This is a genomic window from Lysobacter solisilvae (assembly GCF_016613535.2).
Taxonomy (GTDB): Bacteria; Pseudomonadota; Gammaproteobacteria; order Xanthomonadales; family Xanthomonadaceae; genus Agrilutibacter; species Agrilutibacter solisilvae.
Window position 1 is genome coordinate 3,813,897 of sequence record NZ_CP071518.1, and the last position, 113,550, is coordinate 3,927,446.

Genomic DNA, 113,550 nt, shown 5'->3' on the forward strand with positions numbered 1-113,550 from the left:
CCAGTCGGTGGCGTCGCCGTCACAGCCGTCGGTGGTGCTGGTGGTCAAGCCACCGGCGCCGGGATCGAGCATCGGATTGTCATACCCGCTGCTGCGCAGTTCGTCCATGCGGGCAGTGAGCATCGCGGCCACGCGGCCGCGCGTCTTGGCGTCCGCGGAGGCGCGGGTGATGCTGGCCTGCAGTGCGGCCAGGGCCAGCAGGCCCGTAGCCAGCACGACCACGGCGATCATCACCTCGATGAGGCTGAAACCACCCGACAGGCCAGGCGTGCGATAGATGCGTTTCATCGGCGTGCGCCCCGTCAGTACGAGAAGGTGTCGTTCCACGCGCCTGGCAGCGTCGCGTAACGGTTGTTGTTGGGATTCTTGCCGATCGCGCTGAGCACGTTGTCGTCGTGCACGATGGCGGCGGTGCCGTTGGCCTTGTCGACCTGGCCCTGCACGACCATCGCGCCGTAGACGATCGCGCCCGCGTTCATGTCGAGGGTGGCGGTGCCGCCGCCGGCGATCTGGGTGGCGGTGAACGTGTAGCCGGTCGCCGGCGTCAGCGTGCCGCCCGACGTGGAGCGGATGAAGACCAGGCCGAAGACGCGGCCCTGGATCCTGGCCGAACCATCGATGACCAGCACCACCGGCTTGTCGGCCGTGCCCACCTGCGTGTTGGAGCCCACGTCGCAGTTCGACTGGCACCAGATCAGGCCCGACAGCGTGGAGCTCGGGTAACCGCCGGCCCAGGCCTGTTCCGGCGTGGCCAGCGGCTGGCCGGTGGCGGTCGGATTCACGATCTTCTCGGCGTAGGAATACAGGAACGCCTCATCCGCGCCGATGGTGACTTCCACGCCGGTGTTGGGGTTGGTGAAGGGCTGCATGACCTTCACTTCGGCGAAGCAGTCGTGGTCGTTGTCCTGCCAGGCCTGGGTGCCGAACACATGGCCGAACAGGTCCGGCGGGAACTCGCACACCGGGTAGGACAGCGCGTCGCTGCGGACGTTGTAGTTGACGCCGCTGCCGTTGACCGCGGAGGTGCCTTCGACGTCAAGGATGTCGATGCCCTCGTCCTGCACGTTGCCGGACTGGTCGTAGGACAGCGACTTGTCGCCATCGCACTGGCAGGTATCGCAGGTGATCGTGCCGCCCTCGAAACCCGGGGGTGCGTTGTTCTTGGCGCCGAAGCGGAAGAACTCGTCGGCGTAGCAGGTGTTGGGGGTACCGGTCTTGGATACGTCCTTGCGCGTCCACACCGACACCGGCACGCCGGGACCGCCGGCATTGGGGTTGGTCACCAGCTGCAGGCCGCCGGTGATGTCCACCGAGCCCGAGGCGATCACCGGTGGCTTGGAGACCGGGTCGTCGACCAGGTTGAAGCGACCCACCGTCTGGGCGAGCGTGGTGCGGGCGCCCTCGCCGGCGATCCGCGCCACGCTGACGAAGGTGGCGAGGCGACGGTTGCTGGCATCGCCCATGTTCTGCGCGCAGCGGATCGGAGCGCTGTTGAGTTCACCCACCGCGCGCCGCTGGACGAAGCACACCACCGGCGCCACGCCGTAGGCCACCGGGAACCCGTTGGCCTGGGTCGCCGCGCCGACGTTCGTCAGCTTGTTGGGCAGCCGCAGCATCGCCGGCGTCATGGCGCTGTCGAAGTTGGCGTCGGTATGGCCGCCATCGATCAGGCGCCACATCGTCGACCGGCGCGTGACTTCAGCCGTCGTCGCGTCCAGGTCGTGGTCCACGGTGCCCAGCACGGCGCCGCAGGGGAAGGTCAGCTCGTTGGGCTGGCACAGCCGCCACAGCGAGGGATCCTCCAGCATGGCCGACTGCTGCCGCATGAGGTACTCGAAGCCCTGGGACAGGCCCGCCTCGGCGACTTCATTGACCATCTTGGCGCGGATGTCGTTACCGGTGCTGCGCGTCTCGAAGACGCCGACGTTCAGCGCGAAGAGCGTCATGATGCCGGCCAGCAGCAGGAACACCACTGCGACGAGCAGTGCGGCGCCGCGCTGGCGGATGCGGGGGGACATGGAGCGGCATGCGTTCATGGAGGAGTGCCTCTGTCAGCTACCGGCGAGGGAGCGGATGAAAATGGTCTGGGACAGCGTGCGCACGATCGAGGGGTCGTCGATCAGCGAGCCGGTGACGGTGATCGTGATCCGGCGGCCGTTGCGGTCGAAGGTGAGCGCACTGATATTGATGAAGGGCGAATTCAGGCGCGTCCCCGCGCCGCACGTCGCCCCCGCCGCCGTGGCGCCGGTGGCCAGGAGCACGGCGCCATTGGCGCTGCTCACGGCGTGGAAGTAATTGGTGACGCCCGGATCGGTGTTGAAGTACGAGTAGCGCACGCAGCCCGGCGTGGTCGTGTCGACCTGACGGTAGGGGTTGCCGCCCACGACCATCGGATTGCGGAACGGATCGTCCACGCTGCGCGCGCGCTTGATGTCCGCCGCGATCACCGACGTCGTGGCGCGCAGCTCCTGGGTGAGGCGCGTGGCCCGGATCGTCTGGTTGTTGGACTGGATGATCGACATGACCAGGTTCACGACCGCCGCGACGACGATCAGGCCCAGCACCATGCCCACCATCAGCTCCACCAGCGAGAAGCCGTGGACCTGGTGGACGCCGGCGCGACGTGCGCGCCTGCCGAAAGTACGACCGCGGTTCATGGACATGCCGCCACTCCCACTTCCGAGCACTGTTTCATTCCCACCATCAGCCCACCCGAAGAGCAGGCGGTGGTCTGGCCCAGCGCGTTGACGCTGATCTGGACGTCGTAGTCGCCGTTGGGCGAGGAGAACACGGCGCACGAGGTTCCCAGCGGCTGGATCACGCCCAGCTTGCTGTCGAAGGCGAAGTCGGCGGGAAGCCCCGTCATGGTCACGCCCTGGTGCTTGCCCGTGGGCACGATCAGCGGCTGGTCACCCGCGACGCAGGCGGCTGCATTGCCCGCGCAGTTGCAGGCGGTGGCCGCCCCACCCTGCGCGCCACCGGCCGGTTCGGCCGCCGCGGCGGCGCCCACGCACCACACCGACGCGCTGCCGCCGAACGAAATCCTCACGTCGCGGTCCGACTTGACCGCGGCCGCCCGTGCCGAGGCGATGACGCTGGTCACGTCCTCGACCGCGCTGCGCAGGCGGTAGCGCTCGTTGAAGTCGCGATAGGACGGCAACGCCGCCAGCGCCAGGATGACGAGCACGGCCATCGTCACGCACAGCTCGATCAGGGTGAAGCCTGCTGTCCGCGCTCGTGCGGGAGAATCCATGGTCGAGTCCTCATTTATCCCAGCAGGACTCTAGGCAGGTGCCCGCCCCCCCTTCAAGCACCGACGGACGGACGGCTCCATTCATATGACAGGCGCTAGGACCCGCGACAGCGACCGGGCTACTATCGTCCGCATGCCGCAAAGGGGACCTCAAATGCGCCAGAAGGGCTTCACTCTCATCGAACTGATGATCGTTGTGATCGTCGTCGCGATTCTCGCTGCGATCGCCATCCCAAGTTACCTCGAACAGTCCCGCAAGGGGCGTCGCGCGGACGCGCTGGAGGCGATCGGCCGCATCCAGCTGGGCCTGGAACGCTGGCGCGCCGAGAATCCCTCGTACGCACAGTGCGGGACCTGCACGTCCGGCGCGTATCCGACCATCGGCAACACCGCGTTCTACAACATCAACGTCGCGGCCGGCGCCACCACGTACACGATCACGGCCACCCCGACCGGCAAGCAGGCCGGCGACCGTTGCGGCAATCTCGTGGTCAGCCAGATCAGCAAGCCGGACTGGTCCGGCGACCTCGACTGCGATAATTGATGCGGCACCCGCATGCCGGTCATGCGGGTCCGGTGCACCCGGGTTTTGCATCGGGTCTGACGCACCGGGTTTGATGTTTCTCGCAGAGATGCGTGCCCGGCCTGATGCGCCGGGCCTGATCGGTCGAACTGCCTGACGCGCAGTCCCTGCGCGCCCTCCCCGCGGCCTCCCGCACCGGGACCGCAATCGCGACCCCGGCACGCCTGATCCGTGCTTTCCTGCCTACGCCACCAGCCGGTAGCAGGGCCGGTACTCGCCGGCGATCTTCATTCGCCGCTGCTCGACGAAGGCCCGCAGCAGCGCGTCCATCGACTGCATCATGTCGGGGTCGCCGTGGATCTCGAACGGCCCGAATTCCTCGATGCGGCGCATGCCGTCTTCCTTGACGTTGCCGGCCACGATGCCCGAGAACGCGCGTCGCAGGTCGGCCGCCAGCTCATGCGGCTTGCGGCCGTGGTGCAGGTCGAGCGCCGCCATCGCCTCGTGCGTGGGCACGAACGGCCGCTGGAATTCGAAGGGCACGTCCACCGACCAGTTGAAGAAGAACGAGTCCTTCTGCGCGATGCGATGTCCGCGCACCTTGCCGATGCCCTCGTGCATGCGCCGCGCGACCTGCGCGCAGTCGCCGATGATGATCTGGTAGCGGGAGGTGGCCGCTTCGCCCAGCGTGAGCCGCAGGAAGCGGTCGATCTGCTCGAAATACGGCGCCGACGTCGTCGGTCCGGTGAAGATGAGCGGGAAAGGCAGGTGCGCGTTTTCCTCGCGCAGCAGGATGCCCAGCAGGTAGAGGATTTCCTCCGCCGTGCCCACGCCGCCCGGGAACACGATGATGCCGTGGCCCAGCCGGACGAAGGCCTCCAGGCGCTTCTCGATGTCCGGCATGATCACCAGATGGTTGACGATCGGGTTGGGTGATTCGGCGGCGATGATGCCCGGCTCGGTGATGCCGATGTAGCGCGTGCGGCGGCGACGCTGCTTGGCGTGCGCGATCGTGGCCCCCTTCATCGGGCCCTTCATCGCCCCAGGGCCGCAGCCGGTGCAGATGTCCAGGCCGCGCAGGCCCAGCTCGTAGCCCACCTGCTTGGTGTAGACGTATTCCTCGCGCGAGATCGAGTGGCCGCCCCAGCACACCACCAGGTTGGGTTCGCACGGTTGCAGCAGGCGCGCGTTGCGCAGCAGGCCGAAGACCGCGTCGGTGATGCCGTCGCTGCTGTCCAGGTCGCGCGCGCCCTCCTTGCCCAGCTCGATTGCGATGTAGGCCAGGTCGCGCACGGCCGCGAACAGCAGCTCGGCGACGCCGCGGATGATCTCGCCATCGACGAAGGCCATCGCCGGCGCATTGACCAGGTCGATGCGCACGCCGCGGTCCTGCTGGTGGACCTGGATGTCGAAGTGTGGGTACAGCTCGCGTGCGGCGCGCGGGTCGTCGGAGGCGCTGCCGCTGGTGAGCACGGCCAGCGCGCAGCCGCGAAGCAGTCCGTGCATGCCGCCGCTGGATACGTCGCGCAGCCGCGCGACCTCGTCGCGCGAGAGCACGTCCAGGCCGCCGCGCGGGTGGATGCGGGCGTTGACGGTGGGCAGGGAGGTATCGATGGCTGCCAGTGATTCGCTCATGTCCTTTTCTTCGCTCTTTTCGTGTGTTTTCCGGGACGACTGTAGCGCAGCGGCTCCCACAAAAGAAAACGGCCGGGCAAGCCCGGCCGTCTTCAATGGACTGGATCGGTGAACTGATCCGCAGAACCTGTCCGTGGATCAGAACTTGTAGCTGATGCCCAGCTGCAGGGCCCAGCGCGACGGCAGGTCGCGCGCCACGTAGGTTTCCGGCGCGCCGGTGACGCGGTAGATGTAACGGCCGGTCGCCGGGTCGATGCCGCGGTAGTCGACGAAGTTGCGGGCGAAACCGCCGGCGCCGTCGTTGAACAGCACTTCATCCGACTGGCCCCAGTCGTTGTTGATCAGGTTGCCGACATTGAGGATGTCGAGCCAGACCATCGCCTTGTTGCCCTTGAAGAAGCCCGGGATCTCCTGCGACAGGCGCATGTCGAAGTTGTTGCGCCACGGCGAGAACGAATCGTTGCGACCCATCACCGTGCCCTGGCTGCTGCGCAGTTCGGGGTTGGAGGCCACCGCGTCCCAGAAGATCTGGGCCTGCTGGCCGGCCGTGAGGCCACCGGCGATGTCCTGGAAGATCACGTCGTCCGGACCGGCCGGGACGTACAGCAGGTCGTTGACCACGCCGTCGCCGTTGGCGTCGTTGCGGAAGGTCCAGCTGTACGGCGCGCCCTTGCGGCCTTCGTAGAACAGGCCGACGCTGGTGTCGTAGTCGCCGAAGAAGGCGTGGGTCCAGCTGACGGCGGCGGTGAACCGGTCACGCACGACGTAGTTCGAGCGGGCCTCGACTTCGTCGTTCGGGTTGAACACGGCCTGGTTGCGCCAGTTGGACAGCGCGCGGCTGGAGGTCAGCGGATTGACTTCGGTCGCCTCGCTGAACGAGTAGGCCGTCTGCCACCACCAGTCGCCGCCATTGGTCGGCTTGGTCAGGCTCAGGGTCAGGTTCTGGCCGTCGCCCTTGCCGGACTTCTTGGTCAGCATCACGTCGTTGAACGCACCGTCGCGGTTGGCGCGGGTGGTGCCCGTGCCGTTGGCGGCGTTGGACCAGAAGATCTGGCGGCCGTCCGGCGCCAGGCCGGTCGGGGCACCCAGGTTCAGGTGCTCGTAGGCGAAGGCTTCGTTGACCTTGGTGTACACGAACTCGGCGCTGGCCACCATGCTCCACCACGGCAGTTCATGGTCGATGGCGAAGTTGGCCTTCCACACGGACGGCTGGCGCAGGCCCGGCTCCAGGATGTCCAAGTCCATGCGCGGCGTGGTGCCCGGGGGCAGCGGCACGTCGGTCAGGCTGTCGGTGTTGCCCGAATTGATCGTGTAGACGGTGATCGTCTGGCCGTTGTTGGTGTACGGGTTGGCCAGCCACACGTTGGCGGCGGCGCCCTGGAACAGGCCGAAACCACCACGCAGCTGCGTCGGACGGTCGGCTTCGACGTTGTAGTTGAAGCCCAGGCGCGGCTGGATCAGCTCGTTGCCGTCGATGGTGACGTCGTTGCGGTAGCCGAACTCGTTGAACGCCGCCTGGTTGAAGCGCGGATCCTCGTCGATGTTCGGGATGTCGGCGCGCACGCCGAACTGCAGGGTCAGGTTCGGGGTGACCGCCCAGCTGTCCTGCACGAACAGGCCCAGGTTCTCCAGGGTGAACTCGGCGGCCGGGTTGGCGCCCGGGCTCGGCGCGCGCAGCGAGAAGCCGTCGCGCAGGCTGACGCCGCTGACCGGACCGAAGTCGCCGTTGCGGAAGTCATCGATGCTGTCGAAGCCCAGCACGCCCAGCGAGGACTCGACGAACAGGTTGTAGATGTCGTTGGACTCGTAGTCGAAGCCGAACTTGACGGTGTGGTCGCCGAGGAACCAGTTGGCGACGCCGTAGTAGTTCCAGGTCTCGGTGGTCAGCACGTTCGAGTGGCGGAACTGCTCGGTGCCGAAGATGACGAAACCGTCTTCCTCGTCATCGCTGACGTTGACGGTGACCTGCGGCAGCAGCGCGTTGACGATCGGCAGCGACTCGTAATCACGGTGCGAGACCTTGAACTCGGTGGTGAAGTTCTCGTTCCAGTTGCTGTACAGCTGGGCGACCTGGCTCTGGAACGTCTTTTCCTGGACGTAGGCCTGGGTCGACAGCGAGATGCGCTGGGTGTTGGTGGCGTTCGGGAAGATCGACACCGCCTGCTCGGTCTCGCTCAGGCGCAGGCTCAGGCGATGGTTGTCGTTGATGTTCCAGTCGAACTTGACCAGCTTGTCCTCGGACTCGGTCTTGGAGTCCTGCGGCGGGTTCAGCGAACCGGCGTCGACGCCGTAACGGGTGGCGGCGATGTCGACGATCTCGTCGATCTCGTCCTGGGTCACGCCGTCGGCGATGAAAGAGGCACCCGAGCCGACCGGGCCGTTGGACGAACCGGCGGCGGTGCGCTCGAACTTCTCGTAGCTGGCGAAGAAGAACAGGCGGTCCTTCAGCAGCGGGCCGCCGAGCGTGCCGCCCCAGGTCTTCTCGTCTTCCCACGCGGCGAAGTCGCCGCCGTTGAGGTCGCCGACGTTGTCCTTGTCGCGGAAGATGTAATACACGCTGCCGTGGAAGTCGTTGGTACCCGACTTGGTGACGGCGTTGATGTTGGCGCCGGAGTAACGCGGCTGGGCGACGTCGTAGTTGGTGACGTTGACCTGCACTTCGTCGATCGCGTCGATCGAGATCGGCTGGCGCTCGGTCGGCAGGCCGTTGCCTTCCGGCCGAAGGTGTCGCTGACGCTCACGCCGTCGATGGTGACCGAGTTGTAGCGCGAGTTCTGGCCCAGCACGGACATTTCGCCGCGGGTCTTGTCGGTCTGCGAAACGCGGGGATCCAGGCGCGCGTAGTCCTGCAGGTCGCGCTTGATCGAGCCGAAGTTCTCCAGCTGCTCGCGGGTGACCGTGGTGCCGGCGCCCATCTTGTCGGCGGTGAACACGCTGTAGTCGGAACCGACGACGGCCTTGACGGCCTCCAGTTCGGTCACGGCGCCCACGGCGGCGTCGACCTGGTTGTTGTCGATGTTGAGGTACACGCCTTCCTGGCTGCTGGTGCCGGCGGCGGATTCGATCGTGACGGTGTACGGGCCGCCGACGCGCAGGCCGCGCGCGTTGTAGCGGCCGTCGGCGTCGGTCATCGCCTTGGTGACGGTGCCCGACTCGGTGTGGGTGATGCTGACCCTGGGCGCCTGCGACGGGCTGGCCGTCGGCACCGGTGACGCGGCCGCCGACGCCGGCGGAGGTGCTCTGCGCGAAGGCCGGCGCAGTAGCGAGGACGGCGAGCAGGCCGAGCGTGAGCTTCGACATGCGGACGCGGTTGGAATGGGTCATTGCAAAGCCTCGAAATAAAAAAAGCGTTGACGATAGCCAGCCGGCCTGCATCCGGCTGGCCCGCTTTCGTGTGTTTTTTTGGGTGCCCCAGACCTGGCCAAACCCCGGCCGGGTTAACGACAGTTTAACCCATACTATGACGGACGGATGTCAACGTCATGACCGGCGGTTCTAAGCGCCCTGAACCGGTTGGCCTCAGGTGGGGGCGTTGGCCAGGTAGGTCCCGAGCCCGTCCAGCAGCATCTGCACCGAGATGGCGACCAGCAGCATGCCCATCAGGCGCTCCACCGCGGTCAGCACGCGGATGCCCAGCCACTTGTACAGATAGGTGGCGCTGAAGAGGATCGCGGCCGTCGCCACCCAGGCGATCATCAGGGCAAGGCTCCATTCGCCCAGGCGCCCGGGTTCGTTGCTGCCCATCAGCATCACCGCCGCCATGCCGGAAGGACCGGCCACCAGCGGGATGGCCATCGGAACGATGAAGGGCTCGCCGTCCGGGATCTCGCCCATCAGGCCCTCCGGCGGCGGGAAGATCATCCGCAGCCCGATCAGGAACAGGACGATGCCGCCGGCGATGGACACCGACTCCTGGCGCAGGTGCATCAGCTCCAGCGCGTACTTGCCGCCCCAGAGGAAGGCCATCAGGACGCCCAGCGCGATGACCAGTTCGCGCGCCAGCACGATGCGCTGGCGGCGTGGCGGCAAGGTGCGCAGCAGGCTCAGGAAGACCGGGATGTTCCCCAGCGGGTCCAGGATCAGGAACAGCAGCAGGGCCGCGGAGGCGATGGTCATCGATTGATCGTCCAAGGCGAAGTAAGCAAGGCGGCGACCCGGCGTGCGCGGCTCAGCCGGCGATGGGCGCCGGCGCCCAGACCTGGCCCCGGTGCGCGGCGCCGGCGGCCGAGAGCAGGGTCACGCAGGCGTCGGCATAGTCGGCCGGATCGCGGGCCTGGCCGTCGCTTTCCTCGACGAAGGCGCGGGCGCGCAGCGGCGTGCGCATCGGTCCGGGCTGCAGCCCGCTGACCCGGATCGACGACTGCGCCAGTTCGGCCTGCAGCATGGTCACCATCGCCGCCTGCGCGGCCTGGGCCAGGCCATAGCCGCCCCAGTAGGGACCGCTCACGCGGCCGGGGTCGTCCATCGCGAACACCAGGGCCGCGTCGGGCGCGCGCGACAGCAGCGGCAGGCAGGCCTGCGACAGCCACCAGCGGGCGGTGAGGTTGATGTGCACCGCCCGGGCGAACGCCGCCGGGTCGGTCTGCGCCAGCGGCGTCAGGCCGGAGAACTGCGCGGCGCAATGCAGCACGCCGTCCAGGCGCCCGAGCTCGGATTCGATCCGCCCGGCCATCTCCGCGTAGTCGTCCGCGGAGGCGCCCTCCAGGTCGAGCGGGTACATCACCGGCTCGCGGCCGGTGGCCACGACGGCGTCGTACACGCGGGTCAACCGGGGCACCTTGCGTCCGAGCAGGACCACCGTCGCCCCAGCCCGCGCGCAGGCCACGCTGGCCGCCGCGCCCAGGCCGCCATGGGCCCCGGTCACCAGGACCACGCGGTCCTTGAGCACCCGCTGCGGCAGGGCGGCGAAGGTGAGGCCGGAGGAACTCACTGCTGCTGGGCTTCGGTGATCATCCGGGCCAGTTCGCCGGATTCGAACAGCTCCATGGTGATGTCGCAGCCGCCGATCAGCTCACCCTGGATGAACAGCTGGGGGAATGTCGGCCAGTTGGAGAAGCGCGGCAGGTTGGCGCGCACTTCCGGATCCTCCAGCACGTTGACCGTATGCAGCTGGCTGGCGCCGGCGGACTTGAGCGCCTGCACGGCGCGGCTGGAGAACCCGCACATCGGGAACTGCGCGGTGCCCTTCATGAAAAGGACGATCGGATGGCCCTCGACCTCGGCCTGGATCCGCTCAATGACAGACATGGACTACTCCTGCAATGACGCGTCGCCGGCGCCAGGGGGCCGGGTTCGCGAACGTGGGGATACAATGTCCATTGTAAAGCCTCGAACCTGCCGACGCGGTCGCGTCCGGCGTCCCCCACCCCGCTCTACCGCCAGCCAAGGAGCCCGCGATGGCCATCGAACTGCCGCCCCTGCCCTACGACCGCACCGCCCTGGAACCGCACATTTCCGGCGAGACGATCGACTTCCACTACGGCAAGCACCACCAGACCTACGTGACCAACCTCAACAACATGATCGCCGGCACCGAGTTCGCCGACATGTCGCTGGAGGAGATCGTCCGCAAGTCGCAGGGTGGCATGTTCAACAACGCCGCCCAGGTGTGGAACCACACGTTCTACTGGAACTGCCTCAAGCCCGCCGGCGGCGGCGAGCCCGCCGGCAAGCTGGCCGACGCCATCGGCAAGTCCTTCGGCGACTTCGCCAAGTTCAAGGAAGAATTCACCAAGCTGTCGATCGGCACCTTCGGCTCCGGCTGGGGCTGGCTGGTGCAGCGTCCGGACGGTTCGCTGGCCCTGGTGAGCACCTCCAACGCCGCCACGCCGCTGACCGGCGACGACACCCCGCTGCTGACCTGCGACGTGTGGGAACACGCCTACTACATCGACTACCGCAACGCGCGGCCGAAGTACCTGGAAGCCTTCTGGAACCTGGTCAACTGGGACTTCGTCACCGCCAACATGAAGTAAGGCGCGACGGCATTACTGCACGCGGCGGCCGGGGAAACCCGGCCGTCTTCGTTTGGGGGGATCGACCTGCGCACCCTACCGGCGCATTGGGCGGGTCTCGACCCGCCGCCCCCCGGAGAACCGGACTCCACGCCTTCGCGGTGGGGAGGAGGGAGATGGCGGGTGTCCCGCGCACCGTAGTGCATAGGGCGGGTCTTGACCCGCCGCCCCGGGCGGATGGGATCACGCCTTCGCGGTGGGGCGGAGATGGCGGGTGTCCCGCGCACCTTCGTGCATAGGGCGGGTCTTGACCCGCCGCCCCGGGCGGATGGGATCACGCCTTCGCGGTGGGGCGGAGATGGCGATGGCGGGTCGAGACCCGCCCTATGCGCTGGTCACTGGGACTTCGTCACCGCCAACATGAAGTAAGGCGGGACGGCATTACTGCACGCGGCGGCCGGGGAAACCCGGCCGTCTGCGTTCTGGGGGGATCGACCTGCGCACCCTACCGGCGCATTGGGCGGGTCTCGACCCGCCAACCGGACTCCACGCCTTCGCGGTGGGGAGGAGGGAGATGGCGGGTGTCCCGCGCACCTGATGCATAGGGCGGGTCTTGACCCGCCACCCCGGGCGGATGGGATCACGCCTTCGCGGTGGGGAGGAGGGAGATGGCGGGTGTCCCGCGCACCGTAGTGCATAGGGCGGGTCTTGACCCGCCGCCCCGGGCGGATGGGATCACGCCTTCGCGGTGGGGCGGAGATGGCGGGTGTCCCGCGCACCTTCGTGCATAGGGCGGGTCTTGACCCGCCGCCCGGGCGGATGGGATCACGCCTTCGCGGTGGGGCGGAGATGGCGATGGCGGGTCGAGACCCGCCCTATGCGCTGGTCACTGGGACTTCGTCACCGCCAACATGAAGTAAGGCGGGACGGCATTACTGCACGCGGCGGCCGGGGAAACCCGGCCGTCTGCGTTCTGGGGCCGGGTCGCCGGGTGCCGGGCGCACCCCGTCGGAACGGTCGGTGCCCTCCGCGGGCAGGCGCGGCGGCGGGCCCGGCATGCCCCCCCGCGAGGACCTGAAGGGGTCCATCAGTTAGTGAAAACGGGACGCGCGCGTCCAAAAAAGAGTCGCGCGCGTCCAAAAATCACTCGCGAGCGTCCAAAAATCAGACGCTCGCGTCCCGAAATGAGTCGCTCGCGTCCCGAAAAGATACGCGCGCGTCCGAAAATCACTCGCGAGCGTCCCGAAAAGACACGCGCGCGTCCAAAAATCACCCGGCGGCGTCCGAAAATCACTCGCCAGTGGCCAAAAATTAGTCGGCGCTGGCCAAAAATTACTCGCCCGCGTACCGGAATCACTCGCCCCCGTCCGGAAATCCCTCGCCCGCGGGCAGGAACCAGACGTGCTCGTTTCGGCGCTGGCTTACCCGATGCCCGGCAGCGCCGCGCGGGTGGACCGGCGAGCGAAACCGGCCCGCCATCCGCATCGGACGGATCGGGCCACGCATCCCGTTCCGGAATCAGCGCAGCTTGGCGACCACCGGGGCGACCTGGGCCGGCCGTTGCAGGGCCTGGCCGACGCGCTCGAGCACCTCGGCCAGCGCGCCGCGGGAATCGGCACGCAGGGTGGCGTGGCCGACCTTGCGGCCGGCGCGCGGCTCCTTGCCGTAGTCGTGCCAGTGGCCGCCCGGCTCACGCAGCACGGCGGCCGAATCGGGCATCTGCCCGATCCAGTTGAGCATGCAGGCCAGGCCCACCATCCGCGTATCGCCCAGCGGCAGCCCGAGCACGGCGCGCAGGTGGTTCTGGAACTGCGAGGTCTCGCTGCCCTCGATCGTCCAGTGGCCGGAGTTGTGCACGCGCGGCGCCAGCTCGTTGGCCAGCAGCACGTCGCCGCAGGCGAACAGCTCCAGCGCGAACACGCCGACGTAGTCCAGCGATTCGGCCAGCCGCCTGGCGTATTCGAAGGCCGTGGCGGCGGTGGCGGCATCCACGGTGGCCGGCGCGAGACTGGCCGACAGCACACCGTCGACGTGCCAGTTTTCGGTGAGCGGCCAGATGCGGAATTCCCCGTCGCGGCCGCGCACGGCGACCACGCTCAGTTCCCGGTCGAAGCTGACGAAGCCTTCCAGGATCAGGCCCACGGTGCCGGCCTGCGCGCCCAGCGCGGCCCAGGCCGCATCGGTGTCGGCTGCACTGCGGATGCGGAACTGACCCTTGCCGTCGTAGCCGAGCCGGCGCGTCTTCAGGATGCAGGGCGTGCCGAGCCTGGCGATCGCCGCGTCGAGGTCGGCGCGCGAGGTGATGTCGGCAAACTCCGGCACCGGGATGTCCAGTTCGCGGAAGAGGGTTTTCTCGGCCAGGCGGTCCTGTGCGACGGCCAGCGCGCGCGGGCTGGGGAACACCGGAATGCGCTGCGCCAGCCACTGCGCGGACTCGGCCGGCACGTTCTCGAAATCGAAGGTCGCCACGTCGACGCGGGAGGCGAACTCCGACAGCGCGCGCTCGTCGCGCCAGTCGCCCACGATCAGGGGCGCGAACTGCCCGGCGCAGGCATCGGCCACCGTGTCCATCACCAGGAAGCGCAGGCCCAGCGGCGCGCCGGCCAGGGCCATCATGCGGGCGAGCTGGCCGCCGCCGAGGATGCCGACTGTGGTCATTGACGCGGATCGTCGTTGGCGAGCACGTCCTGCGTCTGCCGGGTACGGAAGGACTCCAGTGCATGGCCGATGGCGGGATGTTCACTGGCCAGCATGGCCGCGGCAAACAGCGCCGCGTTCGCCGCGCCGGCGTTGCCGATGGCGAAGGTCGCCACCGGGATGCCCGCGGGCATCTGCACGATCGACAGCAGCGAATCCATGCCATTGAGCGCCTTGCTCTGCACCGGCACGCCCAGCACCGGCACGGCGGTCTTGGCCGCCAGCATGCCCGGCAGGTGCGCCGCGCCGCCGGCGCCGGCGATGATCGCGCGCAATCCGCGGCCCGAGGCTTCCTGCGCATAACTGAAGAGCACGTCGGGCGTGCGGTGCGCCGAGACCACGCGCACTTCGTGCGGAACGCCCAGCGCTTCCAGGCGCGCGGCCGCGTGCTGCATCGTCTCCCAATCCGAGCGCGAGCCCATGACGATGCCGACAAGTGGCGATTCGGGCGACGTGGCCCCGGTGCTGGTCATGACGGTTTCCGGCGGCGAACGCCGCTGTCAAAGAACGTTATTCTACCGGCCCCACCGCCCCTGGGCACCGCCATGGAACGCAAACTGCTGGACCTGCTCGTCTGCCCCTCCACCCGCCAGCCGCTGGCGATGCTCGAGGGACGCGGCCTGCAGGCGCTGAACGCGGCCATCGAGGCGGGCGGCGTGCTGCGTGGCGACGGACAGGCGCAGACCGCGCCGGTGCACGAGGCCCTGGTCACCCGCGACCGGCGCACCGTCTACCGCGTCGACGACGGCATCCCGGTCCTGCTGGTCGAGGAAGCCATCGGCACCCAGCAGATCGCCGGCTTCCCGGCCGCCTGAGGTCGCCATGAACTCCTCGGCCCTTTCCCCGCCCGACACCGTCGAGGGCGACGTCGCGCGGGCCCTCGCCGAGGACATCGGCAGCGGCGACGTCACCGCGTCCCTGCTGCCCGATGCGGCCGATATCGCCTACCTGCTGTGCAAGGAGGACGCCGTCGTGTGCGGGCGTCCCTGGTTCGATGCCTGCCACCGCGCGCTGGATCCGCAGGTCCGCATCCACTGGCGCGTGGCCGAAGGCGACCGCGTGCCGGCCGGCACCGTGCTGGCCACGCTGGAGGGCCGGGCCCGGGCGCTGGTGAGCGCCGAGCGCGCCTCGCTCAATTTCATGCAGACGCTGTCGGCGACGGCCACCACTACGGCCGCCTACGTGGATGCCGTCAGAGGCACCGGCGCCCGCATCCTGGACACGCGCAAGACCATCCCCGGCCTGCGCGCGGCGCAGAAGTACGCGGTCCGCGTGGGCGGCGGCGTCAATCACCGCCACGGCCTGTTCGACGCGGTGATGCTGAAGGAAAACCACGTGCGCGCCGCCGGCTCGATCACCGCCGCCATCCGGGCCGCGCGGTCGATGCATGCCGGCCTGCCGCTGATCGTGGAGGTCGAGACGCTGGCGCAGCTGGCCGAAGCCCTGCATGAAGGCTGCGACAGGATCCTGATCGACGACTTCGACCCGGCCATGCGCCGCGAGGCGGTCCGCATCGCCGCCGCGGTGACCCCGCGCATTCCGCTGGAGGTTTCCGGCGGCGTCGACATGACCACGCTGCGTGGCATTGCGGAGGACGGCGTGGACTTCATCTCGATCGGCGGGCTCACCAAGCACGTGCGCGCGATCGACCTGTCGCTCAAGCTGGGCCCGCCGCCGGGTTGAGCGCGCCTGTTCGCGCGGCGGCTGGATCGCAGTGCGATCGCCGCGGTCGCGCCCAGGGGTTGGGATCAGTCATCCGGATCAGGCGTCGCATGGACGATGCATCGGGGACCGCGGACCAAGGACCACGGATCCACGGATCACGAATCACATCACGGACCACGGACCACGGACCACGGACCACGGATCCACGGATCCACGATGACGCGGGATACGCCGTGACGTCGGTGCATGGAAACATTGCGGCCATGCCGCGGAACCCCGGCGGCGCGACATGCGTCGGCCCGCCGGGTGGTCATGCAGTCACCATCACTGCAGCACGATCACCGCAGCACGATCACTGCAACAGGATCGTCCCCACGGCGCCCAGCACGGCCACCGCCACGCCGATCCACAGCCAGGGCATGCCGCTGCTGTTGCGGGCGACCGGCCGCGTGGCCTCGATCTGGATGGGTTCGCCCTGCGCGCCGGAACCGACCAGGCGGAAGCGCAGCTTGTCGAAGCCGATCTCGTCGCCCAGACGCGCGGTTTCGCGCATCACGCGGCGGTCGTTGATGAAACTGCCGTTGGTGGAACTGAGGTCTTCGATCTGCACGCCATCCTCGGCCGGCACCAGGCGCGCGTGGACGCGCGACAGGCCGGGATCGTTGATGTGCACCGCGCATTCGGGCGAGCGGCCGATGGTGACCGGCCCGGCCAGCGGATAGCTGCGGCCGAAGGCGCCGCCGGTGACGCCGCGCAGGACGTACATCGGCATCACCTGGCGTACGGCCGTCACGCCGGGATCGTCGTTGGCCGCCGAGGGCAGCACCGGACCGGCGCGCTCCGGGCCACGCAGGCCCACGGCTTCCACCGCCGTCAGCCGCGCCACCACGTTGTCGAAAGTGACACTGTCGCCGGAACGCAGCGCGATCAGGCCATCGACCTGGCGCCCGTTCACGCTGACGGTCGTGCCAGGCGGGACTTCCAGCATCACGCCGTTACCGCTGACGTGCAGCTGGCAGTGCTGCGGCAGCACGCCGGGATGATCGAGAACAATGGTGGCCTGTGGATCGGAACCGACCCGGTTGACGCCAAGGCCGAGCAGAACCTGCGGGTGTTCCCCGCCGGGAAAAACCAATTTCATGAAGTTACGCCGCCCCCTGCAGAACGTAGACTTGGGCTTGAGACCCGCGCGATGCGCCGCCATCCTTTGCCGAATGCCGACTTTAATCATATTGATGATCGTGTCTGCGATGGCGTTCGCGTTCTGGAATTCCAGCCGCGCCGCAGCTGAACGAGCTGAATCAGTTGGACGCGACAGCTGCAAGGCGGCCGGCGTGCAGTGGCTGGACCACTCGGTCCATGCGATCGGACTGCGGCTGTGCCGCCACGAGAACGGCCGGCTGGGCTTCGAGCGCACGTTCCGCTTCGACTATTCGCACGACGGCATGGACCGCCACATCGGCCGCCTGGTCCTGCGCGGAGATCGCCTGGTCGCGTTCAGCGGTCCGGTGCTGCCCGCCCCCGACAACCCGTAAGGTCGCGACACGTCCGATGCCGCGCGGGCGGCCGGCCATGGCAGACCACGGCGGATGGGCCTCGCGTACCGCACGCCGCCCCACGATCCATGAGGCCGCGGCCCATCGATGCCGCGCGGGCGGCAACCGACGGCGCCTGCGCAGCCATGGCGCGCAGCCACGATCCGCGCCCGCGGCAAGGGACCGGCTACTTGACGATGCGCAGGTGCCCGCTACGGCGCGGGCTGGGCGTGGGCGGGTCGTGGTCGTCGTCCGGCGAGCCGTCGCTGGGAACGGCCGCCAGCGGCGTCATGCCCTCCTCGACTTCCTCCACGGCGTCCTCGGTGCCGGGCGCGCTGTCCTCGGGCAGGGCCATGCCCTGCCCCGTCTCGCGGGCGTAGATCGCCAGGACCGCCGCCACCGGGACGGATACCGAATGGCTGACGCCGCCGAAGCGGGCGCTGAATCGGATCACCTCGTTGGTCATCTGCAGCCCGGCCACCGCACGCTCGGCGACATTCAGCACGATCCGGCCGTCCTTGACCGCGTGCGTGGGAACCTGCACATGCGGACGGGTGGCATCGACCAGCAGGTGCGGTGTCATGCCGTTGTCGGCAATCCACTCGTACAGCGCCCGCAGCAGGTACGGGCGGTGGCTGGTCATGCTGTTGCTCTCTTCGCTCATGGGTGAAGTCTAGCGCCCGCGAGCCGTTCAGGACTGCGAACGCGGCCCGTCGTCCCGTGCGATTCGGCCGCCCCTTCCCGCCGCGCGGACGGCCGGCATCCGGAGCGGGAGGCAGGCCCCGGATCAGGCCCTGGCCCGGCCCCCGGGGGCCGGCCACGGATCAGGTCGGCAGATCGCGCAGCTTGCGCTCGGCGTCGGTCAGGCTGCGGGTGAAGCCGGGGTTGCGGAAGATGCGGTTGCCGTAGTCCTCGATCACCTTGCCGTCCTTCGGCAGCGGGACGCCCAGCGCCGGCAGGCGCCAGATGATCGGCGCCATCGCGCAGTCGGCCAGGCTCATTTCGGGATTGAGGAAGAACTTGCTGGCCTTGAACAGCGGCACCGAGGCGGTGAGCAGTTCCTTGAGGCGCTTGCGACCGGCCTCGGCCTGGACCTTGTTGCCCAGCTGGATCGCCTGCACCTGGGGCACCCAGTCGTGCTCCAGCCGCAGCATGGCCAGCCGCAGGCGGGCACGCGATAGCGGGTCGACCGGCATCAGCGGCGGGTGCGGGTAACGCTCGTCGAGGTATTCGCTGACCACGCTGGCGGCATACAGCACCAGGTCGCGCTCCACCAGGGTGGGCACGGAGTGGTAGGGATTGAGATCGACCAGGTCTTCGGGCGGATTCTGCGGATCGACCGGGATCAGATCGTAGGTGACCCCTTTGGCCGCCAGCACCAGCCGCACGCGATGGCAAAGCACGCAATCGGTGGACGAGAACAGCGTCAGGGCATTACGCATACGTGGACTAGCCGCCATCATCGAGTGCTCCTGCAGTCGGTCGCCGCCCGGTCCCGAGCCGCCGACGCCAGACGCCGTCCACCCCTCGCGGACGGTCGCCAACTATCCGAGCCTAGCGTTCCCTCGCAAAAAAGTCGCTACCCCCCATGGCAGGGGCCCCAACGCAAACGCCCGGCACTAGGCCGGGCGTTCGGGGGACAGGACTCAGTGGACGTCCTTCCAGTACTCGTTCTTCAGCATCCAGGCCAGGAAGGTGAGGAAGACCAGGAAGAAGATCACCCACACGCCCATCTTCTCGCGCTTGAGGGCGGCCGGCTCGCCGGCGTACTCCAGGAAGGCGGTGATGTCGCGGACGGACTGGTCGAACTGCGCCGGCTCGACCGAACCGGGCTGGACGATCTTCAGCCCATGGACCGGACGGTCGCCGGTCTTCGGATCCGGCTCGCCGAACTCGGCGTGCTGCAGGCCCTGCATCTGCCACAGCGGGTTGGGCATGGACGCGTTCGGGAAGAGCTTGTTGTTCCAGCCCAGCGGGCGCGACTCGTCGAGGTAGAACGACTTGAGGTAGGTGTAGATCCAGTCGCTGCCACGCACGCGCGCGATCAGGCTCAGGTCCGGCGGCATCTTGCCGAACCACTTGGAGGCATCGGCCTCGCTCAGGCTCACGCCGATCTGCTCGCCGTACTTGGCGCCGGTGAGGTTGAGGTTCTCCATGACCTCCTGCTCGCTCAGCCCCAGGTCCTCGCCGATGCGCGAGTAACGCAGGTACTTGAGCGAATGGCAGCCCGAGCAGTAGTTCATGTACAGCGCGGCGCCGCGCTGCAGCGACTGGCGGTCGCCCAGGTCGACGCCCGACTGCAGCAGGTTGGCGTCGCTGGAGGCGAAGGCCGAGAACGACACCAGCAGGCCCGCGGCGAGGCCGGCCAGGGTGCGGACGAGGTTGTTCTTAATCATGCGTCGTCACCCGTTCCGGCACCGGCTTGGTCTTGTCGATCGATGTCCAGATCGGCATGGTCAGGAAGAAGAGGAAATACAGGACGGTCAGGCCGCGCCCGATCCAGGTCTCGGTCGGGTCGGTACCCGGGCCGGCGCCGATCTTGCCCAGCCACACGAAGCACACGGCCAGCAGGGCAAGCATCACCTTGGTGAGCCAGCCACGGTAGCGGTGCGAGTGCACCTTGCTGCGGTCCAGCCACGGCACCAGGAACAGGATCGCGATCGCCGCGAACATCACCAGCACGCCGGACAGCTTGTGCGGGACCACGCGCAACATCGCGTAGTACGGCGTGTAGTACCAGACCGGCTTGATGTGCTCGGGCGTCACCAGGCGGTTGGCCTCGGTGAAGTTGTCATGCTCCAGGAACCAGCCCTTGAACGCCGGGGCGTAGAAGATGATGAAGGCGGCCAGGATCAGGAACCCGCACACGTAGAAGAAGTCCTTCACCGTGTAGTACGGATGGAACGGAATGCCGTCGGCCGGCTTCAGCGCGTCCCAGCGGTTGCCCTTCGGGCCCTTCTTGATCTCCACGCCGTCGGGGTTGTTCGAACCGACTTCGTGCAGCGCGCCGATGTGCAGCACGACCAGCAGCAGCAGCACCAGCGGCATCGCGATGACGTGCAGGGCGAAGAACCGGTTGAGCGTGGCGTCGCTGGGCAGGTAGTCGCCCATGATCCACTCGGTCAGGCTGCTGCCGATGTAGGGGATCGCGCCGAACAGCGAGATGATCACCTTGGCGCCCCAGAACGACATCTGGCCCCAGGGCAGCACGTAGCCCATGAAGGCTTCGGCCATCAGCACCAGGTAGATCAGCATGCCCAGGATCCACACCAGCTCGCGCGGCTTGCGGTACGAGCCGTACATCAGGCCGCGGAACATGTGGATGTAGACCACGATGAAGAACAGCGATGCACCGGTCGAGTGCATGTACCGGATCAGCCAGCCCCACTCCACGTCGCGCATGATGTACTCGACGGAGCTGAAGGCCTCCGCCGCGCTGGGCTTGAAGTGCATCGTCAGGAAGATGCCGGTCAGGATCTGGTTGACCAGAACCACGATCGACAGCACGCCGAAGATGTACCAGATGTTGAAGTTCTTCGGCGCGTAGTACTCGGTCATGTGCTTGCGGTACACCGGCATCATCGCCGGTGCGCGCTCGTTGACCCAGTTCATCATGCCGTCGGCAGTGCGGGTGAAGATGTTAGCCATGGCTTACGCGGCCCCCGCGCTGCTGGAGGACGACGGATCGACACCGATCACGATGGTGTTGTCGTCGGCGAAGTAATGCGGCGGCACGACCAGGTTGGTCGGCGCGGGCACGCCCTGGAACACGCGTCCGGCCAGGTCGAAGCGCGACTTGTGGCAGGGGCAGAAGTAACCGCCCTTCCACTCCGGATCGAACGGCTCGGGGCGGATCTCGGCCTTGATCTCCGGCGAGCAGCCCAGGTGCGTGCACAGGCCCACCAGCACGGAGATGTCCGGCTTGAAGGAGCGCAGTTCCGGGTTGGCCTGCTTGATGTAGGCCGGCTGCTGGTCCGCGTTCTCCGACTTGGGATCGCGCAGGCGGGTGTCGAGCGTCGGCAGCGCGTCGAGGACGGCCTTGGAACGTTTGACGATCCAGATCGGCTGACCGCGCCATTCGAAGATCAGGCGCTGGCCTTCCTGCAGGCCCGTGATGTCGGCGGTCACCGGCGCACCGGCGAGCTTCGCCCGGGCACTGGGATTCCACGACTTGATGAAGGGTACCGCCGCAAAACCGGCCCCGACTGCGCCGACCACGGCCGTGGTCGCTGTCAGGAAACGGCGGCGGCCCTGGTTGACGGGGCTGTCCCCTTGGTTGGCCATCCGGCACTCCGCAAAGCTGAAAAACAAAGTTCACCGCAGGGCCGGCACCACTGGCGACGGCTCGCGGCTCAAAAGACGGCGAAGTGTAGCGGAAGGGTTAACGGCACGACAATCGCGGCGGTGCGTGGACCGCCAACCCCGCCTCGTTTCAGGCGCCAGGAAGGCGCCCGACGGGCCTGGCGGACCTGATCAGCGCGAGCCGGAGGTGCCGCCCGCGCTGGCTACCGTAGTGCCACCACCACGGTAGCGTTCGGCCAGGACCGCCACGCGTTGCACGTAGCGCTGGGTTTCCGAGTACGGCGGAACGCCCTTGTACTTGTCGACCGCGCCCTCGCCCGCGTTGTAGCCGGCGGCGGCGAGCGAGAGGTCGCCCTTGAAGCGCTTGAGCAGCCAGCCCAGGTACTGGACGCCGCCGCGGATGTTCTGCGCGGGGTCGTAGGCATTGGTGACGCCGAAGCGGCGCGCGGTGGCCGGCATGAGCTGCATCAGGCCCTGGGCCCCCACGCGGGAGCGGGCCTGCGGGTTGTAGGCCGATTCGGCATGGATGATCGCCCGCACGATCGCTTCTTCGACGCCGAACTGGGTGGCGGCGGCGCTGATCTCGCTGCGATAGGCCTCGGTGTTGAGGCGGATGGAGCCGAAGTTCACGCCCGGCAGTGCGCCGCAGGCGAAACAGGTTTCCATGAAGCTGTAGCGGATCGTGCGCACCGTCGAGGCACCGGCCACGCCCTTTCCGGGCGCACGGCTGGAATAGTGGCGGACGCCATCCTTGATGTACGAGTAGACCTGGCCCTGCACGAGGCGCTTGCTGCCGCTGGCGCGGGGCGCCTGGGGCGCCGCCTGGACGGCCGCGGGGGCGGACAGGCTGGCGGGGGTCAGGCGGGCGGGCGAGCCGACCACTTCACTGGCGGGGGTCGCGCTGCCCATCGCGGGGCCGGCGGACACGGGCCCGGCCTGGGCCCCACCCTTGTACTGGCTGGCCACCACGCATTTCGCACCGGGTACACGTTTGCTGGAGTAGGCACGCACGCCGTCGGCGCCTTCGCAGCGATAAACGGTACCCGCCACGGCCGGCACGGAGGCCAACGTGGTGAGCGCGACGAGAAAAACACCCCAGATCCCCTTCATGGCGCGAATATCCCCCCATTCGAAAAGGTTTACAACCCTTTGATTTCTATGAACGAGACCTGATTCAAGTTCCGGCCGGGAATGCGAAAGCGGCAGTGATCGCCAGGTGATGAAATCGCCGCCGCACCCGGATGGATACAATCCCGCCTCCCCGGCGCGGACTAACCGCCGCCCTCCCGGCATCCAGAAAGGTCCACCCATGAGCCTCCCGAAGGCCGCCGCCCCCCGCGGCAAGCTGTTCATCGAAACCCACGGCTGTCAGATGAACGAGTACGACTCGGCGAAGATGGCCGACGTTCTGGCCGCCAGCGACGGCCTGGAGATCACGAAGAACGTCGAAGAAGCCGACGTGATCCTGATCAATACCTGCTCGATCCGCGAAAAAGCGCAGGAGAAGGTCTTCAGCCAGCTCGGCCGCTGGAAGCAGCTCAAGCAGGGCGACCGGGCGGTGGTGATCGGTGTCGGCGGCTGCGTGGCGTCCCAGGAGGGTGAGGCCATCGTGAAGCGTGCGCCCTACGTCGACCTGGTCTTTGGTCCCCAGACGCTCCATCGCCTGCCCGAACTGATCCGCGCCAAGCGGGAGACCGGCCTGCCCCAGGTCGACATCAGCTTCCCCGAGATCGAGAAGTTCGACCGCCTCCCCGAGCCGCGCGCCGAGGGCCCCAGCGCCTTCGTCTCGATCATGGAAGGCTGCAGCAAGTACTGCTCGTTCTGCGTGGTTCCCTACACGCGGGGCGAGGAAATCAGCCGTCCGTTCGAGGACGTGCTGGTCGAAGTGGCCGACCTGGCCGCCCAGGGCGTCCGCGAGATCAACCTGCTGGGGCAGAACGTCAACGCCTACCGGGGCCCGCTCGCGCCCGCCGCCGAGGGCGTGCCAGCCGAGGTCGCCGACCTGGGCCTGCTGATCCGGGCCATCGCGCAGATCGAGGGTATCGGCCGGATCCGCTTCACCACCTCGCATCCGCTGGAGTTCTCCGATTCGCTGGTGGAGGCCTACCGCGATGTCCCGACGCTGGCCAACTACCTGCACCTGCCCGTGCAGGCCGGCAGCGACCGCGTGCTGGCGGCGATGAAGCGCGGCTACACCGCGCTGGAGTTCAAGCAGAAGATCCGCAAGCTGCGCGCGGTGCGGCCGGATATTTCCGTCTCGTCGGATTTCATCGTCGGGTTCCCCGGGGAGAGCGAGGCCGATTTCGAAAAGACGATGAAGCTGATCGAGGACGTGGGCTTCGACCAGTCGTTCTCGTTCATCTACTCGCGCCGCCCGGGCACCCCGGCGGCCGACCTGGAGGACAACGTCTCCAGCGAGGAAAAGCATGCGCGCCTGTCGCGCCTGCAGGCCGCGATCAACGCCAATGCGCGCCGCATCAGCGAGGCGATGGTGGGCAGCGTGCAGTCGGTACTGGTCGAAGGTCCGTCGAAGAAGGACCCGAACGAACTCACCGGCCGGACCGAGAACATGCGCCCGGTCAATTTCCCGGGCCACCCGCGCCTGGTCGGCCAATTCGTGGACGTGGTCATCACCGAGGCGATGAGCAACTCGCTGCGCGGTCGCGTGGTCACCGCCGTAGCAGCACAGGAGACTGCGTAATGGGCCACCCCCTGATTTCCCGCGGCCAGCCGCATCGTTTCCGGAACATGGCCCGCGCCGACTTCGTGCTGGCGGCGCTGGCCGGCTGCCTGTGGCTCGACCTGCTGCCGTTCGAGTCCGAATGGCTCGACCTGGTGCCCTCGTGGGCCTGGCTCATCCTGATGCTGCTGCTGCTCGCATCGGGGATCCGTACCTACCGTCTGCACCGCAGGCAGTTGCGCACCCCGCCGGCCTGATGCCCTGACGGACGTGCGGTGATGGACCGGACACTCTGACCCGCGGCTAGTCCAGTCGCTTGCGGAACCGCGTGATGGCCAGTGCCATCATCACTACGGTGAAGACCGCCAGCGCCAGCATGTCCGGCCACAGTTCCAGCAGGCCCGCCCCGCGCAGCATCACGCCGCGGATCAGCCGCAGGAAATGCGTGAGCGGCAGCAGTTCGGCGAACCACTGCACGATGCGTGGCATGCCGGCGAACGGGAACATGAAACCCGACAGCAGGATCGAGGGCAGGAAGACGAAGAAGGTCATCTGCATCGCCTGGAACTGCGAGCGCGCCTTGGTCGAGATCAGCAGGCCCAGCGACAGGTTGGCCAGGATCAGCAGCACGGCGGCCAGATAGACATCCAGCGCGCTGCCGCGGATCGGCACCTTGAACAGGGTCAGGCCCAGTGCCAGCACCACGGTCGTCTGGATCAGCCCGATCGCCGCATACGGCAGCACCTTGCCCACCATCAGCTCGCTGCGGCTGATGGGCGTGGCGATGAGCAGTTCCATGTTGCCGCGCTCGCGCTCGCGCACGATCGCCACGCCGGTGAACAACACCATCGTCATGGTCAGGATCACGCCGATCAGGCCGGGCACGATGTTCACCGCGGAGCGTCGCTCCGGGTTGTAGAAGGCCACCACGCTGATCGGCTGCACGCGGGGCGCGACGTAGGCCGTGCCGTCGAGCGGCATCTGGGCGAGCTGGATTGCGGCGCTCTGCACCACGGTGTCGCTGCCGTCCACCAGCACCTGGATCGCTTCCCGGCCTTCCGCGCGGCGGCGCTCGTAGTCGGGGGGAACCAGCACACCCACGCTGATCCGGCCGCGGCGCAGGAGCTCCATCAGTTCCTGCGGGGTGTCGGCCTGCGCCGTCGGCGTGATCACGCCGGTGGCGAGCATGTCCATCACCGCGGCGCGCGAGGCACTGGTGGCGGACTGGTCGGCCACCGCGGCCGACAGGCCGCGCAGGTTGAGGTTGATGGCATAGCCGAACAGGATCAGCTGCATGACCGGGATGCCGACGATCATCGCCAGCGTGATGCGGTCGCGGCGCATCTGCCGCAATTCCTTCAGCACCACCGCCCACAGGCGCCGCCCATTCATGTCACCGCCTCCCCTCGGGTGGGCCGGTCCTCGCTGCGGCCCGCCGGCTCGCGGCCGCGCGTGGCGGCGACGAAGACGTCTTCCAGGTTGGGGGTGGTGCCCTCCACCTGGGCGTGTTGTCCGGCTGCCTGCAGCGCGGCCTGCAGCCGTTCGCCAGCGCTGTGGTTGGCCTGGGTGAGCACGCGCAGGGTGTTGCCGATCTGCGCCACGCTGATCACGCCCTCCTGCGCCAGCAGCAGCTCCTTGGCGCGGCGGGGTTGTTCGGCCTGCACCACCAGCGTGCGTCCCTGAAGCTCCGCCGTGAGCTGCGTGGGCGTCCCGTCAGCGACCAGCGCCCCCCGGTCCAGGATGGCAAGCCGGTGGCAACGCTCGGCCTCGTCCATGTAGTGGGTGGAAACCAGCAGGGTGGTGCCGGCGTCGGCAAGCTCGAAGAGTTTTTCCCAGAAGTCTCGGCGTGACTCCGGATCCACCGCGCTGGTGGGCTCATCGAGGAACAGCAGTTCGGGTTCGTGGATCACCGCGCCGGCCAGCGCCAAGCGTTGCTTCTGTCCGCCGCTCATCGTGCCGGCCAGCTGCTTCTGCCGGTCCTGGAAATGGAACTGCTCGACCAGCGCGTCGATGCGCCGCGCCGCGCGGTCCCGCGGGATGTCCTGCACCGCGGCCAGGAACTCGAGGTTCTCGCGTACGTTGAGGTCCTCGAACAGGGAGAACTTCTGCGTCATGTAGCCGATCCGGCGGCGCAGTTCCTCTGCCTGCTCGGGAATGCGCAGACCCAGCACTTCGATCTCGCCAGAGGTCGGTGCCAACAGGCCGCAGAGCATGCGGATGGTGGTCGTCTTGCCCGAGCCATTGGGCCCCAGGAAGCCGTACACATGGGCGCGCGGCACGGTCAGGTCGACGTGGTCGACGGCGACCAGGTCGCCGAACCGCCGCGTCAGGCTTCGCGCGAGGATCGCCGGCGCCTGTTCGCTCATCGCGCGGCCTCAGGGCGCATCGGCGAACTCGACCCGCACCGGCAGGCCGGCCGGCAGTTCCCCCGCTTTGGGCGTCAGTGCCACTTCCGCCAGGTAGCTCAGGCGCGCGGCGTCCTTGCCGGTCAGTGCGTAGTACGGGGTGAAGGTAGGCTCGCTGCGGACCATGCGCACGGTGCCGGCGAACGGGGCCTCGTGGCCGGGCACGAACACGCGCGCCGCCTGCCCCACCCGGACACGGGTGCGCAGCGGCTCGGGGACGTAGATCCGGGCGTACGGCGCCGGTCCGACCAGCAGCACGGCCAGCGGGGCGCCGACCGCGGGCTGGTCACCCAATTCGAACGGCAGGCTGTCGACCCGGCCGGCACGCGGCGCGGTGACGTCGAGCTTCTCCAGGCTCACCTGCTGCACGCGCGCCTGCGCCTGGGCTGCCTCCACGGCCGCGCGCCCCTGGGCGATGCGCTCGGTACGGGTGCCCCGCTCCAGCTCGAGCAGCGCCTGTTGCGCGACGCGCACCTGCGCCTGCGCCGAAGCGGCGGCCGCGCCTGCGCTGTCGACGTCCGAGGCGGCCACCAGGCTGCGGTCGCCCAGCGGCTTCAATCGCGCGTAATAAGCGGCGGCATCACGCGCCCTCGCCTGCGCGGCCACCAGTTGCGCGCGCGCCTGGCCGATCGCCTCGCTGCGCGGGCCCGCTTCCAGTTCGGCCAGCGCCTCGCGCTGCGTGCGGGCCTGCGCATCGGCCGCCTGCGCCGCGGCCTGCACGCGCACGGCTTCCAGTCGCAGGACGGTCTGCCCACGCTCCACGCGCTGCCCTTCGCGCACGGCGATCTCGACGATGCGCTCGGCCGCCGGCGCCGGCAGGGTGACCCGTTCGTACTCCAGGGTTCCCAGCGCCTGCGGCGGCGGGGGCGAGCAGCCGGCGGCCGACAGCAGCGCCAGCAGTCCGGAGAGGATCGTCGGGGTGGACCTCATCGCGAAGCCTCCGGTTCCTGGAGATCGAGGGGGCCGGGTGGCACCTGCAGGCCGCGGTCGAGCAGTGCGGTCGTATGGGCTCGCAGGGCTTTCCCGTCGATGTCGTCGGCATTGAAGACGCGTCGCCAGATCGGCGCGCCGGCCGCGGGAAACAGGGTCAGGCCGACCAGCGAGATGACCAGCAGGCGTGGGTCGAGGTCGGGATTGAGGCGTCCGGCCGCCTGCGCCTGTGCGAAACGCTGCGCCAGCATCAGCGGCAACTGGGGCGCGACGCGGCTGAACATCACGTCGCGCAGCGCCCCGCCTTCGCAGAGCACTTCGCGCACCCACAGCGAGGGCAGCCAGGGATGGCGATCGATGGCCTCGCCCATGCCGTTGACGAAGCCGGCGACCAGTTCGGCAACATCCTCGCCCGCCTCGGCCACCGGGGCCCGGACCAGCGCGAGGGCCGGCATCAGCCGTTCTTCCACGATGGCGGCGAGGAGCTGCTCCTTGTCGCCGAAGTAGTAATGCAGCAGCGCGGGTGTCACGTGGGCCTGGGTCGCAATGGCACGCAGGGACGTCGCGCCGATGCCCCGCATGACGAAGCATGCGATCGCGCAGTCCAGCAGGTGCGAACGCTGGTCGGCGCTGTCACGGGTGGGGCGGCCGGGCGTCCGCCTGGGCCGGGCCGGGCCCGCTGCGGGGGGGCGGGGACTCATGGAACTTAAATTAATTCACTGATTAATTAGTTTCAAGTGCATGGCGCCGATGCCGTCCAGCCTGCATCCTCCGCCCTCGCCAATCCGGCTCGACCCGCCCCGTCCCCATGCAAGTCCCCACCGCACCCCGTTACCTCCCCCTGCCGCACCGACTCGGATGGGTGCTGGCCCTGCTGGCGCTGGTGACCACCGTGTACCTGGGCAGCAACTACTTCCCGATGGCCGCGCCCCGCGCGCTGCCCCGGACCGCGGTCGACCTCGCCCTGGGCTGGCGGGCGTGGACGATCTGGCCCTACTGGCTCCTGCTGGTGCTGGCGCCCGTCTTCATCGTGTCCATCAGCGACCGCCGCATCCTGCTGGCCACCCTGCGCGCCTACGCCGCATCGATGGCGTTGAACGCCGCCATCTGGATGATCTGGCCCACCCACGCCGTGCGCCAGACGCTGCCCTCCGACCTCGACCCGGCCACCGATGCCGCATGGCGCCTGCTGTATTTCCTCGACGGCAGCAACAACTGCTTCCCCTCCGGGCACATCACCGCGCCGATCGTGGCCGTGGCCGGATTCTGCGCGCAGCATCCGCGCGCGCGCCGCTGGGCGTGGCCCGCGGTGGTGGTGCTGTTTCCCAGCGTGGTCAGCACCGGACAGCACTACACATGGGACGTACTCGGTGGCGCGGCCACCGCACTGCTTGCCCTGGCCTGGGTGCGCGATCAACTGCACGCGCCGGCCTGAAAAGGCGACCGGGCGGCGCGCGCGCCCCACGGCTTTGCAAACGCCCGCCACGGGCGCAAGCTTCTGGCTCCACATGGCCTTGTCGTGGCCGCGAAGACACTCCCCCGATGCCTTCACGAACCGTTTCCGAATTCGCCCTCGAGCCTGCCCAGGCCGAGCGCCTCGCCAACCTCACCGGCCCCTTCGACGGCCACCTGCGACTGATCGAACTGCGCCTGGGCGTGGAGATCGCCAACCGTGGCAACGTGTTCCGCGTCGATGGCCCCGAAGCATCGGTCAACAAGGCGGAACGGCTGCTGCGCGCGCTCTGGGACGAAGCGGGCGACGCCACGCTTACCGAGCCTGACATCCACCTGCACCTGACCGAGTACGACGCCGACCAGACCCTGGCCCAGGACATCGATCCCCAGGAGGTGACCATCCGGGTCAAGCGTGGAACCCTGCGCGCCCGCGGCGCGAACCAGGCGCGCTACCTGCATGCCATCGCGACCCACGACATCAACTTCGGCATCGGCCCGGCCGGCACCGGCAAGACCTTCCTGGCCGTGGCCATGGCGGTGGAGGCGCTCAACGAGGCCCGCGTCCAGCGCCTGGTGCTGGTCCGCCCCGCGGTGGAGGCCGGCGAGAAGCTGGGTTTCCTGCCCGGCGACCTGACCCAGAAAGTCGACCCGTACCTGCGCCCGCTCTACGACGCGCTGTACGAGATGCTGGGGGTCGAAAAGGTCGTCAAACTGCTGGAAAAGAACGTCATCGAGATCGCCCCGCTGGCCTACATGCGCGGACGCACGCTTAACGACGCGTATGTGATTCTCGACGAGGCCCAGAACACCTCGATCGAGCAGATGAAGATGTTCCTGACGCGCATCGGTTTCGGCAGCACGGCCGTGGTGACCGGCGACATGACCCAAGTGGACCTGCCACGCCACCAGAAGTCCGGCCTGAAGGATGCCGTGGAGGTGCTGCGCAACGTCAACGGCATCAGCTTCACGTTCTTTGAATCCCGCGACGTGGTACGCCACCCGCTCGTAGCCCGCATCGTCAATGCCTACGATGCACGCGACGCGACCGATGCCCAGACCGGCAGCTGAGGCTTCCACCCTTCCCACTCCAGCACTGCAGACAGGACGCGACAGATGACCGTAGGCCCGGTTCGACTTGATGTAAGCGTCAGCTACGCGGTGCCGCGCACCGGCATCCCCTCGGCGGTGAGCTTCCGGCGCTGGGTGGCCGCGGCGTTGGACAGCCGCATCCGCGAAGCCGATCTGGCCATCCGCATCGTCGGCACCAAGGAAGCCCGCGCCCTCAACCGCCATTACCGGGGCAAGGACTACGCGACCAACGTCCTGAGCTTTCCGGCCGAACTGCCCGAAGGGCTGCCCGCGGGCGTGAAGATCCCGCTGCTCGGCGACCTTGTCATCTGCGCGCCGGTCGTCGCCCGTGAAGCCAAGGAACAGAAGAAGCCGCTGGTGGCGCACTTCGCCCACCTGACCGTCCACGGGGCGCTGCACCTGCTGGGTTGGGACCACGAGAACGAGGCCGACGCGATCTGCATGGAGCAACTGGAGCGCGAGATCCTCGCCAACATGGGCATCGAGGACCCATACCTGGCGGCATGAGGCCGGCGCCGGCGGGCGCGTGTGCACCGCCCTGACCGGGTCCGCGCTAGACTTCCCGCACCCGCCCCTCCCCCGGGCGTTGCCGAAACACCAATGTCCGAGGACGACAGTAGTACCCACACGGAACGACGCGGCTGGCTCGATCGCATCAGTTCGATGCTGTCCGGCGAGCCCAGCACCCGCGAAGACCTGGTCGAGCTGCTGCGCGACGCGCAGGCCGATGGCCTGATCGCAGCCGACACGTTGCGGATGATGGAAGGCGCGATCGCCGTCTCCGACATGACGGTCGGCGACGTGATGATCCCGCGCGGACAAATGGTCGCCCTGCCGGCCGAGGCCTCCCTGCTGGAACTGATGCGCCGCGTCGTCGAATCGGGGCACTCCCGATTCCCCGTCCACGGTGACGACAAGGACGAGATACTCGGCATCCTGCTGGCCAAGGACCTGCTGCGGGGCGTGGTCGCCGACCACGGGCCCGGCAACATCCACTCCCTGCTGCGCCCGGCGGTGCTGATCCCCGAATCCAAACGCCTCAACGTGCTGCTGCGCGAGTTCCGCCAGTCGCGCAACCACATGGCGATCGTCATCGACGAGCATGGCGGCGTCGCCGGGCTGGTGACCATCGAGGACGTGCTGGAACAGATCGTCGGCGACATCGACGACGAGCACGACGAGGCTGAGGATCCGCAGGCGCTCATCGCGGCCCAGGCCGACGGCCTGTTCGTGGTCGACGCGCTCACCCCGATCTCCGACTTCAACGAACGCTTCGACGCCGAGTTCGACGATGACGAGTACGACACCATCGGCGGCCTGATCACCGCCGCCATCGGGCACCTGCCCGAGACCGGCGAAGAACTCACGCTGGGCCGCTTCGTGTTCCGCGTCGCGACCGCCGACGCGCGTCGCGTGCACGCCTTCCACGTCGACGTCATGGGCGATGCATAGCCATCCGCGCGGTGCCGGGCGCACGCGGCACCTGTTGGCACGCATTGCCACCGTCCTCGTCCTGGCCGGCCTGCTGGGCGTAATGGCGCCGGCCCTGGCCGCGGCGGCGGGCGTCACGCCGGCCGACCGCGCGCCCGCCAACAGCACGCCTGTCGAGCGGCCGATCAGCGACGCCCCTCCCCCGGCCGCCGAAATGCAGGCGCCGCCAGCAGGCGGCACCGCGTCGGCGCCACGCATCGGCATGATGACCATGCAGCCGGGGCAGATCTTCTGGGAGCGTTTCGGCCACGACTCGATCGTGGTCCTCGACCCGGCCACCGGCGAGGCGATCTCCTACAACTTCGGCTTCTTCGACCCGACCGAACCGGATTTCATCGCGCGATTCGTGCGCGGCGACATGCGCTACCGGCTCGCCGCGGTCCCGTTCGAGCACGACCTGGTGCTCTATCGCGAGGAAGGCCGCGGCGTGGCCATCCAGTGGCTGGACCTGGACGACGCGCAGGCGCGTGCGACAGCGGCGGCGCTGGCGCGCAATGCGCTCCCCGAGAACGCCTTCTACCGGTACGACTACTTCAAGGACAACTGTTCCACCCGCGTGCGCGATGCGGTCGACCAGGCGTTGGGCGGCGGCCTCCACCGGCAGGCGCAGGGGCGCTCGCAGGGCCTGACCTGGCGCGACGAAGCGCTGCGGCTGGCCTCTCCCGCGCCGTGGATGTGGCTCGGCTTCGATCTGGGCCTGGGCCCCGAGGCCGACGTGCCGATGACCCTGTGGCAGCAGGCGTTCGTGCCGGGCCACCTCTCGCGCATGATCGGCGAGTCGCGCAACGCCGCCGGCCGCCCGCTGGTGCGGGCGACGCAGCCCCTGCTGCCGCACGTGATCCCGCCCGACCCTGTCGCGCGTCCCGTGCGCACATGGGCCTGGGCCCTCTGGGGCCTGGCCCTGGGGACGCTGGCGCTGTGGCTGGGCCGGCGCCATCCGCGCGCGCTGGCGGCCGCCGCCATCCCGCTCTGGATCTTCGGCGGACTCGTCGGCGGGCTGCTGCTGTTCCTGTGGTTCGGCACGCAGCACACCATGGGCTGGGCGAACCACAATCTCTTCCTGCTCAATCCCGTCGGCTGGCTCGCCCTGCCCGGTGCCTGGCGCATCCTGCGCGGACGCGCTCCCGGCCGCGTGTTCGGTGCCGCACTGGCGACGATGGCCGCGCTGGCCGCCATCGGCATGTTCGTGCACTGGTTGCCGGCGATGCCGCAACGCAACGCCCACTGGATCGCCCTGCTGCTACCCGTGCACGCCGCGCTCGCCTGGGCATGGTTTCGGCGTCGTTCGCAGCCGGCGCGTTGAGGCACGGGCGCCCACGGGCCGCCCGGCGCCGCCGCTTGCCGCGGACCGCTGCCGCGGGCAGGATTCGGACATGAACAAGGTTGCCGATCTCCCCGCCTGCGTCGTCAATTGCGTGGCCTACGATTCCCAGGGCCGCCGGCAGGACATCAGCCTCGATGCCATCAGCGACGTGCTCGCCGTCGACGACGGCAGCTTCGTCTGGGTCGGGCTGTATGAGCCGGACGAGTCGCTGCTGGACAAGCTGCAGGAGGAGTTCAACCTCCACGACCTGGCCATCGAGGACGCGCACAACGCCCACCAGCGTCCCAAGGTCGAGGCCTACGGCAATTCGCTGTTCATCGCGCTGCATACGGCGCAGACGGTCGACAGCCGCATCCGCTTCGGCGAAACGCACATCTTCGTCGGCCCCAGGTACCTGGTCACCGTCCGCCATGGCGCTTCGTCGAGCTACGCGCCGGCACGCGCACGCATGGAGCGCGAACCCGACCTGTTACGCCACGGCCCCACCGCCGGGTTGTACGCGATCCTGGACATGGTGGTGGACAACTACACCCCGATCGTCGATGAGTTCAGCCACGCGTTGAACGAGCTTGAGCAGGACGTCTTTGCCGAGGACTTCCGCAAGGGCACGGTGCAGAAGCTCTACGACCTCAAGCGCGAGCTCACCCGCCTGCGCATGGCCGTCTCGCCGCTGCAGGACATCCTGGGCCAGCTCGTCGCGCGCGCGCGCACGACGCTGATCAACGGCGAGATCCAGCTCTACTTCCGCGACGTGCACGACCACACGCTGCGCATCAATGAATCCACCGACACCCTGCGCGAGATGCTCACCGCGGCGATGACGGTGAACCTGTCGCTGGTGACCGTGCGCCAGGGCGAAGTGGTCAAGCGACTCGGCGCCTGGGCGGCGCTGCTGGCCGCGCCCACGCTGATCGCCAGCTGGTACGGCATGAACTTCACCCACATGCCGGAACTGGAGGGCCGCCACAGCTATTGGATACTGATCGGCGCCATGACGATGGTCTGCGGCGTTCTGTACGTGATGTTCAAGCGGGCCAAGTGGCTCTGAACCCGGGCGTCCACCTCTGGTGCACCTGACGCGCCCCGCGTGGCGCGGCGCACCCGCTTCCGGCGGCCGTTGACCTGCACCCGCGCACAGGCGACGCTTCGGGCCTTGTCCGCCCGGACGCAATGCCGCGGTTGCCCATGAGCAGGTTGCACTGGATTGGTTGGACACTGGTCGCCCTGTTGGCCGCCGCCAGCCTGGGCGTGGTCGCGCTGCACCGCGGCGAGACCATCAGCGCACTGTGGCTGGTGGCCGCCGCGGTCTCGACCTTTGCCATCGCCTACCGGTTCTACGGTCGATTCGTGGCGCATACCGCGCTGGGGATCGACCCCGCGCGCGCGACACCGGCATGGCGCCGCAACGACGGGCTCGATTACGTCCCCACCGACCGCAGCGTATTGTTCGGCCATCATTTCGCCGCCATCGCCGGCGCGGGCCCCCTGGTGGGACCCGTGCTGGCCGCGCAGATGGGCTACCTGCCCGGCACCTTGTGGATCCTGGCCGGCGTCGTGCTGGCCGGTGCGGTGCAGGACATGCTGGTGCTGTTCTTCTCCACGCGGCGCGACGGCCGTTCACTGGGCGAGATGATCCGCGCGGAAATGGGCGCGGCCGCCGGCGTCACCGCGATGATCGGCATCCTGATGATCATGGTCATCCTGCTGGCGGTGCTGGCGCTGGTCGTCGTCAAGGCACTGGCGCAGAGCCCGTGGGGCACCTTCACCGTCGCGATGACGGTGCCGATCGCGGTGCTGATGGGGCTGTACCTGCGTCTCTTCCGGCCCGGCCGCATCCTGGAAGTCTCGATCATCGGGCTGGCGCTGCTGCTGCTGACGATCTGGGGCGGTGGCCGGATCGCGGCGGCTCCCGAATGGGCGGCGATCTTCCGCCTGCAAGGCACCACGCTGGCGTGGCTGCTGATCGGCTACGGCTTCATCGCGGCAGTTTTGCCGGTTTGGCTGCTGCTGGCGCCGCGCGATTACCTCAGCACGTTCCTGAAGATCGGCACGGTCATCCTGCTGGCGGTGGCGATCGGCATCGCGATGCCGCAGCTGCAGATGCCGGCCGTCACCCGCTTCGTCGACGGCACCGGCCCGGTATTCAGCGGCGAACTGTTCCCGTTCCTGTTCATCACGATCGCCTGCGGCGCGGTGTCCGGCTTCCACGCGCTCGTCAGTTCCGGCACGACCCCCAAGATGGTCGCCAGCGAAGCCCACATTCCGCTGCTGGGTTACGGCGGCATGCTGATGGAAGCTTTCGTCGCGGTGATGGCTCTGATCGCTGCCTGCGTGCTGCAGCCGGGCGTGTATTTCGCGATGAACGCGCCGGCCGCGGCGATTGGCACCACCGTCGAATCGGCCGCCACCGCGATCGCCTCGTGGGGGTTCGTCGTCACGCCGGACACGCTGGCGCTGGCGGCCAGGGAGATTGGAGAGGAGACCATCCTCTCGCGCACCGGCGGCGCGCCGACACTGGCGGTGGGGATGTCCCAGATCCTGGAAGGCCTGTTCGGCGGCCAGGGCATGAAGGCGTTCTGGTACCACTACGCGATCCTGTTCGAAGCCTTGTTCATCCTCACCACGCTCGACGCCGGCACGCGCGTGGCGCGCTTCATGATCCAGGACACGCTGGGCATGGTGCATGCCCCGCTGGCGCGCACCGAGAACTGGGCGGCGAACGTGCTGTGCACCGGCCTGGCCGTCGCCGGCTGGGGTTGGTTCCTGTACCAGGGCGTGGTGGATCCGCTGGGCGGCATCAACACGCTGTGGCCGTTGTTCGGCATCGCCAACCAGATGCTCGCGGGCATCGCGCTGATCTTCTGCTGCGTGGTGATGGTGAAGATGAAGCGGCAGCGGTTCCTGTGGGTGCCGCTGGTGCCCACGGCGTGGCTGCTGCTGTGCACGCTGACCGCCGGCTGGCAGAAGATCTTCCACGACGACCCCAAGATCGGGATGCTGGCCAGCGCACGCCGTTTCGCCGACGCTGCCGCGCGCGGAGAAGTGCTGGCGCCGGCCAAGTCGATGGAAGAGATGCAGCGCGTCGTGCTGAACTACCACATCGACGTGGCGATGTGCGCGTTGTTCATGGCCGTGCTGGTGGCGACCGTGTGCTTCGGCATCCGCGCTGCGCTGCACGCCCTGCGGGCGCAGGCTCCCACCGCGCGCGAGAGCGATTACGTGCCGCTCGACAGCATGGCGGCCAAGGCGTGAACCGGTTGCGCGGCCCGCTGACCGGTCGCCTCGCCGCGTTGTGGCGGCGGGCGCGCGACACCGCGCGCCTGGCCATCGGCATCGGCGACTATGAGCAGTACGCGGCCCACATGCGCGCCCATCATCCGGATAGGACGCCGATGGATCGCGAGGGCTATTTCCGGGACCGGGTGGCAGCCCGCTACGGGCGCGGCCGGTCGCGCTGCTGCTAGCCGGGCGAGAGGGCTACGGGCCTGGCCCGCTGGCGCCCCGTCAGATGGAGATCAGCCCGCCCGCGCGGGGCCTGCCGGCCTTCACGGCCGGGGCCTGATCGCCGCTGCCCGCCGAGGCGGACCGCCGTGACTGGGGATCAACGCAACAGCTGGCCGTCCCAGCCCGTGCGCTTGCGGCGGTCCTTGCCGCTGCGGCGGTCTTCCTTGTCCAGCTCGAAGCGGATTTCCTCGCGGCGATCGTGACCCACGCGACGGTCGGCGACCTTGCGGCGCTCCGTCCCCCGGTACTGCACGTCGCCCTTGGGACGATCCAGGTCGATCATGGTGGCTCCCCCGTGATGCAGACCCCGGGCCGAATCTCGGGGCCACCTCGCCGGGTTCGCGCAGGGGCGCGTCGAATACCCGATCCGGTCTTCCTGATTACGGACCCAGGGGTACGATCCGGCCACTTTCGCTCCCCCGGATGGGGGAGGAGACCGCCCGGCCCCCACCGGGGGCCGCGAGGCCCCGGATGCCTGCAGGGCCCTCGCACCGGCGAACTGACCCGCAGACGCAAAAACGCCCGGGAAGCGATTCCCGGGCGTCTTCGCGCCAGCATCTGCTCGTGGCGCCAACCGGCGCCGGTTACTCGCCGATGTGCTGCTTCAGCCAGTCGTTGACCGTGTCGTGCCACTGCACGCTGTTGCGCGGCTTGAGCACCCAGTGGTTCTCGTTGGGGAAGTACAGGAACTTCGACTCGATCCCTTTCCGCTGCAGCGCGGTGAATGCGGCGATGCCCTGCTCCACCGGGATGCGGTAGTCCAGCTGGCCGTGGACGACGAGCATCGGCACCTTCCATTTGTCCACGTGGTTGACCGGGTTGAACTTCTCGAACTTCTGCGGGGCGTCGAACGGCGTGCCGCCCTGGTCCCATTCGGTGAACCACAGTTCCTCGGTCGCATAGCCCATCATCCGCTGGTCGAACACGCCGTCGTGGTTGACCAGGCACTTCCACGGCGAGCTACCGTCCCGGTTGAACCAGTTGCCGGCGATCCAGTTGACCATGAAGCCGCCGTAGGACGCGCCCAGCGCGCAGGCCTTGTCGCCGTCCAGGAAGGAGTACTTCTTCTGTGCCGCGGCCCAGCCCTTCTTCAGGTCTTCCAGCGGACGGTCGCCCCAGTGCTGGCTGATCGCGTCGGTGAAGGCCTGGCCGTAACCGGTGGAGCCGTGGAAGTCGATCATCACCACCGCGTAGCCCTGGCCCGCATAGGTCTGCGGATTCCAGCGATAGCTCCAGCCGTTGCCGAAGCTGCCCTGCGGGCCGCCGTGGATGAGGAAGGCAACCGGATACTGCTTGCCTTCCTCGTAATTCCACGGCTTGACCACGTACCCGTGGACGGTCTCGTTGTTCCAGCCGGCGAAGGTGAACTGCTCGTAATCGCCGAAGGCGACGTCGCCCAGCATCTCGCCCGCGCTGCGGGTGATCGCGCGTTGCGGCGCCGTGCCATCGCTGCTGGTGGTGAACAGCTGGTCGCCGGACTTGATCGTCGAGCGCGCGAACGCCAGCGTCGGGCCGGCGATCACGAAGGCGTTGATCGAGCCTTCGCCCTCGAGCACGTTGCGCACTTCCCCGTTGTCCAGCGAGATCGCGAACAACGGGTGCTGGCCCAGCTTCTGCGCGCGCGTGTAGATCGTCCTGCCGTCTTCCGACAGCACGATCTCGTCGGCCGACGCGTCCCAACGCGGCGCGATCTCGCGGGTCGCGCCGCTGGCCACGTCCATCGCCATGAGGGCGAAGCGGTCGGCCTCGAAGCCGGGACGGCGCATCGCGCGGTAATACAGCGTGCGGCCATCGGCGCTGAACACCGGGCCGGTGTCCCAGGCCGGGTTCGCCGCCGTGAGGTTCTTCGCCGCACCACTGCCGTCGGCGTTGACCAGGTACAGGTCGAAGTTCGTCGACCAGGGCTCCTGGCGGTCGCCCTTGCGCGCGCTGAGCACCAGCTGGCTGCCGTCGGGCGACCAGTTGTATTCGCTGGCGTCGCCGAACGGCCTGGACGGCACGTCGCCATGCACGTCGGCACCGACCAGCGTCGCCGACTTCGCCATGCCCTTGGCCGGCACTGCGGTGACGAACACGCGGTTGTAGCGGCCGTCGTTCCAGGCGTCCCAGTGGCGGATGAACATGCGGTCGAAGACAACGCCCGATTCCTTGCGCGCACCTTGCGCCTCGATGCGCTTGCTGCTGCAGGCCAGGTCGGCCCCGCAGTCGACGAACGCCTCGGCACTGAAGGCCAGCCGCGTGCCATCGGGCGAGAAGCGGTAGCTGCCCACGTCGCCGGCGAAATCCGTCAGCCGGCGCGGCTCGCCGCCGGAGGCGGGGATGGTGTAGAGCTGCTGGGTGCCGGATTTGCTGCTCAGGAAGTACACCGACTTGCCGTCCTTGGAGAACTCCGGCGAGTTCACGTTCCAGCCTTCGGGCGTCAGCCGCTTGGGCGGCGCGGCATCGCGCGCGAACAGATCCTCCATCCACAGCGACGTCGAAGACTTGTTCGCGTCGAAATCTACGACGCGCTTGGCGAAGACCAGGCGGCGACCGTCGGGCGAAAGCACTGGCGAGGACACCCGATCGAGCGTGGCCAGGTCGCGGGCCTGGAAGCCGCGGGCGGCGGCGGCATCGGGCGAGGACAGGGCCGCGGCGATTGCCAGGGCGAGCGTGGGCAACGACAGGACAGCGTGGCGCAGGGTCATCGGAACTCCGGGCGGAGGCAAGACAAGCCCCGATGGTAGGCGGCCGGGCCGGCCGGCCGCAAAGGCCGGCGGTCACCCGCCAGGCGCCGGCGCGATTTCACTCCCGCAGGATTCCCGCGCGGGATTTCAACCCGAAGGAACCCTGCCCCCGGAAACACGGCGGCCCGCGTTCGTACGCGGGCCGCCGGGACAGATGCAGGGATGAGCCGCCTAGTGCGGCATGCCCTTGCTGCTGGTCCGGTACAGCAACCAGCCAACGACGGTCAGCACGCCCAGTCCGACCCACTGGTTGAAGTGGAGCGCGGCCGGCGCGGCCAGGACATCGGCCCGGCTGGTCAGCACGATCGGGACCGCGATGGCGATGCCCATCAGCGCCTCGCCCGTGATCAACCCGGCGGCGAACAGCGTGCCCGGACGGTGGATGCGGTCCTTGCCGTCATGGTCGTCGAAGGCGACGTTGTGCTTGCGCTCCACGAAATACGACAGCAGGCCGCCCAGGAAGATCGGCACCATCAGTTCCAGCGGAAGGTAGATGCCGATGGCCGCGGCCAGGACCGGCACGCGGAAATGCGCCTTGCGCGCCTTCAGCCACTCGTCGAAGGCGATGATCAGCGCGCCCACGCCGGCGCCGATGGCAATCATCGTCCACGGCAGCTTGCCGCCGAACAGCCCCTTGGCCACGGAGGCCATGAGCGTGGCCTGCGGCGCGGCCAGGGCGTTGGGATGCTCGGCGGTCGGCGCGCCGATGCCGTAGGCCGCGGCCAGCAGGTTCAGCACGGGCGCCATGATCAGCGCGCAGGAGAAGGCGCCAATGCCCAGCATCAGCTGCTGCTTCCAGGGCGTCGCACCGACGATGTAGCCGGCCTTGAGGTCCTGCAGGTTGTCGCCGCCCACCGCAGCGGCGCAGCACACCACCGCGCCGATCATGATGGCCGCCACCGCGCCGATCGGCGAATCCCGGCCAAGCAGGAGGACCAGCACCACCGAGGCGAACAGGATGGTGGCGATGGTGATGCCGGAAACCGGGTTGTTGGACGAACCCACCAGGCCGGCCAGGTAGGCCGAGACCGATACGAACAGGAAGCCGGCCACGATCATGATGATCGCCATGGGAATGCTGACCGACCACTGGCCGACGATCGCCTGGTACAGCAGCAGCAGCGGGATCACGAACAGCACCAGCGCGATGAGCATCCACTTCATCGGCAGGTCGCGCTCGGTTTCGGCGACGGCTTCGCCCTTGCCCTTGCGGGCCGCGGCGATGCCGCTCTTGATGCCCGACAGCAGCGACTTGCGCAGCGAGAACAAGGTCCACACGCCCCCGATGAGCATCGCGCCCACGCCGAGGTAGCGGATCTTCGCCGACCAGATCGCGCCGGCGGCGTCGCCCGCGCTCGCTCCGGCGATCTGCGCGGCCAGGGCCGGATCGCCGGCCTCGAAGAAGGCGTGGTAGATCGGGATCGCGATGTTCCAGGAAAGCACGCTGCCCGACAGCACGACGATGCCGATGTTCAGGCCCACGATGTAGCCCACGCCCAGCAGCGCGGGCGACAGGTTCGTCCCCATGTACGCGAGGAACTTGCCGACGAAGCCGGAACTGACCGCGTTGTCCGGGATCATCTTCATGCCGCTTTCGGCGGCCAGCTTCACCAGCGCGCCGATCGCGCCCGACAGCGCGAGGATCTTCAGGCCGGGGCCGGGGTTCTCGCCCGCCTTGAGCACTTCGGCCGCCGCCTTGCCTTCGGGGAACGGCAGCGGATCCTCGACGATCATCGACCTGCGCAGCGGCACGGAGAACAACACGCCCAGCAGGCCGCCCAGACCGGCGATGGCCAGCACCCAGGAATAGCGGAAGTCGTCCCAGTACCCCAGGATGACCAGCGCCGGGATCGTGAAGATCACGCCGGCCGCGATCGACGAACCGGCCGAAGCGCCGGTCTGGACGATGTTGTTCTCCAGGATCGTGCCGCCGCCAAGCAGGCGCAGCACGCCCATGGACACCACGGCCGCCGGAATCGCGGTGGCGATGGTCAGGCCGGCGAACAGGCCCAGGTAGGCGTTGGCCGCCGCCAGGATCATCGCCAGCACCATCGACAACAGTACGGCTCGGAATGTGAGCTGTGGAACGCGTTCGATACTCATGTCCCCTCCCGGACAGGCAATCGGGACACGCTAAGGCCGTGGCATGGTCAAGTCCAGTGCGCATTCCGGCGCCTCGGGAGCGTTTCGTGACGCTGGGTATACTCCCGCCCTTCCAGAACGGCCGACGGAGCGCCGCATGACCCTCACCGCCGCCGTCCCGGGGTTTTCGCCGCAGGACGAATTCCTTGGCCACCCCAAGGGCGTGTTCGTCTGCTTCTTCACCGAGATGTGGGAGCGCTTCTCCTTCTACGGGATGAAGGCGCTGCTGCTGCTGTATCTGCTGCAGCACCACAAGTTCGGCGATCGCGCGGGCCTGGACGTGCTGGGCGCCTACGGTGGCCTGGTCTACTGCGTCCCGGTGATCGGCGGCCTGCTCGCCGACCGCTTCCTGGGCATGCGCAAATCGGTGATCTTCGGCGGCCTGCTGCTCGTATGCGGCCATGCGGGCATGGCGATCGAGGGCGAGGCGGCGCGCGTGGTGAACGGCGTGGTCGTGCGCGACGAGCCGGCGCTGTGGGCCTTCTACCTCTCGCTGTCGCTGATCATCCTGGGCGTGGGCTTCCTCAAGCCCAACGTGTCCACGATCGTGGGCCGCCTGTATCCGGAGAACGACCCGCGCCGCGACTCGGGCTTCTCGCTGTTCGTGGCGGGCATCAACCTGGGCGCCCTGTTCGCGTCCATCGTGTGCGGCTACCTGGGCCAGACCTATGGCTGGAAATACGGCTTCGGCGCGGCCGGCGTCGGCATGCTGCTGGGCCTGGGCCAGTTCCTGTGGGGCCGCAAGTACCTGCGCGGCGTCGCCGAACCGCCGGCGCCGCTGTCGCGCGGGCGCGAGTGGTCGATCTACGCCCTGTCGCTGCTGGGCCTGGCGCCGATCGCCCTGCTGATGTGGGGCGTGACGCGCATCCAGCTGACGCCCGACGTCGTGCGCTGGACGTTCTACATCGTGGTGATGGCGCTGGCCGGGATCGTGTGGACGATGTGGCACGCCTGGCGCCGCGACGACGCGCGCACGCAGGGCCTGGCCGCCCAGGCGCCGTCACTGGCGATGTTCGTGCTGCTGGGCGCGGGCGTCATCGCGCTGTCGACCCGGTCGGGCGTGCTGGACTTCTTCATCGAGGAGGCGACGCTGGCGCTGGTGCTGATGTCGGTGGTCTTCCTGGCCGTGGGCTTCTGGTACGTGGGCTTCGTGACGCGCCAGTGCAGCCGGGTCGAGGCGCAGCGGATGGGCGCGATGATGGTGCTGATCTTCGCCGCGCTGGTGTTCTACACCTTGTACGAACAGACCTACGGCTCCTGGGTGACGTTCACCGACCGCCTGCTCACCAAGGACCTCGTGCCGTCGCTGGTCATCCGGGAGGGCACGCCGTGGCCGTGGTCCATCGTCGCCCTGCTGCTGGCGCCACTGGCCTTCGTCGCGGGCGCGGCCATCTCGGACCGCGCGCCGGGCTCGACGACGCCGCGGCTGATGTTCCTCGCCGCCGCGCTGGCCATGGTGGTGGCGCTGTTGCGTGACGCCCTCGTGCTGCCGCAGAGCGCCGGTTCGCTCACCTACCTGGGCGCGATGTTCATCGTGCTGCTCGCGCCGATGTTCGCGGTGATCTGGGCGTGGCTGGACCGGCGCGGGCTGGACCCGTCCAAGCCCACCAAGTCGGCGCTGGGCCTGCTGTTCGGCGGCCTGAGCTTCCTGCCGCTGGTGTTCGCGGCCCACCAGGTCGGCGCCACCGGCGAGATGGCCAGCGTGTGGTGGCTCGTGCTGGCCTACCTGCTGCTGGAACTGGGCGAGATGTGCCTGTACCCGGTCGGCCTGTCGGCGGTGACGCAGCTGTCGGTGCCCCGGGTGGTGAGCCTGATGATGGGCACGTGGTTCCTCGCCACGGCATTCTCCGAGACGCTGGCGGCCCTGCTGGGCAAGCTGGCGGCCATCGAGGTCCCGGAAGGCGAGACCCTCGACCTCGCCCACGCGGCAACCAAGTACGCCGACCTGTTCATGCTGCTGATGGGGATGGGCGTGGCCTGCGCGGTCGTGGCGATGCTGGTCGCTCCGATGCTGCGGCGGATGATGCACGGGGTGAAGTAAGGGCCCACCCGGCGGGTGTCACCTTCGGTGGAATCCCCCTGCGGTGGATTCCGCCTTCAGTGGCTCCGTGACGGATCGGATCGGATCGGATCGGATCGGCGCGGAGAGCGGGTCGCTCGACGTGCAGGCGGCCTTCGGACCCGGATCCGCAAGCGCCCCGTTGCGGGTACCGCGCAGGACAGCAGAGGCCGACGCAGCACGCTGTGTGCATGAAAAAGGGCGGGAGCGCCTGCGCGCTCCCGCCCCGGAGTGCTTCGCTGTGCGCGGTTACTTCGCGGACGACGGAGCCGCGGCGGAGGCCGCCGGCGCACCGCCCAGGTGCCGCGCGAAGAACGCAAGCAGTCGCGTGTAGTACTCGCGCTGGTGTTCCTGCGTGTAGAAGCCGTGGCCCTCGGTTTCGTAATACAGCGCCTCGACCGGCTTGTCCGCCTTCTTCAGCGCGGCTTCCATCATGCGGCTGTGCTCGATCGGGGCGCGCCTGTCTTCGCCGCCCGCGGCAAGGAACACCGGCGCCTTGATCCGGTCGGCCAGGCGGTTGGGCGAGGACGCGGCCAGCTCGGTCTTGCCCAGCCATTCGTCCAGGAAGCTGATGCCCGACTTGCGCTCCTGAATGTCGCCCTTGTCGTACATCGCCGGCAGGTCGTAGACACCGACATAGCCAGCGGCGCAGCGGTACAGCTCCGGCTCCTTGGCCACGCCCATCAGGGCGGCGTACGCACCGTAGCTGGCGCCGTAGATGCAGATGCGCGACGGATCGGCGACGCCCTGCGCGATGGCCCAGCGCGTGGCATCGGTGAGGTCGTCCTGCATGCTCAGGCCCCACTGGCGGGCGCCGGCCTTGTTGTACGCGTCGCCGTAGCCGCCGGAGCCGCGGTAGTTCAGCTGCAGGACGGCGTAGCCGGCCTGGGCCAGCATCTGCACTTCACTCTGGAAGCCCCACAGATCCTGGATGCCGAAGGGTCCGCCGTGCGGATTGACGATCATCGGCAGGTTCTTGCCCGACGAACCGGCGGGGAGCGTGAGGTAGCCGTAGAGCTCCATGCCGTCGCGGGCCTTGAGCCGGACCGGCTCCATCGCGGCCATGTTCTTGGCATCCAGCCAACTGCCGCGCGCGGCGACGTGCTCGGCCGTCTTGGCGGTGGTGTCGAAGATGTAGAAGTCGCCTGGGTCGCGATCGCTCCATACCTGCAGCAGCAGCTTGCGGCCGTCCGCCGTCCGTGAGGTGACGTGCACGGCCTGGCCGAAGGTCTTTTCCAGGGTCCGGTAGAGCTGGGCTTCACTCGAAGTCTCGTCGAGGAACGCCGTGCGCCGTGCGCCATCGTAGAAGCTGAAACCGACCACTGCGCCGTTGGCGTCGCGGATCGCCCCCGCAGGATCGGACTGATCGTCGCGCATCACCTGCCTGCGTTCACCGGAGACGGTGTCGAAGGCGAGGATGGCATTGGGACCGCTGGCCTGTTCGGCTTCGAGGTACGCGGTCTTGTTGTCGGGGGAGAAGCCGATCGGGCTCATGTCCAGGCCGGTCTGCGACTCGTCGTTGACCAGCGTCCATTCCGCATCCGGACCGGCGCGGTAGTACAGCTTCACCCGGCGGCTGGAATCGGCGCCCGCGGCGAAACGCACGACGCCCTGCGTGTCGGTGGTGAAATCGGCATTCACCACCGGAGAGCGCGCCACGGTGGTGCGACGCCCCGTGCGGACATCCATGCGTTCGGCCAACGTGTAGGCCTGGCCCTCGTACGGGTGCGCACCGATGATCACGTACTGGTCGTCGTGCGGCAGGTCATCAACCAGTTGGGCGATGACGGACTGGCTCTTCCTGGCGTTCTGGCTCTTGGCGCTGCCGCCAACCAGCACGCCGGCGTGCTGGCCGTCCACGTCGACGCCGTAGATTTCGCCGGTGCCACCGGGACTGTCGAGCGAGCCGAACTTGCGCGCCATCGTCACCAGCAGGCGGCTTGCACTGGCCCATGTGAAGCCGGCGACGTGGCTGTGCCTGCCGTCGTCCACCGTCGCGGTGACCTGGTTGTCGCTGCGCCGCAGGATCACCAGGATCGTGCGGTCCTCGCGCGGGACGGTGGCGGCGAAGAACTGGCCATCCGGCGAGATCTGGATGTCGTTGAAGATGTCCTTGCGGATGAAGGCATTGACGTCGACCGGTGCGGGCGCGGCCAGCGCGGGCGCGGTCGCCAGCAGGGCGGCGATAAGGAAGCCACTACGAACTGCTCTCACGATCTATTTCCTCCAGATGGGGTCCGGCGTTTTACGCCGGACCAAAAACAAATTGGTGTCATTGAATCTGCGCCGGGTGCGTCGCTTTGTTCTTCGCACGCGGCGATGCTCACCGGCCTGCCGCGCGCGCGCCCGGCTGGTCCGGCAGGCCGCCGCCGATATGGGCGTTGAGGAAGGTCAGCAGGCGGATGTAGAACTCCCGGCGGTGCGCATCGACGAAGAACCCATGCCCTTCGTTCTTGAAATAGAGCGATTCGGTCGGGACCTTGGCCTTGAGCAGTTCCTTCTCCATGAGCCGGGTGTGCTTGACCGACGCGGTGTCATCGGCCCCACCGGCGACAAGCAGGACGGGAACCTTGACCTGCGCGGCGAGATTATTCGGGGAAGCGGCAGCCAGCATCGGACCTTCCCCGACCCATTCGCGCCTCCAGCGGTTGGCTGGGCCGGTGTCGGCCGAGTTGGTCGAACCATGCCAGCGCAGGTTGTAGACCCCGACATAGCCCACGGCACAGCGGTACAACTCCGGCTCGCGCACCACACCCATCAGCGCTGCGTAGCCGCCATAGCTGCCGCCGTAGATGCACACGCGCTGCGGATCGGCGATGCCCTGCCCGATCGCCCAGCGGGTGGCATCGGTGAGATCGTCCTGCATGGCCGCGCCCCACTGCCGCATGCCCGCCTTCTCGAACGCGCGGCCGCGGCCGGAGGAACCGCGGAAGTTCAGCTGCAGCACGGCGTAGCCGGCGCGCGCCAGCAACTGCGCCTCCTGGTCGAAACCCCAGGCGTCCCGTACGCCGAACGGCCCGCCGTGCGGCAGCACCACCATCGGCAGCCCCTTGGCGGAGTTGCCCGCCGGCAGCGTGACATAGCCTTCCAGTGGCAGGCCGTCGCGCGCGGTCAGGGCCACGGGCCGGCGCTCGCCCAACTGCTCCGGCTTGAGCCAGTCGCGGCGGGCGGCCAGCAGTTCGGCCTTGCGCTGGACGGTATCGAACACGAAGAACTCGCCGGGATTGCGGTCGCTCCACGCCTGCACGAGCGCCAGGCGGCCATCGCGGGTGCGCGAGGTGATGCGCACGTCCTCGCCGGCAAAAGCGGCCGCCAGCGAGCGGTACAGGCGCGCGGGTGCCGCGGACGGATCGAAGAACACGTGCTGGCTGCCAACACCGTCGTAACTCACGCCGATCGGCACGCGACCTTCGTAGAGGACGCTCAGCGGGTCGCGGGCGGCGTCGCGAACGAGCTCCCGGCGCTCCCGCGAATCCATGTCCAGCGCGACGACCGAATCCGGCCCCTGTGCGTGTTCGACCTGCAGGTACAGCAGCCGGTTGTCCGCCGAGAACCCCAGCGGCCATTCCCGGTGCCCGCTGACCCCGTCGTCGTTGATGAGGGACCATTCCGCGTCGCTGGCGTCACCCGCCTTGCGCAGGAACACGCGGCGGGCGGAGTCCTCGTCCTGGCCCCACGCCACGCGCACTTCGCCCGCATGGTCGGTGAGGAACGACGCCCGCCGCACGGGCGCCCGCGTGATCTCGCGGTTGCGACCGTTGCGGATGTCCAGGCGGTCCACCCGGTACAGCGGATTGCCGTTGGTGTTGAGGACCGCGACGATCACGTTGTCGTCGTCGCCCGCGAGCGGATCGACCAAGGCGGCGCCGGCTTCCATACCGTCGTTCACGCGCGCGCCGATCAGGAGCTTCGATTCGCTGCCGTCCACGTTCATCGCGAACAGCTCACCGGTGCTGGACGGAGTGTCGTCGTACCAGATCTTCATGGCCACGTCGAAGACGATCCGGTCCGGGCTGGCCCACCAGAAGCCTCCGACGTAGGCGTCCTTGCGGCCGAACTTCGACATCAGCTTGCGGTCGGAGCGACGGATCACCACCAGGGCGGTCATGTCCTCGAATTGCGCCGTCGCCGCGAAGTACTCGCCGGTCGGCGACAACTTGATGTCGTCGAACCGGTCGCGGTCGACGAACGCGCCGACGTCCACGGTGGCCGCGGGCCCGGCAGCGTGGGCGGACGGACACAGGAAGCCGGCCGCGAAAGCGACCGTCAACAGGGCCAGCACCATGCCGGTTGGCTTGATCGAAAACACGGTTTTTCCCCTGTAGGTAATTCGAAAGTGACGTAGGCGGCGATAACCCGTCCCACCGTGGCCGCCTGTCCACGAAGCGGTCGCGTGTCGCCGGTTTTCCGGCGTCCCCCACGCGGTCGCGTGACAAACCTGATTTAACGGCGGCGAGCGCGAACTCGTGAGCTCCCCGCTGAACCTGTTCAGCCCTGCCTTACAGCGCGGTGACGCTCAGGCCGTGCCGGCCCGTTCGAACGTGGCCGTGAGCGCATCCCGCCAGTGCGGGAGGTCCAGGCCATACTCGTCGCGCAGCTGGGTGGCATCGAGCACCGAATACACCGGCCGCTGCGCGCGTGTGGGGTAGTCCGCTGTGGTGATGGGCACCACGCGCGGCTTGCGGGCGATCAAGCCCCGAGCATGCGCCTCGTCGAAGATCGCCTGCGCGAAGCCATGCCAGGTGGTTTCGCCGCCGGCCACCAGATGGCGGATGCCGGACACGCGAAGGCCCTGCTGAAGGATCTGCGCCGTGGCATCGGCGATCAGCCAGGCCGGCGTGGGGCACCCACGCTGGTCGGCGACCACGCGCAGTTCCTCCCGCTCGGCGCCCACGCGCAGCATCGTGCGCAGGAAGTTGCTGCCGCGCGTCGCATACACCCAGGCGGTGCGCAGGATCAGGTGATTGGCGCCGCTGGCCTCGATGCCCTGCTCGCCGGCGAGCTTGCTCGCGCCATACACGCCCAGCGGCGCGGTCGGCTGGTCCTCGCGGTACGGGCGTTGCCCACTGCCGTCGAACACGTAGTCCGTGGAGTAATGCACGAAGGTGGCACCCCGCGCGGCGCACAGGCGCGCCAGTTCGGTCGGGGCCTGGGCATTGGCTTCGAACGCGCGGTCGGATTCATCCTCGGCCCGGTCGACCGCGGTGTGCGCGGTCGCGTTGACGACCACGTCGGGCGCGACCCGGTCGAAAAGCGCGGCGAACGTCGCGGGGGCGTGCAGGTCGAGCGCCTCGCAGGCGCCGCCTTCAGGCAGCTCGCCGGCGCGCGTGGTGACGACCACGTCGCCCAGGGGCGCCAGGCTGCGCCGGAGCTCATGACCGACCTGACCGTTGCCTCCCAGCAGCAGGATCTTCATGCAGTGCGTACCCTCAATCCTTGTAGAGCGGCAGCCGGTCCGGCGCGATCTGCGACAGCAGCGGCGCGCGCGTGTCCTTGTCCGACAGCTGAGGCGCGCTGACCGGCCAGTCGATGGCCAGCTCGGGGTCATCCCAGCGCACGCCCGCGTCGGCCTTGGCGTCATAGGTGGCCGTGCACAGGTAGGTAAAGACCGCGCGCTCGCTCAGGGTCACGAAGCCATGCGCGAAGCCTTCGGGAATCCAGAAATGGCGGCGGTTCTCCGCGCTCAGCACGACGGCGGTCCACTTGCCGAAGGTGGGCGAGCCGCGACGGATGTCGACAGCGACGTCCCACACCTCGCCCTCGATCACCGAGACATACTTGCCCTGCGGATTGGGCCACTGGTAATGCAGGCCGCGCAGCACGCCCTGGCTGGAGGACGAGACGTTGCCCTGGACGAATTCGGGGTGCAGGCCATGGGCGGCGAGCTTGTCGCGGTTGAACGATTCGTAGAAGAACCCGCGCGGGTCGCCGAACACCTGCGGCTCGATGACCACGCAGCCAGGCAGGTCGGTCTGGATGATCTTCATGCGACGCGGCCGTGTTCGAGCAGGCTCAGCAGGTACTGCCCGTAACCGTTCTTGGCCAGCGGTTTGGCCAGGGCCTGGAGTTGCGTACCGTCGATCCAGCCGGCGAAGTAGGCGATTTCCTCCGGGCAGCACACCCGCAGTCCCTGCCGCTTCTCGATGGTCTCGATGTAGGTGGAAGCCTCCACCAGCGACTCGTGAGTGCCCGTATCGAGCCAGGCAAAGCCGCGGCCCATCCTCTCCAGCTGAAGCGAGCCGTCCTCGAGGTAGCAGCGATTGAGGTCGGTGATCTCCAGTTCGCCGCGCGCCGAGGGCTTGAGGCTGGCGGCGAAGTCGCTGGCGCGCCCGTCGTAGAAGTACAGGCCGGTGACGGCGTAGTTCGACTTGGGGTGGGCCGGCTTTTCCTCCAGCCCGACCACCTTGCCGGTGGCGTCGAACTCGGCCACGCCATAGCGTTCCGGGTCGCGCACCCAATAGCCGAATACCGTCGCGCCGTGGTCGCGTCCGGCGGCGCTGCCCAGCAGTTCGGTCAGGCCGTGGCCGTAGAAGATGTTGTCGCCGAGCACCAGGCAGCTGGGCTGCCCGTCGATGAAGTCGCGGCCGATCAGGTACGCCTGCGCCAGGCCGTCGGGGCTGGGCTGCACGGCATATTCGATCTTCATGCCCCATTGCGAGCCGTCGCCCAGCAGGTGCTTGAACAGCGCCTGCTCGTGCGGCGTGTTGATGATCAGCACTTCGCGGATGCCCGCGAGCATCAGCACGCTCAGCGGGTAGTAGATCATCGGCTTGTCGTAGACCGGCAGCAGTTGCTTGCTGATGGCCTGGGTGATCGGGTACAGCCGCGTGCCGGAGCCGCCGGCGAGGATGATGCCTTTGCGCTGGGTCATGAAGTCCACGTATCGGATTAGGAGGGCACGCTGCCGCGTGGAGCCGGGCGCACGCGCCCGGCGATGCCAGTTGGCCGTTCGTCAGGCGGCGGCGCCGATGCGTTCCAGGCGGTAGCTGCCGTCCAGCACGCGCTGCACCCAGGGCTGGTGGCCCAGGTACCAGTCGACGGTCAGCGCCATGCCCTGCTCGAAGGTCACGGTCGGCGCCCAGCCCAGTTCGCCCTGCAGCTTGGATGCATCGATCGCGTAGCGGCGATCGTGGCCCGGGCGGTCCTTGACGTAGGTGATCAGCGATTCGCGCGCGCGACCATCGGGCAGCGGCCGGCGCGCGTCGAGCAGCGCGCAGATGGTCTTGACCACCACGATGTTCTGGCGCTCGGCGTCGCCGCCGACGTTGTAGGTCTCGCCCACGCGTCCGGCCTCGAGCACGCGGCGGATGGCCGCGCAGTGGTCGGCCACGAACAGCCAGTCACGCACGTTCAGTCCGTCGCCGTAGACCGGCAGCGCCTCGCCGGCCAGCGCCTTGGCGATGACCAGCGGGATGAGCTTTTCGGGGAACTGGTAGGGACCGTAGTTGTTGGAACAGTTGGTCGTGAGGACCGGCAGGCCGTAGGTGTGGTGGAACGCGCGGACCAGGTGGTCGGAGGCAGCCTTGGAGGCCGAGTACGGCGAGTTGGGCGCGAACGGCGTGGTCTCGGTGAACTTGCCGGTGTCGCCCAGCGAGCCGTAGACCTCGTCAGTGGACACGTGCAGGAACCGGAATGCGTCGCGCGCCGGGCCGTCCAGCGCCTTCCAGTAGTCGCGCGACTTCTCCAGCAGGCTCAACGTGCCGACCACGTTGGTCTGCACGAAGGCCGCGGGGCCGTCGATCGAGCGGTCCACGTGGCTTTCGGCGGCGAAGTTGATGACCGCGTCGGGCTTGTGCTCGCGCAGCAGGCGCTCGACCAGGGCGGCATCGCCGATGTCGCCCTGGACGAACACGTGGTCGGGGTTGCCGTCCAGCGGGGACAGCGTGTCGAGGTTGCCCGCGTACGTGAGCACGTCGAGGTTGATCACCCGCACGCCGCGCTGCACGGCCTCGAGTACGAAGTTGCCGCCGATGAAGCCGGCGCCGCCGGTAACAAGCCAGGTGGGCACTCAGGAACTCCCTGTTTCACAAGACGCGCAAGCGCGGGACGAAGGACGGACGCTGCCCCGGCGCTCTGGGGCGCCGTGGGCTGGCACGCGCGATCAGGTACGCGCGCGGGTTGCGGAATGGCTCAGAACGGAATGTCGTCGTCGGCGAAATCGGTGCCGAAGTCGTTGGACTTGGCCGCCGGCGCCTCGCGGCGCGGGGCGCCGTCCTGGCGCGGTGCCGGACGCCCGCCGCGCTCGCCACCACCGCCGCCGGAGTATTCGCGCCGGGGAGCACCGCCGCCGCCACCGCCGCCCTCGCCCGGCTTGCCGCCGAGCATCTGCATCTCGTCGGCGACGATGTCGGTGAAGTACTTCTCAACCCCGTCCTCGCCGGTGAACTTGTCGTAGCGGATCGAGCCTTCGACGTACACCTGCGAGCCCTTGCGCAGGTACTCGCCGGCGATCTCGCCGAGCTTTCCGAAGAACTTCACCCGGTGCCACTCGGTCCGCTCCTGGAGCTGGCCATCCTTGTCCTTGCGGGCGCTGGTGGTGGCCAGGCTGATCGTGGTGACGGCCATGCCGCCCTGGGTGTATTTGGTCTCGGGATCATTGCCGAGGTTGCCGACCAGGATGACCTTGTTGATGCCACGTGCCATGGAGATGCGGATCCTTATGGAAAGGGGAATGCCGGGGAACGGCCCGCGAAACGGCGGCGGGACGATTCCGCGGAACGGGCGCCACGCGGCGCCGGCTGGCTCGGGGCCAGGCGGGCGACAGGAACTTTAGAGTATATCCGCCAGCCGCCCCAGAGCCCGGCAGTACGGCGGGCGGTAGGACGACGCCTCACCGGAGCGCAGGTCCAGGCCCCGACAGCCGGCCCCGGCCCACCCCGGCGGGCCAGGGCCATTCCGCCGCCGATCCGCCACAAACGGCACAGCCCCGGCTAGGCGCCGGGGCTGGGGAGTGGTGGACGGGTGGGCGGAAACCCGGCCGCGCGGATCAGCGGCGCGGGGTCAGTGCAGGGCGGCGGCGCTTCCGGCCGCTTCGTTCCCGACGGGCGACTCGGGCATGTGCCGTGCGCGCCAGGCCGACGCCGTCTGGCCGTGGGTGGCCTTGAACTGGCGCGCGAAGCTGCACGGATCGTGGAAGCCGCAGGCCTCGGCCAGCTCGCTGATCGACAGCTGGCCCTCCTGGAGCAACTGCCGCGCCCGCTGCATGCGCAGCCGCATCGACGCGCGCTGCAGGGTTTCCTGGTACACCGCGTGGAAGGTCTTGGAGAGCCACCAGCTGGAGAAGCGGGTGAGCTCCATGAGCTCCTCGATGCGCAGCATCCGCTGCGGGTTGCCCTCCAGGTACATCCGCGCCTTCTGGATGCGGGCGAAAATCCGCGTCTTGCGATGGAAGGAACGCCCCGGGCAGCGCTCGACCAGCGCCGCGAAGTCCTGCTGGGCGGCCTGCAGGTGCTGCAGCAGCGGCCGCAACGCCCGCAGGACGGCCGCCTGGTCGCCGCGTTCGAGCGGCAGCGCGCACGCGCGCCCCAGGCGCAGCGCCATCCGCCGCTCCGGGGCGGCGAGGACCCCGCGGCCGGGCAGCAGGCCGCGGTCGGCCGGTTCCAGCAGCCCGGCCATGAGGTCGGGAGTCAGCATCAGCGCGACGGTCAGGCCCGTGCGGCCACCCTGGAGTTCCGGCTGCGAGCCGCGTTCGAACGCGATCCAGTCGCCGGCGTGCAGGGTGAACGCGCCTTCGGCGCCCGCAATCCGCGCGCAGCCACGCAGCTGCAGCCAGAAGGTGAAGGCGGCGGCGGGCGCGCGGGCCGCGTCGGCGCGATGGAATACGGCCAGGCGCAGGGGCAGCGGGGCGGGTGCCGGCTGGAACGCCGGACGCGCTTCGGCAGGGCGCACGGGCGAGACGAACGGCTCGGTCTGGCGCACCGGGTGCAGGCGGGTGTGGGGGAAAGAGACGAAGGTGTCAGGCATGGCACGCTCTCGTGGCTGTCGGTCCGGACCGGCGGGGGCTTGAGCCCCTGACGATCGCTGGCGACCCGCGTGGATCGCTCTGGCGATCTCCGTTGTATCGCCGCTCCCCGCGCAATGCTCCTGGTATTCGCCCAGTCGCCCGCAGGGCGCGCCCGGCGACCAGGATTTCGCCGAAACCGCCCGTTGTGTCGCCCAAAAGGCGGCCCGGGCCGGCCGGCCGCCTCCACACTGCGCAGGTCCGCCCACGGCCGGGCCACGGCGGCCGGCGCCGGGCGCGATGCCGCCACGCACACCGCTTGCGCCGCGCGCTCCCGACGGGTATTCACCAGAACGTTTCCGCACTGATCGGCACATGAGCCTCTCTCCCAGTTCCCTCCTCGCCTCGGTGCCCGGGCTGCGCCGCCTCGACCCGCTCGACCGCTCGGTGCTGGCGCTCACCCTGGCGGTGTGGGCCATGCATTTCGCGATGCGCACGATGCTGACCTTCATGCCGTCCGACCAGGTCGAGACCGGCGTGATCACCGCCCGCACGATCGCCAGTTCGCTGGGCATCGGCCTGTGCCTGGTCATCCACCTGCTGCTGCGGCGCGTGCCCCGCGACCGCCCGTGGCGCCTGCTGGGGCTGTCAATGGCCCTGAGCGTGCCGGCCGCCCTGCTGCTGATGTGGGCGGGCGAATACGTCTTCGGCTACTTCACCAACTACTACACGATGTATCCCGACCGCTGGATGTCGGACATGGAACTGGGCGAGACCTACAAGGCCTACCAGTGGAACTTCTTCGCCTGGTGCGCGCTGTATGCCGCCGCCTGCAACATCTTCGAGGTGCGCCGCCGCGACCAGCAGCTGGCCGACGCGCACAGCGCGGCCCAGCAGGCCCACCTGCTGGCGCTGCGCCTGCAGATCAACCCGCACTTCCTGTTCAACACCCTCAACACGGTGGCCGGCCTGATCGTGCTGGGCCGCACGGCCGAATCCGAACGCATGGTGCTGAGCCTGTCGCGCTTCCTGCGCTACACGCTGGCAAGCGCGCCCACGCAGCTGACCACGCTGGCCGATGAAATCGGGATGCTGCGCCAGTACCTGGAGATCGAGGGCGCGCGCTTCTCCGACCGGCTCAAGGTGACCTGGGCCGTCGACGAGGACTGCACGCAGGCCCTCGTGCCGAGCCTGATCCTGCTGCCGCTGGTCGAGAACGCGCTCAAGTACGGGCTGGGCGAATCGGAAAAACCGGTGGAAATCGTGGTGGGCGCGCAGCGCGACGGCGGTCGCATGACGCTGTGGGTCGAGGATGACGGCGGCACCGCGCACGGCACGCATGCGGGGCTGGGCATCGGGCTGTCCAACGTGCGCCAGCGGCTGGACGCCCTGTACGGCGAGCAGGCGCAGCTGGACAGCGGCGCCACCGGCCATGGCTGGCGCAGCGCGATTTCCCTGCCCTGGCAGGAGCACGTGGCCGCCGTGGAGGCGGCGGCGTGATCCGCATCCTGCTGGCCGACGACGAACCCATCGCGCTGGACCGGCTGGAACTGGCCGTCGCCGGCATTCCCGACGCGGAACTGGTCGCCAAGGCGCGCAACGGCAAGGAAGCGCTGGCACTCATCCGCGAACTCAAGCCCGACATCGCCGTCCTCGACATCCAGATGCCGGTCAAGGACGGCTTCGCCGCGATCGCCGAACTCAAGCCCGGCGAGCACGTTCCCGAGATCATCTTCGTCACCGCCTACCAGGAACACGCCGTGCGCGCCTTCGAGGTGCACGCGGTGGACTACCTGCTCAAGCCGGTGTCGTTCGAGCGCTTCCGCGAAGCGGTGCGCCTCGCCAAGGGTCGCCTCGAAGCGCGCGCCGCGGAAGTCCGCTTCGCCGAACTGCAGCAGCTGATCGCCAGCCTGCGCGACGCCGGCAGCCCCGGCGCGGCGGGCAGCTACGAGCGCGAATTCTGGGTGCGCAACCGCGACGGCATGGTGCGCCTGGCGGCCGAGAGCATCGACGCCATCACCGCGGAGGGCGATTACGTGCTGTTGCACTGCGGCGGCAAGACCTGGCTGCTGAAGGACTCGATCACCTCGCTGGCGGGACGGCTGGATCCGGCGACCCACCTGCGCATCCACCGCTCCACGATCGTCAACCTGCGCCAGGTGCACGGCCTGCGCCGCCGCGGACCCAAGGCCATGTCGCTGACCCTGGCCGGCGGCGGTGATTTCGCGATCGGCCCCAACTACGTCGAATCGGTGCTCAAGCTGGTCAACGCGCGCCGCTGGCGCTGAGGCACCACCGCGGGTCCGCGCGAGCGACCGGTCTGCTCGGAAGGACGCCGCGAATGCCCGGCTTCGTGACCGCCGACGGCGGGCCGCCCGGCACGGCCACGTATAATCGCGACCCATGTCCGGTCCCCCTGCACGCTCCGTGAGCCCACCCGCCCCCGATCATTCCGGCCCGGCGCCGGCCGGCTCCCCGCGTCCGGCCGCCGACCTGCCGACCGTCCAGGCGCTCGCCCGCGACGACATGGCGGCGGTCGATGCCCTGATCCGCCACCGCCTTGCCTCCGACGTGGTGCTGATCAACCAGGTCGCCGAGTACATCATCGGCGCGGGCGGCAAGCGGCTGCGGCCGATGCTGCTGCTGCTCGCCGCCGGCGCGCTGGGCGGCACGCGCGAGGGCCGCATCGGCGCCGACGCGCACCAGCTCGCCGCGGTCATCGAGTTCATCCACACCGCCACCCTGCTGCATGACGACGTGGTCGACGAATCCGACCTGCGCCGCGGCCGCAAGACCGCCAATGCGGTGTGGGGCAATGCCGCCAGCGTGCTGGTCGGCGACTTCCTGTACTCGCGCAGCTTCCAGCTGATGGTGGAACTGGACCGCGTCGAGGTGATGCGGATCCTGGCCGACACCACCAACCGCATCGCCGAGGGCGAAGTGCTGCAGCTGCTGCACGTGCGCAACCCCGACACCGACGAGGCCGCCTACCTGCGCGTCATCGAGCGCAAGACGGCCGTGCTGTTCGCCGCCGCCACGCGCCTGGGCGCGCTGCTGGCCGGCGCCGACGCAGCCACGTGCGACGCCCTGCACGAGTACGGACTCCACCTGGGCTACGCCTTCCAGATCGCCGACGACGTGCTCGACTACGCGTCCGATGCGCAGACGCTGGGCAAGAACCTCGGCGACGACCTGGCCGAAGGCAAGGCCACGCTGCCGCTCATCCGCGCCATGGCGCACGCCGACCCGGACACCCGCGCGGCGCTGCGCGCGGCAGTCGAGCACGGCGACACCGACGCCCTGCCCGCCGTCGTCGCCGCGATCCACGCCACCGGTGGGCTGGACTACAGCCGCCAGCGCGCCGTGGACTACGCCCGCGCCGCAGAGCAGGCGCTGGACGGGCTGGACGACAATGCCTACACCGCCGCGCTACGCGGCCTGGCGCAGTACGCGGTCGGCCGGGATCACTGAAACCCGGTTCCCGCCTTCTCGTAGGCTGGGTTGGCTCCTCCAACCCTGAAACCCGGTTCCCGCCTTCTCGTAGGCTGGGTTGGCTCCTCCAACCCAGCCCGGCTCCACCGCGCGCACAAAGGGATACGCGCTGGCACTCACGGGCCGGGGCAACGCCACAACCTGATGCCGGGTTGATGAAGCCAACCCGGCCTGCGTCCGCCCCGTCCTGCGCACCACCGCGCGCCCGAAAGTGAGGCGTGCCTCCTACTCGGTCGCGAACCGCTCCTCGAAGAACGCGCGCAGCATCTGGAACGCGCGGCGGGCGGCGCGTTCGTCATAGCGACAGTTGTCCTGCGGGTCGGCCGGCTGGCTTTCGGGCTGGCTGAAACAGTGGCGGGCGCCACTGAAATCCACGAACTGCCAGTCCGCGTGCAGGCCGTCCATTTCCTTCTCGAAGGCGGCGATGTGGGCGTCGGTGACCGAGCTGTCGTCCGCGCCGTTGAGGACCAGCACCGACGCGCGCACGCCGGTGGCCGAGGGCGGCAGGTAGGTGCCCAGGTCGCCATGCACGCTGACCACGCCGGCGATCCCGGCACCGCTTCGCGCCAGTTCCAACACCGCCCCGCCGCCGAAGCAGAAGCCGAACGCGCCGATGCGCGCCGCGTCCACCGGCGCGGCCGGCGCCTGCGCCTGCAGCGTCGCGACCGCGGCCGCCACCCGCTGCCGCACCGTCGTGCCGCCATCGACATACACCTTGCGGACCTGGGCCAGCGCCTGGGCACTGTCGGCGGGACGCACGCCCTTGCCGTAGAGGTCGGCCACCAGCACGACGTAGTCGTCACCGGCCACGTCCTTCGCGCGCCCGACGGCCGTGTCGGTGACGCCCATCCAGTTGGGCACCATCACCAGGCCCGGACGCACGGCGCTGGTGGCGTCGTCGTACACGAGCACGCCGCTGAAGACCTCGCTGCCCACCTTCCATTCCACGGGCTGCTCGCGCAGCGCGGCGAAGGCAGGCGCGGCGGACGCGGCGAGCAGGAATGCCAGGACGAAACGGCGCATGAGCAATCTCCGGGAGGATCCTGCCCGGATACTGTCATCGTCACGGCGCAGGCGCAGCGGCCTGTATTGGCGCGAAGCGGCGGGGGCGGATTTCCCCTCGGGCAATGCAGTCCACTCGGCCGTCCGGCAGAGGCCGCCGGCTTCGGCTAGCCATCAGCCTGTCTGCGCCGGCGCGCTAGGCGATCCCCAACCCCGGAATGGCGCTGATCGAGTCGGGATCGTAGCCGGCCAACCGGGCGAAATCCCGGCCGCGGGCCACGTAGTCGCGATAGGCGCCGAAGCTCGGCGCGCCGGGCGACAGCAGCAGCACGCCTTCACCGTCCAGGGCGGCGATGCCCAGGGCCATTGCCTCCGCCAGGTCGCGCGCGGCGAGCAGGCTGAAGCCGGCTTCCCCCGCAACCGGCCGCAGCAGGTCATGGATGCGCGGGCCGTTCTGCCCCATGGTGATGATCGCTGCCGGCGCCCAGGCCCGCATCTCGGCCGCGAACTCCTCCCATGGCAGCCCGCGATCGTGGCCGCCGACGAGCAGCGCGACGCGACGCCCGCGGAAGACGTCCAGCGCCGCCAGGCTGGCGTAGGGCGTGGTGCTGATCGAATCGTTGACGAAGGTCACGCCGTCGCGGGTGCCGAGCGTCTGCAGGCGGTTGGGCAGCGGACGGAAGCTGGCGGCGTGTGGCGCGAGCGCGACGGCATCCAGCCCCAGGGCTTCCAGCGCGGCGAGCACGGCGCACAGGTTGCTGCGGTTGTGGCGGCCGGGCAGCGGCAGGCCAAGCGTATCCATGACGAAGGCGTCGCCGCGATACAGCGCGTCCTCACGCAGGTGCCAGCCCCGTGGCTCGTTGAACCAGTGCACGGAACTGCCCGGCAGCGACAGCGTCGACAGGATGGGATCGGCCGCGTTGAGCACGGCGACATGCGGCGCCGCCTGGGTCAGCAGCGTCAACTTGTCGGCGATGTAGCGTTCGTGCGAGCCGTGCCAGTCCAGGTGCTCGGGAAAGATGTTGAGCGCCACGGCGACGTGCGGCTGCGTGCCGCTGGCCGCGACGTCGCCGGTCTGGTAACTGGACAGCTCCACCGCCCAGAACTCCGGCTCGACGGGCGGGTCCAGCACCTCCAGCAGCGGCAGCCCGATGTTGCCGACCAGGCCCGTCACGTGGCCGCCGGCGCGCAGCAGGTGCGCCAGCAGCGCGGTGGTCGTGCTCTTGCCCTTGGTGCCGGTGACGCAGATCGTGTTGCGCGCGGTTCCGCCCGGGTCGGCGCGTTCTGCGAACCACAGCGCGGTGCCGCCGATGAAGCGCGTGCCCTGGGCGGCCGCCGCGACGGCTTCGTCCCCATACGGACTGATGCCGGGGGACTTGACGATCACCGCGTACGCCGACAGCACCGTGGCGGTGACCTGCGTCTCCACCCGCAGGTGCGCGTCGCCCAGTGCGCGCGCCTGGTCGGCCTCGTCGGCGCTGCACAGCAGGGTCAGCGGCAGCGCGGGCAGCCGCGAACGGATGGCCTCGTAAGCCGCCCGGCCTTCGCGACCCCAGCCCCACAGCGCGATGCCTCCGCCCTGCGCGGCGATCGCCTCAAGCTGCGAAATGCGCACGCACGCGCTCCCACAACGCAGGCGGGATCCGCTGTTCCTGGTCGATCTCCAGCAGGGGCTCGATCCCCAGCTCCGCCGGGTCGAGCTGCGGGAGGATCTCGCGGGCGAACCGCTCGACCAGCGCGTCCTCGCGCCACTCCGGGCGATGCGTCAGCGCGGTCATCGCGGCGCGGGACTCGCGCCCCTCCCCCACGCACTCGAAGGGCTTGTGGTCCTGGTATTCCAGCAGCGCGTCGAAGCCGGCGGTCTGGCCCGGGTCATCGAGCAGGTTGCGGCCGAAGATGCCCACCAGGCGCGGCTTGGACATGAACGGCGCCAGCGCGAGGAACACGAAGTGGCACTTCGGGCACACGCCGCACCAGCGGTTGGCCGGACGCTCGCCCATGATGTGGAAGTTGCGGTTGCAGCTGGAAAAATGCGCGTCGTAATGATCCTGCCGGGCGAACTGGCGCGCGACGGCCAGTTCGCTCAGCGGCCGCAGCAGCGAGTAGTAGTGGAGGTCGGCGGCGATCGCCCGTTCCACGTACCCGCCCAGCGCCGCCTCGCAGGCCCAGCCCTTGGACCACTGGTGGTTCACCTCGCCCGTGCCTTCGATCAGGCTGCCGTAGCTGGCCGAGCGTTCGTTGGAGAACACCACCTGGTCGAAGCCCAGCACCACGGCCGCGAACACCAGGATGGCCGAGTTCACCGCCGTCACCGGGATGTGTCCGTTCCAGGCGCCCTCGCGGTTGTAGTCGAACAACTGCGGCGCCAGCGCGCGGCCCAGGTTGAGCGTGGGCAGGCCGGTGCGCGCCGCGCAGGCGCGGATCAGCTGCGAGCCGCCGACCCAGGTGACCGTCTGGGCGACCCCCAGCGTGCGCAGCGCCTCGATGCTGACCAGTGAATCCTTGCCCCCGCCGATGGCCACCAGCGCCTGATGCGGCAGGCCGAGCGTGGGCGCGGGCGGCGTGGCGCCGGCCTCATGCGGGAAACGGATGCGGCCGTGCAGGTTCAGGCCGTTGCGGTAGGCGAATTCACCCAGGCCGTTCTCGTAGATGGTGGTTAGCAGCGCCGCGGTGTCGGCATCGATCGTGTAGCCCTCGATGCGGATGTCGCCCGGCACCGCCGCCTTGTAGTAGCTCACGCCCGCGATCAGGTGCAGCAGCTGCAGCGCGCGCTGCGCGGCGGCCGCGCGTTCCGCGTCCAGCGTGAAGGGCGCGCCCGGCAGCGTGATCGTCTCGACCAGCTCCGGGCCGTCGTCGAACGCGTACACCAGCTCCGCCACGCCCGTGGCCGCGTCGAAGGTGCAGCGCTTGAAACGGAAGGACCCGATCGCGTCGCGTTGGAATTTCCACTCGCTCATTGTCTTGCTCGATGTCTTGCTTGTTGTTCTTCTGCCACGAAGCCCGCGTGTCCGGACCGCCATGACGGCGGCCGGCCGCTCACGGACCGATGATGTCCTGCTGCGGCAGTGCGCGCAGGTTGTAGGTGTTGGCCATCGCCATGCCGTAGGCGCCGGCGTCGGCGACCAGCAGCACGTCGCCTTCCGCGGTCGCGCCCGGCAGCAGGCGGTTGCGTCCCAGCACGTCGCCGCTTTCGCAGATCGGCCCGACCACGTCGAAGGCGGTGTCGTTGGCCTCGTCGAGCCGGCTGAGGTTGTGGATGCCGTGCCAGGCTTCGTACATTGCCGGCCGCATCAGCGCATTCATGCCGGCATCGGCGCCGACCCGGCGCACGCCGTCCTTCTCGATCACCTGGGTGACGCCCAGCAGCAGCACGCCGCACTCGGCGACCAGGTAGCGCCCCGGCTCGACCACCAGGCCGTAGCGCGGATAGGCGGCCTTGATCTCCTCCAGCCCGTCGCGCCACAGCGCCAGGTCGAAGTCCTGCGCGTCGGGCGTGTACGGAATCGGCAGGCCGCCGCCGATGTCGATGGTTTCCACCGTGCCGACGTTGTCGGCCAGCCCGGCCAGTTGCGCGTACACCTCGCGCCAGTGCCTCGGGTTGTCGATGCCGCTGCCCAGGTGCGCATGCAGGCCCGTGATCCGCAGGTCCAGGGTGCGCGCCAGGGCGAGGAAGGCGTCGAAGCGCGCGACCGGCAGGCCGAACTTCGCCGCCACGCCGCCGGTACGCACCTTCTCGTGGTGACCCTCGCCATGGCCCAGGTCCAGGCGCAGCCACACGCGCTGCCCACGGAAGACCTCCGGCCACTTCTGCAGCGCTTCCACGCTGTCGATGGTGACGGTCACGCCGCGGGCGAACGCCGCCTCGTACTCACGGCGCGGCGCGAAGCTGGGCGTGAACAGCACCCGTTGCGGCAGCAGCGACGGCACATGCGCGAACACGTGATCGAGTTCGGCCTGCGACACGCATTCCAGCCCGAAGCCTTCCTGCACGAGTGCGCGCAGCAGTTCCGGATGCGGATTGGCCTTCATCGCGTAGAAGCAGTGGCTGATGGCCTCCACCGAACGCAGGGCGCGGGCGCGCTCGCGCATCGTGGCCAGGTCGTACACGTAGCGCGGCGTGCCCGTCCGCGCGGCATCCAGCAGCGCCGGACGCGCGCCCGCCCACCACGGCGCCGGACGCGCGAGCTTGCCGTGCGCGATCTCGCGCCAGCTCGGCCCGAACACGCTGGCATCCAGCACCGGCATCGCGCCGCCGCGCACGAGTTCGGCGTGGAGCTGCGGCAGCATGCCGTCGGCATCGGCCTCGTCGATGACGAAGGTCAGGTTGAGGTCGTTGGACGACTGCGAGATGAGATGCACGCGCTCGCGGCCGAACGTGGCCCAGATGTCGGACAGCTTGTGCAGCAGCGAACGCATGCCGCGGCCGACCAGCGTGATCGCCGCGCAGGGCGCGATCACCTTCACCCGGCACACCTGCGACAGGTCGGCGGACAGCGCCTCGAGCACGTTGGTGGTGACCAGGTTCTCGCTGGGGTCCAGCGACACGGTGACGTTCGTCTCCGACGAACCGATCAGGTCGACCGACAGGCCATGGCGCTTGAAGCGTTCGAACACGTCGGCCAGGAAGCCGACCTGCTGCCACATGCCGATGCTTTCCATCGACACCAGCACGATGCCGTTGCGGCGGCTGATCGCCTTGACGCCGGCCACGGTGGTGGCGCTGGCATCGATGCGGGTGCCGGGCAGGTCGAAGCGTTCGGTATCCAGGATCGCCATCGGCACGCCGGCGTCGCGGCAGGGCGCGATCGAACGCGGATGCAGCACCTTGGCGCCGGTGGTGGCGATTTCCTGCGCCTCGGCGTAGTCCAGGCGGGTGAGCAGCCGGGCGTCGGGCACCTCGCGCGGATTGGCGGTGAACATGCCCGGCACGTCGGTCCAGATCTCGACGCGGCGCGCCTTCAGCAGGGCGCCGAAGTACGCGGCCGAGGTGTCCGAACCACCGCGTCCCAGGATCGCCGTGCCGCCATCGCCATGGCGGGCAATGAAACCCTGGGTCAGCAGCATCGGCGCGGCCTGCGTGCCGAAGCGCTCGAGGAATTCGGCGCTGCTCTCGTGCCGGCAGTTCACCGCCAGGCGCTGCGCCCAGTCGCTGGCGTTGGGCAGCGATACCGCGTCCAGCCACTGGCGCGCGTCGCACCAGCCGAAGTCCAGGCCCTGCGTGCGCAGGTACGCCGCGCCCAGCGTGGAGGAGAGCAGTTCGCCCTGCGCGAGGACCTCGGCCTGCCAGTCCAGCGGCCTGGACTGGGCCCGCGGGTCGGTGCCCAGCGACTGCAGCGCCCCCAGGCGCTGGCCGAGCACGGTTTCGGGATCCAGGTCGAGTTCGGCGCAGAAGGCGCGATGGCGGTCCACCAGCGCACCGATGCGCGCGTCCACGGCGTCGCCCTGGCTGATGGCCTGCAGCTCGTTGGTCACGCCCGACAGCGCCGACACCACGACCAGCACGCGCACGTCCTCGTCGGCCATGCGTTTGGCAGCCAGGCGCCCGATGGTGTCCCAACGATTGCGGCGCGAAACCGACGTGCCGCCGAACTTGAGTACTACCCAGGGACGCGCTCCCGCTGTCACAGACGTGCTTCCTTTGAAATGGAGGGTGGAGGGACGGACGTGTGGAACCGCACAGGCGGCGGCACGCCCTGCGGACGGTTCCAGCAGGACCGACCCGAATGGCCCGACACTGATGAACAACCGAAATGTCCGCGACGGTCGCCCGCCCTCTAGAATTCCGTATCCGGGCGGCCCGGCGGCGCAGGCGCCGCTGGGCGGAAGGACGATCCTGGAAGGGGACGATTCCAGAAGAGGATTCTAGTCGAACCCGTCCCCTCCTCCCCGACCGGATGCGCCCCCCGTGATGAAACGTCGTTATCTGCAGCTGGACGTGTTCGCCGGCCATCCCGGCGATGGCAATCCCCTCGCCGTCGTGCTCGACGCGCAGGGCCTGGACGACGTCACGATGCAGGCCATCGCGAAGTGGACCCGGCTCCCGGAGACCACCTTCGTCTTCCCCCCGACGCAGCCCGGGGCGAGCTACCGGATCCGCATGTTCAGCCCGCGCCGCGAGGTGCCGTTCGCCGGCCACCCCAGCGTGGGCACCGCGCACGCGGTGCTGGAGGCGGGTCTGGCGACGCCGCGCGACGGGTTGCTGATGCAGGAAGGGATCGCCGGCGTGCTGCCGCTGCAGGTCGTCGGCGAGGGCCGCACGCGCACCATCGCGGTCCGTACCCCGCGCGCCCGCGTGGTCGAAGTCGCCTCCGCGCAGGACCCCCGCCTGGCCCCCGCGCTGCGCGGCCTGGCCCTGGGCGCGCTGCCCCCGGCGCTGATGGACGGCGGCCGCCGCTGGTGGCTGGCCGAACTGGCCGACGAGGCCGCACTGCGGGGCGCCGAACCGGACTGGGACGCCATCGCGCGGCTCGCCCAGGACACCGAGAGCATGGGCCTGTTCGTCTACGCGCGCAGCACGGACCCGGTCTACTACTACGCGGTGCGGGCCTTCGTCGGCGCGCCCGCGAGGTTCGAGGACGCCGCCTCCGGCGCGGCCAACGCAACCCTCGCCGCCTGGCTGGCGTCGCGGGACGCGCTGCCCTCCGCGGACGGCCGCTACCGCGTCAGCCAGGGCCGCGAAGTGGGCCACGACGCGATCATCGACCTGCGCGTGGACGCCGACGGGGAAGTGTGGTCCGGCGGCCGCGTCTGCGACGTGGTCTCGGGCGAGATCGGCTGGGAGTAAGCCGGGCGCGGCGCCGTCGCGGTGGCGACGGGCGACGAGATGGCATCCTTCCTCCACCGGGCCGGAACATTGCCATGCGTGTGGCTTCGCAACCCGAAGCCAGCCCTGAGGTTCCCCTACCCCACCCCCTTTCCCGCCTCCGGCTCCCCCCATGACCCAGCTAGCCCACCAGATCGTCTGGATCACCGGCGCTTCCAGCGGCATCGGCGAGGCGCTCGCCGTCGCCGCCAGCCGGCGGGGCGCCCGTCTCGTGCTGTCCGCGCGGCGCGAGACGGAACTCGAACGCGTGCGCCAGGCCTGCGCGCGGCCGGACCAGGTCGCATTGCTGCCGGTGGACCTGGCCGCGCTCGAGGATGCCGATGCGCTGACCCGACGAGCCGCCGCCTGCTTCGGCCCCATCGACGTGCTGGTCAACAACGCCGGCATCTCCCAGCGCACGGCCCTGCTGGACACCGACATGGCGTCCTACCGCCGGCTGTTCGAGGTCGACCTGTTCGCGCCGATCGCGTTGACGCGCGCGCTGGCACCCGGCTGGGTGGAGCGCGGCGCCGGCCACGTGGTCGTGGTGAGTTCGGTGTTCGGCCACATGGCGATGGCGCGGCGCACCGGCTATGCGGCCGCCAAGCATGCGCTGCACGGCTTCTTCGACAGCGCACGGATCGAACTGGAACCGCGCGGCGTGCGGTTCACGCTGGCGTGCCCCGGCTTCGTGCGCACGAACATCTCGGTCAACGCGCTGGGCCCGGGCGGCCAGCCCTTCGGGCGCTCCGACCACGACATCGACGGCGGCATGCCGCCTGCGGTGTGCGCGGAAAAGATCTGGCGCGCCGTGGAGGCCGATCGCCTGGAAGTGATGATCGCGGGGATCGAACGCGTGCCCGTGTGGATCAAGCGCTACCTGCCGCTGCGCTGGTATACGGCGTTTGCGCGGCGCTTGAAGGTCAACTAGGCCCTCCCTCTTCCACGGTCGGCAGGGCGAAGAGTCCTGGAGGCTCATGCGGGAACTGTCGGGTTCGTGGGGCCTGACGCCTGAATTAAGCTGGCAGACCAATCGCGTAACGATTGGTCTGTCGGCTTGAATGAATTATCAGGCCCGCTCACGCGCCGCCTTCCTGGTACTTGATTGTTCCGGTTAGGCCCCATCACCGGCGACACCTAAGCATTCCCGATTATGAACTGTGCATGCTCTAGCGAGGAGCCGGCGAGGCCAGGAAGAAGCTTCTCAACTTGACCGACGGGTAGGCGAAGCAAGGGCCAGTTGCACTTGGCATTTGCGATGGCATTGAGAATGCTCTTACCCACCACCGCATCCGTTTCACTCGTTAGAGCGTCTCCAAGTGCGTCAAGGACAACTTGAAGCTCACTCGCAGTGATGGATGCGCCCGCTTGCACGAGATCGCCGAGCTCCTCAGCGGCGAGGTCGCGGCGACGCTCATCACCGTGCGTGAGGTCATCAATAGCTGCTTGGATGCGCGGGATAGTGTCCACAGAGCCTAACGCCTGAGTTAAGCCGCGCCGAAGCCGTCGGCTTCAATGACTAATTAGGCACTGACCGCAGGGAAGGACAACCCAACCTTGCAGTCGGTGCAATAGAAGCCCTCGTCGGCGGAATTGTGCGGGGTGCGAGGCGAGGAGTAGTACTGGACAGGTGCCAACGTGTCGCAGGCGGCACGAAGGGCTAGCGGCATTCGCTGAGAGAAGTGGACGACTTGGCGTGCTTCGGACCAGCCGCTCGAAGTTTCACTTACAGGACAGCCGAGCGCGGTAGCCTGACTGTAGAGCACCGCCAAGTGGCTACACGTTTCAGTCATGCCCGTTCCAGTGCCTTACGCTTGAATCAAGCCGAGTGGCGAAGCGGCATCGGCTTGAATGGATTGTTAGGCATTGTCGGCTTCCAGCTGATTCAAGGCGAATGTTGCATTCTCATATGCCTCAACGGCAGCTTCGGCGAGCTTCTTCCGGCGATCGCCAGATGCGCGACCACCATCTGTGTATTTGGCATCAAGTTCCTCCATTCGTTCCGAAACTTCGCGGTCCAGGAATTGGGTGAACACAATTTTGTAGACTTCATTTCGATCCACGATCGTCTCCTGAAGAAAGCCTAACGCCAGAATTAAGCCGAGTCGCGAAGCGGCTTCGGCTTGAATGAATTGTCAGGGCTCATGCCCACCGACGCACAGCCCGCTTGTACGCAGCGTACTCCGCCGGGAAGCGGGCGGACAGTTGACGCTCCTCAGGCAGAATCTGGAAGCGCGTGACGTAGCCGATGAAGATTGCGACTGCGCCCAGGCCAAGGAGCTTGCCTTGGCAGATGACCCAGCCCAATAACGCCAATGCGTAGCCCAAGTACATGGGATTGCGCGAGTACCGATACAGCCCCGACGTGATCAGGACAGAGGATCGCTCCGGGTGGAGAGGGTTGACCGTAGTGCCAGCGCGTCGGAACAGACTCTTGGGCCACGCGTTGATTGAAAGGCCGAGCAAGAGTGCCGGCACCCCAATCGCGGTGTGCACAGGTGAGTAGATCGATCCGGGCAGTGCCCAGACGATCGTCGCCAACGTGAGAAACAAGAATGGTGGCGGAACCCTTGTTTCGAGAGCCGAGAACATCCGTCTATGAGCCCTAAAGCATGAATTAGGCCGCGGACCAATCGCGCGGCGATTGAGCTGTCGGCTTGAATGAAATGTTAGGCCTCAGCTGTGCATCTTGCGGGGGCGGACAAGAACTGTCTGTTGCCACACACACCTCTATGGGCTCTCCGCGCACGCCCGACGCGGAAACAGGTATCACCTCAAAGCGCCACCTCACGTGACCATCTTCATCTGGCGTGAGACTAACCCAGCCCCAGGTGAGCGTAAGGGTGCGGCGCCTGATGACGTGTGGTGCCAATGCATGGGAAGGAAAGAGGCCAGGGTCTCTGACACCTGCAACTGGCCGAACAAAGAAGCCTTGCTTCTTAAGGTGGAGAAATTGCTTCCCAGTGAGTGTGACAACAATAAATCCCACGCCTGAGCAGCTATCTCCCTCCCCGTCTCCTATGTTGGGGACCAGGTCAACCGACTTCAGCTGAGCTGGAACAGGAGGTTCTTCCGCGGAGTTGGCAGCGTCGGGCGTGAACGGCTTTGACAAGCTCAGACTGCACGCCAATACATGAGCGGGGGAAGTAGCGAGCAGGAAGAAGAGCGCGAAGAATGCTTTCATGAGGCCTGACGCCTGAACTAAGCCGCGCCGCGAAGTGGCGTTCGGCTTGAATGAATTGTTGGACGTGCCTACGCAGACCAGCAATACAGGGGGCTGCCGAACACGCCGTGTGCGCCAAGGTTGCTTGGACTCTCACCCCAAAAGCAACAGAAGCGGTCCTGTTCTGGCTGGTACACAAGCCAGTAGCCAGCTTGATGAGCGATGCCTTGGCCAGAAATGACATTGCCTGGGGCCATGTCCGGGAAGCCAGGTGACATGACCGTGGCACTCGCCGCGGCAGTCCGACGGTGCGCCGTCGGCGGCCCGGCGACGCATGCCGGCGAGTGCTCGGGTTCGCCAAATCGGTGCCCGCGAGGACCTGCCGGTGTTCCCGGCCGGGCCGCGCCGGTGCTCGGCCGGCCCCGCGGTGCTAGGCAGCATGTCGACGCGTGCTCGGGTTCGCCAAATCGGTGCTCGCGAGCACCTGTCGGTGTTCTCGGCCGGGCCGCGCCGGTGCTCGGCCGGGCCCCCGCGGTGCTAGGCAGCATGTCGACGCGTGCTCGGGTTCGCCAAATCGGTGCTCGCGAGGACCTGCCGGTGTTCTCGGCCGGGCCGCGCCGGTGCTCGGCCGGGCCCTCGCGGTGCGAGGCAGCATGTCGGCGCGTGCGTCGCTGCACCGATTTGGTGCGTCAGCGGGTGCGGCGGGGCCGACGCAGAACGCTGCCCCGTGCTCGGCTGGACCGCGGTGGCGAGCTGGAGGACCGCAGCCGGTGCTCGCCCTGCCCTCCCCGCCAGTGGAAGCGCTCCAGCGTTCACCCCGGGCGGCAGGGTGGCGGGGCCAAGGAGCGCGGGCGACCGGACCAGGTCTCCCGCAGCGAGGGCGCGGCGTGGCGGCCCAGGTCTACCCGCCGGCGGTGCCGATCCGCGCAAGCGGGCGAAGGAGTACCCCCATAAAAAAAGGGGCCCGAAGGCCCCTTTCCAGTTCACGCGGCAGCGGTCGCGTCACTCCGCATGCACGTCCACGCGCACGCGGATGCGGTCTCCGGGGTGGTAGCTGGTGCGCGCGGTGTACTGCTGGCCCGCGTACTCGTAGGTCACGTCGTAGGCATTCACCGAACGGTCGCCCGACTGGCCGGTCTGGTAGCTGTCGTACGGACGGTCGGCCGGGACGGGATCGCAGACGGTGACGGTGCCGACGCGGGCCTGCTGCTGCGCGGCGCGCTGGCGCTGTTCGTAGACGCTGCGGCCGGCCATGCCGCCCACCATCGAGCCGATCGCCGAGGTCGCGTAGCGCGCGCTGCCGCCGCCCACCTGGCTGCCGATCGCCGCGCCCAGGATGCCGCCGATGACGGTGGCGACGGTCGCGCCGGTCTGGGTGCCGTAGCGGCGGTTGCCGTACTGATCGTAGGCGCCGTCGTTGTAGCCGTTGTTGTTGTAACCGTTGTTGCTGTAGCCGTTGTTGCTGTAGCCGCCGTTGTTGTAACCGTTGTTGCTGTAGCCGTTGTTGCTGTAGCCGCCGTTGTTGTAACCGTTGTTGTTGTAGCGGTCGCCGGCCACTTGCTGCTGGCGCTCGTAGCAACGCTGACCCGAGGTCGGGTAGCTGCCGCCGTTGTATCCGGAATCGAAAACCGGATCGACCCGCAGCACGCGCGCATAGTCGTAACGCGTGCCGGTGGACTGTCCGTACGACTGTCCATTGGAGGACGAGCCGTTGTAGGTCTGCGCCTGGGCCAGGCCGGTCGTGGCGGCCAGGCACAGGGCCAGGGAGGTAACGAGCACGCGCTTCATGGTCGACTCCAGCACGCCGGGAATTGGCGTGGGCGGATCGTCGGTCCGCCGCGTCCAACCCGGGCTGAATCTGGCCGCCGCTTGATGTTCCGTTCACACCCCCGACAGCCACCGTGCCACGCGGTCGGCCAGGCCGTTGGCGCCCATACCGAGCAGCGGACCGGCGTGGCTGGGCGAATCGGCTTCGAGGAGGGTGGCCGGCAGCGCCTGCGCCAGGGCCCGCGTCAGGGCGGGCGGTACATCTTCGTCAGCCGCCGACACCACGCACAGCACCGGCACGGACGGCGGCGGCAGCGCCAGGCCTTCGTGGGCCGCGCGCAGCACGGCGCCCGACTCATCGCGCCAGTGGCGCATCGCGTACAGCGCGGTCGCCGGGTCCGCGTCGGGGATTGCGCGCCGCGTCGACGACAACCGCGCCTGGCATCCCCATGGCACCACCGCCGGCCACTCCCGCGACGGCAGCCGCGAGGCCCAGGGAGCCGGCGGCAGTGGATTCACCAGCACCAGCGCGTCGGCGGCCTCGGCGCAGGCCCAGGCGAGCAGACCGCCCAGGCTGGCGCCGATGACGGCGCGCGGGCGCGGCAACGCGTCGAGCGCCGCCCGCGCCTGTTCGACGTAGTCCGCCAGGGTGGTGGCGGCCAGACCCGCCGCGGCGGGCTGCAGGTCCGGCGCGGCGACCGTGATCCCGTGCGCGGCCAAGGCGCCGTGCCAGCGGTTCCATTCCCAACCTCCGCCGCCGGCACCGTGCAGCAGCAGCGCGTGCCGGCAGGCGGGCACGCCCGGCTCAGGCCTGCAGCGTGGCCGAGAGCGTCACCGGCACCGACAGCGCGCGCGAAATCACGCAACCGGCCTTGGCCGCCTCGGCGATCTGCTGGAACTGCTCGGCGCTGATCCCCGGCACGCTGGCCTCCACGATCAGGTGCACGCCGGTGACGGTGGGGCCCGGGTCCATGCCCGGCTCCATCATGGCCTCGGCCCGCGTGCTGATGCGGTCGGGGGTGAAGCCGCTCTTACCCAGTACGGCCGACAGCGCCATGCTGAAGCAGCCCGCGTGCGCGGCGGCCAGCAGTTCTTCGGGATTGGTGCCCTTCTCGTCGCCGAAACGGGTCTTGAACGAGTAGTTCTGGTCGGCGAACAGGCCGCTCTGCGGCGTGCTCATCGTGCCCTTGCCGGCCTGCAGGTCGCCGTTCCAGACGGCCGTGGCGTAGCGCTTGAAACCCATGGTGGTGCTCCTTCGGGGGAAAGAGCCGGTAGCGTACCCGGCGCCGCCCGGCGCGCGGAGCCCCCTGCCGCCTCCCCCGCCGTGCGGTCGTCCCGCTGCGCCGTCCCTTGACCCGTCCGTCCGGCTGCGGGATGGTTGACCTACCGGCCCCGCGCCGGCCCCGCCATGACCGCCCGCCGAGCGCCTGCTCGGACGGCAGCGCTTCCTTCGCGGACAGCCATGACGGCCCTTCTCACCCGACAGAACAACGGGAGAAACGGCCTCATGTCCTACTCGACACCCACCATCCGCAACGTGGCCCTCGCGGGCCATCCCGCCGCCGGCAAGACCACGCTCTTCGAAGCCCTGCTGCAGGCCGGCGGCGCGATCCAGACAGCAGGCAACGTCGAGCGCGGCAGCACGGTCTCGGACTTTGATCCGATCGAGCGACAACGCGGACATTCCCTCGACGTGGGCATCGCCAGCATCGACCGCGCCGCGGCTGCTGGACAGCACTTCCACGTCAACCTGATCGACACCCCCGGCTATCCCGATTTCCGAGGCCCCGCGCTGTCCGCGCTGGCGGCGGTGGAGACGGTCGCGATCGTGGTGGACGCCGACAACGGCGTGGAGTACGGCACGCGCCGCATGATGGAGTACGCCAAGGCACGCGGACTGTGCCGGGTGCTGGTGGTCAACAAGATCGACCACGCCGACGCGAAGGCCGGCCAGGTGCTGCAGGACCTGCGCGACGCCTTCGGCCCCGAGTGCCTGCCCCTCAACCTGCCCGCGCAGGGCGGCAAGGCGGTCATCGACTGCTTCGGCAACACCCAGGGCGAGAGCGATCTGGGCGCGGTGGCCGACTGGCACCAGAAGATCATCGACCAGGTGGTCGAGGTGAACGAGACGGTGATGGAGCACTACCTGGACCTGGGCGAAGGCGGCCTGTCGGGCGAGGAGCTCCATGACGCGTTCGAGCAGTGCCTGCGCGAGGGCCACCTGGTGCCGGTGCTGTTCTGTTCGGCGCGCAGCGGCGTGGGCATCAAGGAACTGCTCGACACCGCCGAGCGCCTGTTTCCGCATCCGGGCGAAGCCAATCCCCCCGCCTTCGCCAAGGGCAGCAACGGCGCGAGCGAACCGGTCGAGTCCACGCCCGATCCGTCGCGCCATGTGATCGCCGACGTCTTCAAGATCACCAACGATCCCTTCGTCGGCAAGCTCGGCATCTTCCGGGTGTACCAGGGGACGGTGAAGAAGGACACGCAGCTGTTCGTCGGCGACGCCAAGAAGCCGTTCAAGGTCGGCCACCTGTTCAAGCTCAAGGGCAAGGACCACATCGAGATCGACCAGGCCATTCCCGGCGACATCGCCGCGGTGGCCAAGATCGACGACCTGCACTTCGACGCGGTCCTGCACGACAGCCACGACGAGGACCAGATCCACCTGGCGCCGCTGGACTTCCCCAAGCCGATGTTCGGCCTGGCGGTGGAGGCCGCGCACAAGGGCCAGGAGCAGAAGCTGGCCACGGCGCTGCACAAGCTGGCCGAGGAGGATCCGTGTTTCGTCGTCGAACACGAACCGGAGACCAACGAGACGGTGATCCGCGGCCTGTCCGACCTGCACCTGCGCGTCAACATCGATCGCCTCAAGGACCGGTACGGCGTCGAGGTGACCTCGCGCCCGCCGCGCATCGCCTACCGCGAGACCGTCGCCGGCAAGGCCGAGGGCCACCACCGCCACAAGAAGCAGACCGGCGGCGCGGGGCAGTTCGGCGAAGTGTTCCTGCGGGTGGAGCCGCTGCCGCGCGGCACCGGCTTCGAGTTCGTCGACGAGGTCAAGGGCGGCACGATCCCCGGCCAGTTCATGCCCGCGGTGGAAAAGGGCGTGCGCCAGGTGCTCAAGGGCGGTGCGATCGCCGGCTATCCGATGCAGGACGTCCGCGTGATCGTCTACGACGGCAAGCACCACCCGGTGGACAGCAAGGAGGTGGCCTTCGTGGCGGCCGGCAAGAAGGCCTTCATGGACGCGATCATCAAGGCGCGGCCGCAGGTGCTGGAGCCGATCGTCGACCTGGAGGTCAACGCGCCCGAGCAGAACATGGGCGACATCAGCGGCGGCCTGGCGAGCAAGCGCGCCCGCATCAACGGCACCGATTCGACGCGCGGCAACGAGATCATCGTCAAGGCGCAGGTGCCGCTGTCGGAGCTGGAAGGGTATGCCGCCGAGCTCAAGTCGGTGACTGCGGGACGGGGGCGGTATTCGCTGGATTTCAGCCACTACGAGCCGGTCCCGCCGCAGGTGCAGCAGAAGCTGGTGGAGTCGTTCAAGCCGCATGTGGAGGAGGATTAGGCGTCGGCGGGCTTTCCAACCTTGTGAGCGGGGGAAGAGGGTGATTCGCGGCGATCTGCCGCCCCCATCCCAACCGTCCCGGCCAGCAGGCCTAGCCTGCTGGCGTTCGATGACGCGCGGACCAGTGGTCCGCAAGCGCGTCCTCTCACCCCCCGCGAAGCGGGGGAAGGGGCTTCAACTCCCTCCCCCGCTGTGCGGGGGAGGGTTGGGGTGGGGGCCGACGGTCGCGGCGCCGCATCACCGCACCTCCGCGCGCACAGGCACACTGCGCATCCATCCCAAGCGCGACCTGCCATGAAACAGTTCCTCCTCACCCTGCTCGGCGCGCTCACCGCGGTGGTGGTCGCCCTGGTCGTCTACGACCGCCTGGTGGTGGCGCCGCGGCAGGCGGCGCAGCTGGAGGCCGCGCAGCAAGCGCACCAGATCAGCGTGGCCAGCGCCGATGCGCAAGCGCAGCAGATCGCCGCGTCACTCGACGCTTCGGTAGACCGCAGCGTGGCCGATGCGCAGCAGGCGATGGATGACCTGGCCAACGAGCAGGATCGGCGGCGGCTCGCCGCCGATGCGCTGGCGCGGGCGTCGATGATGCGGGCCGCGCTCGCCGAGTACTACATGTCCGAAGGTCGCTGGCCCCCCAACGCCGCGGCGGCGGGCATCGGCGCCCCGGACAGTTTCGCCGGGGGCGCGGTGGCCGGCATCGACGTCGACAACAGCGGCGGGATCGCCATCCGCTTGAATGCGAAGCTGTCCGCCGACGCCCGCATCCGGCTCACCCCGCGCGTGTCGCCGGACAACGGCATGATCCAGTGGCGGTGCGTCGTGCAGGGATCGCCTGAAGTGTCGCGCTACCTGCCGGCCTGTCGCGACTGAGGACCACGGCGCCAGGCGAACCACGGGGGCTACGCGGCACCTGCAAGCACCAGTTGCGGTACTCCGACATTTCTCTTTACGGTCGAGCTGCGGCCCGCCGAACAGTCCTGATTACGGTCGAGCTGCGGCGCACCGAACACTTCGATTACGGTCGAGCTGCGGTGTGCCGAACCGCCCTTCCACGGTCGAGCCACATCGCGCCGACCTGCTTGCCTACGGCCGAGCCACCGGCCGGCGCCGCCGGTTCTTGAGACCGCCCGCCGGCCGCCACGCACCCCGGCATGCGCTTTGCAGCGCCGATCACACTTCGGAAGATGACGCCCCGTTCACGCCGCGGCGCAGGCTCCCGGGTGTGACTTCAATCGCAGAAGCGCATCGCGAACGCGGGTTTCATCGGTGCTGCCTACAGGGGGGCACATCGATATGAACGCTGGTCGCCACACTCCATCCTTCAATACCTCCGAGCGGATCGTCCGCAGCCTGCTCGCCGCCGCACTGATCGCGGCGGTCATCTGGTCGCTCACCGGCAACGCTTCGCCGGAAGTCATCGTCAGCCGCTTCTGGTAAACAACGGCTGGTAAGCAACGGCTCGTAACAACGGCTGGCAACGGCCGGGCCAGCACCCGCCAGGCAACTTCGGGCAGGACATCAGGCAGGAACCGGTCCCGCGGTGCGGGCTCCTCCCGCGGACCGGACGCGACCGGCTAGCATCGGCGCATGGAAGACTCCGCCCATCCCCGCTTCTTCGACCACTTCCCCATGCGCCGCGTCACCGCGGCCTCGCTGGACGACGCGCTCGCCGCCGATGGCGCGCTGCGGATCGTGTTCCTGTGGGGGAAGGACTGTCCGAACTGCGACATCGCCAAGGGCCAGATGCTGCTGACGCCGGAACGGTTCACCTGGCCGGACGTGGAGTGGCTGCACGACAACGTGTACGAAGACCCGGCGATGGCCACGCGCATGGGCCTGCACGGCATTCCGGCGTTCTTCGTCTACCGCGGGGCCACGAGGCTTGGCCGCATGAGCCAGTGGCCGGGGACGGCCGAGTTCGTCCAGGCCATTGAAAGGCTGCGCGCGCGCTGACCGGGCCGTTGCGCAGACGCAACAGCTCGTCCGCGCCAAGGGCTACGCGCCGGCTGCCCGCGCGGGCACACTCTCCAGCCTCCCCCTCGCCAGGTGCGACGCCATGCCCCTGTTCGATACCTCCACCTTGCTGGCCTATCTCGCCGCGGCGGTCGTGCTGGTGCTGGTCCCCGGTCCCGGCACCGCGTGGATCGTGGCGCAGACGGTGGCCGGCGGCACCGCGCGTGGCCTGCGCGCGGGCCTGGGACTGGAAACCGCCACGCTCATCCACGCCCTGGCCGCGGGCCTGGGGCTGTCCGCGATCCTGGCCACCTCGGCGTTGGCCTTCGACCTGCTCAAGTACGCCGGCGCCGCCTACCTGGTCTGGCTGGGCATCCGCGCCTGGCGCGGCGCGCCGGCGGACGACGCGCGGGCAGATGACGCCCTGCCCGACCTGGCAGGGCCGGTCGAAGCGGGCACGGCGGCCGCGTCCGTCCCGACCCCCGCCCGCGCCGTCTATTGGCGCTCGGTGGTGACCGGCGTGCTCAACCCGAAAGTCGCGCTGTTCTTCCTCGCCTTCCTGCCGCAGTTCGTGCATCCCGAGCGCGGCCACGTCTGGCTGCAGTTCTTCGTGCTGGGCGTGCTGCTGTCGATGATCGGCATGAGCCACAGCGCCGTGCTCAGCGTGACGATCGGCCGGGTCGGCCGGCGCCTGCGCGGCAGCGCGCGTGCGGCGCGCTGGCGCCAGCGGACCCTAGGTGCCTTCTTCGTCGGCCTCGGCGTGCGGCTGGCGGTGCAGCAGCGCTAGCGACACCCGGGCACGGCCCAAGCGGCTTTGCGCGACGCCGTTCACGCGTGGTCCAAGGCGGGCGATGCCATGCTGGCGTCCCTCCCGACCGAGTGCGAACCATGAATCCGCAGCGACGCCAGATCGTTCTCGCCACGCTCGCCGGCGGCGCCGTGCTGCTGACCAGTGGTTGCTCCACGCTCGAGGCCGTCGGCGCGCTGCTGGGCAACCAGCTCAACTTCAGCCAGGGCCAGCTGCAGCAGGCGCTGGACCGCAACTTTCCCAAGCACTACGACAAGATGGGCGGCCTGATCTCGATGACACTGCTCAACCCGCGGCTGTCGATTCCGCAGGGTTCCAGCCGCCTGCGGCTGGATTTCGACCTGGGCATGGGCGCGCTGGGCAGCGACAGCAGCCGCGCCGACGGCCACTTCGCCCTCACCAGCGCGCTGCGCTGGGACGGCAACACGCGCGGGCTGCACCTGCAGGAACCCGCGCTGGAACACGTCGAGGTGCCGGCGCTGGGCGGCGTGATGAATTCATCGGCACGCGGACTGCTCAACACCTGGCTGGCACAATACGCACGCGACGAACCGGTCTACCGCTTCGACAACACCCTGCTCGACCGGCTGGGCTCGCGCCGCATCGGCCGGACCGACATCGAAAACGGCCAGGTCACGGTCCACCTGGATAACTGACACACCCGCCCCATGCCTGCCTTCGCTTCGACCGCTTCGCCCCGCCCCCTCCCTGACGGCGTCCTTTCGCCCCGTCGTGCGCTCGCCGTGCTGGCGGCCACGCTGCTGGTGCTGGGCCTGTCGGCCTGCGGCGGCAAGGGCGGCTCGGACCCCACGGGTCGCGCCGATGGCAAAGGCGGCAGCGAACAGCTGCCCGCGCCCACCGGGACGGCGGGCGGCGTGACCGGCATGCCGACCGCGCCGGGCCCGGGCCACGTCGGTCCGCCGACGGAGGAGATGGCCGAAGGCGTCGTCCTGGATGAGAACGGCAATCCCCTTCCGCCGGCGCTGGGTCCGGACGGCGAGCCGCTGGATCCGGCGACCCTGCCCGCCGCCGCCATGCCGCCCGGCGCCGAGGACGCCTTGCCGCTCCCGCCCGAACCCACCCCGGAAGACGCGGTGGCCGTCGTGCGCGACTACTACGCGGCTCTCAACGGCGGCGACTTCCCGCGCGCCCATGCGATGTGGGCCGACGAAGGCCGCGCCAGCGGGCAATCCGCCACGCAGTTCGCGGCCGGCTTCGCCGACGCCACCGGCATCTCGGTCGAAGTGATGCCGCCGGGCCGCATCGATGCGGGCGCCGGACAGCGGCACATCGAAGTGCCGGTGGCCTACACGGTCACCCTGCGCGACGGCAGCCTGCGTCGCTACGTGGGCGCCTACACCCTGCGCCGCACCGTGGTCGACGGCGCTAGCGCCGAGCAGCGTGCGTGGCGGATCGGCTCGGCGGACATCCGCCAGCTGGACCGCTGAGGCCGCGCGCGGCGTGCACACGCCGCGACGAAGTGTCGTGACCGGTTCCGGTTCCCTGCGCAGCGCGGATACTTCCGTGGCCGATGTCCCCGCGGTCATCGCGGTGCTGGATACGAACGTGTGCCTGGACCTGTTCGTGTTCGACGACGCCCGCGCGGCCCCGCTGCGGCACGCATTGCAGCAACGCACGCTGCAGGCAATCACCGATGCCGATTGCCGCGACGAATGGCGGCGCGTGCTGGCCTATCCGCAGTGGATGCTGCCGGCGGCGGCCCAGGCCGCGCACCTGGCGCGGTTCGATGCGATGGTCACGATCACCGCGACTACGCCGGGCGACCCGATGCCCAGCGTCGCCGTGCCCCGCTGCCGGGATGGCGACGACCAGAAGTTCCTCGATCTGGCCGCGCGCGTCGGCGCGCGCTGGCTGCTCACCCGCGACAGCGAACTGCTGCGCCTGTCGCGGCGCACGCAGCGCGACTTCGGCTGCGTGGTGCTGACGCCGCAGGCGTGGGCCGATTCGATGCAGGCCGATCCGACAGGACCCGATCCGATGCGGGCCGATCCGACAGGACCCGGTTCGGTCGGCGCCACTGGACCGGGCTGAGGGCGAGTCGCCCCCGCCCGCCGATCAGATCTCGAACCGGTACGACAGCTTCACCAGGAACTGCTCGCTGTCGCGCAGCTGGAAGGCGTCGATGAACTCGTCGCGAGCGCGATACCGGCCCAGGATGTCCTCTTCGTAGAACGAGCCGCCGCGCACGTAGGCGATGTACAGGTAGGACAGCGGCGCCAGCTCGTAGCGGTAGCGGACCTGGAAGCCCAGGTTGCGCAGGCCCAGGTCGGGGATTGCCTCGGTCGACCGCACCGGCTCGCCGTCGGGCGCCACGCGATAGGCCTGCGCGGCCTTGGCGTCCAGGCCGATGGATTCCAGGCGCACGCGCAGTTCCTGCTTGTCGTTGATCAGCCACACGCTGCCGGCATTGAGCAGGATCATCTCCTCCTCGTAGCTGCCCAGCAGGTTGTCGCCGCGCCACAGCAGCCAGTCGTCGTTGCGCTCGTAGTACCAGGACGTGAAGAAGCTCAGGCGGTCATTGACGTGGTAGGTCGGGTTGAACTCGGTCTGCACGTTGAGCTTGCCCGGCGTGTCCAGCCCTTCGGAGGTCACGCGCAGGTTGCCGTAGAAGCTCCAGTGGCCGTCGCCCTGGCGCGGACGATCACGCTCGTAGAAGACGAAGTATTTCGCCGGCATCCTGACCACGCCGTTGCCGCGCAGGATCAGGTCGTCGTGCCCCGACGACCAGCTGGCCAGCTCGATGAAGTCACTGCCGCCATCGCGGCGCTGGCCGCTGCGGTTCATCGCCACCGCGTCGGCGATGTGCAGCCCGCCATCGTTGAAGCGGCGCGACGCCGCCCAGTGCCAGTCGCTGGCGCTGTACTTGGAGGTCTCGGGGAAGCTGGTGAAACGCTTGCCCAGGTCGTAGCGGGCGTAATTGAAGTTGTTGCGTTCCAGGTAGCCGAAATCGTTGAGCTGCAGGTCGCGGCCCAGGTGCACTGCGTAAAGCTGCTGGCGCCAGCCCTCGCCCATGTCCCAGTCCACGCGCACCTGCCCGCCGCTGTCGCGCGTGGTGGCGCCGGACTGGCGGATGTCGGAGGCCACCACGGTGCTGCGGATCGACCAGGCCGCGTTCGGCGTCCAGCGATGGTCCATTTCGTACACGTTGGCCTGCCGGTCCAGGAACGGCCGCTCCACGCGCGTGACCATGCCGCCCAGGCCCTGCTTGTCGCCGTCGCGGCTGGCGCGCAGCGCGTAGAAGTCGCGGCCGACCTCGTCGCCCTCGGTCGCGGCGAACACGCCGTAGTTGAGCCCGCCGATGCTGCCATTGAGCTTGACCGCCGCGGTCACGTCGCCCGATTCCTCGCCGTCGTCGGTGGTGGCGCCCACGCGGCGGGTGTAGATCAGCTTGTTGCGGGTGCTGAGCGAGCCGAAAGGCACGTCGAAGTAGCCCTGGTTCTCGGTGAAGAACGGGCGCTTGTCACTGAAGAAGGTCTCGATCGCGCCGAAGTTCACCACCAGCTGGTCGCTCTCGACCTGGCCGAAGTCCGGGTTGAGCGTGGCGCTGAGCTGGAAGCGGCCGTTGGGCTTCCAGAAGATGTCGGCCCCGGTGTCGAAGTCGGACTTCTTGCCGACGTTGTCGTACACCATCGACGCGTACGGCGTGATCGCCAGCAGCGACTGGCTGTAGGCCGGGACCTGCACCTTGTTGAGCGCGGTGAGGAAGCGCGTTTCCTGGTAGCTCACCGCCGGCCAGGCGACGCGCTCGCCGGTGGCGCCGATGACGCGGTCCAGCTGGATGCCCAGCGTGCGTACGTCGCCCTTGGCGTCGCGCATTGGCGCCAGGTGCCAGGGGATCAGCATCTCGGCCGACCAGCCCGCCTCGTCCTCGGTGGTGGCGTGGCGCCAGTCGCCGTCCCAGTCGGGGTTGAACTGGTTCTCGTTGGTGATGGTGGTGTCGATGATGCTGTTGGACAGCAGCACGGTGAAGTTGTAGCCGCTGCGGCCGTCGCCGTCGAAGTCGACGTAGAGGTTCACGCGGTCGGCCTGCGCGCCCTGGTCGCGCTGCGCCTCCTGGCGCGTGCGCGGGATCGACGGGGCCTGGATGTTGCGGAAGCCGATCGCCAGACCGTCCTCGGTCGCCAGGATCCAGGCTTCGGTCGGCTGCACCGTGGGTTCGCGCGAGAGCGGCTGGGTGAAGCGGAAATCGGTGATGTGCTGCGCACCCTGCCATTCGGCGGGGTCGATCCGGCCGTCGATCTCGACGGCAAAGACAGGCGGCGCCGCGAGTGCGGCCAGGACGGCGGTGGTGAGCGTGGCGCGCATGGGGAGCCCGGTTGGAGGTGTCGCGGCGGACGAGCGTCGCCGCCCTGGTGCGGGTGGCGTCCGGTGTCGCACAAGTGCCGCAAGGGTATGGGTATGTCGGCCTGTCACCGACTGACGGAAGTCATGCCAACCAATTGCCTACCTCGCGCATCGCGCAGGCGGCCGCGGCCGGCGCGTCCCGTGCGGATGCGACGTCGCGCCAACAATGCGCAATCGGTGGTCGGAGGGTGGCGGGCGGAGCGACGCGGGGTCGCACGCCGGGGCGGCGGTGGCGGACCGCCTTGCGGGTCAGCGGGCCTTGCGGGTCGCGGACCTGCTGGTTGCGGTCTTGGCGGGCGCGGTCTTGGCGGGCGCGGTCTTCCTGGTTGCGGCCTTCCTGGTCGCGGCCTTGCTGTCCGCTGTCTTCCGGGTCGCGGCATTCTTCTTCGTGGCCGGCTTCGACGGCGCCTGCTTCGACGGCGCCTGCTTCGAAGCGCCCTGCCTGGACGGCTGCTTTCGGGCTGAAGCGGTCTTCGCCGCGGCGTCACCCGGGGACTTGGCCGCCTTCTTCGCGGCGGACCGGGCCTGGGCGTCCGCCTTCAGCGCTTCGGCCTTGCGGGCGTCCTGGCGGGCCTGCTTCTTCTTGCTCTTGGGCTGCAGCATCGTGCCGGTGCACGCCGGCGAGCCGCAGCGGCATTCCCAGATCTTCTTCAGCTCCGGCGTGTGCTTTTCTTCCAGGCGGATGCCGTAGTTGTAGGACAGCTCCTCGCCAGGCTTGATGCTGCGGATCGCCTCGATGAAGACGCGGTCCTTGCGGCGGTCGTCACCCTCGTCCTCTTCCAGCACCGCCTCACAGTTCGGATTGCAGCTGTGGTTGATCCAGCGCGCGTCGTTGCCGTCGAAATTGGCGTCGATCACGTATTCGTCGTTGAGGGTGAACAGGAAGGTGTGGCCGGAATCCGCATCGCCGCTGTCGCCGGCATCCACCTGCTCGTGCGTGCGCCGGGCGCCCTTGTACTCGATCAGGCGTTCGCCCTTGGCGATCGGGGCGACGGCGAACATTCCGTTGCCGTGGATGGCGGAACGGCGGGTGGTGATCTTGCGCGACATGCAGGCGTCCGGTGATGCGGGAGCGAGGGGCCGCGATTGTGACCCGAAACGGGTGAGCAGGTCATGGAGTAGCCCGCGCATGCCGGCGTGGTGGCCGCGGGCGACGGCCCGGCCTGGTGTCTTGGCCCTGCCCCTGTTCGCCTGGGCGTGTGGCGCCGCCCGGACCGCGAGCGCTGGGCGTTCGGACCCCAGCGTTTGGCTTTCAGCGCCCAGCGTTTGGCTTTCGGACCCGAACGTTTGGCTTTCAGAGCCCAGCGTTTGGCTTTCGGACCCCAACGTTTGGCTTTCAGAGCCCAGCGTTTGGCTTTCGGACCCGAACGCTGGGCTTTCAGAGCCCAGCGTTTGGCTTTCGGACCCGAACGTTGGGCTTTCAGAGCCCAGCGTTTGGCTTTCGGACACCAACGTTGGGCCTTCAAAGCCCAACTTTCGGCTTTCAGACCCCAACGTCCGGCTCCCAGCCCCCAAGGCGCGCCTTTCCAGCGCCACACGAGCCCTCCGGCCTCGGTTCTGGCTCCGGCGGCCCCCTGACTCGACCGCCCCGCGCGCAATCAGTACAATAACGGTACGAATTACCCCCGGCGCCCCCCATGCTCCGCGTCACCAAGCTCACCGACTACGCCACGGTCGTCATGACCGTGCTGGCCAGCCACCACCTGATCGCCCCGGATGCCGTCCTGAGCGCGTCGGAGCTGGCTGAACGGGCGGGTCTGGAAACTCCGACCGTGGCCAAGCTGCTCAAGCCGCTGGCCCAGTCGGGCCTGGTCGCGGCGTCGCGGGGCGCCAGCGGCGGCTATCGCCTGGCGCGGCCGGCGGGCCAGATCGGCCTGATCGACATCGTCGAGGCACTGGAAGGCCCGCTGGGCATGACCGAGTGCAGCGTCCACGCCGGCAGCTGCGGCATCGAGCAGTCCTGCGGCGTGCGCGCCAACTGGCGCCGCATCAACGACGTGGTGATCGACGCGCTGCGCGGCATCACCCTGGCCCAGATGCTCGAGCCGCCACCGCCCCTTTCCCCCGCCCGGCGTATCGACGTGCGCCTGGCCACGACATGAGCGGGCCCGCGCCCGTCCATGCAGCAACGAACCCAGTAGGCAGCCCCATGGCCACCGAAATTCTCGAAAACCAGGCGATCCACGACCAGCTCGGCCGCAAGTACGAGGCCGGCTTCGTGACCGCCATCGAATCCGAATCGCTCCCGCCGGGCCTGGACGAGGACACCATCCGTGCCCTCTCGGCCAAGAAGGAGGAGCCCGAATGGATGACCCAGTGGCGCCTGGCCGCCTACCGGCACTGGCTGACCATGCCCATGCCGCACTGGGCCAAGCTCAACATCGCGCCGATCGATTTCCAGGCGCTGAGCTACTACAGCGCGCCCAAGGGCCCCAAGTACAAGTCGCTGGACGAGGTCCCGCAGGAACTGCTCGACACCTACGAGAAGCTGGGCGTGCCGCTGCATGAGCGCGCCAAGCTGGCCGGCGTCGCGGTGGACGCGGTGTTCGACTCGGTGTCCGTCGGCACCACGTTCCGCAAGGAGCTGGCCGAGAAGGGCGTGATCTTCTGCTCGATGTCGGAAGCCGTGCGCGAGTACCCGGAGCTGGTGCAGAAGTACCTGGGCACGGTCGTCCCGACCCACGACAACTTCTTCGCCGCGCTGAACTCGGCCGTGTTCTCCGATGGCAGCTTCGTGTTCATCCCCAAAGGCGTGCGCTGCCCGATGGAGCTGAGCACCTACTTCCGCATCAACGCCAGCGAGACCGGCCAGTTCGAGCGCACGCTGATCATCTGCGAGGACAAGGCCTACGTCTCGTACCTGGAAGGCTGCACCGCGCCGATGCGCGACGAGAACCAGCTGCACGCGGCGGTGGTGGAGCTGGTCGCGCTGGAAGACGCCGAGATCAAGTACTCCACCGTGCAGAACTGGTACCCGGGCGACGAGAACGGCGTCGGCGGCATCTACAACTTCGTGACCAAGCGCGGCGAGTGCCGCGGCGCCCGCGCGAAGATCAGCTGGACCCAGGTGGAGACCGGCTCGGCGATCACCTGGAAATACCCGTCCTGCGTGCTGCTGGGCGATGACTCGGTGGGTGAGTTCCACTCCGTGGCGCTGACCCACCACCGCCAGCAGGCCGACACCGGCACCAAGATGATCCACGTCGGCAAGCGCACCAAGTCGAAGATCGTCAGCAAGGGCATCAGCGCCGGTTTCGGCCAGAACTCCTATCGCGGCCTGGTCCGCGTGGAGAAATCGGCGGAAGGCGCGCGCAACCACACCCAGTGCGACTCGCTGCTGATCGGCAAGAAGTGCGGCGCGCACACCTTCCCGTACATCGAGGTCAAGCATCCGACCGCCACGGTGGAGCACGAGGCCACCACCTCGAAGATCAGCGACGACCAGCTGTTCTATTGCCGCTCGCGCGGCATCAGCGAGGAAGACGCGGTGTCGATGATCGTCGACGGCTTCTGCAAGTCGGTCTTCCGCGAACTGCCGATGGAGTTCGCCGTCGAGGCCAAGAAGCTGCTGGAAGTATCGCTGGAAGGCGCGGTCGGCTGATCCGGGGCGGACCTGCGTCCGCCATCGCCATGCAAACAACCGGTGGGCGATGGCCCACCCCACGGAAACGAGCACATGCTGAAGATCGACAACCTCCACGTCCGCGTCGCCGGCAAGGACATCCTCAAGGGCCTCACGCTGGACGTGCAGCCCGGCCAAGTGCACGCGATCATGGGGCCCAACGGCGCGGGCAAGTCCACGCTGGGCAACGTCATCGCCGGGCGCGAGGGCTACGAGGTCACCGCCGGCTCGATCAGCTTCGACGGCCGCGACCTGCTGGCGCTGGAACCGGAGGAGCGCGCCGCCGCCGGCGTGTTCATGGCGTTCCAGTACCCGGTCGAGATCCCCGGCGTGAACAACACCTACTTCCTGCGCGCCGCGCTCAACGCCCAGCGCAAGGCGCGCGGCGAAAGCGAACTGGACTCGATGCAGTTCCTCAAGCGCGTGCGCGAGAAGCTGGCCGTGCTGCACCTCAAGGACGACCTGCTGCAGCGCGCGGTCAACGAGGGCTTCAGCGGCGGCGAGAAGAAGCGCAACGAGATCTTCCAGCTGGCGCTGCTCGAGCCGCGGCTGGCGATCCTGGACGAGACCGACAGCGGCCTGGACATCGATGCGCTGCGCAGCGTGGCCGAGGGCGTCAACGCGCTGCGCTCGCCCGACCGCGCGTTCGTGGTGGTCACCCACTACCAGCGCCTGCTCGACTACATCCGTCCCGACGTGGTCCACGTGCTGGCCGACGGCCGCATCGTGGAGACCGGCGGCCCCGAACTGGCGCTGGAACTGGAAGCGCACGGCTACGCGTGGGTGAAGGACAGGATCGCGCCCGGGGCGGGCGCGTGAGCGCGCTGCTCGACTCGCTGGCTTCGGGCTACCAGGCACTGCCCGGCCGCACCGAACTGGAAGACTCGCGTCGCGCGGCGCTGGCCGACGCGCTGCGCGACGGCCTCCCCGGCACCCGCAGCGAACGCTGGAAGTACACGCCGCTGCGCGCGTTCGAACGCCGCAGCTTCGTGCCGGCGCGCCAGCACGAGGCCACGCTGGACACGCAGGCCCTGGATCGGCAGGCCCTGTCCGCGATCCCCGCGCCGCGCCTGGTGTTCGTCAACGGACGCTTCGATGCGGCCGCCAGCGATGTCGCCGGCCTGGACGCGGGTGTGAGCCTGCAGACCTTGTCCGGCCTGCTCGGCGACGGCGACGCGCGCGAGGTGAACTTCCTGGCGCGCCGCTTCGACCGCGCCGATGAAGTGTTCGCCCGCCTCAACGCCGCCTTGGCCGAGGAAGGCGTCGTCCTGCGCGTGCAGGACGGCGTCCGGCAGACCGCGCCGGTCCACCTCGTGTTCGCCGGCGCGCCGGCCGGCGCCGACCTGGCCTGGCATTCGCGCCATCTGATCGAGCTGCGCCAGGACGCGCGGTTGACGGTGATCGAGCATCACCTGGCGGGCGGCGCCCACCAGCACCTGGCCAACACGCTCGCGCACGTGCACCTGGGCGCCCGCGCGCAGCTGATCCACCTGCGCCTGCAGGACGACGCCGTCGGCGCCTCGCAGCTGCTGCGCACCGACGCGGTGCTCGCCCGCGAAGCCGTGTACCGGCGTCTGGACGTGGAACTGGGGGCCGCGCTGTCGCGCCATGAACTCAACATCGCCCTGCAGGGCGAAGGCGCGAAGGCGATTGCCAACGGCATCCTGCTGGCCGACGGCAAGCGCCACCTGGATACCCGCCTGGGCATCGATCACATCGCCCGCGACACGGCCTGCGACCTGCTGTGGCGCGGCCTGGGCGCCGGGCGTTCGCGCGCCGCGTTCCACGGCGGCATCCTGATCCGGGCCGGCGCCGACGGCAGCGCCGCGTCACTGTCCAACAAGAACCTGCTGCTGTCGGCGGGCGCGGAGATCGATACCCAGCCGGTCCTGGAGATCCACGCCGACGAGGTGCAGGCAGCGCACGGCGCCGCCGTCGGCCAGCTCGACGCGGCTTCGGTGTTCTACCTGCGCAGCCGCGGCATCCCCGAGGCGCAGGCGCGCGCCATGCTGACCGCGGCGTTCTGCCGCCAGGCGCTGGACGTGATCGGCGATGCCGCGCAACGTGCCCTGTTCGAAGGACCACTCGATGCCGCGCTGGCAAGGCTGGAGGCCGCATGAGCGCGTCCACGCACGGCACCGACCTGGCCTCGACCAGCGTCGACTGGGACCGCGTGCGCAGCGATTTCCCGCTGCTGACGCGGCAGGTCCACGGCAAGCCGCTGGTCTACCTGGATTCGGCGAACACGGGGCAGAAACCCGCGGTCGTGATCGACGCCGTCGACGACTTCTACCGGCGCCACAACGCCAATGTCAGCCGCGCGGTGCACGCACTGGGCACCGAGGCGACCGAATCCTACGAAGGCGCGCGTCGCAAGCTGGCCGCGTTCTTCAACGTCCGCGCGGACGAGCTGGTGCTGTGCAGCGGGACCACCTTCGCGCTGAACCTCGTGGCCTACTCCTGGGCGCTGCCACGGCTGCAGCCGGGCGACGCGATCGTGCTCACGCGCATGGAACACCACGCCAACATCGTGCCCTGGCAGCTGGTGGCCCAACGCACGGGCGCGACCATCAAGGTGGCCGACATCGATGCACGCGGGGAACTGGACCTGCCTGCGCTGTACGCGCTGCTGACCCCGGAAGTGAAGCTGCTCTCGCTCACCCACGTGTCCAACGTGCTGGGCACGGTCAACCCGGTGCGCGAGATCTGCCGCGAAGCCCGGCGCCGCGGCATCGTCACCGCCATCGACGGCTCGCAGGCCGCGCCGCACCGGCCGGTCGACATCGCCGCGATCGGCTGCGACTTCTATGCCTTCACCGGGCACAAGATGTGCGGCCCCACCGGCACCGGGGCGCTGTGGGCGCGCCGGGAGCACCTGGCCGCGATGCCGCCCTTCATCGGCGGTGGCGAGATGATCCGCGAGGTGCGCTTCGAGGGCACGGTCTACAACGATGCGCCGCACAAGTTCGAAGCCGGCACGCCGAACATCGCCGGCTTCATTGGGCTGGGTGCGGCCGTGGACTATCTGTCGGCACTGGGCATGGCGCAGGTCGAGGCGCGGGAGCAGGCGCTGCTCGAGCATGCCACGCAGGCCCTGTCCGCGATCGAGGGGCTGCGCATCTTCGGCCAGGCGCGCGAGAAGGCCGCGGTGATCAGCTTCCTGGTGGAAGGCGCGCACGCGCACGACCTCGCCACGCTGCTGGACCTCGAAGGCGTGGCGATCCGTTCCGGACATCATTGCGCGCATCCGCTGATGCATTACTTCGGCGTGCCGGCCACCTGCCGGGCCTCGTTCGCGTTCTACAACACGCACGAGGAAGTGGATGCCTTCGTGGCCGCGCTGCACAAGGTCCGCCGGCTGCTGGCCTGAGGCCGCCGGCGTGGGTGACGCGGCCCCTGCGGACGGCCGCCGGAGTGCGCTAGGCTAATTGCACCCTCCTCCGGTACCAAGACGATGGCGGACGATCCCGAGATTGCCGGCCTGATCCGCGAGATCCGCGACCAGCAGCGCGAAGCGCTGGCGCTGCAGCGCGAACACCTGGTCATGTACCAGCGGCAACTCGACCGCGTGGAGCGCATCAACGATCGCGCCGAAGCGATACAGGCCCGTGCCTCGCGCGCGGTCCGGCTGATCCTGATGGTCGCCCTGCCGCTGGTCTTCGTGCTGCTGGGCCTGATGTTCCTTCCCTACGTGCTGCGCCTGTCCTGAAAAATGACCACGACTCAAACCGTCCAATTCCGCGCCGCCACGCCTGCCGACACCGGCGCCCTCGTCGCCCTGGTCGAATCGGCCTACCGCGGCGATGTCAGCAAGCAGGGCTGGACTACCGAGGCCGACATGCTCGACGGCCGCCGCACCGGTCCTGACGACATCCACGAATGCCTGGCCCGGCCGGGCAGCCGCATCGTGATCGCCGAACGCCCGGGCAGCGACGGATCGACCGAACTGCTCGCCTGCGCGCACGTGGCCATCGAGGACGGCGCCGGCTACTTCGGCATGTTCTCGGTCCGGCCCGACCTCCAGGGCGCCGGGATCGGCAAGGTCCTGCTGGCCGAAGCCGAGCGCGTGGCCCGGCAGGAATGGGAGCTGCCGGCCATGCGCATGACCGTGATCGACATCCGCGACGAGCTGATCGCGTTCTACGAGCGTCGTGGCTACCGGCGCACCGGCATCAAGAAGCCGTTTCCCTACGGCGACGAGCGCTACGGACTGCCGCGGCGCGACGATCTGCAGTTCGAGATCCTCGAAAAGGCACTGTGATGGGCGACTGGGTGTTCGTCTGCGCGACCTCGCAGCTGCTGCCGGGCGAATCCGTCGTGGCCTGGGACGGCGATACGCCGATCCTGGTGCTCAACTACGACGGTGACTACTACGCGCTCGAGGACAAGTGCTCGCACGAGGACTTCGAACTATCCGCGGGTCACTTCGATGCGGAAGACGCCACGGTGGAATGTGCACTGCATGGCGCCAAGTTCGACGTGCGCGATGGCCGGCCGCTGTGCGCGCCGGCCTATGAGCCGGTGGTGCGCTTCCCGGTGAAAACCGACGACACGGGTGTGTGGACCCGCGACGATCGCGAGTGAGGCGAACGGGTTTCGCCCGTCGTTCCACCGCGGCGATGATCGTCGTTGCGCCCCAGGCGCGCCTGCCCTCGCGTACTCGCCCGATGCCATGGCCGCTGCGCTGGCGTGCCGGTTGCTGCGGTCTGCGCGCGCTGAAGCCGGGCGACCGAAACTGGTCGCGGGGCGAGCGGCTACGGAGTTGTCGCCGGCGTTGAGGGGGATCACCCCGGGGATTGCCCTTCTGCTCACCAGCGACCGGGGTCCAGCCGGAGCTGTCCCGCGGAGGCACCCTCAATCAAGCCGGTCCGCCACTCTGGCAATGGCGGAACGCCGGCGGCATCCGCTGCCCCGTCGCCGCACACCAAACGCGAATCGTTTGCATCTGCGAACCGTTCTCATTTAACATGTGCCCCGCCGCGGCGCGCAGCCGCATTCTTCAGTCTCAGACCCCATGCCCGTCAGGAAGATTCCGGCCCCCGCGCCGCTGGCCGCCGCCCTTGCGTTCGCGCTCGCGTCCCCCGTCCACGCCTTCGAGGCCGCCGCGACCGACCTCGATGCCGTCGAAGTCCAGGGCGTCCACGAGAAACGTCCCGTCTCCCCGAAGTTCACCCAGCCGCTGCTGGATACGCCGCAGTCCGTCACGATCGTGCCTGCGGAACTGATGCGCGAACAGGGCGTGACCAGCCTGCGCGATGCGCTGCGCAACGTGCCGGGCATCAGCATGCAGGCGGGCGAAGGCGGCGTGCCGGCGGGCGACAACCTGACCCTGCGCGGCTTCAGCGCGCGGACCGATCTGTTCATCGATGGCATCCGCGACTTCGGCGGCTATTCGCGCGACCCGTTCAACCTGGAACAGATCGAAGTCGTGAAGGGCCCCTCGTCCACCCACAGTGGCCGCGGCTCGACGGGCGGTTCGATCAACCTCGCCAGCAAGACGGCCCGCGCCGGCAATTTCAACGACATCGGCGTGAGCGCCGACGATGGCGGCATGGCGCGCGTCACCGCCGACTTCAATCGCGAACTGGGCCAGACCAGCGCGTTCCGCGTGAACTTGATGGGCCACCACGGCGGCATCAACGGCCGCGACCATGTCGAGAACCAGCGCTTCGGCGTGGCGCCGACGCTGTCTTTCGGCCTGGGAACCGACACCACGACCACCGTCAGCCTGTTCCACCTGGAACAGGACAACGTGCCCGATTACGGCCAGCCGTGGGTGCCGGGCACCAACAACGCCCTTCCGGAAAGCCGTAACCGCACCGCGCCAGTGGATCGCAGCACGTGGTACGGCATCCTGGAACGCGACTACGAGAACACGCGCACCGACCTGGCCACCGTCACCGTGCAGCACGCTTTCGGCGACACGGTGAACCTCGAGAACATCACGCGCTGGGGCGCGTCGTACCGCGACTCGGTCATCACCGCGCCCCGCTTTACCGCCGATCCGGGCAGTACGGACATCACCCGCGCAGCGCCGAAGACCCGCGACAGCCGCGACGGCATCCTCACCAACGTCACCAACCTGCGTGCCGACCTCACTACCGGCTCGATCGAACACGCGCTGCTGGTCGGCCTGGAACTGGCACACGAGAAATCCAGGAACCATGCGCGGATGGAGGACACCTCGGCCGGCACGACGCCGCTGACTGACCTGTTCAACCCGGATCCGCATGGCGCGTTCGCGCCGCTGGCGCGCGATACGCACAACGATGCGCGTGCCGAGGCCGATTCCGCGGCGATTTACGTGTTCGACACGGTCACGTTCAATCCGCGCTGGGAACTGTCCGGCGGCCTGCGCTGGGACCGCTTCGAGACCGAGGCGCTCACCCAGGGAGTGACGTACGGCCGGACCGATACCGAACTCAACGGGCGCATCGGACTGGTGTTCAAACCCGTCGAGAACGGCAGCATCTATGCCGCCTTGGGCACCTCGTTCAATCCCTCGGCCGAGGGCATGAGCCTGAATGCCGCCCTGGCCGACGTGGCGCCGGAGGAAAGCCGCACCGGCGAACTGGGCACCAAGTGGGACCTGCTGGGAGGCAGGCTGTCGCTGACCTCGGCGATCTTCCGCACCGAGAAGACCAACGTCCGCATCGACGTCGATCCCACGGCCTCCACCACCTACGCCCTGGATGGCAAGCAGCGCGTCGACGGCTTCGAGGTCGGGGCCGCTGGCCGCATCACGCGCGACTGGACGGTCAATTTCGGTTACGCGTTCCTGGACAGCGAGATCCTCAGCAATCGCGCCCTGCCGGCGGAAGTGGGCAATGAAATGCCCAACACGCCGCGCCACAGCGCGAACCTCTGGACCAGCTACCGGATCAACGACAGCTTCGACGTCGGGTTCGGGGTGCAGCATGTCGGATCGCGCTGGACGAGCACCGCCAACGAGCGCCTGGCGAAGTCGTACACCACGTACGACGCGATGGTCGGCTACCGCATCAACGAGGCCGTCGGCCTGCGACTGAACGCCTACAACCTGAGCAACAAGGAATACGTGGATCGCGTGGGCGGCGGGCACTACATCCCCGGCGCCGAGCGCACGGTCATGCTGAGCGCGGATTTCAGCTTCTGATGCAGGCCGCATCGGTGCGCGCGGCCGTGACGGCGCACAGCGCGTTGGCATGGCCGGACGCGATGGAGCTGCGATACCCGCGGCGGGACCGCCTGGATCCCCCCGCATTGGCAGGGAAGCCGCCAACAGGCACGCTGTAGGGCCGGCTCGCGCCGGGCTCGTGGGTTTGACGCACATGACCCGTGTGCATCCGGAGGCTCCATGCTGCTGCAGGTACCCCAGGTTCTAAGCCAGGAACAGGTCGCCGAGTTCCGACGGGCACTGGACCAGGCCGAATGGGCCGACGGCCGCATCACGGCGGGTTACCAGTCGGCGCAGGCCAAGCACAACCAGCAACTGCCGGAGGACTCACCGGTGGCGCAGCAGCTGGGCGACGTGGTCCTGCAGGCGCTGCAGCGATCGCCACTGTTCATCTCCGCGGCGCTGCCGTTGAAGGTTTTCCCGCCGCTGTTCAACCGCTACGAAGGCGGCCAGTCCTTCGGCAGCCATGTCGACAACGCCATCCGCCAGGTACGCGGCACGCCCCACCGCATCCGCACCGACCTGTCGGCGACGCTGTTTCTGAGCGCGCCGGACGAATACGACGGCGGCGAACTGGTGGTCGAGGACACGTACGGCCTGCACAACGTCAAACTGCCGGCCGGCGACCTGGTGCTGTATCCGGCCAGCAGCCTGCATCTGGTCCGCCCGGTGACGCGCGGTGCGCGCGTGGCCTCGTTCTTCTGGATCCAGAGCATGGTGCGCGACGACGGCGAACGCACGCTGTTGTATGACCTTGACCGCGCCACCCAGCAGGTCCACCGCGACCTGCCCGATTCACCCGCAGCCGTGCAGCTGACCGGCATCTATCACAACCTCCTGCGGCGCTGGGCCGACACCTGAGCCGCCGCACGCGCCTGACCGAACAAGACCTGCCATGAACGCCACGACCGCCACGCCCGCCGAACTCGCCCGCCGCCGCAGCAACACCACCTACCGCTTCGTGCGCCAGCTGCATCTGTGGATCGGCGCGTGGGGCGCGCTGGCCGCGATCATCTACGGCTTCACCGGGCTGGTGATGAACAACCGCTTCGGCGACAACGCCTGGCCACAGGGCAAGACCGAAGAGGCTGGCCGCATCGAACTGGCCGTACCGGCCACCGCCAGGGCCACCCCGGAAGAACTGTCGCTGTGGCTGCGCCAGACCCAGGGACTGGATGCGCAGGTGATCCGCAAGGGCGGCAAGGACAAGAAGGGCCCGATGAAGTGGAGTTTCAGCGGCGGCACGGCAAGTGATTCGTGGTCGGTGGAATATGCGCCCGGCAGCGACAAGGCCGAGGTCAAGCGTGCCAGCCACTCGTTCCTGGCTGCGATCGGGCGCCTCCACAAGGGGAGCGGCGGCGGCTGGTTGTGGAATCTGCTGGCCGACAGCTTTGCCATCGGCATGCTGCTGCTGGGTCTGTCGGGCATCTGGATGTGGGCCCGCGGCCGTACGGCGAAGGACATGATCGCCAGCATCTTCGGCCTGTCCGCGTTGATCCTGGCGGCGGTGCTGATCCCGGCGCTGGTGTGACCGCCGAACGTCCTGAACGGATTGACGGCATCGGTCGTCCGGGTAGCGCGCCAAACGAATTCCGGCCCTGAAGACCCGGTCCGAACCGAGCCATTCCGGTGATCCCGGCGGGCCCGCTGCAGTGCCCCACTGTTCGACCGACGGGCTTCAGCGGGTTGCAGCCATTGGGGTCAACCGCTGGGAATGCGCGGTTGGACCCGCACCACCAGCAGTTCGCCGCCGCCTTCTATCACGTGCCGCAGGCGATGGTCCGGCCCGGCCTGGAAGATGGCGGTGTCGCCGGCTTCCATCGGCAACAGGCCAGACTCGTCGGCAAACCGGACCCGGCCTGCCAGCAGGTGCACGGCCCAGGTCGCGCCGGCATCGGCGAAGATCACCATCGGCCCCACCAGCGGCCGGTGCCAGAGTTCGGCGCTGACCTTCTCCCGCCGCCACATGAGGTTGAAATCGTGCGTCGGACCGTCGATCAATTCACCGGTGACGCCCCGCTCGCCCTGGAACCTGAGCTTGTCGTGCGGTGGCAGCAGGTCGTGGACCTCGCCATCGTCGAAGCGCAGGCGCACGCCGTTGCCCGACAGCAGCACCAGCTCGCGATCCACGCCCGGGAAAGATGAAAACGCCGAATCACGTTCGATTTCGGCAATCGACAGGCGCCAACTCCAGTCGCCGTCGGCGGGAGCCCGATGGATTTCGCGGGTCCAGCCCTGCTGGTTGCGCCAGCGTTCGCGGCGATATTCGTTGGCGGGAATGACCCAGGACCGGCGGACGTCGGATTCGAGCATGCCGACAGTCTAGCGGGCGTTCGCGGGCCCGGCAGCCGTGACCCGGGGGCGAGTCCCTTCGCCGACGGGCCACCACATCCATGTCCGGCGGCCCTGTCGTCCCGGGGGCCTGAACTCCTCGGGGCATCGTGGCCCCCGAATGTTGCAGCCGTCAGCGTTTGGCGGCGCGGGCCGCGGGTGCCGGGCCCTTCTTCGCCGCGGGCGGCGCCGCGCCCCCGGCGAAGACGATGCGGTCGCGGTTCTTCTCGATGGTCTTCAGCCCGATGCCCTTGACCAGGGCCAGTTGGTCGGCGCTCTTGAAGGCACCGTTGGCCTTGCGGTAGGCCACGATCGCCTCGGCCTTGCTGGGGCCGATGTTGAGCAGGACCCGGTCGATGGTGGCCGCGTCGGCCGTGTTGATGTTGACCCGGTCCGCCGCGAAGGCGGCGCCCGAGAGCAGCAGGGTGAGGGTCAGGGACTTGAGCAGGGTGGCGAACGCGTTCATGACAGCTCCTTGTACGGGTTTGAGGGAATTCCATTCCGGCGGGCGTCCGTCGGTGGGCACAGTCTCGACGGCCGGGTCCGGCTGCGCGTCGGCATTCACGGCCTCCGCGGACCGGAATCCGGCGACCCGCCGGGTAGGAAAAATCCCACCTGCGCTAGACTGGCCGCCATTTCACGGCCCGGCTCCGGGCCGGTCCGGTCCGGTTCGCAAAGGAAACCCCATGGACAGCCGCAAGATCGAGCAGTTCGTCGCCGCCAAATGGGACGAGGAAATCGTTCCGCAACTCGTCGAGTACATCCGCATCCCCAACAAGTCGCCCATGTTCGACGCCGACTGGGTCGCCCATGGCTACATGGATGCCGCGGTGGCGCTGATGGAGAAGTGGGCGCGGGCGCAGACGATCCCGGGCATGGTGCTGGAGGTGGTGCGGCTGGAGGGGCGCACGCCGCTGATCTTCATCGAGATCCCGGCCAGCAACGGCGGCAGCGACGAGGATTGCATCATCCTCTACGGGCATCTGGACAAGCAGCCCGAGATGACCGGCTGGGACGACGACCTCGGCCCGTGGAAGCCGGTGATCAAGGGGGATCGTCTCTACGGCCGTGGCGGCGCGGACGACGGCTACGCGATCTTCGGCTCGCTGACCGCGATCATGGCGCTGCAGGAGCAGGGCCTGCCCCACTCGCGTTGCGTGGTGCTGATCGAGGCGTGCGAGGAATCGGGCAGTTACGACCTGCCGGCCTACGTCGACCACCTGGCCGCCCGCATCGGCAAGCCGTCGCTGGTGGTGTGCCTGGACTCGGGCTGCGGCAACTACGAGCAGCTGTGGTGCACGACGTCGCTGCGCGGGCTGGCCGGCGGCAACTTCACCGTCAAGGTCCTGGATGAAGGCGTCCATTCGGGCGACGCCTCCGGCATCGTGCCCTCCAGCTTCCGCCTGGTCCGCCAGCTGCTCTCGCGCATCGAGGACGAGGATACCGGCCGCATCCTGCTGGACGGGCTGCACGCGGAAATCCCCGCCGAGCGCCAAGCGCAGGCGAAGGAAGCCGCGCGCGTGCTCGATACGGCGGTGTTCGACAAGTTCCCGCTGCTGCCGGGCATGACGCCGATGGCGTCGGAGCTCAACGAACTGGTGCTCAACCGCACCTGGCGTCCGGCGCTGTCGGTGACGGGCGTGGACGGCATGCCGCCGCTGTCGTCGGCCGGCAACGTGCTCCGGCCCTTCACTTCGGTGAAGCTGTCGCTGCGGTTGCCGCCGACGCTCGATGGGCGCAAGGCCGGCGACCTGCTCAAGCACGAGCTCGAGCGCGACCCGCCCAATGGCGCCCAGGTGATGCTCGACCTGGAAAAGGCGAGTACCGGCTGGAATGCGCCGGCGATGTCGCCCTGGCTGGAACAGGCCATCGACACGGGCAGCCGTGAGTTCTTCGGTCAGCCCGCGATGTACATGGGCGAAGGCGGCACGATCCCGTTCATGGGCATGCTGGGCGAGAAGTTCCCCGGAGCGCAGTTCATGATCACCGGCGTGCTCGGCCCGCATTCCAATGCGCACGGCCCCAACGAGTTCCTGCACATCCCGATGGGCAAGCGCGTCACCGCTTGCGTTTCGCGGGTGATCGCCGCGCACCACGAGGCCAGCCAGCGGGGCGAAACCCGCGGCGTGGCGGCGGTGGCCGGCGGCGAGCAGCACGGCGACCACGGCTGCTGCTGAGCCCGCGCTCCATCGCAACGGAAAACGCCCGGATCATCCGGGCGTTTTTTTTCCGCGGTGTTGATGCGCTGCCGGCGGTGCCTTATTCCAACAGGCGATCGATGACCAGCTGCGCCAGCGCTTCGGGCGTCTGCTCGACGGTATCCAGCACCAGCTCCGCGCGTTCGGGCACTTCGTAGGGCGAATCGATGCCGGTGAAATTCGGGATGCTGCCGGCGCGGGCCTTGGCGTACAGGCCTTTCACGTCGCGTCCTTCAGCCACTTCCAGCGGCGTGGAGACGAACACCTCGATGAACTCGTCCACGTCGAACAGCGCGCGCGCCATGCGGCGCTCGGCGCGGAACGGCGAGATGAAGCTGACCAGCACGATGAGGCCGGCATCGACCATCAGGCGCGCCACTTCGGCCACGCGCCGGATGTTCTCCACCCGATCCTCGTCGGTGAAGCCCAGGTCCTTGTTGAGACCGTGGCGGACGTTGTCGCCGTCCAGGATGTAGCAGTGGTGCCCCATCGCGTGCAGACGCTTCTCGACCAGGTTGGCGATGGAGGACTTGCCCGAACCGGAGAGCCCCGTAAACCACGCGCAGCGCGGCACCTGCGCCTTGCTGCGGGCGCGCGCGGCCTTGTCGACATCCACGTGCTGCCAATGGATGTTGCCGGCGCGGCGCAGGGCGAAGTCCAGGGTTCCCGCGCCCACGGTCGCGTTGGTCTGGCGATCGATCAGGATGAAGCCGCCCAGCGCCCGGTTGTCGACGTAGGCTTCGAACGCAACGGGCTGGTCCAGGTGCAGGTTGCAGTAACCGACCTCGTTGAGGCCCAGGTGCTTGGCGGCGAGCTGCTCCTGCGTGTTGACGTCGATGCGGTGCTTGATCTCGGTGACACTCGCACTCACCTTGCGCGTGCCGATCCGCAGCCAGTACGGCCGGCCCGGCAGCAATGGCTGGTCGCCCATCCACAGCAAATGCGCGGCGAACTGGTCGGCGACCTGGGCCGGCTGCGCGGCCGAGGCAATCACGTCGCCACGACTGATGTCGAGTTCGTCGGTCAGCGTGAGCGTGACCGCCTGGTCCGCCGAGGCGGCAGTCGCATCATCCCCACCGGCCGCGATCACGCGCGCCACGCGCGAGCGGCGGCCCGAAGGCAGCGCGACGACCTCGTCTCCCGGCTTCACCGCGCCGGATGCGATCGTGCCGACGAACCCGCGGAAATCCTGGTGCGGGCGGTTCACCCACTGCACCGGCAGGCGGAAGCCGACGTCGCGTCCATGCGGCTGTATCTGCACGCCCTCGAGGTGCTCGATCACGCTGGGCCCCTGGTACCAGGGCGTGTTCGGCGAGCGCAGGAGCAGGTTGTCGCCTTCCAGCGCGGACAGTGGAATGGCGGTGACATGGTCGATGCCCAGCTGGCCGGCCAGTACGCCGTAGCTTTCGCGGATTCCCTCGAACACCGCCTGGTCGTATTCCACCAGGTCCATCTTGTTGACCGCCAGCAGCACGTGCCGGATGCCCAGCAGCGCGGCGATGTAGCTGTGCCGGCGGGTCTGAGTGAGCAGGCCCTTGCGCGCATCGACCAGCACCACCGCGAGGTCCGCCGTCGATGCGCCGGTGGCCATGTTGCGCGTGTACTGCTCGTGGCCGGGGCAGTCGGCGACGATGAACCTCCGGTGCTGGATGCCGAAGAACCGGTAGGCCACGTCGATGGTGATGCCCTGCTCGCGCTCGGCCTGCAGGCCGTCGAGCAGGAGCGCGTAGTCGATGGCGTCGCCCTGGGTGCCATGGCGGCGGCTGTCGCCATCCAGCGCGGCCAGCTGGTCGTCGAACAGGCCGCGGGTTTCCACCAGCAGGCGTCCGATCAGCGTGCTCTTGCCATCGTCCACGCTGCCGCAGGTGATGAAGCGCAGCAACCCGCGCGTCTCGTGCTGTTGCAGATAGGCAGCCACCGCAGCCGATGCGTTGCGTTCGGCGTTCATCAGAAGTAGCCCTCCTGCTTCTTCTTCTCCATCGAGGCGGAGGGATCCTGGTCGATCACGCGCCCCTGGCGCTCGGACGTGGTGGCCACAAGCATCTCGGCGATCACCTTTTCCAGCGTGTCGGCCTCCGATTCGATCGCCCCGGTCAGCGGGTAGCAGCCCAGCGTTCGGAACCGGACGCGCCGGATGGACGGCTGCTCGCCCCGATGCAGCGGCAGGCGGTCGTCATCGACCATGATGAGCGCACCGTCGCGCTCGACGACCGGTCGGGGCGCGGCGAAATACAGCGAGGGCACCGGGATGCGTTCGCGGTAGATGTACAGCCACACGTCCAGCTCGGTCCAGTTCGACAACGGGAACACCCGCACCGATTCGCCCTTGTGGATGCGCGTGTTGTAGAGGTTCCACAACTCCGGCCGCTGGCTCTTGGGGTCCCAGCGATGCTGCGCGCTGCGGAACGAGAAGATGCGTTCCTTCGCGCGCGACTTCTCCTCGTCGCGGCGCGCGCCGCCGATGGCGGCGTCGTATCCGTGCAGATCCAGTGCCTGCCTGAGCGCCTGGGTCTTCATTACGTCGGTATGCACGGTAGCGCCGTGCGTGAAGGGCCCGATGCCCTGCGCCACGCCGTCGGGATTGGTATGCACGTGCAGCGTGGCCCCGGTCTCGGCCGCGCGGCGGTCGCGGAAGGCGATCATCTCGCGGAACTTCCAGCCGGTGTCCACGTGCAGCAGCGGGATTGGCGGACGCCCGGGGGCGAAGGCCTTGCCCAGCAGGTGCAGCAGGACCGAGCTGTCCTTGCCGATCGAATAAAGCATCACCGGCTTTCGGAACTCGGCGGCCACTTCGCGCAGGATGTGGATGCTCTCCGCCTCCAGCCGGTCGAGGTGGCTGAGCGCGGGAGGCGCGAGGACATGGTTGAGGTCGGGCTGTGCGGACATTGAGCGTGCTTTCGGTTCTTGCCGGCGGGACGGCTGCCGCGGCTATCTGACCATATCGGCACGGTCCGGGCGATGCAGGGGGAGCTGGCGAGGGGTCGTGGATCTGCGCGGTGCGCCCGGCAGCAGGCACCCGGCGGCGTGGATGCAGTATTGGAAGGCCCCGCAACGCGAGGAAATGAGCCCCGGGCATGTGCGCATAACCAAGCACCCTTTCCCCCGTTCCGGCGCGGTGCCTAGCCTCATGGCTGTCGAAATACGCCGAGCCCCGCGATGTCCGCCTTTCCAGCCGTGTCCACGCCGCCGTCGCTGCTCTCGCAGGAGCAGGCGGCGCTGCTCGAGCGGCTCACCCACGGACTGGACGGCGCGGGACTGTGGTGGCTGTCGGGGTACGCGGCCGGCCTCGCCCGCGCACAGGGGCTACCCGCGGGACCGGGCACCCCGCCGGCGGTGGGCGACGTCGCCACGGCCTCCCCACTCACGATCGTCTACGGCAGCCAGACCGGTAATGCGCGCCGCGTGGCCGAGGCCCTCGCCCAGCAACTCGAAACGGCAGGACTGCCGACCCGACTGGTGCGCGCCGACGCCTATGCCACGCGTCATCTGAAAGATGAGCGCCATATCGCCGTGGTGATCAGCACCCAAGGGGACGGCGAGCCGCCGGACGACGCCCGCGCCTTCGTCGAGTTCCTGCTCGGCAAGCGCGCGCCCCGCGTGCCGGACCTGCGCTTCGCGGTATTCGGGCTGGGGGATTCCAGCTATCCGCAGTTCTGCGCGATCGGCCGGCAGCTCGACGCGCGCCTGGAGTCGCTGGGCGCAACGCGATGGCTGCCCCGCGTGGACGCCGACCTGGATGTCGAGACGGCGTCCGTGCCGTGGCTGGCCAGTGTCCTGGACGCCGCGCGGGAATCGCTGCGGCCGCAGGCCCCGATGGCGACGGTCACGCCGCTGCGGCCGCTCGCCAGCGCCGCCCCAGTGCACACTCGGGAACAGCCCTTCCTGGCCGAAGTGCTGGTCAACCAGCGCATCACCGGGCGCAGCAGCGATCGCGACGTGCGCCACGTGGAAATCTCGCTGGAAGGCTCGGGCCTGAGCTACGAACCCGGTGACGCCCTGGGCGTCTGGCCCGTGAATCCACCGCGACTGGTCGATGCGCTGCTCGCCGCAACCGACATCGACGGCGCGCTGGAGGTCACCCTCGACGGCCGCACGCGGACACTGCGCGAGTGGCTGGCCCAGCACCGGGAGATCACCCGCCTGTCGCGTCCCTTCCTCGCCCGCCTGGCGGCACTGGGTCGCCACGAGGCGCTCAATGCGCTCCTCGCCCCCGACCGGACCGCCGAACTGGCGCAGGTCTTCGCGCGCGACCAGGTCCTGGACGCGCTGCGCGCGCATCCCGCCCCGTGGACGGGCGAAGAGCTGGTGGCCGCCCTGCGGCCGCTGGCGCCGCGCCTGTACTCGATCGCCTCGAGCCAGAAAGTGGTCGGCGACGAAGTCCACCTCACGGTCGCCCATGTCGAATACAGCGTGGATGGCAGCGGCGCCACCGACAGCCTGCGCTGGGGTGCGGCCTCCGACCACCTGGCGCGGGTCGCAGAAGGCCAGCGCATCCGCGTGTTCATCGAACACAACGAGCGTTTCCGCCTGCCGCGCGATGGCAGCCGCGACGTGATCATGATCGGCCCCGGCACCGGTGTGGCGCCTTTCCGCGGTTTCGTTCAGGACCGCGCGAGCGATGCCGCCGGCGGCCGTCAGTGGCTGCTGTTCGGCAATCCGCACGCGCGCAGCGACTTCCTCTACCAGCTGGAATGGCAACGCGCACTGGAACGCGGGGAACTCCACCACCTCGATCTGGCCTTCTCCCGCGACCAGACCCACAAGGTGTACGTGCAGGATCGCCTGCGCGAACACGGCGCCCGTCTCCACGCCTGGCTGGCCGGTGGCGCCCACCTGTACGTCTGCGGTGACGCGACACGCATGGCGCGCGACGTGCACGCGACCCTGATCGAGATCCTGGCCGAGCATGGTGGCGTGTCGACGGCGCAGGCGCAGGAACAGTTGAACGACCTGCAGGCGCAAGGTCGCTACGCCCGGGACGTCTACTGATGAATCCGCCCTATTCCTACTCCATCCTGTCATCCGGAGCACGCCGATGAGCGCCCACTCCGTCGAGGCCATCAAGAAGGCCAGCGGCCGGCTGCGCGGCACTCTGCTTGAATCGCTTCGCGATCCGGTCACCGGCGCGCTGGCCGAACACGACCAGACCCTGATCAAGTACCACGGAAGCTACCAGCAGGATGACCGCGACCTGCGCGAGGAACGCCGCCAGCAGAAGCTGGAGCCTGCCTATGCGTTCATGATCCGCACGCGTACGCCCGGCGGCGTCGTCAGCCCGGCGCAGTGGCTCAAGCTCGACGCCGTCGCCACGACCTTCGCCGAGCGCGGGCTGCGCATCACCACCCGCCAGGCGTTCCAGTTCCACGGCGTGATCAAGGGGCGGCTCAAGCCCACGATGCAGGCGATCAACGCCGCCCTGATCGACACGCTGGCCGCGTGCGGCGACGTCAACCGCAACATCGTCGTGGCCGCCAACCCGCATCTGTCGCGCGCTCACGCCTTTGTCCACGACCAGGCCGCCGCGCTGTCGACGCACCTGCTGCCCAACACGCGCGCGTACTACGAGATCTGGCTGGACGAGGAACGCGTGGCTGGCAGCGGCGAGGAGGAGGAAGCGATCTACGGCGCCAGCTACCTGCCGCGCAAGTTCAAGATCGGCTTTGCGATTCCGCCGCACAACGACGTCGACGTGTTCGCACAGGACCTGGGCTTCATCGCCATCGTCCAGGACGGGCGCGTGGCCGGCTACAACGTCACGGTCGGCGGCGGCATGGGCGCTACCCATGGCGACCCGGAGACCTATCCGCGACTGGGTGACATCATCGGCTTCATCACGCCGGACCAGGTGACGGCAGTGGCCGAGGCCGTCGTCACCACGCAGCGGGACTGGGGCAACCGCGATGTGCGCAAGCGCGCGCGGCTCAAGTACACCATCGACGACCATGGCCTGGCGAAGTTCCGGGAGGAAGTGGCGCGGCGCGCGCGCGTCGGGTTCGGCGCGCCGCGATCCTTCGAATTCGTCCACAACGGGGATCGCTTCGGATGGACCCAGGGCGAGGATGGACGCTGGCACCTGACCCTGCGCATCGTCGCCGGCCGCATCTGGGACCGCGATGGCCTCACCCATCTCAGCGGCCTGCGCGAGATCGCCAGGCATCTGGATGCCGACGGCGGCGCGGCGCAGTTCCGCATGACGCCGAACCAGAACCTGGTGATCGCCAATATCACCGACGCACAGCGCGGCGCCATCGATGCGCTGGTGGCACACCACGGCCTGGATGGCCACCGCGCCGCCTCGCCGCTGCGCCTCAATGCGATCGCCTGCGTCGCGCTGCCGACCTGCGGCCTGGCCATGGCCGAGGCCGAACGCTACCTCCCCGATCTGGTCGGTCGCGTCGAGTCGCTGCTTGCCACTCACGGTCTCCTGGACCAGCCGATCAACCTGCGCATCAGCGGCTGCCCCAATGGCTGCTCGCGTCCCTATCTGGGCGAGATCGCGCTCGTCGGCAAGGCGCCGGGGCGCTACAACCTGATGCTGGGCGCGGACCATCGCGGCCAGCGCCTGAACACGCTTTACCGCGAGAACATCGACGAGGCCACGATCCTGGCCGCGCTCGACGACCTGCTCGCGGCGTTCGCCCACGGCCGCCAGCGTGGCGAGCACTTCGGCGACTTCCTCGTTCGCGCCGGTGTGGTTGCCGCCGGCAGGCCCATTGCCCTCGAACTGGTCGCATGAGTCCGCCCGACCCGATCACCGCCGCCGAATCTCCACGCGCACTTGCCGCGCTCAACACCTGGCTTGGCCAGCAGACCGCACCCGAGCGCGTCGCCTGGAGCCTCGCCAATCTCGCCGGTGGGCACGCCCTGTCGTCGAGTTTCGGAGCGCAGGCGGCGGTGTCGCTGCACATGGTCACCTCACACAAGCCCGACATTCCGGTCATCCTGATCGACACCGGGTATCTCTTCCCCGAGACCTACCGCTTCATCGATGAACTCACCCAGCGACTGTCGCTGAACCTGCACGTCTATCGCCCGCAGATTGGCATCGCGTGGATGGAAGCGCGCATGGGCCGCCTATGGGAGCAGGGGGTGGATGGACTGGACCGCTATAACCGCCTGCGCAAGGTCGAGCCGATGCAACGCGCGCTGCGGGAACTGGGTGCGCGCAGCTGGATTTCCGGCCTGCGGCGCGCGCAGTCGCGAAGCCGCGCCGACATCGACTTCCTGCAACTCCACGACGGCCGCTGGAAGCTGCACCCGCTGGCCGACTGGAGCGACCGCGACGTGTGGAATTACCTGCAGCAGCACGACCTGCCCTACCACCCGCTGTGGCACGAAGGTTACGTGTCGATCGGTGACGTGCACACCACGCGTCGGCTGGAAGACGGCATGGAGGAGGAGGACACGCGCTTCTTCGGACTCAAGCGCGAGTGCGGCCTCCACGAATCCTGGGAAAGCGCCGATCGGGCGGCCTGATGCAGAAACAAGAACGGGCACGCCTTGGCGTGCCCGTTTCACGTGGCGAAGCGGCGAGATGGCGCCAGGCCATCGCGCCGACGCCCGTCAGACCGTGATGGTCTGGGTCATTTCAGTCCACTGGGGCGGCGCCGGCCAATGCGCTTCCTGGTTGCCCGCGAGGACCCGCTGCAGGTCGCGCACGTCTATCTGCGGCGCCAGCGTGCGCAGCAGGTCGACCGTGTAGTCGCGCAGCACGCGTTCGCGTGGCAGCACGGCCCAGGCGATGCATTCGGGAATGGCCTTGGGGCGCGGCGAGTGCGACCAGATCAGTGTCCTCGCGTTCGCTGTACGCCATTTCGGCGAGCAGCCCGACGCCGAGCCCGGCGCGTACGTAAGTCTTGATGAGATCGGCGTCGCGCGCGGTCATGGCGAGCTGCGGTTCAAGGCCCGACTGCGCGAATGCGCGCCGCAGCGAGGAATCCGGCCGCAGGGACGATTCGTAGCTCACCATGGCGTGCGCGGCCAGCTGCGCGATCGTCGGCGCGGCGCCGCTGCGTGCGAACGCGTGGTTGCGGGGCACGAGGACAATCCGCTTCCAGCGGAACAGCGGGACGGCGATGCCACCGGCAGGCGCTTCACCCGCCGTGCTGATCAGGGCCATGTCGGCTTCGCCCCGCGCGAGCAGGTCGAGCACGTCGCCTTCGGCGCTGGGCTGCAGGTGGACCATGACACGTGGATAGGCCTGCTTGACCCGCGCGATGGCCGGAGGCAGCACGAAACGTGCCTGGGTGTGCGTGGTGGCCAGCAGGAGGCGGCCATGGCCGTCGCGGCGCTGGTTCGCGGCGTAGGAGCGGATGTTGCTCGCTTCGGCCAGCAGTCGGCGCGCGTGGGCGAGGACCTGCGAACCGGCGGGGGTGATGCTTTCCAGACTGCGTCCCTTGCGTGCGAACAGCAGGAAACCCAGTTCGTCCTCAAGCTGCTTGAGCTGCTTGGACAGGCCTGGCTGCGTCGCGTGGACGCGCTCGGCGGCGACGGTGATGTTGAGGCCGGAATCGGCGATGGCGGCGAAATAACGGAGCTGGGTCAGGGTCATGGCGGCGGCGGTGTCGATTGGGGTTCGGAGGGGTTCGCGTTGGTGCGAAGTACGGTCGACGCGTGGAAGTCCATGTGGAAACACCAGGTAATAAGGAAGGATTTCATTTTTTGATATCTCTTTATGCGGATGAACAGATGGACATTAACCGGGCGACGGACGGGATGTCCAGCGCCGGTCATGCCGACGAGGCATGAAGCCACAGCGGGGTGTCATTTCCCGGCCCCCCGCCGCAACGCTAGGTTGCCTCAAACACCCCTGCGCAGTCCCGCCATGCCCGCCCCCGATGTCGTCCCGCCTGCCGCCGCCCCGCCGGCCCCCACCCCGCTCTTTCCGGTCTTTGCCGACCTGAGGGGCCGTTTGGCGGTCGTGGTGGGCGGCGGGCCCGTGGCGCGGCGAAAGGCCGAAGCCCTGCGCGGGGCCGGGGCGCGGATCCGGGTGGTCGCGCCGGGCCCGCTCGATCCGCTGCTGGCGGCCTGGCGGGACGAGGGGTCCGTAGAACATCGCGCAGGGTGCTTCCAGGCAAGTGACCTGGACGACGCCTGGCTGGTGGTGGCGGCCACGGACGAGCGCGCGGTCAATGCCGAGGTGAGCCGGCTGGCCCAGGCCCGCCGCCTGTGGGCGAACGTCGTCGATGACGCCGACCTCTCCACGGTCCAGCTACCCGCCCGCGTGGAACGCGGGCCCGTCCAGATCGCCATCTCCAGCGGCGGCGGTGCGCCGATGCTCGCGCGCCATCTGCGGGAGACGCTGGAAGCCCAACTGGACGAAAGCCTGGGCCCGCTGGCCCAGCTGCTGACCCGGGCACGCACCCGGATCCGCCGCAAACTACCGGACTTGGCCGCGCGGCGCCGCTTCTTCGAGCGCGTGCTGGCCGGGCCGATCCCCGGGATGCTCCGACGCGGTCAGCCGGCGCGCGCGCACCGGGCCCTGAGCCAGGCCCTCGCGGCCGAGACGGCAGCGCCCCGCGGCCGGGTGGCACTGGTCGGTGCCGGCCCCGGTGATGCCGGGCTGCTCACCCTGCGCGCGCTGCGCCTGCTCAACGAAGCGGACGTCGTCCTCCACGACCGGCTGGTCAGCCCGCAGGTTTTGGCGCTGGCCCGCCGCGACGCCGAGATGATCGAAGTCGGCAAGCGCGTGGGCGGCGACCACCAGGCCACGCAGGAGCGCATTCATGCATTGATGGTGGAACGCGCGCGCGACGGCCAGCGCGTGGTGCGACTCAAGGGCGGCGACCCCTTCGTGTTCGGTCGCGGCGGCGAGGAACTGCAGGCGCTGCACGCGCATGACATCGACTATGAAGTGGTGCCCGGCATCACCGCGGCGGTAGCCTGCGGCGCGTATGCCGGCATCCCGCTGACGCATCGCGGAATTGCGCAGTCCGTGCGTCTGGTGACCGCCCACACCCAAGGCGGCGATGACGACCTGGACTGGGCCGCCCTCGCGCAGGAACGGCAGACGTTGGCCTTCTACATGGGCGTGGCGGGCCTCGAGCGATTGCGGGACCGGCTGATGGCACACGGCCGCAGTCCCGACACCCCTTTCGCCATCGTCGAGAACGGCACGCGACCTGAACAGCGGGTCATCGTCGGCACCTTGGCCGAATTGCCCGAACTCGCGCGTTTGAACGAAGTGGGCGCGCCGAGCCTGCTCATCATCGGCGAAGTGGCGGCACTGGCCACGCAGCTGCACTGGTTCGGCCAGGCGCCGCTGGGTGGCGCCGGTGCCGCACTGGAACTGGCCGCCTGAACCGCGGACCAAACGAAACCCTTACGCGACCGGACGTCCGTACGCGTAGAAGCAGATGTTCCCGCGCCCCTTCCCCCGCGAACACGACAGACACATGGCCATCTACGACAGCATCCTCGACACCATCGGCTCCACCCCCATCGTCCGGCTGCACCGCATCGCCCCGCGGCACGTGACGCTCTACGCCAAGAACGAAGCCTTCAATCCCGGCGGTTCGGTAAAAGACCGCCTCGCCCTCGCCATCGTGCTCGATGCCGAACGCAAAGGCCTGCTCAAGCCCGGCCAGACCATCATCGAAGCCACTTCCGGCAACACCGGCATCGCCCTGGCGATGGTGGCCGCGGCGCGCGGCTACCCGTTTGTCGCCGTGATGACCGAGACCTTCTCGATCGAACGCCGCAAGCTGATGCGCGCCTACGGCGCGAAAGTCATCCTCACGCCTGCGGCCGAACGCGGGAGCGGCATGGTGCGAAGGGCTAAGGAACTCGCCGACAGGCATGGCTGGTTCCTCGCACGCCAGTTCGAGAACGAAGCCAACCCGGCCTACCATCGCAGCACGACGGGCCCGGAGATCCTGCGCGATTTCGCCGGCCGGCGGCTGGACTATTTCGTCAGCGGTTGGGGCACCGGCGGCACCATCACCGGCGCCGGCGAAGTCCTGAAGCTGGCCCGCCCGGATCTCAAGGTCATTGCCAGCGAACCGGCGGGCGCCGCGCTGCTCTCGGGCAAGGAGTGGCAGCCCCACAAGATCCAGGGCTGGACGCCGGACTTCCTGCCGGCGGTCCTGAGCCGCACGATTGCCGACGAAATCCTGCCGATCGATGAGGTCGTCGCGCGCGACACCGCACGCCGGCTGGCATCCGAGGAAGGCGTGTTCGTCGGTATCTCCGCCGGCGCGACGGTCGCGGCCGCGCTGCAGGTCGCCCAGCGCGCACCCGAGGGCACCGTGTTGCTGGCCATGCTGCCCGACACCGGCGAGCGTTACCTGTCCACCTTCCTGTTCGAAGGCGTGAGCGAGGGTTCCGACGACGACTGGCTGGCGGCGCAGGAAGCCGGCGCGCTGGCGGTGGAAGCCTGAAACCCGCGGGCGGCGTACGCGCCGCCCGCAATTTCGTCTTGCCGGCATCATGCGATCCGTGCCACGACGCACGGATCGCTTGCATTTGGGATCAGCACATCCCCTGGCTTGGCCCACGGAGGCGGGGCCCGTTTATCCTGTGCCCTGCCCTCCGCACGACGCCGCCAATGCCAGACCTGCCGATCTCCGACCGCGAAAACGCCCGCCTGGCCTGGGCGCGCGACGCCAGCGGCCAGGCCGCACTCGAACTGCACCGCGCCTCGGTGGACGCCGGCTTCCGCAGCTACTGGCGCGCCGCCCTCACCGGTGACGGGCCTGCGAGTGTGATCGTGATGGACTCTCCACCGGACAAGGAGGACGTGCGTCCGTGGCTGCGCATCCGCGACCTTCTGGAGACTGGCGGCGTCCGCGTCCCCCGCGTCCTGGCGCAGGACACGCAGGCGGGTTTTCTGCTGCTTGAAGACCTGGGTGCCGACACCTACCTGCATGTCATCGGTCCACACAACGCCGACGCCCTCTTCGACGACGCGCTCACCCAGTTGCTGAGGATCCAGGCCGCGCCGTGCCCCGAAGGCTTTCCCGCCTACGACGAGGCCCTGCTCGACCGCGAATTGCGCCTGTTCGATGAGTGGTATCTGGGACGCCACCTGGGCCTGTCGCTGGATGGCCAGGACATGGACCGGCTGAACCGGGTGTACCGCCACCTGATCGATGCCGCGCTCGCCCAACCGCAGGTGCTGGTCCATCGCGACTTCATGCCGCGCAACCTGATGCCCGCGCAGGATGGCCCGGCCGTCCTGGATTTCCAGGACGCGGTGCGCGGCCCCATCGCATACGACGCTTTGAGCCTGTTCAAGGACGCATTCCTGAGCTGGCCAGTCGAACGCGTCGACGTCTGGCTGGGGCACTACCACCAGCGCGCCAGCGCGGCGGGGCTGCCCGTCCCCGACCTCGCCCGGTTCCGCCGCGACGCCGACTGGATCGGCGTGCAGCGACACCTGAAGGTCATCGGCATCTTCGCGCGCCTCTGGCACCGCGACGGCAAGCCCAAGTACCTGGCCGACGTGCCGCGCTTCTTCGGCTACCTGGACGAGGTCCTGCCGCGCTATGAGGAGTTCGCGCCCCTCATCGAACTGATCAGGACGCGCGTCAGGCCGGCGCTCGCCGAGCAGGCGCGCGCGCACGAAGGCCTGGGAGGCTGACGGGATGCGCGCGCTGATCTTCGCGGCGGGACTGGGCGAACGCATGCGGCCGCTCAGCACGCACACGCCCAAGCCATTGCTGTCCGCCGGGGGCAAACCTCTGATCGGCTGGCACCTGGAAAAACTCGCCGCGATGGGCGTGCGCGATGTTGCGATCAATACCAGCTGGCTCGCCGAGCAGTTTCCCGTCGCGCTCGGCGACGGTGCGAAGTGGGGATTGCGGCTGCATTACGTGTTCGAAGGTCCACGCCCACTGGAAACCGGCGGCGGCATGCTCAATGCGTTGCCGTGGCTGAGCGATACGCCAGGCCGCGACGAACCGTTCCTGCTGGTCAACGGGGACATCTGGACGGACTTCGACTTCGCCCGGCTGCCCCGCGAGCCGGAAGGCCTTGCGCATCTGGTCATGGTCGACCGTCCCGCCCAGGCCACGCAGGGCGACTTCGCGCTGCACCCCGATGGCCACGTGCGCCGCGAAGGTGAGCGCCTGCTGACCTACGCCGGGCTGGGGATCTACCGGCCGCAGTTGCTCGAGAGCTGGCGCCGACACGCGGACGATCCCGGCATGGACGAATCGCCCCCCCGGTTCCGGCTGGCCCCCGTGCTGCGGGCCCACATGGACCAGGGCCTGGTCCGCGGCGAATACCATGCCGGCCGCTGGACCGACGTCGGCACACCCGAGCGCCTGGCCGCCCTGGATGCGGAGTTGCGGACGCGGTGAGCTGAGGCCAGACCTTGCCGATTGTGTCCTTTCGTGAGCGCGCTGGGGACTTGCGCGACCGGGACACGCAGCTCAAGCTGCCGCTTCGCCGGCCGTCAATGGCGACAGATCTTCACCACAGGGGGTTTCATGAAGAACGTTCTTGCCGGTGCCGTTGGCGCCGCCGCACTGCTGTGCCTTTCGCCGATGGCCCATGCGCAGGAGGGCTGCTCGGTCCTCACCGTACTGCCCGTCACCATCTCACAGCCTGGTAAGTACTGCCTCGCGCAGAACTTCACCACCGCCATCACCAGCGGCACGCTGATCAACATCGCGTCCAACGACGTCACGCTCGACTGCCAGAAGTTCACCCTGCGCAGCACCGCCACGTCCAACACCGGCAGCTCCTCGGCCATCGTCGCGATGAGCCGCAATAACATCGTGATCGAGAACTGCTCGATCGTGGGCGGCTTCACCTACGGCATCAATGTCAGCCAGGTCAACAGCCAGCCCACCCAGAGCTACTACAACACGATCCGCAACAACTACGTCGCCGGCCCGTACTACCAGGGCATCATCGCCTTCGGCAGTGCGATCGAAGTCTCCGACAACCGTGTCTACGACGTCGGCGGCCAGCTGAACCAGCTCGCGATCGGCATCCGCGTCGGCGGCTCCACCACAGGCGGCCCGAAGTTCCAGGTCATCCGCCACAACGGCGTGATCGGCACGAACTCGCCGGCGTCGCGCGCCTACGGCATCTACAGCGACTTCTCCATCGGTGCGCTGATCAACGAGAACCTGATCACGGGCACCGCTTCGGCCCCGGGCCAGGTGAGCTACGGCGTGCGGATTTCGCAGGGTGGCGGCAACACGATCACCGGCAACAACATCCTCGACAACGGCTCGGGCCAGTCGGTGGGCGTATCGACCCCGGCCAGCGGCGGCTGGTGCTACGACAACCTGCTGCGCGTAGGCACCAACACGCAGGGTTGCGACGCGACCTACGGCAACGATTGATTCACGCACTAGCGGTACTTTGAGCAGCCGCCTCCGGGCGGCTGCTTTTTTTTCGGACGCCGCTCAGCCCGCCAGGAACTTGCGCAGGAACGGCACGGTGATGCGGCGCTTGGCCGCAAGCGAGGCGCGGTCGAGCTGGTCCAGCAGCGCGGCCAGGCCGCGCAGGTCGCGGCCGGTGCGATGCAGCAGCCAGTCGAAGGCGGCGCCCTCCATCACCAGGCCCCGGCGCTGCGCGCGCTGGCGCAGCACCTCGCGGCGGCCGTCGTCGTCCAGCGGCACCAGCGTGATGCGGGTGCACTGGCCCAGGCGCGAACGAAGGTCCGGCAGGGACAGGTCCAGGCCCTCGGGCTGCTCGCGCGCGGCGTACAGCAGTCCGACCCCTGCCGCGCGGGCGCGGTTGTGCATGTCGAACAGGGCCACTTCGTCCTCGCGGCCGCCGGCAATGGCCTCCAGGCCGTCGAGTGCGATGACGTCATTGCCTTCCAGCGCGTCGAGAGCTTCGCGCAGGCGGCCGGCTGCGGCCACCAGCGGCAGGTAAGCGGCGCGGCGACCCGCCGCCTCGGCGACGGCGCAGGCCGCCAGCAGCAGATGGGTCTTGCCGACGCCGGCCGGACCGGACAGGTACACCGCATCGGCCGCGGACAGGCGGGGCCCCGCCGGCGCGACCTCGGCCAGCGCGCGCAACTGCTCCAGGGACCCCTTCGGGTGCCCGCACGAACGTATCCAGCCGCTGGTCCGGCGGATAGCGCAGCGCCAGGGGCAGCTGCGCCATCGCCTCGTCCTGCCCGTTCACCCCTGCTCGCGCTCCGGCGTGGGCACGTGATCGGTCAGGGAGGTGTCGATCAGGATCATCGGTGGCTGCTCGCCCGCGTACAGCCTGCTATGGGTATAGCGCTGTTCGGCATAGCGCAGCAGCACGTTCGCCACGGCTGCCACCGGCAGCGCCAGCAACATGCCCAGAAATCCGAACAGCTGGCCGCCGGCGAGCACGGCGAAGATCACGGCCACCGGATGCAGGCCGATGCGATCGCCCACCAGCTTGGGCGTCAGCCAGTAGCTCTCGATCACCTGCCCGACGCCGAACACCACCAGCACGCCGGCCACAGGTGCTGCCAGTCGCCGTACTGCACCAGCGCCGCGATGCAGCCCAGGATGATGCCGCTGGCCGGCCCCAGGTAGGGCACGAAGGTCAGCAGGCCCGCGATGATGCCGATGAGGATGCCCAAGTCCAGGCCGACGGCCCACAAGCCCGCGCCGTACATCACGCCCAGGATGATCATCACCAGGAACTGCCCGCGCAGGAATGCCCCCAGCACATCGCTGGACTCGCGGGCCAGCCGGCTCGCCGTGTCGATATGGTCGCGGGGAATCAGCGCAGCCACGCGGGCGACCAGCGTGTCCCAGTCGCGCAGGAAGAAGAAGGTCAGTACCGGCAGCAGCACGACGTTGGCGAGCATTGCCAGCAGTGCGAATCCGGAGCGCGAGACGTAGCCCAGCACCGTCGTGGCCATGCCGCCGGCGCGCTCCCAGTTGGTCCGGATCAGGTCGAGCAGGCGGTTGAAATCAAGCCAGCTGGAGATCTCGATGCTGGTCCGTGTCTCCAGCCACGGAATGGCGGTCTGCAGCAACCACGCCCGGTAATGCGGCATCGAGACGATCAGCGTGGCGATCTGGCGTTCGATCAGCGGCACGAGGATCACCAGCACGACCACGAGCACCAGCGTCATCGCCGCGAAAACCAGGGTCACCGCGACGTTGCGCGAACGGCCGGCCAGCTCCAGGCGGTCCACCAGGGGATCGCCGAGCCAGGCGAGCATCGCGGCGATCACAAAGGGCGTGAGGATGGGCGCCAGCAGCCACAACAGCCAGAGCACCGCCATCGCCAGGGCAGCCCATTGCAGCCGCCGGAGGAACTTGGCGATTTCGTGTAGCGGCAGATCGTGTTCCATCAGTGCAGCCGGTAGGTCGTGGTTTCGCCTTCCCCGCCGATCAGCACGCCGTCACGATCGACCAGGCGGCGGAAGCCGGCCAGGCCGGTCGACAGTTCGAGACTGTAAGTGACGGCATCCGGGGTGGCGCGAACCGGCGTCATCCGGCGAACGACGGCCAGTTTGTCCAGGTAGCCGGCCAGACGCATGTAATCGTCGCTGCTGCGCAGCCCGGTGAAGGTCACCGCGTAATGGCCCGGCGGACCCGCCGCGGTGCCGCGCTTGGCATAGCGGCGCATCAGCGCGTCGGCCGCGCCGTCGGCCCCGGAGGCTATGGCACGCCGGGCGTCGTTGTCCGATGTGGACCAGCTGTTGAGCACCTTGCCCCCGTCGACGAACGTCCAGTCCGCTTTCCAGCCCGCCCCGGCGCGGTAGACCTTGCCGATCAGCTGCATGGGCGGGGCATACCGCTGCGAGGCGCGTGCCACCGCGGCGCTGTCGCCCCGCCAGATCGCCCCCACCAGGGCCTGCTCGGCCGCGTTGCCCGCCGGAAGCCCCAGGCTGTAGCCGCGGTCCTTGGCGCGATTGAGCGCCGTGCGTGCAGCGTTCGCCTGCGCCAGGCCGACCAGGCGAGCGCCCTTGCCGTCATCAATGGCCAGCCACATCACGGGCTTGGGCCGCGGCTGGGCCCAGACAGGCAGGCCCAGCACGGCGATCATCTCCTCGACCTCGTCCTGGTCGAACCGCACGATCAGGGTGGTGCCGAAGGTGGGGGCACCGGTCGGGCCCACGCCCTCGTCCTGGCGATAGTCGTAGCTCTTCACGAAATCGCCGGCACGGCGCAGTTCCTGCCCCACGCCCGGTTGCGCGCTGATGGTGCGGTCCCCGGACAGCCGCTGCAGCACCTGCGACAGGGCGCGCGCGAAGCCCGCCCTGCGCTCGGCCTCGCCTTGCCCGTTGACGGACACCTCGGCCTCGAAGGCGCCCTGCGCGCCGGCGCGGTCGCCTTCGACGCGTTGCGCCGCGGCGGGCAAGCTCACCAGCAGCAGTACCGCCAGCCAGAACCCCTGGAATGCGCGAACCATTAGTGTCCCTGGTATGGAAAACCGGCTGGAATGGTGCCCCAGGGACGGTGAGACGTCCATTCGCGCCGCCGCAGGCCCGCCGTTGCTCGTGCTGCGGAGCCCGGCGCGGCCGAAACGGAACTTCGCCGCGCAGCGCCCCGCCGCCGCGTGCGGCCGGCCACGGCTGCTAAAATCGCCGCTTTCCGCCCAGCTGATGCCCTCGTGACCTCCCCGACCCCGCCCGCCAACACCCCGATGACCTACAAGGACGCCGGCGTCGACATCGACGCAGGCAACGAAGTGGTCGCCCGCATCAAGCCGGCCATCGCGCGCACCATGCGGCCGGAAGTCCTGGGCGGGGGCATCGGCGGGTTTGGTGGCCTGTTCGACCTGTCGGGCAAGTACCGCGAGCCGGTGATGGTGTCCGGCACCGACGGGGTCGGCACCAAGCTGATCCTGGCCAAGCAGTTGGGCCGGCACGACACCATCGGCATCGACCTGGTCGCGATGTGCGTCAACGACGTGCTCGTGCAGGGCGCCGAACCGCTGTTCTTCCTGGATTACTTCGCCACAGGCAAGCTCGACGTGGCGACCACGGTGGACGTGGTCGGCGGCATCGCGCGCGGCTGCGAAATCGCCGGCTGCGCCCTGATCGGTGGCGAGACGGCCGAAATGCCCGACATGTATCCGCCGGGCGAGTACGACCTGGCCGGCTTCACGGT

Annotated in this window: 98 protein-coding genes and 5 pseudogenes (2 of these 103 running past the window's edge); 51 read left to right on the forward strand and 52 right to left on the reverse strand. The window is 68.8% G+C overall.

Going from position 1 to position 113,550, the window contains the following annotated elements; all coding sequences use genetic code 11:
• The 4 genes in view from I8J32_RS16865 to I8J32_RS16880 are tightly spaced (at most 33 nt apart) and all read right to left on the reverse strand, a layout consistent with a single transcriptional unit that may run on beyond the window.
• Positions 1-288 carry the 5' portion of a type IV pilus modification PilV family protein gene (locus tag I8J32_RS16865; RefSeq protein WP_200613846.1) on the reverse strand. Its footprint begins 2,094 nt before the window's first position, so only the first 288 of its 2,382 coding nucleotides appear in the window; its start codon is at positions 286-288; its stop codon lies beyond the left edge, outside the window.
• 14 nt (positions 289-302) lie between these two features.
• Complete coding sequence (locus I8J32_RS16870) at positions 303-2,018, reverse strand: hypothetical protein (RefSeq protein ID WP_200613847.1); 1,716 nt, start codon at positions 2,016-2,018, stop codon at positions 303-305.
• Positions 2,019-2,051: 33 nt separating this feature from the next.
• Positions 2,052-2,663: a PilW family protein gene (locus I8J32_RS16875; protein WP_200613848.1), complete on the reverse strand. Its 612-nt coding sequence runs from the start codon at positions 2,661-2,663 to the stop codon at positions 2,052-2,054.
• Positions 2,654-3,253 (reverse strand): pilus assembly FimT family protein, encoded by a 600-nt coding sequence (locus tag I8J32_RS16880; RefSeq protein ID WP_200613849.1) that lies wholly within the window; start codon positions 3,251-3,253, stop codon positions 2,654-2,656. The genes I8J32_RS16875 and I8J32_RS16880 overlap by 10 nt, the downstream gene beginning before the upstream one ends.
• Positions 3,254-3,407: 154 nt before the next feature.
• Here I8J32_RS16880 and I8J32_RS17750 point away from each other — a divergent pair, with 154 nt between their 5' ends.
• Positions 3,408-3,797 carry a type IV pilin protein gene (locus tag I8J32_RS17750; RefSeq protein ID WP_284691293.1) on the forward strand — a complete coding sequence of 130 codons (390 nt, stop codon included), beginning with the start codon at positions 3,408-3,410 and terminating at the stop codon, positions 3,795-3,797.
• Between the two features lie 222 nt (positions 3,798-4,019).
• On the opposite strand, the gene ppnN is transcribed toward I8J32_RS17750, so the two are convergent.
• The 5 genes and pseudogenes from ppnN to grxD form a co-directional block, all read right to left on the reverse strand.
• Entirely contained in the window at positions 4,020-5,411 is a 1,392-nt protein-coding gene (gene ppnN, locus I8J32_RS16890) for a nucleotide 5'-monophosphate nucleosidase PpnN (protein WP_200613850.1), read from the reverse strand.
• Between the two features lie 138 nt (positions 5,412-5,549).
• Positions 5,550-8,735 (reverse strand): annotated as a pseudogene (locus I8J32_RS18175) (TonB-dependent receptor).
• Positions 8,736-8,930: 195 nt separating this feature from the next.
• Positions 8,931-9,527 carry a MarC family protein gene (locus tag I8J32_RS16900; RefSeq protein WP_200613851.1) on the reverse strand — a complete coding sequence of 199 codons (597 nt, stop codon included), beginning with the start codon at positions 9,525-9,527 and terminating at the stop codon, positions 8,931-8,933.
• Between the two features lie 52 nt (positions 9,528-9,579).
• The gene (locus tag I8J32_RS16905; RefSeq protein WP_245156364.1) at positions 9,580-10,341 is read right to left on the reverse strand and encodes an SDR family NAD(P)-dependent oxidoreductase; all 762 of its coding nucleotides are present in this window, start codon (positions 10,339-10,341) and stop codon (positions 9,580-9,582) included.
• A complete protein-coding gene (grxD, locus tag I8J32_RS16910) occupies positions 10,338-10,658 on the reverse strand; it encodes a Grx4 family monothiol glutaredoxin (RefSeq protein ID WP_200613852.1) in 321 nt (106 codons plus the stop codon). Before grxD ends, I8J32_RS16905 begins: the two co-directional genes overlap by 4 nt.
• A gap of 149 nt (positions 10,659-10,807) precedes the next feature.
• On the opposite strand from grxD, the gene I8J32_RS16915 reads away from it, so the two are divergent.
• Entirely contained in the window at positions 10,808-11,386 is a 579-nt protein-coding gene (locus I8J32_RS16915; protein ID WP_200613853.1) for a superoxide dismutase, read from the forward strand.
• A 1,497-nt stretch (positions 11,387-12,883) separates the two neighbouring features.
• On the opposite strand, the gene I8J32_RS16920 is transcribed toward I8J32_RS16915, so the two are convergent.
• Both I8J32_RS16920 and purE read right to left on the reverse strand, forming a co-directional pair.
• On the reverse strand, positions 12,884-14,023 hold the full coding sequence (locus tag I8J32_RS16920; protein ID WP_200613854.1) for a 5-(carboxyamino)imidazole ribonucleotide synthase: 1,140 nt from the start codon (positions 14,021-14,023) through the stop codon (positions 12,884-12,886).
• Entirely contained in the window at positions 14,020-14,535 is a 516-nt protein-coding gene (gene purE / locus I8J32_RS16925; RefSeq protein WP_200613856.1) for a 5-(carboxyamino)imidazole ribonucleotide mutase, read from the reverse strand. The genes I8J32_RS16920 and purE overlap by 4 nt, the downstream gene beginning before the upstream one ends.
• Positions 14,536-14,607: 72 nt before the next feature.
• On the opposite strand from purE, the gene I8J32_RS16930 reads away from it, so the two are divergent.
• A complete protein-coding gene (locus I8J32_RS16930) occupies positions 14,608-14,877 on the forward strand; it encodes a Trm112 family protein (protein WP_200613857.1) in 270 nt (89 codons plus the stop codon).
• A gap of 7 nt (positions 14,878-14,884) precedes the next feature.
• Positions 14,885-15,745, forward strand: a complete 861-nt coding sequence (gene nadC, locus I8J32_RS16935) for a carboxylating nicotinate-nucleotide diphosphorylase (protein ID WP_200613859.1) — start codon at positions 14,885-14,887, stop codon at positions 15,743-15,745.
• A gap of 334 nt (positions 15,746-16,079) precedes the next feature.
• Here the strand turns inward: nadC and I8J32_RS16940 are convergent, their stop codons facing one another.
• Positions 16,080-16,760, reverse strand: a complete 681-nt coding sequence (locus tag I8J32_RS16940) for an FHA domain-containing protein (protein ID WP_245156365.1) — start codon at positions 16,758-16,760, stop codon at positions 16,080-16,082.
• A gap of 6 nt (positions 16,761-16,766) precedes the next feature.
• Here I8J32_RS16940 and I8J32_RS16945 point away from each other — a divergent pair, with 6 nt between their 5' ends.
• Positions 16,767-17,018, forward strand: a complete 252-nt coding sequence (locus I8J32_RS16945) for a hypothetical protein (RefSeq protein WP_200614502.1) — start codon at positions 16,767-16,769, stop codon at positions 17,016-17,018.
• The gene (locus I8J32_RS16950; RefSeq protein ID WP_200613863.1) at positions 16,942-17,262 is read left to right on the forward strand and encodes a DUF3301 domain-containing protein; all 321 of its coding nucleotides are present in this window, start codon (positions 16,942-16,944) and stop codon (positions 17,260-17,262) included. Before I8J32_RS16945 ends, I8J32_RS16950 begins: the two co-directional genes overlap by 77 nt.
• A 187-nt stretch (positions 17,263-17,449) precedes the next feature.
• Here I8J32_RS16950 and I8J32_RS16955 read toward each other — a convergent pair whose 3' ends face one another.
• The 6 genes from I8J32_RS16955 to I8J32_RS16980 form a co-directional block, all read right to left on the reverse strand.
• Positions 17,450-17,926 (reverse strand): ClpXP protease specificity-enhancing factor, encoded by a 477-nt coding sequence (locus tag I8J32_RS16955; RefSeq protein WP_200613864.1) that lies wholly within the window; start codon positions 17,924-17,926, stop codon positions 17,450-17,452.
• Between the two features lie 160 nt (positions 17,927-18,086).
• Positions 18,087-18,722, reverse strand: a complete 636-nt coding sequence (locus I8J32_RS16960; RefSeq protein WP_200613866.1) for a glutathione S-transferase N-terminal domain-containing protein — start codon at positions 18,720-18,722, stop codon at positions 18,087-18,089.
• A gap of 186 nt (positions 18,723-18,908) precedes the next feature.
• A complete protein-coding gene (locus I8J32_RS16965; protein WP_200613867.1) occupies positions 18,909-19,658 on the reverse strand; it encodes a cytochrome c1 in 750 nt (249 codons plus the stop codon).
• Positions 19,651-20,910, reverse strand: coding sequence for a cytochrome b (locus I8J32_RS16970; protein WP_200613869.1), 1,260 nt, complete (start codon positions 20,908-20,910; stop codon positions 19,651-19,653). Before I8J32_RS16970 ends, I8J32_RS16965 begins: the two co-directional genes overlap by 8 nt.
• A gap of 3 nt (positions 20,911-20,913) precedes the next feature.
• Positions 20,914-21,546, reverse strand: a complete 633-nt coding sequence (gene petA, locus I8J32_RS16975; protein ID WP_200613871.1) for a ubiquinol-cytochrome c reductase iron-sulfur subunit — start codon at positions 21,544-21,546, stop codon at positions 20,914-20,916.
• A gap of 189 nt (positions 21,547-21,735) precedes the next feature.
• Positions 21,736-22,674: a lytic transglycosylase domain-containing protein gene (locus I8J32_RS16980; RefSeq protein WP_200613872.1), complete on the reverse strand. Its 939-nt coding sequence runs from the start codon at positions 22,672-22,674 to the stop codon at positions 21,736-21,738.
• Positions 22,675-22,873: 199 nt separating this feature from the next.
• Between I8J32_RS16980 and miaB the strand changes: the two genes are divergently transcribed.
• Together miaB and I8J32_RS16990 are read left to right on the forward strand one after the other, a co-directional pair.
• Complete coding sequence (miaB, locus tag I8J32_RS16985) at positions 22,874-24,265, forward strand: tRNA (N6-isopentenyl adenosine(37)-C2)-methylthiotransferase MiaB (RefSeq protein ID WP_200613874.1); 1,392 nt, start codon at positions 22,874-22,876, stop codon at positions 24,263-24,265.
• Positions 24,265-24,501: a hypothetical protein gene (locus I8J32_RS16990; protein ID WP_200613876.1), complete on the forward strand. Its 237-nt coding sequence runs from the start codon at positions 24,265-24,267 to the stop codon at positions 24,499-24,501. Before miaB ends, I8J32_RS16990 begins: the two co-directional genes overlap by 1 nt.
• Before the next feature lie 46 nt (positions 24,502-24,547).
• Here the strand turns inward: I8J32_RS16990 and I8J32_RS16995 are convergent, their stop codons facing one another.
• Genes I8J32_RS16995 through I8J32_RS17010 form a run of 4 tightly spaced genes read right to left on the reverse strand, consistent with a single transcriptional unit; the run spans position 24,548 to position 28,280 of the window.
• A complete protein-coding gene (locus I8J32_RS16995) occupies positions 24,548-25,636 on the reverse strand; it encodes an ABC transporter permease (RefSeq protein WP_200613878.1) in 1,089 nt (362 codons plus the stop codon).
• A complete protein-coding gene (locus tag I8J32_RS17000) occupies positions 25,633-26,589 on the reverse strand; it encodes an ABC transporter ATP-binding protein (protein ID WP_200614455.1) in 957 nt (318 codons plus the stop codon). The genes I8J32_RS16995 and I8J32_RS17000 overlap by 4 nt, the downstream gene beginning before the upstream one ends.
• A gap of 30 nt (positions 26,590-26,619) precedes the next feature.
• Positions 26,620-27,579, reverse strand: coding sequence for an HlyD family secretion protein (locus I8J32_RS17005; RefSeq protein ID WP_200613880.1), 960 nt, complete (start codon positions 27,577-27,579; stop codon positions 26,620-26,622).
• Entirely contained in the window at positions 27,576-28,280 is a 705-nt protein-coding gene (locus tag I8J32_RS17010) for a TetR/AcrR family transcriptional regulator (protein ID WP_207526690.1), read from the reverse strand. Before I8J32_RS17010 ends, I8J32_RS17005 begins: the two co-directional genes overlap by 4 nt.
• A gap of 107 nt (positions 28,281-28,387) precedes the next feature.
• On the opposite strand from I8J32_RS17010, the gene I8J32_RS17015 reads away from it, so the two are divergent.
• The 8 genes from I8J32_RS17015 to I8J32_RS17050 all read left to right on the forward strand — a co-directional run bounded on the left by I8J32_RS17015 (position 28,388) and on the right by I8J32_RS17050 (position 36,402).
• Positions 28,388-29,014, forward strand: coding sequence for a phosphatase PAP2 family protein (locus I8J32_RS17015; protein WP_200613883.1), 627 nt, complete (start codon positions 28,388-28,390; stop codon positions 29,012-29,014).
• Positions 29,015-29,121: 107 nt separating this feature from the next.
• The gene (locus tag I8J32_RS17020) at positions 29,122-30,102 is read left to right on the forward strand and encodes a PhoH family protein (RefSeq protein ID WP_200613885.1); all 981 of its coding nucleotides are present in this window, start codon (positions 29,122-29,124) and stop codon (positions 30,100-30,102) included.
• A 45-nt stretch (positions 30,103-30,147) separates the two neighbouring features.
• On the forward strand, positions 30,148-30,630 hold the full coding sequence (ybeY, locus tag I8J32_RS17025) for an rRNA maturation RNase YbeY (protein WP_200613887.1): 483 nt from the start codon (positions 30,148-30,150) through the stop codon (positions 30,628-30,630).
• 93 nt (positions 30,631-30,723) lie between these two features.
• Positions 30,724-31,575, forward strand: coding sequence for an HlyC/CorC family transporter (locus tag I8J32_RS17030; RefSeq protein WP_200613888.1), 852 nt, complete (start codon positions 30,724-30,726; stop codon positions 31,573-31,575).
• Positions 31,576-31,609: 34 nt separating this feature from the next.
• Complete coding sequence (locus I8J32_RS17035) at positions 31,610-32,917, forward strand: lipoprotein N-acyltransferase Lnb domain-containing protein (RefSeq protein WP_407061042.1); 1,308 nt, start codon at positions 31,610-31,612, stop codon at positions 32,915-32,917.
• 70 nt (positions 32,918-32,987) lie between these two features.
• A complete protein-coding gene (corA, locus tag I8J32_RS17040) occupies positions 32,988-33,986 on the forward strand; it encodes a magnesium/cobalt transporter CorA (protein ID WP_207526691.1) in 999 nt (332 codons plus the stop codon).
• Positions 33,987-34,123: 137 nt separating this feature from the next.
• Positions 34,124-36,190, forward strand: a complete 2,067-nt coding sequence (locus I8J32_RS17045) for a carbon starvation CstA family protein (RefSeq protein ID WP_200613891.1) — start codon at positions 34,124-34,126, stop codon at positions 36,188-36,190.
• The gene (locus I8J32_RS17050) at positions 36,187-36,402 is read left to right on the forward strand and encodes a YbdD/YjiX family protein (RefSeq protein WP_207526692.1); all 216 of its coding nucleotides are present in this window, start codon (positions 36,187-36,189) and stop codon (positions 36,400-36,402) included. Before I8J32_RS17045 ends, I8J32_RS17050 begins: the two co-directional genes overlap by 4 nt.
• Positions 36,403-36,539: 137 nt before the next feature.
• Here the strand turns inward: I8J32_RS17050 and I8J32_RS17055 are convergent, their stop codons facing one another.
• The 3 genes from I8J32_RS17055 to I8J32_RS17065 all read right to left on the reverse strand — a co-directional run bounded on the left by I8J32_RS17055 (position 36,540) and on the right by I8J32_RS17065 (position 41,271).
• On the reverse strand, positions 36,540-36,725 hold the full coding sequence (locus tag I8J32_RS17055; RefSeq protein WP_200613893.1) for a hypothetical protein: 186 nt from the start codon (positions 36,723-36,725) through the stop codon (positions 36,540-36,542).
• 301 nt (positions 36,726-37,026) lie between these two features.
• Positions 37,027-39,129 (reverse strand): S9 family peptidase, encoded by a 2,103-nt coding sequence (locus I8J32_RS17060; RefSeq protein ID WP_200613894.1) that lies wholly within the window; start codon positions 39,127-39,129, stop codon positions 37,027-37,029.
• 210 nt (positions 39,130-39,339) lie between these two features.
• Entirely contained in the window at positions 39,340-41,271 is a 1,932-nt protein-coding gene (locus tag I8J32_RS17065) for an OPT family oligopeptide transporter (protein WP_207526693.1), read from the reverse strand.
• A gap of 136 nt (positions 41,272-41,407) precedes the next feature.
• Here I8J32_RS17065 and I8J32_RS17755 point away from each other — a divergent pair, with 136 nt between their 5' ends.
• Positions 41,408-43,351: a peptide MFS transporter gene (locus I8J32_RS17755; protein ID WP_245156367.1), complete on the forward strand. Its 1,944-nt coding sequence runs from the start codon at positions 41,408-41,410 to the stop codon at positions 43,349-43,351.
• A 267-nt stretch (positions 43,352-43,618) separates the two neighbouring features.
• On the opposite strand, the gene I8J32_RS17075 is transcribed toward I8J32_RS17755, so the two are convergent.
• The 8 genes from I8J32_RS17075 to I8J32_RS17110 form a co-directional block, all read right to left on the reverse strand.
• Complete coding sequence (locus I8J32_RS17075; RefSeq protein ID WP_343225241.1) at positions 43,619-45,583, reverse strand: S9 family peptidase; 1,965 nt, start codon at positions 45,581-45,583, stop codon at positions 43,619-43,621.
• Positions 45,584-45,692: 109 nt separating this feature from the next.
• Positions 45,693-47,678 carry an alpha/beta hydrolase family protein gene (locus tag I8J32_RS17080; RefSeq protein ID WP_343225242.1) on the reverse strand — a complete coding sequence of 662 codons (1,986 nt, stop codon included), beginning with the start codon at positions 47,676-47,678 and terminating at the stop codon, positions 45,693-45,695.
• Between the two features lie 207 nt (positions 47,679-47,885).
• Positions 47,886-48,785, reverse strand: coding sequence for a dTDP-4-dehydrorhamnose reductase (gene rfbD, locus I8J32_RS17085; protein ID WP_207526694.1), 900 nt, complete (start codon positions 48,783-48,785; stop codon positions 47,886-47,888).
• Between the two features lie 13 nt (positions 48,786-48,798).
• Positions 48,799-49,356 carry a dTDP-4-dehydrorhamnose 3,5-epimerase gene (gene rfbC, locus I8J32_RS17090; protein ID WP_200613899.1) on the reverse strand — a complete coding sequence of 186 codons (558 nt, stop codon included), beginning with the start codon at positions 49,354-49,356 and terminating at the stop codon, positions 48,799-48,801.
• The gene (gene rfbA, locus I8J32_RS17095; RefSeq protein WP_200613901.1) at positions 49,353-50,240 is read right to left on the reverse strand and encodes a glucose-1-phosphate thymidylyltransferase RfbA; all 888 of its coding nucleotides are present in this window, start codon (positions 50,238-50,240) and stop codon (positions 49,353-49,355) included. Before rfbA ends, rfbC begins: the two co-directional genes overlap by 4 nt.
• Before the next feature lie 81 nt (positions 50,241-50,321).
• Positions 50,322-51,377 carry a dTDP-glucose 4,6-dehydratase gene (rfbB, locus tag I8J32_RS17100; protein WP_200613903.1) on the reverse strand — a complete coding sequence of 352 codons (1,056 nt, stop codon included), beginning with the start codon at positions 51,375-51,377 and terminating at the stop codon, positions 50,322-50,324.
• Between the two features lie 122 nt (positions 51,378-51,499).
• The gene (gene ssb / locus I8J32_RS17105) at positions 51,500-52,012 is read right to left on the reverse strand and encodes a single-stranded DNA-binding protein (protein WP_207526695.1); all 513 of its coding nucleotides are present in this window, start codon (positions 52,010-52,012) and stop codon (positions 51,500-51,502) included.
• Positions 52,013-52,369: 357 nt separating this feature from the next.
• Entirely contained in the window at positions 52,370-53,332 is a 963-nt protein-coding gene (locus I8J32_RS17110) for a helix-turn-helix transcriptional regulator (protein WP_200613906.1), read from the reverse strand.
• Positions 53,333-53,684: 352 nt separating this feature from the next.
• On the opposite strand from I8J32_RS17110, the gene I8J32_RS17115 reads away from it, so the two are divergent.
• The 3 genes from I8J32_RS17115 to I8J32_RS17125 all read left to right on the forward strand — a co-directional run bounded on the left by I8J32_RS17115 (position 53,685) and on the right by I8J32_RS17125 (position 56,780).
• Positions 53,685-54,809, forward strand: coding sequence for a sensor histidine kinase (locus tag I8J32_RS17115; RefSeq protein ID WP_200613907.1), 1,125 nt, complete (start codon positions 53,685-53,687; stop codon positions 54,807-54,809).
• A complete protein-coding gene (locus I8J32_RS17120; RefSeq protein ID WP_200613908.1) occupies positions 54,806-55,597 on the forward strand; it encodes a LytR/AlgR family response regulator transcription factor in 792 nt (263 codons plus the stop codon). The genes I8J32_RS17115 and I8J32_RS17120 overlap by 4 nt, the downstream gene beginning before the upstream one ends.
• A 205-nt stretch (positions 55,598-55,802) precedes the next feature.
• Positions 55,803-56,780, forward strand: coding sequence for a polyprenyl synthetase family protein (locus I8J32_RS17125; protein ID WP_245156539.1), 978 nt, complete (start codon positions 55,803-55,805; stop codon positions 56,778-56,780).
• Positions 56,781-57,026: 246 nt separating this feature from the next.
• Here I8J32_RS17125 and I8J32_RS17130 read toward each other — a convergent pair whose 3' ends face one another.
• From I8J32_RS17130 to I8J32_RS17145, 4 genes are all read right to left on the reverse strand, one after another.
• On the reverse strand, positions 57,027-57,824 hold the full coding sequence (locus I8J32_RS17130) for a dienelactone hydrolase family protein (protein ID WP_200613910.1): 798 nt from the start codon (positions 57,822-57,824) through the stop codon (positions 57,027-57,029).
• A gap of 175 nt (positions 57,825-57,999) precedes the next feature.
• On the reverse strand, positions 58,000-59,418 hold the full coding sequence (gene murD, locus I8J32_RS17135) for a UDP-N-acetylmuramoyl-L-alanine--D-glutamate ligase (protein ID WP_207526696.1): 1,419 nt from the start codon (positions 59,416-59,418) through the stop codon (positions 58,000-58,002).
• Positions 59,399-60,760, reverse strand: a complete 1,362-nt coding sequence (gene murL, locus I8J32_RS17140) for a UDP-N-acetyl-alpha-D-muramoyl-L-alanyl-L-glutamate epimerase (RefSeq protein ID WP_200613912.1) — start codon at positions 60,758-60,760, stop codon at positions 59,399-59,401. The genes murD and murL overlap by 20 nt, the downstream gene beginning before the upstream one ends.
• A 79-nt stretch (positions 60,761-60,839) precedes the next feature.
• Positions 60,840-63,428 carry a bifunctional aspartate kinase/diaminopimelate decarboxylase gene (locus tag I8J32_RS17145; RefSeq protein WP_200613914.1) on the reverse strand — a complete coding sequence of 863 codons (2,589 nt, stop codon included), beginning with the start codon at positions 63,426-63,428 and terminating at the stop codon, positions 60,840-60,842.
• Between the two features lie 280 nt (positions 63,429-63,708).
• On the opposite strand from I8J32_RS17145, the gene I8J32_RS17150 reads away from it, so the two are divergent.
• On the forward strand, positions 63,709-64,587 hold the full coding sequence (locus I8J32_RS17150) for a PhzF family phenazine biosynthesis protein (RefSeq protein WP_200613915.1): 879 nt from the start codon (positions 63,709-63,711) through the stop codon (positions 64,585-64,587).
• Positions 64,588-64,738: 151 nt separating this feature from the next.
• Positions 64,739-65,536: an SDR family oxidoreductase gene (locus I8J32_RS17155; RefSeq protein WP_200613916.1), complete on the forward strand. Its 798-nt coding sequence runs from the start codon at positions 64,739-64,741 to the stop codon at positions 65,534-65,536.
• A 928-nt stretch (positions 65,537-66,464) separates the two neighbouring features.
• On the opposite strand, the gene I8J32_RS17160 is transcribed toward I8J32_RS17155, so the two are convergent.
• The 5 genes from I8J32_RS17160 to I8J32_RS17180 all read right to left on the reverse strand — a co-directional run bounded on the left by I8J32_RS17160 (position 66,465) and on the right by I8J32_RS17180 (position 70,778).
• The gene (locus I8J32_RS17160) at positions 66,465-66,668 is read right to left on the reverse strand and encodes a hypothetical protein (RefSeq protein WP_200613918.1); all 204 of its coding nucleotides are present in this window, start codon (positions 66,666-66,668) and stop codon (positions 66,465-66,467) included.
• 79 nt (positions 66,669-66,747) lie between these two features.
• Positions 66,748-67,197: a methyltransferase family protein gene (locus I8J32_RS17165; protein ID WP_200613919.1), complete on the reverse strand. Its 450-nt coding sequence runs from the start codon at positions 67,195-67,197 to the stop codon at positions 66,748-66,750.
• A gap of 1,573 nt (positions 67,198-68,770) precedes the next feature.
• Positions 68,771-69,556, reverse strand: a complete 786-nt coding sequence (locus I8J32_RS17170; RefSeq protein ID WP_200613921.1) for a glycine zipper 2TM domain-containing protein — start codon at positions 69,554-69,556, stop codon at positions 68,771-68,773.
• A gap of 93 nt (positions 69,557-69,649) precedes the next feature.
• A complete protein-coding gene (locus I8J32_RS17175) occupies positions 69,650-70,333 on the reverse strand; it encodes an alpha/beta fold hydrolase (RefSeq protein ID WP_200613922.1) in 684 nt (227 codons plus the stop codon).
• 7 nt (positions 70,334-70,340) lie between these two features.
• On the reverse strand, positions 70,341-70,778 hold the full coding sequence (locus I8J32_RS17180) for an OsmC family protein (RefSeq protein WP_200613924.1): 438 nt from the start codon (positions 70,776-70,778) through the stop codon (positions 70,341-70,343).
• 264 nt (positions 70,779-71,042) lie between these two features.
• Between I8J32_RS17180 and fusA the strand changes: the two genes are divergently transcribed.
• The 8 genes from fusA (at position 71,043) to I8J32_RS17215 (ending at position 77,919) form a co-directional block, all read left to right on the forward strand.
• Positions 71,043-73,106, forward strand: coding sequence for an elongation factor G (fusA, locus tag I8J32_RS17185; RefSeq protein WP_200613925.1), 2,064 nt, complete (start codon positions 71,043-71,045; stop codon positions 73,104-73,106).
• Between the two features lie 294 nt (positions 73,107-73,400).
• A complete protein-coding gene (locus tag I8J32_RS17190; protein WP_200613927.1) occupies positions 73,401-73,976 on the forward strand; it encodes a pilin in 576 nt (191 codons plus the stop codon).
• A gap of 423 nt (positions 73,977-74,399) precedes the next feature.
• Complete coding sequence (locus I8J32_RS17195; RefSeq protein WP_200613928.1) at positions 74,400-74,543, forward strand: hypothetical protein; 144 nt, start codon at positions 74,400-74,402, stop codon at positions 74,541-74,543.
• A 150-nt stretch (positions 74,544-74,693) separates the two neighbouring features.
• Positions 74,694-75,059, forward strand: a complete 366-nt coding sequence (locus I8J32_RS17200) for a thioredoxin domain-containing protein (protein ID WP_200613930.1) — start codon at positions 74,694-74,696, stop codon at positions 75,057-75,059.
• Positions 75,060-75,162: 103 nt separating this feature from the next.
• Positions 75,163-75,846, forward strand: coding sequence for a LysE family translocator (locus tag I8J32_RS17205; protein WP_200613931.1), 684 nt, complete (start codon positions 75,163-75,165; stop codon positions 75,844-75,846).
• A 101-nt stretch (positions 75,847-75,947) separates the two neighbouring features.
• On the forward strand, positions 75,948-76,523 hold the full coding sequence (locus I8J32_RS17210; protein ID WP_200613932.1) for a DUF1439 domain-containing protein: 576 nt from the start codon (positions 75,948-75,950) through the stop codon (positions 76,521-76,523).
• 12 nt (positions 76,524-76,535) lie between these two features.
• Entirely contained in the window at positions 76,536-77,315 is a 780-nt protein-coding gene (locus I8J32_RS17760; RefSeq protein WP_245156368.1) for a hypothetical protein, read from the forward strand.
• 76 nt (positions 77,316-77,391) lie between these two features.
• On the forward strand, positions 77,392-77,919 hold the full coding sequence (locus tag I8J32_RS17215) for a PIN domain-containing protein (RefSeq protein ID WP_245156369.1): 528 nt from the start codon (positions 77,392-77,394) through the stop codon (positions 77,917-77,919).
• A 24-nt stretch (positions 77,920-77,943) separates the two neighbouring features.
• Here the strand turns inward: I8J32_RS17215 and I8J32_RS17220 are convergent, their stop codons facing one another.
• A complete protein-coding gene (locus I8J32_RS17220; RefSeq protein ID WP_200613934.1) occupies positions 77,944-80,193 on the reverse strand; it encodes a DUF5916 domain-containing protein in 2,250 nt (749 codons plus the stop codon).
• A 627-nt stretch (positions 80,194-80,820) separates the two neighbouring features.
• Positions 80,821-81,282: pseudogene (locus tag I8J32_RS17765) on the reverse strand (SET domain-containing protein); the annotation flags it as partial.
• Positions 81,283-81,869: 587 nt separating this feature from the next.
• On the opposite strand from I8J32_RS17765, the gene I8J32_RS17230 reads away from it, so the two are divergent.
• The 11 genes from I8J32_RS17230 (at position 81,870) to I8J32_RS17280 (ending at position 92,541) form a co-directional block, all read left to right on the forward strand.
• Complete coding sequence (locus I8J32_RS17230) at positions 81,870-82,334, forward strand: SUF system Fe-S cluster assembly regulator (protein ID WP_200613935.1); 465 nt, start codon at positions 81,870-81,872, stop codon at positions 82,332-82,334.
• A gap of 47 nt (positions 82,335-82,381) precedes the next feature.
• Positions 82,382-83,833 carry a Fe-S cluster assembly protein SufB gene (gene sufB / locus I8J32_RS17235; RefSeq protein ID WP_200613936.1) on the forward strand — a complete coding sequence of 484 codons (1,452 nt, stop codon included), beginning with the start codon at positions 82,382-82,384 and terminating at the stop codon, positions 83,831-83,833.
• Between the two features lie 75 nt (positions 83,834-83,908).
• The gene (gene sufC, locus I8J32_RS17240; protein WP_200613937.1) at positions 83,909-84,673 is read left to right on the forward strand and encodes a Fe-S cluster assembly ATPase SufC; all 765 of its coding nucleotides are present in this window, start codon (positions 83,909-83,911) and stop codon (positions 84,671-84,673) included.
• Positions 84,670-85,974 carry a Fe-S cluster assembly protein SufD gene (gene sufD / locus I8J32_RS17245; protein WP_200613939.1) on the forward strand — a complete coding sequence of 435 codons (1,305 nt, stop codon included), beginning with the start codon at positions 84,670-84,672 and terminating at the stop codon, positions 85,972-85,974. The genes sufC and sufD overlap by 4 nt, the downstream gene beginning before the upstream one ends.
• Positions 85,971-87,224 carry a cysteine desulfurase gene (locus tag I8J32_RS17250; protein ID WP_200613940.1) on the forward strand — a complete coding sequence of 418 codons (1,254 nt, stop codon included), beginning with the start codon at positions 85,971-85,973 and terminating at the stop codon, positions 87,222-87,224. Before sufD ends, I8J32_RS17250 begins: the two co-directional genes overlap by 4 nt.
• Before the next feature lie 84 nt (positions 87,225-87,308).
• Positions 87,309-87,563: a hypothetical protein gene (locus tag I8J32_RS17255; RefSeq protein WP_200613942.1), complete on the forward strand. Its 255-nt coding sequence runs from the start codon at positions 87,309-87,311 to the stop codon at positions 87,561-87,563.
• A 3-nt stretch (positions 87,564-87,566) separates the two neighbouring features.
• Positions 87,567-88,115, forward strand: a complete 549-nt coding sequence (locus I8J32_RS17260; protein ID WP_200613943.1) for a GNAT family N-acetyltransferase — start codon at positions 87,567-87,569, stop codon at positions 88,113-88,115.
• Positions 88,115-88,438: a non-heme iron oxygenase ferredoxin subunit gene (locus I8J32_RS17265; protein WP_200613944.1), complete on the forward strand. Its 324-nt coding sequence runs from the start codon at positions 88,115-88,117 to the stop codon at positions 88,436-88,438. Before I8J32_RS17260 ends, I8J32_RS17265 begins: the two co-directional genes overlap by 1 nt.
• 430 nt (positions 88,439-88,868) lie before the next feature.
• Positions 88,869-90,989: a TonB-dependent receptor gene (locus I8J32_RS17270; protein WP_200613945.1), complete on the forward strand. Its 2,121-nt coding sequence runs from the start codon at positions 88,869-88,871 to the stop codon at positions 90,987-90,989.
• A 201-nt stretch (positions 90,990-91,190) separates the two neighbouring features.
• Positions 91,191-91,871 carry a Fe2+-dependent dioxygenase gene (locus tag I8J32_RS17275; protein WP_200613946.1) on the forward strand — a complete coding sequence of 227 codons (681 nt, stop codon included), beginning with the start codon at positions 91,191-91,193 and terminating at the stop codon, positions 91,869-91,871.
• A gap of 34 nt (positions 91,872-91,905) precedes the next feature.
• A complete protein-coding gene (locus tag I8J32_RS17280) occupies positions 91,906-92,541 on the forward strand; it encodes a PepSY-associated TM helix domain-containing protein (RefSeq protein ID WP_200613947.1) in 636 nt (211 codons plus the stop codon).
• 170 nt (positions 92,542-92,711) lie between these two features.
• Here the strand turns inward: I8J32_RS17280 and I8J32_RS17285 are convergent, their stop codons facing one another.
• Positions 92,712-93,323 (reverse strand): HutD/Ves family protein, encoded by a 612-nt coding sequence (locus I8J32_RS17285; protein ID WP_200613948.1) that lies wholly within the window; start codon positions 93,321-93,323, stop codon positions 92,712-92,714.
• A gap of 151 nt (positions 93,324-93,474) precedes the next feature.
• The gene (locus tag I8J32_RS17290) at positions 93,475-93,807 is read right to left on the reverse strand and encodes a ComEA family DNA-binding protein (RefSeq protein ID WP_200613949.1); all 333 of its coding nucleotides are present in this window, start codon (positions 93,805-93,807) and stop codon (positions 93,475-93,477) included.
• A gap of 220 nt (positions 93,808-94,027) precedes the next feature.
• On the opposite strand from I8J32_RS17290, the gene I8J32_RS17295 reads away from it, so the two are divergent.
• Positions 94,028-95,518: a M20 family metallopeptidase gene (locus I8J32_RS17295; protein WP_200613951.1), complete on the forward strand. Its 1,491-nt coding sequence runs from the start codon at positions 94,028-94,030 to the stop codon at positions 95,516-95,518.
• An 82-nt stretch (positions 95,519-95,600) separates the two neighbouring features.
• Here I8J32_RS17295 and cysN read toward each other — a convergent pair whose 3' ends face one another.
• Both cysN and cysD read right to left on the reverse strand, forming a co-directional pair.
• Positions 95,601-97,487: a sulfate adenylyltransferase subunit CysN gene (gene cysN / locus I8J32_RS17300; protein WP_200613952.1), complete on the reverse strand. Its 1,887-nt coding sequence runs from the start codon at positions 97,485-97,487 to the stop codon at positions 95,601-95,603.
• Complete coding sequence (gene cysD, locus I8J32_RS17305) at positions 97,487-98,425, reverse strand: sulfate adenylyltransferase subunit CysD (protein WP_200613954.1); 939 nt, start codon at positions 98,423-98,425, stop codon at positions 97,487-97,489. Before cysD ends, cysN begins: the two co-directional genes overlap by 1 nt.
• A 270-nt stretch (positions 98,426-98,695) precedes the next feature.
• Here cysD and I8J32_RS17310 point away from each other — a divergent pair, with 270 nt between their 5' ends.
• Genes I8J32_RS17310 through I8J32_RS17320 form a run of 3 tightly spaced genes read left to right on the forward strand, consistent with a single transcriptional unit; the run spans position 98,696 to position 103,015 of the window.
• Complete coding sequence (locus I8J32_RS17310; protein WP_200613955.1) at positions 98,696-100,528, forward strand: assimilatory sulfite reductase (NADPH) flavoprotein subunit; 1,833 nt, start codon at positions 98,696-98,698, stop codon at positions 100,526-100,528.
• Between the two features lie 46 nt (positions 100,529-100,574).
• On the forward strand, positions 100,575-102,275 hold the full coding sequence (gene cysI / locus I8J32_RS17315) for an assimilatory sulfite reductase (NADPH) hemoprotein subunit (RefSeq protein ID WP_200613961.1): 1,701 nt from the start codon (positions 100,575-100,577) through the stop codon (positions 102,273-102,275).
• Positions 102,272-103,015 (forward strand): phosphoadenylyl-sulfate reductase, encoded by a 744-nt coding sequence (locus I8J32_RS17320; RefSeq protein ID WP_200613963.1) that lies wholly within the window; start codon positions 102,272-102,274, stop codon positions 103,013-103,015. The genes cysI and I8J32_RS17320 overlap by 4 nt, the downstream gene beginning before the upstream one ends.
• A gap of 87 nt (positions 103,016-103,102) precedes the next feature.
• On the opposite strand, the pseudogene I8J32_RS17325 reads toward I8J32_RS17320, so the two are convergent.
• A pseudogene (locus tag I8J32_RS17325) lies at positions 103,103-104,090 on the reverse strand (LysR family transcriptional regulator).
• A 273-nt stretch (positions 104,091-104,363) separates the two neighbouring features.
• Between I8J32_RS17325 and cysG the strand changes: the two are divergent.
• The 5 genes from cysG (at position 104,364) to I8J32_RS17350 (ending at position 109,836) form a co-directional block, all read left to right on the forward strand.
• Entirely contained in the window at positions 104,364-105,839 is a 1,476-nt protein-coding gene (gene cysG / locus I8J32_RS17330) for a siroheme synthase CysG (protein ID WP_200613966.1), read from the forward strand.
• A 94-nt stretch (positions 105,840-105,933) separates the two neighbouring features.
• Positions 105,934-106,917, forward strand: a complete 984-nt coding sequence (gene cysK / locus I8J32_RS17335) for a cysteine synthase A (RefSeq protein ID WP_200613968.1) — start codon at positions 105,934-105,936, stop codon at positions 106,915-106,917.
• Between the two features lie 167 nt (positions 106,918-107,084).
• Positions 107,085-108,119 (forward strand): aminoglycoside phosphotransferase family protein, encoded by a 1,035-nt coding sequence (locus I8J32_RS17340; protein ID WP_200613970.1) that lies wholly within the window; start codon positions 107,085-107,087, stop codon positions 108,117-108,119.
• A gap of 4 nt (positions 108,120-108,123) precedes the next feature.
• Complete coding sequence (murU, locus tag I8J32_RS17345) at positions 108,124-108,840, forward strand: N-acetylmuramate alpha-1-phosphate uridylyltransferase MurU (RefSeq protein WP_200613972.1); 717 nt, start codon at positions 108,124-108,126, stop codon at positions 108,838-108,840.
• A gap of 129 nt (positions 108,841-108,969) precedes the next feature.
• Entirely contained in the window at positions 108,970-109,836 is an 867-nt protein-coding gene (locus I8J32_RS17350; RefSeq protein WP_200613973.1) for a NosD domain-containing protein, read from the forward strand.
• A 63-nt stretch (positions 109,837-109,899) separates the two neighbouring features.
• Here I8J32_RS17350 and hda read toward each other — a convergent pair.
• The 3 genes and pseudogenes from hda to I8J32_RS17365 all read right to left on the reverse strand — a co-directional run bounded on the left by hda (position 109,900) and on the right by I8J32_RS17365 (position 112,849).
• Positions 109,900-110,608: pseudogene (gene hda, locus I8J32_RS17355) on the reverse strand (DnaA regulatory inactivator Hda).
• Positions 110,609-110,625: 17 nt separating this feature from the next.
• Positions 110,626-111,785, reverse strand: a pseudogene (locus I8J32_RS17360) (AI-2E family transporter).
• On the reverse strand, positions 111,785-112,849 hold the full coding sequence (locus tag I8J32_RS17365; protein WP_200613978.1) for a DUF2066 domain-containing protein: 1,065 nt from the start codon (positions 112,847-112,849) through the stop codon (positions 111,785-111,787). Before I8J32_RS17365 ends, I8J32_RS17360 begins: the two are co-directional and overlap by 1 nt.
• Before the next feature lie 234 nt (positions 112,850-113,083).
• Between I8J32_RS17365 and purM the strand changes: the two genes are divergently transcribed.
• Positions 113,084-113,550, forward strand: the 5' end (the start) of a protein-coding gene (gene purM / locus I8J32_RS17370) for a phosphoribosylformylglycinamidine cyclo-ligase (RefSeq protein ID WP_200614466.1). 568 nt of this gene lie beyond the right edge of the window; only the first 467 of its 1,035 coding nucleotides appear in the window; the start codon lies at positions 113,084-113,086; its stop codon lies beyond the right edge, outside the window.

Excerpts from the sequence above, each read along its gene's own strand:
- I8J32_RS17015 (WP_200613883.1), top strand. The coding sequence starts at position 28,388 with ATGCAAGTCCCCACCGCACCCCGTTACCTCCCCCTGCCGCACCGACTC.
- I8J32_RS17155 (WP_200613916.1), top strand. The coding sequence starts at position 64,739 with ATGACCCAGCTAGCCCACCAGATCGTCTGGATCACCGGCGCTTCCAGC.
- I8J32_RS17350 (WP_200613973.1), top strand. The coding sequence starts at position 108,970 with ATGAAGAACGTTCTTGCCGGTGCCGTTGGCGCCGCCGCACTGCTGTGC.
- I8J32_RS16915 (WP_200613853.1), top strand. The coding sequence starts at position 10,808 with ATGGCCATCGAACTGCCGCCCCTGCCCTACGACCGCACCGCCCTGGAA.
- I8J32_RS16875 (WP_200613848.1), bottom strand. The coding sequence starts at position 2,663 with ATGTCCATGAACCGCGGTCGTACTTTCGGCAGGCGCGCACGTCGCGCC.
- I8J32_RS16995 (WP_200613878.1), bottom strand. The coding sequence starts at position 25,636 with ATGAATGGGCGGCGCCTGTGGGCGGTGGTGCTGAAGGAATTGCGGCAG.
- I8J32_RS16970 (WP_200613869.1), bottom strand. The coding sequence starts at position 20,910 with ATGGCTAACATCTTCACCCGCACTGCCGACGGCATGATGAACTGGGTC.
- murL (WP_200613912.1), bottom strand. The coding sequence starts at position 60,760 with ATGAGCGAGTGGAAATTCCAACGCGACGCGATCGGGTCCTTCCGTTTC.
- I8J32_RS17750 (WP_284691293.1), top strand. The coding sequence starts at position 3,408 with ATGCGCCAGAAGGGCTTCACTCTCATCGAACTGATGATCGTTGTGATC.
- rfbA (WP_200613901.1), bottom strand. The coding sequence starts at position 50,240 with ATGACCCAGCGCAAAGGCATCATCCTCGCCGGCGGCTCCGGCACGCGG.
- I8J32_RS17200 (WP_200613930.1), top strand. The coding sequence starts at position 74,694 with ATGGAAGACTCCGCCCATCCCCGCTTCTTCGACCACTTCCCCATGCGC.
- I8J32_RS17205 (WP_200613931.1), top strand. The coding sequence starts at position 75,163 with ATGCCCCTGTTCGATACCTCCACCTTGCTGGCCTATCTCGCCGCGGCG.
- rfbD (WP_207526694.1), bottom strand. The coding sequence starts at position 48,785 with ATGAAGATCCTGCTGCTGGGAGGCAACGGTCAGGTCGGTCATGAGCTC.
- I8J32_RS17310 (WP_200613955.1), top strand. The coding sequence starts at position 98,696 with ATGTCCGCCTTTCCAGCCGTGTCCACGCCGCCGTCGCTGCTCTCGCAG.
- petA (WP_200613871.1), bottom strand. The coding sequence starts at position 21,546 with ATGGCCAACCAAGGGGACAGCCCCGTCAACCAGGGCCGCCGCCGTTTC.
- I8J32_RS17230 (WP_200613935.1), top strand. The coding sequence starts at position 81,870 with ATGCTCCGCGTCACCAAGCTCACCGACTACGCCACGGTCGTCATGACC.
- rfbC (WP_200613899.1), bottom strand. The coding sequence starts at position 49,356 with ATGAAGATCATCCAGACCGACCTGCCTGGCTGCGTGGTCATCGAGCCG.
- I8J32_RS17340 (WP_200613970.1), top strand. The coding sequence starts at position 107,085 with ATGCCAGACCTGCCGATCTCCGACCGCGAAAACGCCCGCCTGGCCTGG.
- fusA (WP_200613925.1), top strand. The coding sequence starts at position 71,043 with ATGTCCTACTCGACACCCACCATCCGCAACGTGGCCCTCGCGGGCCAT.
- I8J32_RS17260 (WP_200613943.1), top strand. The coding sequence starts at position 87,567 with ATGACCACGACTCAAACCGTCCAATTCCGCGCCGCCACGCCTGCCGAC.
- I8J32_RS17020 (WP_200613885.1), top strand. The coding sequence starts at position 29,122 with ATGCCTTCACGAACCGTTTCCGAATTCGCCCTCGAGCCTGCCCAGGCC.
- I8J32_RS16965 (WP_200613867.1), bottom strand. The coding sequence starts at position 19,658 with ATGATTAAGAACAACCTCGTCCGCACCCTGGCCGGCCTCGCCGCGGGC.
- I8J32_RS17220 (WP_200613934.1), bottom strand. The coding sequence starts at position 80,193 with ATGCGCGCCACGCTCACCACCGCCGTCCTGGCCGCACTCGCGGCGCCG.
- I8J32_RS16960 (WP_200613866.1), bottom strand. The coding sequence starts at position 18,722 with ATGGCGGCTAGTCCACGTATGCGTAATGCCCTGACGCTGTTCTCGTCC.
- I8J32_RS17170 (WP_200613921.1), bottom strand. The coding sequence starts at position 69,556 with ATGAAGCGCGTGCTCGTTACCTCCCTGGCCCTGTGCCTGGCCGCCACG.
- I8J32_RS17320 (WP_200613963.1), top strand. The coding sequence starts at position 102,272 with ATGAGTCCGCCCGACCCGATCACCGCCGCCGAATCTCCACGCGCACTT.
- I8J32_RS17275 (WP_200613946.1), top strand. The coding sequence starts at position 91,191 with ATGCTGCTGCAGGTACCCCAGGTTCTAAGCCAGGAACAGGTCGCCGAG.
- I8J32_RS17270 (WP_200613945.1), top strand. The coding sequence starts at position 88,869 with ATGCCCGTCAGGAAGATTCCGGCCCCCGCGCCGCTGGCCGCCGCCCTT.
- I8J32_RS17030 (WP_200613888.1), top strand. The coding sequence starts at position 30,724 with ATGTCCGAGGACGACAGTAGTACCCACACGGAACGACGCGGCTGGCTC.
- I8J32_RS16950 (WP_200613863.1), top strand. The coding sequence starts at position 16,942 with ATGCCGACTTTAATCATATTGATGATCGTGTCTGCGATGGCGTTCGCG.
- ybeY (WP_200613887.1), top strand. The coding sequence starts at position 30,148 with ATGACCGTAGGCCCGGTTCGACTTGATGTAAGCGTCAGCTACGCGGTG.
- I8J32_RS17060 (WP_200613894.1), bottom strand. The coding sequence starts at position 39,129 with ATGACCCTGCGCCACGCTGTCCTGTCGTTGCCCACGCTCGCCCTGGCA.
- I8J32_RS16980 (WP_200613872.1), bottom strand. The coding sequence starts at position 22,674 with ATGAAGGGGATCTGGGGTGTTTTTCTCGTCGCGCTCACCACGTTGGCC.
- I8J32_RS16990 (WP_200613876.1), top strand. The coding sequence starts at position 24,265 with ATGGGCCACCCCCTGATTTCCCGCGGCCAGCCGCATCGTTTCCGGAAC.
- miaB (WP_200613874.1), top strand. The coding sequence starts at position 22,874 with ATGAGCCTCCCGAAGGCCGCCGCCCCCCGCGGCAAGCTGTTCATCGAA.
- I8J32_RS17760 (WP_245156368.1), top strand. The coding sequence starts at position 76,536 with ATGCCTGCCTTCGCTTCGACCGCTTCGCCCCGCCCCCTCCCTGACGGC.
- cysN (WP_200613952.1), bottom strand. The coding sequence starts at position 97,487 with ATGAACGCCGAACGCAACGCATCGGCTGCGGTGGCTGCCTATCTGCAA.
- I8J32_RS16920 (WP_200613854.1), bottom strand. The coding sequence starts at position 14,023 with ATGACCACAGTCGGCATCCTCGGCGGCGGCCAGCTCGCCCGCATGATG.
- I8J32_RS17045 (WP_200613891.1), top strand. The coding sequence starts at position 34,124 with ATGAGCAGGTTGCACTGGATTGGTTGGACACTGGTCGCCCTGTTGGCC.
- corA (WP_207526691.1), top strand. The coding sequence starts at position 32,988 with ATGAACAAGGTTGCCGATCTCCCCGCCTGCGTCGTCAATTGCGTGGCC.
- I8J32_RS17365 (WP_200613978.1), bottom strand. The coding sequence starts at position 112,849 with ATGGTTCGCGCATTCCAGGGGTTCTGGCTGGCGGTACTGCTGCTGGTG.
- purE (WP_200613856.1), bottom strand. The coding sequence starts at position 14,535 with ATGACCAGCACCGGGGCCACGTCGCCCGAATCGCCACTTGTCGGCATC.
- I8J32_RS17110 (WP_200613906.1), bottom strand. The coding sequence starts at position 53,332 with ATGCCTGACACCTTCGTCTCTTTCCCCCACACCCGCCTGCACCCGGTG.
- I8J32_RS16955 (WP_200613864.1), bottom strand. The coding sequence starts at position 17,926 with ATGAGCGAAGAGAGCAACAGCATGACCAGCCACCGCCCGTACCTGCTG.
- I8J32_RS17280 (WP_200613947.1), top strand. The coding sequence starts at position 91,906 with ATGAACGCCACGACCGCCACGCCCGCCGAACTCGCCCGCCGCCGCAGC.
- I8J32_RS16870 (WP_200613847.1), bottom strand. The coding sequence starts at position 2,018 with ATGTCCCCCCGCATCCGCCAGCGCGGCGCCGCACTGCTCGTCGCAGTG.
- I8J32_RS17265 (WP_200613944.1), top strand. The coding sequence starts at position 88,115 with ATGGGCGACTGGGTGTTCGTCTGCGCGACCTCGCAGCTGCTGCCGGGC.
- I8J32_RS16945 (WP_200614502.1), top strand. The coding sequence starts at position 16,767 with ATGATCGAGAACAATGGTGGCCTGTGGATCGGAACCGACCCGGTTGAC.
- I8J32_RS16930 (WP_200613857.1), top strand. The coding sequence starts at position 14,608 with ATGGAACGCAAACTGCTGGACCTGCTCGTCTGCCCCTCCACCCGCCAG.
- grxD (WP_200613852.1), bottom strand. The coding sequence starts at position 10,658 with ATGTCTGTCATTGAGCGGATCCAGGCCGAGGTCGAGGGCCATCCGATC.
- I8J32_RS17195 (WP_200613928.1), top strand. The coding sequence starts at position 74,400 with ATGAACGCTGGTCGCCACACTCCATCCTTCAATACCTCCGAGCGGATC.
- cysI (WP_200613961.1), top strand. The coding sequence starts at position 100,575 with ATGAGCGCCCACTCCGTCGAGGCCATCAAGAAGGCCAGCGGCCGGCTG.
- cysD (WP_200613954.1), bottom strand. The coding sequence starts at position 98,425 with ATGTCCGCACAGCCCGACCTCAACCATGTCCTCGCGCCTCCCGCGCTC.
- nadC (WP_200613859.1), top strand. The coding sequence starts at position 14,885 with ATGAACTCCTCGGCCCTTTCCCCGCCCGACACCGTCGAGGGCGACGTC.
- I8J32_RS17755 (WP_245156367.1), top strand. The coding sequence starts at position 41,408 with ATGACCCTCACCGCCGCCGTCCCGGGGTTTTCGCCGCAGGACGAATTC.
- cysK (WP_200613968.1), top strand. The coding sequence starts at position 105,934 with ATGGCCATCTACGACAGCATCCTCGACACCATCGGCTCCACCCCCATC.
- I8J32_RS17165 (WP_200613919.1), bottom strand. The coding sequence starts at position 67,197 with ATGTTCTCGGCTCTCGAAACAAGGGTTCCGCCACCATTCTTGTTTCTC.
- I8J32_RS17115 (WP_200613907.1), top strand. The coding sequence starts at position 53,685 with ATGAGCCTCTCTCCCAGTTCCCTCCTCGCCTCGGTGCCCGGGCTGCGC.
- I8J32_RS17290 (WP_200613949.1), bottom strand. The coding sequence starts at position 93,807 with ATGAACGCGTTCGCCACCCTGCTCAAGTCCCTGACCCTCACCCTGCTG.
- I8J32_RS17190 (WP_200613927.1), top strand. The coding sequence starts at position 73,401 with ATGAAACAGTTCCTCCTCACCCTGCTCGGCGCGCTCACCGCGGTGGTG.
- I8J32_RS16880 (WP_200613849.1), bottom strand. The coding sequence starts at position 3,253 with ATGGATTCTCCCGCACGAGCGCGGACAGCAGGCTTCACCCTGATCGAG.
- murU (WP_200613972.1), top strand. The coding sequence starts at position 108,124 with ATGCGCGCGCTGATCTTCGCGGCGGGACTGGGCGAACGCATGCGGCCG.
- I8J32_RS17250 (WP_200613940.1), top strand. The coding sequence starts at position 85,971 with ATGAGCGCGTCCACGCACGGCACCGACCTGGCCTCGACCAGCGTCGAC.
- sufC (WP_200613937.1), top strand. The coding sequence starts at position 83,909 with ATGCTGAAGATCGACAACCTCCACGTCCGCGTCGCCGGCAAGGACATC.
- sufB (WP_200613936.1), top strand. The coding sequence starts at position 82,382 with ATGGCCACCGAAATTCTCGAAAACCAGGCGATCCACGACCAGCTCGGC.
- I8J32_RS17210 (WP_200613932.1), top strand. The coding sequence starts at position 75,948 with ATGAATCCGCAGCGACGCCAGATCGTTCTCGCCACGCTCGCCGGCGGC.
- I8J32_RS17065 (WP_207526693.1), bottom strand. The coding sequence starts at position 41,271 with ATGAGTATCGAACGCGTTCCACAGCTCACATTCCGAGCCGTACTGTTG.
- I8J32_RS17180 (WP_200613924.1), bottom strand. The coding sequence starts at position 70,778 with ATGGGTTTCAAGCGCTACGCCACGGCCGTCTGGAACGGCGACCTGCAG.
- I8J32_RS17055 (WP_200613893.1), bottom strand. The coding sequence starts at position 36,725 with ATGATCGACCTGGATCGTCCCAAGGGCGACGTGCAGTACCGGGGGACG.
- I8J32_RS17255 (WP_200613942.1), top strand. The coding sequence starts at position 87,309 with ATGGCGGACGATCCCGAGATTGCCGGCCTGATCCGCGAGATCCGCGAC.
- I8J32_RS17005 (WP_200613880.1), bottom strand. The coding sequence starts at position 27,579 with ATGAGGTCCACCCCGACGATCCTCTCCGGACTGCTGGCGCTGCTGTCG.
- I8J32_RS17285 (WP_200613948.1), bottom strand. The coding sequence starts at position 93,323 with ATGCTCGAATCCGACGTCCGCCGGTCCTGGGTCATTCCCGCCAACGAA.
- cysG (WP_200613966.1), top strand. The coding sequence starts at position 104,364 with ATGCCCGCCCCCGATGTCGTCCCGCCTGCCGCCGCCCCGCCGGCCCCC.
- ppnN (WP_200613850.1), bottom strand. The coding sequence starts at position 5,411 with ATGAGCGAATCACTGGCAGCCATCGATACCTCCCTGCCCACCGTCAAC.
- I8J32_RS17130 (WP_200613910.1), bottom strand. The coding sequence starts at position 57,824 with ATGCGCCGTTTCGTCCTGGCATTCCTGCTCGCCGCGTCCGCCGCGCCT.
- I8J32_RS16900 (WP_200613851.1), bottom strand. The coding sequence starts at position 9,527 with ATGACCATCGCCTCCGCGGCCCTGCTGCTGTTCCTGATCCTGGACCCG.
- ssb (WP_207526695.1), bottom strand. The coding sequence starts at position 52,012 with ATGGCACGTGGCATCAACAAGGTCATCCTGGTCGGCAACCTCGGCAAT.
- I8J32_RS17010 (WP_207526690.1), bottom strand. The coding sequence starts at position 28,280 with ATGAGTCCCCGCCCCCCCGCAGCGGGCCCGGCCCGGCCCAGGCGGACG.
- I8J32_RS17295 (WP_200613951.1), top strand. The coding sequence starts at position 94,028 with ATGGACAGCCGCAAGATCGAGCAGTTCGTCGCCGCCAAATGGGACGAG.